General features: G+C 54.7%; 101 protein-coding genes, 4 tRNA genes and 4 pseudogenes. 46 read left to right on the top strand and 63 right to left on the bottom strand.

Translation table 11 applies throughout. The annotated features are described in order from the left end of the window. Nucleotides 1-46: 46 nt before the first annotated feature. Both VI25_RS06815 and uvrA read right to left on the bottom strand, forming a co-directional pair. On the bottom strand, nt 47-454 hold the full coding sequence (locus VI25_RS06815; protein ID WP_045687183.1) for a hypothetical protein: 408 nt from the start codon (nt 452-454) through the stop codon (nt 47-49). A gap of 112 nt (nt 455-566) precedes the next feature. Then, the gene (gene uvrA, locus VI25_RS06810; RefSeq protein WP_045687195.1) at nt 567-3,437 is read right to left on the bottom strand and encodes an excinuclease ABC subunit UvrA; all 2,871 of its coding nucleotides are present in this window, start codon (nt 3,435-3,437) and stop codon (nt 567-569) included. A gap of 532 nt (nt 3,438-3,969) precedes the next feature. Here uvrA and VI25_RS06805 point away from each other — a divergent pair. From VI25_RS06805 to VI25_RS06795, 3 genes are all read left to right on the top strand, one after another. Then, the gene (locus VI25_RS06805; RefSeq protein WP_052694939.1) at nt 3,970-4,722 is read left to right on the top strand and encodes a hypothetical protein; all 753 of its coding nucleotides are present in this window, start codon (nt 3,970-3,972) and stop codon (nt 4,720-4,722) included. Between the two features lie 179 nt (nt 4,723-4,901). Then, nucleotides 4,902-5,363 carry a hypothetical protein gene (locus VI25_RS06800; RefSeq protein WP_045687197.1) on the top strand — a complete coding sequence of 154 codons (462 nt, stop codon included), beginning with the start codon at nt 4,902-4,904 and terminating at the stop codon, nt 5,361-5,363. 148 nt (nt 5,364-5,511) lie between these two features. Continuing rightward, nucleotides 5,512-5,763, top strand: coding sequence for a hypothetical protein (locus tag VI25_RS06795; protein WP_045687198.1), 252 nt, complete (start codon nt 5,512-5,514; stop codon nt 5,761-5,763). 154 nt (nt 5,764-5,917) lie between these two features. On the opposite strand, the pseudogene asnS reads toward VI25_RS06795, so the two are convergent. Beyond that, nucleotides 5,918-7,323, bottom strand: a pseudogene (gene asnS, locus VI25_RS06790) (asparagine--tRNA ligase). A gap of 266 nt (nt 7,324-7,589) precedes the next feature. On the opposite strand from asnS, the gene rpoN reads away from it, so the two are divergent. The 4 genes from rpoN (at nt 7,590) to VI25_RS06770 (ending at nt 13,632) form a co-directional block, all read left to right on the top strand. Then, on the top strand, nt 7,590-9,170 hold the full coding sequence (rpoN, locus tag VI25_RS06785; protein WP_045687185.1) for an RNA polymerase factor sigma-54: 1,581 nt from the start codon (nt 7,590-7,592) through the stop codon (nt 9,168-9,170). A gap of 117 nt (nt 9,171-9,287) precedes the next feature. Continuing rightward, nucleotides 9,288-9,509 carry a hypothetical protein gene (locus VI25_RS06780; RefSeq protein WP_152981528.1) on the top strand — a complete coding sequence of 74 codons (222 nt, stop codon included), beginning with the start codon at nt 9,288-9,290 and terminating at the stop codon, nt 9,507-9,509. Next, entirely contained in the window at nt 9,488-9,820 is a 333-nt protein-coding gene (locus tag VI25_RS06775; protein ID WP_055562374.1) for a hypothetical protein, read from the top strand. The genes VI25_RS06780 and VI25_RS06775 overlap by 22 nt, the downstream gene beginning before the upstream one ends. Before the next feature lie 203 nt (nt 9,821-10,023). Next, nucleotides 10,024-13,632: a PAS domain S-box protein gene (locus tag VI25_RS06770; RefSeq protein WP_052694942.1), complete on the top strand. Its 3,609-nt coding sequence runs from the start codon at nt 10,024-10,026 to the stop codon at nt 13,630-13,632. On the opposite strand, the gene VI25_RS06765 is transcribed toward VI25_RS06770, so the two are convergent. Both VI25_RS06765 and VI25_RS06760 read right to left on the bottom strand, forming a co-directional pair. Continuing rightward, nucleotides 13,629-14,360, bottom strand: coding sequence for a LytR/AlgR family response regulator transcription factor (locus VI25_RS06765; RefSeq protein ID WP_045687187.1), 732 nt, complete (start codon nt 14,358-14,360; stop codon nt 13,629-13,631). The two genes, VI25_RS06770 and VI25_RS06765, sit on opposite strands and share 4 nt — an antisense overlap. A gap of 375 nt (nt 14,361-14,735) precedes the next feature. Further along, nucleotides 14,736-16,115 carry an FAD-dependent oxidoreductase gene (locus VI25_RS06760; RefSeq protein ID WP_045687188.1) on the bottom strand — a complete coding sequence of 460 codons (1,380 nt, stop codon included), beginning with the start codon at nt 16,113-16,115 and terminating at the stop codon, nt 14,736-14,738. Nucleotides 16,116-16,851: 736 nt separating this feature from the next. Here VI25_RS06760 and VI25_RS06755 point away from each other — a divergent pair. Further along, entirely contained in the window at nt 16,852-19,404 is a 2,553-nt protein-coding gene (locus tag VI25_RS06755) for a TonB-dependent receptor (protein WP_055562373.1), read from the top strand. A 168-nt stretch (nt 19,405-19,572) separates the two neighbouring features. Here VI25_RS06755 and VI25_RS06750 read toward each other — a convergent pair whose 3' ends face one another. From VI25_RS06750 to VI25_RS06730, 7 genes are all read right to left on the bottom strand, one after another. Next, nucleotides 19,573-20,172 carry an alpha-ketoglutarate-dependent dioxygenase AlkB family protein gene (locus VI25_RS06750; RefSeq protein ID WP_045688609.1) on the bottom strand — a complete coding sequence of 200 codons (600 nt, stop codon included), beginning with the start codon at nt 20,170-20,172 and terminating at the stop codon, nt 19,573-19,575. 92 nt (nt 20,173-20,264) lie between these two features. Further along, a complete protein-coding gene (locus VI25_RS06745; RefSeq protein ID WP_045688610.1) occupies nt 20,265-20,945 on the bottom strand; it encodes a hypothetical protein in 681 nt (226 codons plus the stop codon). A 110-nt stretch (nt 20,946-21,055) separates the two neighbouring features. Then, nucleotides 21,056-21,949: a kynureninase gene (gene kynU, locus VI25_RS06740; protein WP_316934270.1), complete on the bottom strand. Its 894-nt coding sequence runs from the start codon at nt 21,947-21,949 to the stop codon at nt 21,056-21,058. Beyond that, complete coding sequence (locus VI25_RS28340) at nt 21,949-22,332, bottom strand: hypothetical protein (RefSeq protein ID WP_316934269.1); 384 nt, start codon at nt 22,330-22,332, stop codon at nt 21,949-21,951. Before VI25_RS28340 ends, kynU begins: the two co-directional genes overlap by 1 nt. A 35-nt stretch (nt 22,333-22,367) precedes the next feature. After that, entirely contained in the window at nt 22,368-22,580 is a 213-nt protein-coding gene (locus VI25_RS27655) for an amidohydrolase (protein WP_262489925.1), read from the bottom strand. After that, nucleotides 22,562-23,416: an amidohydrolase family protein gene (locus VI25_RS06735; protein ID WP_262489924.1), complete on the bottom strand. Its 855-nt coding sequence runs from the start codon at nt 23,414-23,416 to the stop codon at nt 22,562-22,564. The genes VI25_RS27655 and VI25_RS06735 overlap by 19 nt, the downstream gene beginning before the upstream one ends. 34 nt (nt 23,417-23,450) lie before the next feature. Further along, nucleotides 23,451-23,990, bottom strand: a complete 540-nt coding sequence (locus VI25_RS06730) for a 3-hydroxyanthranilate 3,4-dioxygenase (RefSeq protein ID WP_045688611.1) — start codon at nt 23,988-23,990, stop codon at nt 23,451-23,453. Between the two features lie 143 nt (nt 23,991-24,133). Here VI25_RS06730 and VI25_RS06725 point away from each other — a divergent pair, with 143 nt between their 5' ends. The 3 genes from VI25_RS06725 to VI25_RS06715 all read left to right on the top strand — a co-directional run bounded on the left by VI25_RS06725 (nt 24,134) and on the right by VI25_RS06715 (nt 26,987). Beyond that, entirely contained in the window at nt 24,134-24,919 is a 786-nt protein-coding gene (locus tag VI25_RS06725) for an SDR family oxidoreductase (protein WP_045688612.1), read from the top strand. 293 nt (nt 24,920-25,212) lie between these two features. Further along, entirely contained in the window at nt 25,213-25,725 is a 513-nt protein-coding gene (locus tag VI25_RS06720; protein WP_152981527.1) for a hypothetical protein, read from the top strand. A gap of 32 nt (nt 25,726-25,757) precedes the next feature. Further along, nucleotides 25,758-26,987 (top strand): hypothetical protein, encoded by a 1,230-nt coding sequence (locus VI25_RS06715; protein WP_055562371.1) that lies wholly within the window; start codon nt 25,758-25,760, stop codon nt 26,985-26,987. 29 nt (nt 26,988-27,016) lie between these two features. Here the strand turns inward: VI25_RS06715 and VI25_RS06710 are convergent, their stop codons facing one another. The 5 genes from VI25_RS06710 to VI25_RS06690 all read right to left on the bottom strand — a co-directional run bounded on the left by VI25_RS06710 (nt 27,017) and on the right by VI25_RS06690 (nt 31,652). Next, entirely contained in the window at nt 27,017-27,568 is a 552-nt protein-coding gene (locus VI25_RS06710; protein WP_055562370.1) for a hypothetical protein, read from the bottom strand. A gap of 79 nt (nt 27,569-27,647) precedes the next feature. Next, nucleotides 27,648-29,093: a hypothetical protein gene (locus VI25_RS06705; protein WP_055562369.1), complete on the bottom strand. Its 1,446-nt coding sequence runs from the start codon at nt 29,091-29,093 to the stop codon at nt 27,648-27,650. Between the two features lie 124 nt (nt 29,094-29,217). Next, on the bottom strand, nt 29,218-29,754 hold the full coding sequence (locus tag VI25_RS06700) for a hypothetical protein (RefSeq protein ID WP_045688617.1): 537 nt from the start codon (nt 29,752-29,754) through the stop codon (nt 29,218-29,220). A 114-nt stretch (nt 29,755-29,868) separates the two neighbouring features. Then, complete coding sequence (locus VI25_RS06695; RefSeq protein ID WP_045688618.1) at nt 29,869-30,579, bottom strand: hypothetical protein; 711 nt, start codon at nt 30,577-30,579, stop codon at nt 29,869-29,871. Next, a complete protein-coding gene (locus tag VI25_RS06690; protein ID WP_152981526.1) occupies nt 30,516-31,652 on the bottom strand; it encodes a hypothetical protein in 1,137 nt (378 codons plus the stop codon). Before VI25_RS06690 ends, VI25_RS06695 begins: the two co-directional genes overlap by 64 nt. A 310-nt stretch (nt 31,653-31,962) precedes the next feature. Here VI25_RS06690 and VI25_RS06685 point away from each other — a divergent pair, with 310 nt between their 5' ends. Genes VI25_RS06685 through VI25_RS06675 form a run of 3 tightly spaced genes read left to right on the top strand, consistent with a single transcriptional unit; the run spans nt 31,963 to nt 35,166 of the window. Then, nucleotides 31,963-32,706 carry a class I SAM-dependent methyltransferase gene (locus tag VI25_RS06685; protein WP_045688620.1) on the top strand — a complete coding sequence of 248 codons (744 nt, stop codon included), beginning with the start codon at nt 31,963-31,965 and terminating at the stop codon, nt 32,704-32,706. Between the two features lie 33 nt (nt 32,707-32,739). Beyond that, a complete protein-coding gene (locus VI25_RS06680; RefSeq protein ID WP_055562368.1) occupies nt 32,740-33,702 on the top strand; it encodes a glycosyltransferase family 2 protein in 963 nt (320 codons plus the stop codon). A gap of 21 nt (nt 33,703-33,723) precedes the next feature. Continuing rightward, on the top strand, nt 33,724-35,166 hold the full coding sequence (locus VI25_RS06675; protein ID WP_045688621.1) for an aldehyde dehydrogenase: 1,443 nt from the start codon (nt 33,724-33,726) through the stop codon (nt 35,164-35,166). Nucleotides 35,167-35,197: 31 nt separating this feature from the next. Here VI25_RS06675 and VI25_RS06670 read toward each other — a convergent pair whose 3' ends face one another. The 4 genes from VI25_RS06670 to VI25_RS06655 all read right to left on the bottom strand — a co-directional run bounded on the left by VI25_RS06670 (nt 35,198) and on the right by VI25_RS06655 (nt 40,038). Next, nucleotides 35,198-35,728 (bottom strand): hypothetical protein, encoded by a 531-nt coding sequence (locus VI25_RS06670; RefSeq protein ID WP_152981525.1) that lies wholly within the window; start codon nt 35,726-35,728, stop codon nt 35,198-35,200. Beyond that, the gene (locus tag VI25_RS06665; protein ID WP_045688623.1) at nt 35,638-37,005 is read right to left on the bottom strand and encodes a hypothetical protein; all 1,368 of its coding nucleotides are present in this window, start codon (nt 37,003-37,005) and stop codon (nt 35,638-35,640) included. The genes VI25_RS06670 and VI25_RS06665 overlap by 91 nt, the downstream gene beginning before the upstream one ends. Nucleotides 37,006-37,096: 91 nt before the next feature. After that, nucleotides 37,097-38,332, bottom strand: a complete 1,236-nt coding sequence (locus VI25_RS06660) for a PIG-L family deacetylase (protein WP_082455426.1) — start codon at nt 38,330-38,332, stop codon at nt 37,097-37,099. Nucleotides 38,333-38,595: 263 nt separating this feature from the next. Then, nucleotides 38,596-40,038, bottom strand: a complete 1,443-nt coding sequence (locus VI25_RS06655; protein ID WP_052695212.1) for an energy transducer TonB — start codon at nt 40,036-40,038, stop codon at nt 38,596-38,598. A gap of 228 nt (nt 40,039-40,266) precedes the next feature. On the opposite strand from VI25_RS06655, the gene VI25_RS06650 reads away from it, so the two are divergent. Then, a complete protein-coding gene (locus VI25_RS06650) occupies nt 40,267-41,187 on the top strand; it encodes a pirin family protein (RefSeq protein ID WP_045688625.1) in 921 nt (306 codons plus the stop codon). Nucleotides 41,188-41,339: 152 nt separating this feature from the next. Next, a complete protein-coding gene (locus VI25_RS06645) occupies nt 41,340-41,612 on the top strand; it encodes a hypothetical protein (RefSeq protein ID WP_045688626.1) in 273 nt (90 codons plus the stop codon). 54 nt (nt 41,613-41,666) lie between these two features. Here the strand turns inward: VI25_RS06645 and VI25_RS28335 are convergent, their stop codons facing one another. Then, nucleotides 41,667-42,794 carry a S9 family peptidase gene (locus VI25_RS28335; RefSeq protein WP_316934268.1) on the bottom strand — a complete coding sequence of 376 codons (1,128 nt, stop codon included), beginning with the start codon at nt 42,792-42,794 and terminating at the stop codon, nt 41,667-41,669. Then, a complete protein-coding gene (locus VI25_RS28330; protein ID WP_316934267.1) occupies nt 42,791-43,891 on the bottom strand; it encodes a DPP IV N-terminal domain-containing protein in 1,101 nt (366 codons plus the stop codon). The genes VI25_RS28335 and VI25_RS28330 overlap by 4 nt, the downstream gene beginning before the upstream one ends. Nucleotides 43,892-44,061: 170 nt before the next feature. Here VI25_RS28330 and VI25_RS06635 point away from each other — a divergent pair, with 170 nt between their 5' ends. Beyond that, entirely contained in the window at nt 44,062-44,991 is a 930-nt protein-coding gene (locus VI25_RS06635; protein WP_045688628.1) for a hypothetical protein, read from the top strand. A 74-nt stretch (nt 44,992-45,065) separates the two neighbouring features. Here VI25_RS06635 and VI25_RS06630 read toward each other — a convergent pair whose 3' ends face one another. Both VI25_RS06630 and VI25_RS25595 read right to left on the bottom strand, forming a co-directional pair. Further along, the gene (locus tag VI25_RS06630) at nt 45,066-46,409 is read right to left on the bottom strand and encodes a hypothetical protein (protein WP_055562366.1); all 1,344 of its coding nucleotides are present in this window, start codon (nt 46,407-46,409) and stop codon (nt 45,066-45,068) included. Nucleotides 46,410-46,657: 248 nt separating this feature from the next. After that, complete coding sequence (locus VI25_RS25595) at nt 46,658-47,941, bottom strand: hypothetical protein (protein WP_152981523.1); 1,284 nt, start codon at nt 47,939-47,941, stop codon at nt 46,658-46,660. Between the two features lie 189 nt (nt 47,942-48,130). On the opposite strand from VI25_RS25595, the gene proS reads away from it, so the two are divergent. Next, the gene (proS, locus tag VI25_RS06620; RefSeq protein ID WP_045688631.1) at nt 48,131-49,606 is read left to right on the top strand and encodes a proline--tRNA ligase; all 1,476 of its coding nucleotides are present in this window, start codon (nt 48,131-48,133) and stop codon (nt 49,604-49,606) included. 78 nt (nt 49,607-49,684) lie between these two features. Here proS and VI25_RS06615 read toward each other — a convergent pair whose 3' ends face one another. Together VI25_RS06615 and VI25_RS06610 are read right to left on the bottom strand one after the other, a co-directional pair. Beyond that, nucleotides 49,685-49,924, bottom strand: a complete 240-nt coding sequence (locus VI25_RS06615) for a hypothetical protein (RefSeq protein WP_045688632.1) — start codon at nt 49,922-49,924, stop codon at nt 49,685-49,687. 40 nt (nt 49,925-49,964) lie between these two features. Then, on the bottom strand, nt 49,965-50,489 hold the full coding sequence (locus VI25_RS06610) for a GreA/GreB family elongation factor (RefSeq protein ID WP_045688633.1): 525 nt from the start codon (nt 50,487-50,489) through the stop codon (nt 49,965-49,967). Nucleotides 50,490-50,660: 171 nt separating this feature from the next. Here VI25_RS06610 and VI25_RS06605 point away from each other — a divergent pair, with 171 nt between their 5' ends. Next, entirely contained in the window at nt 50,661-51,128 is a 468-nt protein-coding gene (locus tag VI25_RS06605; RefSeq protein WP_045688634.1) for an NfeD family protein, read from the top strand. Between the two features lie 107 nt (nt 51,129-51,235). Further along, nucleotides 51,236-52,237, top strand: coding sequence for a flotillin-like protein FloA (gene floA, locus VI25_RS06600; protein WP_045688635.1), 1,002 nt, complete (start codon nt 51,236-51,238; stop codon nt 52,235-52,237). Nucleotides 52,238-52,360: 123 nt separating this feature from the next. Here floA and VI25_RS06595 read toward each other — a convergent pair whose 3' ends face one another. Both VI25_RS06595 and VI25_RS06590 read right to left on the bottom strand, forming a co-directional pair. Beyond that, nucleotides 52,361-54,403 carry an OmpA family protein gene (locus tag VI25_RS06595; protein WP_045688636.1) on the bottom strand — a complete coding sequence of 681 codons (2,043 nt, stop codon included), beginning with the start codon at nt 54,401-54,403 and terminating at the stop codon, nt 52,361-52,363. A 412-nt stretch (nt 54,404-54,815) separates the two neighbouring features. Continuing rightward, nucleotides 54,816-55,631: a hypothetical protein gene (locus VI25_RS06590; protein ID WP_082455425.1), complete on the bottom strand. Its 816-nt coding sequence runs from the start codon at nt 55,629-55,631 to the stop codon at nt 54,816-54,818. A gap of 383 nt (nt 55,632-56,014) precedes the next feature. Here VI25_RS06590 and VI25_RS06585 point away from each other — a divergent pair, with 383 nt between their 5' ends. Together VI25_RS06585 and chrA are read left to right on the top strand one after the other, a co-directional pair. Further along, nucleotides 56,015-56,992, top strand: coding sequence for an isopenicillin N synthase family dioxygenase (locus tag VI25_RS06585; protein WP_045688637.1), 978 nt, complete (start codon nt 56,015-56,017; stop codon nt 56,990-56,992). 175 nt (nt 56,993-57,167) lie between these two features. After that, nucleotides 57,168-58,403 (top strand): chromate efflux transporter, encoded by a 1,236-nt coding sequence (gene chrA / locus VI25_RS06580; protein ID WP_082455428.1) that lies wholly within the window; start codon nt 57,168-57,170, stop codon nt 58,401-58,403. A gap of 80 nt (nt 58,404-58,483) precedes the next feature. Here the strand turns inward: chrA and rfbA are convergent, their stop codons facing one another. From rfbA to VI25_RS06540, 8 genes are all read right to left on the bottom strand, one after another. Further along, nucleotides 58,484-59,362 carry a glucose-1-phosphate thymidylyltransferase RfbA gene (gene rfbA / locus VI25_RS06575; protein ID WP_045688638.1) on the bottom strand — a complete coding sequence of 293 codons (879 nt, stop codon included), beginning with the start codon at nt 59,360-59,362 and terminating at the stop codon, nt 58,484-58,486. A 139-nt stretch (nt 59,363-59,501) separates the two neighbouring features. Beyond that, entirely contained in the window at nt 59,502-60,509 is a 1,008-nt protein-coding gene (locus VI25_RS06570) for an SDR family oxidoreductase (protein ID WP_045688639.1), read from the bottom strand. Nucleotides 60,510-60,603: 94 nt separating this feature from the next. Beyond that, complete coding sequence (gene rfbB / locus VI25_RS06565) at nt 60,604-61,659, bottom strand: dTDP-glucose 4,6-dehydratase (RefSeq protein ID WP_055562365.1); 1,056 nt, start codon at nt 61,657-61,659, stop codon at nt 60,604-60,606. A 60-nt stretch (nt 61,660-61,719) separates the two neighbouring features. Continuing rightward, on the bottom strand, nt 61,720-62,745 hold the full coding sequence (gene galE / locus VI25_RS06560) for a UDP-glucose 4-epimerase GalE (RefSeq protein ID WP_045688640.1): 1,026 nt from the start codon (nt 62,743-62,745) through the stop codon (nt 61,720-61,722). Between the two features lie 102 nt (nt 62,746-62,847). Beyond that, on the bottom strand, nt 62,848-64,143 hold the full coding sequence (locus tag VI25_RS06555; RefSeq protein WP_045688641.1) for a nucleotide sugar dehydrogenase: 1,296 nt from the start codon (nt 64,141-64,143) through the stop codon (nt 62,848-62,850). 70 nt (nt 64,144-64,213) lie between these two features. Next, nucleotides 64,214-64,813 carry an acyltransferase gene (locus VI25_RS06550; RefSeq protein ID WP_045688642.1) on the bottom strand — a complete coding sequence of 200 codons (600 nt, stop codon included), beginning with the start codon at nt 64,811-64,813 and terminating at the stop codon, nt 64,214-64,216. Nucleotides 64,814-64,977: 164 nt separating this feature from the next. Next, entirely contained in the window at nt 64,978-65,259 is a 282-nt protein-coding gene (locus VI25_RS23965) for a hypothetical protein (protein ID WP_152981522.1), read from the bottom strand. Next, nucleotides 65,235-65,834 (bottom strand): N5-glutamine methyltransferase family protein, encoded by a 600-nt coding sequence (locus VI25_RS06540; protein ID WP_055562363.1) that lies wholly within the window; start codon nt 65,832-65,834, stop codon nt 65,235-65,237. The genes VI25_RS23965 and VI25_RS06540 overlap by 25 nt, the downstream gene beginning before the upstream one ends. A gap of 160 nt (nt 65,835-65,994) precedes the next feature. Here VI25_RS06540 and ribD point away from each other — a divergent pair, with 160 nt between their 5' ends. From ribD to VI25_RS06525, 3 genes are all read left to right on the top strand, one after another. Beyond that, nucleotides 65,995-67,071, top strand: a complete 1,077-nt coding sequence (gene ribD / locus VI25_RS06535) for a bifunctional diaminohydroxyphosphoribosylaminopyrimidine deaminase/5-amino-6-(5-phosphoribosylamino)uracil reductase RibD (RefSeq protein WP_045688644.1) — start codon at nt 65,995-65,997, stop codon at nt 67,069-67,071. Nucleotides 67,072-67,131: 60 nt separating this feature from the next. After that, a complete protein-coding gene (locus tag VI25_RS06530; protein WP_045688645.1) occupies nt 67,132-67,614 on the top strand; it encodes a GAF domain-containing protein in 483 nt (160 codons plus the stop codon). A 71-nt stretch (nt 67,615-67,685) separates the two neighbouring features. After that, entirely contained in the window at nt 67,686-68,600 is a 915-nt protein-coding gene (locus VI25_RS06525; RefSeq protein ID WP_045688646.1) for a carboxypeptidase-like regulatory domain-containing protein, read from the top strand. Nucleotides 68,601-68,672: 72 nt separating this feature from the next. Here the strand turns inward: VI25_RS06525 and VI25_RS06520 are convergent, their stop codons facing one another. From VI25_RS06520 to VI25_RS06505, 4 genes are all read right to left on the bottom strand, one after another. After that, a complete protein-coding gene (locus tag VI25_RS06520) occupies nt 68,673-69,353 on the bottom strand; it encodes a phosphatidylserine decarboxylase family protein (protein ID WP_045688647.1) in 681 nt (226 codons plus the stop codon). Between the two features lie 222 nt (nt 69,354-69,575). Next, nucleotides 69,576-70,865: a Glu/Leu/Phe/Val family dehydrogenase gene (locus tag VI25_RS06515; RefSeq protein WP_045688652.1), complete on the bottom strand. Its 1,290-nt coding sequence runs from the start codon at nt 70,863-70,865 to the stop codon at nt 69,576-69,578. A gap of 244 nt (nt 70,866-71,109) precedes the next feature. Then, a complete protein-coding gene (locus VI25_RS06510; protein ID WP_055562362.1) occupies nt 71,110-72,057 on the bottom strand; it encodes a phosphatidate cytidylyltransferase in 948 nt (315 codons plus the stop codon). An 80-nt stretch (nt 72,058-72,137) separates the two neighbouring features. Beyond that, nucleotides 72,138-73,181 carry a CPBP family intramembrane glutamic endopeptidase gene (locus tag VI25_RS06505; protein WP_055562361.1) on the bottom strand — a complete coding sequence of 348 codons (1,044 nt, stop codon included), beginning with the start codon at nt 73,179-73,181 and terminating at the stop codon, nt 72,138-72,140. Between the two features lie 137 nt (nt 73,182-73,318). Here VI25_RS06505 and dusB point away from each other — a divergent pair, with 137 nt between their 5' ends. Together dusB and VI25_RS06495 are read left to right on the top strand one after the other, a co-directional pair. Then, entirely contained in the window at nt 73,319-74,308 is a 990-nt protein-coding gene (gene dusB / locus VI25_RS06500) for a tRNA dihydrouridine synthase DusB (protein ID WP_045688649.1), read from the top strand. Nucleotides 74,309-74,437: 129 nt separating this feature from the next. Next, nucleotides 74,438-75,397, top strand: a complete 960-nt coding sequence (locus tag VI25_RS06495) for a DMT family transporter (RefSeq protein WP_055562360.1) — start codon at nt 74,438-74,440, stop codon at nt 75,395-75,397. Between the two features lie 80 nt (nt 75,398-75,477). Here VI25_RS06495 and VI25_RS06490 read toward each other — a convergent pair whose 3' ends face one another. Beyond that, nucleotides 75,478-80,268, bottom strand: a complete 4,791-nt coding sequence (locus VI25_RS06490; RefSeq protein ID WP_045687028.1) for a DUF3320 domain-containing protein — start codon at nt 80,266-80,268, stop codon at nt 75,478-75,480. A gap of 108 nt (nt 80,269-80,376) precedes the next feature. Beyond that, the gene (locus VI25_RS06485) at nt 80,377-82,140 is read right to left on the bottom strand and encodes an amino acid permease (protein ID WP_045687027.1); all 1,764 of its coding nucleotides are present in this window, start codon (nt 82,138-82,140) and stop codon (nt 80,377-80,379) included. An 89-nt stretch (nt 82,141-82,229) separates the two neighbouring features. On the opposite strand from VI25_RS06485, the gene VI25_RS25045 reads away from it, so the two are divergent. From VI25_RS25045 to VI25_RS06470, 4 genes are all read left to right on the top strand, one after another. Then, nucleotides 82,230-82,379 carry a hypothetical protein gene (locus VI25_RS25045; RefSeq protein WP_161806884.1) on the top strand — a complete coding sequence of 50 codons (150 nt, stop codon included), beginning with the start codon at nt 82,230-82,232 and terminating at the stop codon, nt 82,377-82,379. A 171-nt stretch (nt 82,380-82,550) separates the two neighbouring features. Then, a complete protein-coding gene (locus VI25_RS06480) occupies nt 82,551-82,943 on the top strand; it encodes a carboxypeptidase-like regulatory domain-containing protein (protein WP_161806883.1) in 393 nt (130 codons plus the stop codon). Between the two features lie 99 nt (nt 82,944-83,042). Further along, the gene (locus tag VI25_RS06475) at nt 83,043-83,822 is read left to right on the top strand and encodes a carboxypeptidase-like regulatory domain-containing protein (RefSeq protein WP_082455424.1); all 780 of its coding nucleotides are present in this window, start codon (nt 83,043-83,045) and stop codon (nt 83,820-83,822) included. 44 nt (nt 83,823-83,866) lie between these two features. Beyond that, on the top strand, nt 83,867-85,006 hold the full coding sequence (locus VI25_RS06470; RefSeq protein ID WP_045687024.1) for a lipocalin family protein: 1,140 nt from the start codon (nt 83,867-83,869) through the stop codon (nt 85,004-85,006). Here the strand turns inward: VI25_RS06470 and VI25_RS06465 are convergent. Further along, the gene (locus VI25_RS06465) at nt 84,978-86,159 is read right to left on the bottom strand and encodes an ATP-binding protein (RefSeq protein WP_055562377.1); all 1,182 of its coding nucleotides are present in this window, start codon (nt 86,157-86,159) and stop codon (nt 84,978-84,980) included. The genes VI25_RS06470 and VI25_RS06465 overlap by 29 nt on opposite strands. A 325-nt stretch (nt 86,160-86,484) precedes the next feature. Between VI25_RS06465 and hemA the strand changes: the two genes are divergently transcribed. Further along, nucleotides 86,485-87,756 (top strand): glutamyl-tRNA reductase, encoded by a 1,272-nt coding sequence (gene hemA / locus VI25_RS06460; RefSeq protein ID WP_045687023.1) that lies wholly within the window; start codon nt 86,485-86,487, stop codon nt 87,754-87,756. A gap of 133 nt (nt 87,757-87,889) precedes the next feature. On the opposite strand, the gene VI25_RS06455 is transcribed toward hemA, so the two are convergent. Continuing rightward, entirely contained in the window at nt 87,890-88,198 is a 309-nt protein-coding gene (locus VI25_RS06455) for an ArsR/SmtB family transcription factor (RefSeq protein WP_045687022.1), read from the bottom strand. A gap of 236 nt (nt 88,199-88,434) precedes the next feature. Here VI25_RS06455 and VI25_RS06450 point away from each other — a divergent pair. From VI25_RS06450 to VI25_RS06440, 3 genes and pseudogenes are all read left to right on the top strand, one after another. Next, a pseudogene (locus VI25_RS06450) lies at nt 88,435-89,663 on the top strand (Glu/Leu/Phe/Val dehydrogenase dimerization domain-containing protein). A gap of 104 nt (nt 89,664-89,767) precedes the next feature. Beyond that, the gene (locus VI25_RS06445; protein WP_045687021.1) at nt 89,768-89,980 is read left to right on the top strand and encodes a hypothetical protein; all 213 of its coding nucleotides are present in this window, start codon (nt 89,768-89,770) and stop codon (nt 89,978-89,980) included. A gap of 8 nt (nt 89,981-89,988) precedes the next feature. Then, nucleotides 89,989-90,912 carry a mechanosensitive ion channel family protein gene (locus VI25_RS06440; RefSeq protein WP_052694901.1) on the top strand — a complete coding sequence of 308 codons (924 nt, stop codon included), beginning with the start codon at nt 89,989-89,991 and terminating at the stop codon, nt 90,910-90,912. A gap of 111 nt (nt 90,913-91,023) precedes the next feature. Here the strand turns inward: VI25_RS06440 and VI25_RS06435 are convergent, their stop codons facing one another. Further along, a complete protein-coding gene (locus VI25_RS06435; RefSeq protein ID WP_045687020.1) occupies nt 91,024-91,905 on the bottom strand; it encodes a TerB family tellurite resistance protein in 882 nt (293 codons plus the stop codon). A 295-nt stretch (nt 91,906-92,200) separates the two neighbouring features. On the opposite strand from VI25_RS06435, the gene VI25_RS06430 reads away from it, so the two are divergent. Both VI25_RS06430 and VI25_RS06425 read left to right on the top strand, forming a co-directional pair. Then, nucleotides 92,201-92,275: transfer RNA gene (locus VI25_RS06430), tRNA-Val, on the top strand. A 24-nt stretch (nt 92,276-92,299) separates the two neighbouring features. Beyond that, nucleotides 92,300-92,377, top strand: a tRNA-Val gene (locus VI25_RS06425). Between the two features lie 257 nt (nt 92,378-92,634). Here VI25_RS06425 and VI25_RS06420 read toward each other — a convergent pair. Next, nucleotides 92,635-93,855, bottom strand: a complete 1,221-nt coding sequence (locus VI25_RS06420) for a hypothetical protein (protein ID WP_045687019.1) — start codon at nt 93,853-93,855, stop codon at nt 92,635-92,637. 215 nt (nt 93,856-94,070) lie between these two features. On the opposite strand from VI25_RS06420, the gene VI25_RS06415 reads away from it, so the two are divergent. The 5 genes from VI25_RS06415 to VI25_RS06395 all read left to right on the top strand — a co-directional run bounded on the left by VI25_RS06415 (nt 94,071) and on the right by VI25_RS06395 (nt 98,542). Continuing rightward, nucleotides 94,071-94,640 (top strand): hypothetical protein, encoded by a 570-nt coding sequence (locus tag VI25_RS06415; protein WP_152981520.1) that lies wholly within the window; start codon nt 94,071-94,073, stop codon nt 94,638-94,640. 29 nt (nt 94,641-94,669) lie between these two features. Then, nucleotides 94,670-95,677, top strand: a complete 1,008-nt coding sequence (locus tag VI25_RS06410; protein WP_152981519.1) for a hypothetical protein — start codon at nt 94,670-94,672, stop codon at nt 95,675-95,677. Between the two features lie 8 nt (nt 95,678-95,685). Then, nucleotides 95,686-95,967 (top strand): hypothetical protein, encoded by a 282-nt coding sequence (locus VI25_RS06405; protein ID WP_045687017.1) that lies wholly within the window; start codon nt 95,686-95,688, stop codon nt 95,965-95,967. Between the two features lie 50 nt (nt 95,968-96,017). Beyond that, nucleotides 96,018-97,301, top strand: coding sequence for a glycosyltransferase family 39 protein (locus tag VI25_RS06400; RefSeq protein ID WP_152981518.1), 1,284 nt, complete (start codon nt 96,018-96,020; stop codon nt 97,299-97,301). Between the two features lie 119 nt (nt 97,302-97,420). After that, nucleotides 97,421-98,542, top strand: a complete 1,122-nt coding sequence (locus tag VI25_RS06395; protein WP_052694900.1) for a GNAT family N-acetyltransferase — start codon at nt 97,421-97,423, stop codon at nt 98,540-98,542. On the opposite strand, the gene coaE is transcribed toward VI25_RS06395, so the two are convergent. The 9 genes and pseudogenes from coaE to VI25_RS06355 all read right to left on the bottom strand — a co-directional run bounded on the left by coaE (nt 98,532) and on the right by VI25_RS06355 (nt 105,385). Next, nucleotides 98,532-99,152: a dephospho-CoA kinase gene (gene coaE, locus VI25_RS06390; RefSeq protein ID WP_045687015.1), complete on the bottom strand. Its 621-nt coding sequence runs from the start codon at nt 99,150-99,152 to the stop codon at nt 98,532-98,534. The two genes, VI25_RS06395 and coaE, sit on opposite strands and share 11 nt — an antisense overlap. Before the next feature lie 77 nt (nt 99,153-99,229). After that, nucleotides 99,230-100,201: a hypothetical protein gene (locus VI25_RS06385; RefSeq protein WP_052694899.1), complete on the bottom strand. Its 972-nt coding sequence runs from the start codon at nt 100,199-100,201 to the stop codon at nt 99,230-99,232. A 13-nt stretch (nt 100,202-100,214) separates the two neighbouring features. After that, nucleotides 100,215-100,541, bottom strand: a complete 327-nt coding sequence (gene yajC / locus VI25_RS06380; RefSeq protein WP_045687029.1) for a preprotein translocase subunit YajC — start codon at nt 100,539-100,541, stop codon at nt 100,215-100,217. Between the two features lie 123 nt (nt 100,542-100,664). After that, entirely contained in the window at nt 100,665-101,183 is a 519-nt protein-coding gene (locus VI25_RS06375) for a DUF1573 domain-containing protein (protein WP_045687014.1), read from the bottom strand. A gap of 189 nt (nt 101,184-101,372) precedes the next feature. Then, nucleotides 101,373-102,377 (bottom strand): isocitrate/isopropylmalate dehydrogenase family protein, encoded by a 1,005-nt coding sequence (locus VI25_RS06370; RefSeq protein WP_045687013.1) that lies wholly within the window; start codon nt 102,375-102,377, stop codon nt 101,373-101,375. Nucleotides 102,378-102,564: 187 nt separating this feature from the next. Continuing rightward, a complete protein-coding gene (locus VI25_RS06365; RefSeq protein WP_045687012.1) occupies nt 102,565-102,876 on the bottom strand; it encodes a YtxH domain-containing protein in 312 nt (103 codons plus the stop codon). A 134-nt stretch (nt 102,877-103,010) separates the two neighbouring features. Next, a complete protein-coding gene (gene nusB / locus VI25_RS06360) occupies nt 103,011-103,877 on the bottom strand; it encodes a transcription antitermination factor NusB (RefSeq protein WP_236704931.1) in 867 nt (288 codons plus the stop codon). Next, entirely contained in the window at nt 103,802-104,194 is a 393-nt protein-coding gene (locus tag VI25_RS26585) for a hypothetical protein (protein ID WP_236704930.1), read from the bottom strand. Before VI25_RS26585 ends, nusB begins: the two co-directional genes overlap by 76 nt. Before the next feature lie 100 nt (nt 104,195-104,294). After that, nucleotides 104,295-105,385 (bottom strand): annotated as a pseudogene (locus VI25_RS06355) (Glu/Leu/Phe/Val dehydrogenase dimerization domain-containing protein). A 376-nt stretch (nt 105,386-105,761) separates the two neighbouring features. On the opposite strand from VI25_RS06355, the gene VI25_RS06350 reads away from it, so the two are divergent. Then, nucleotides 105,762-107,549 (top strand): ABC transporter ATP-binding protein, encoded by a 1,788-nt coding sequence (locus tag VI25_RS06350; protein ID WP_045687010.1) that lies wholly within the window; start codon nt 105,762-105,764, stop codon nt 107,547-107,549. A gap of 99 nt (nt 107,550-107,648) precedes the next feature. On the opposite strand, the gene VI25_RS27650 is transcribed toward VI25_RS06350, so the two are convergent. After that, complete coding sequence (locus VI25_RS27650) at nt 107,649-108,188, bottom strand: T9SS type A sorting domain-containing protein (protein WP_045688758.1); 540 nt, start codon at nt 108,186-108,188, stop codon at nt 107,649-107,651. A gap of 296 nt (nt 108,189-108,484) precedes the next feature. Between VI25_RS27650 and VI25_RS06340 the strand changes: the two genes are divergently transcribed. Both VI25_RS06340 and VI25_RS06335 read left to right on the top strand, forming a co-directional pair. Beyond that, nucleotides 108,485-108,558, top strand: a tRNA-Pro gene (locus tag VI25_RS06340). A gap of 105 nt (nt 108,559-108,663) precedes the next feature. Further along, nucleotides 108,664-108,737 (top strand) — tRNA-Pro (locus VI25_RS06335). 514 nt (nt 108,738-109,251) lie between these two features. Here VI25_RS06335 and VI25_RS06330 read toward each other — a convergent pair. The 6 genes and pseudogenes from VI25_RS06330 to VI25_RS06310 all read right to left on the bottom strand — a co-directional run bounded on the left by VI25_RS06330 (nt 109,252) and on the right by VI25_RS06310 (nt 114,403). Next, nucleotides 109,252-109,776 carry a hypothetical protein gene (locus tag VI25_RS06330; RefSeq protein ID WP_045688757.1) on the bottom strand — a complete coding sequence of 175 codons (525 nt, stop codon included), beginning with the start codon at nt 109,774-109,776 and terminating at the stop codon, nt 109,252-109,254. A 44-nt stretch (nt 109,777-109,820) separates the two neighbouring features. Beyond that, nucleotides 109,821-111,592: pseudogene (locus tag VI25_RS06325) on the bottom strand (ABC transporter ATP-binding protein). A 111-nt stretch (nt 111,593-111,703) separates the two neighbouring features. Then, entirely contained in the window at nt 111,704-112,270 is a 567-nt protein-coding gene (locus VI25_RS06320) for a tRNA pseudouridine synthase A (protein ID WP_236704929.1), read from the bottom strand. A 2-nt stretch (nt 112,271-112,272) separates the two neighbouring features. Then, entirely contained in the window at nt 112,273-112,494 is a 222-nt protein-coding gene (locus VI25_RS26575; RefSeq protein ID WP_236704928.1) for a hypothetical protein, read from the bottom strand. A gap of 93 nt (nt 112,495-112,587) precedes the next feature. Continuing rightward, a complete protein-coding gene (locus VI25_RS06315) occupies nt 112,588-113,127 on the bottom strand; it encodes a GNAT family N-acetyltransferase (RefSeq protein WP_045688756.1) in 540 nt (179 codons plus the stop codon). A gap of 76 nt (nt 113,128-113,203) precedes the next feature. Next, nucleotides 113,204-114,403: a thiolase family protein gene (locus VI25_RS06310; protein ID WP_045688755.1), complete on the bottom strand. Its 1,200-nt coding sequence runs from the start codon at nt 114,401-114,403 to the stop codon at nt 113,204-113,206. A gap of 94 nt (nt 114,404-114,497) precedes the next feature. Between VI25_RS06310 and VI25_RS06305 the strand changes: the two genes are divergently transcribed. Beyond that, nucleotides 114,498-114,974, top strand: coding sequence for a DUF4293 domain-containing protein (locus tag VI25_RS06305; RefSeq protein ID WP_045688759.1), 477 nt, complete (start codon nt 114,498-114,500; stop codon nt 114,972-114,974). Nucleotides 114,975-115,343 lie beyond the last annotated feature (369 nt).

Raw genomic sequence — 115,343 nt, 5'->3', positions numbered from 1 at the left:
AGGGGCTTTTCTTTTGTTGGTACTAGCAGCCGGTAGAGCGCGTGGCTCAAGGCATGGGCACTGCCGTCCAGTAGAGCTGGTTGGTGTCGCAGCCTAGCGTGGGGCTGTTCATGCAGAAGGTGCCGCTAGCACTGCTCTTGTCGATGCTGCCCGCTACTTCGAAGTGCCAAGCGGTGGCTCCCTCACTTGCTGGCTCGGGAGAAACGCCATGCAGTTTGCCTTCCCGAACTTCAAACGTGTTTTGAGGCCCGATTATCTGTCGTTTCAGGTCTCCACTACACCACCACACCCCGTCAAACGTGAAGTTAGAAACTCGTTGTCCATCGGGTGACAGTAAAAAACTGACTTTAGCGCCCTCTACGCCGTTTTGAATAGTACCCATCCAGCGGGTGGGCTTAGGCGGCGCGGTGGCAATAGCAGCGGCCAGCAGCAGCGGAAACGCAAGAACCTTCATAACAATAGGGTGTAGGACGAAGCTCTTAAAGTAAAAAATGCTCCGGTAGTAGTCAACCTGCGAGGGAAAACTGCTACCGGAGCATGGTGCCAGCTACTGCTCAGCTTAGCGCTTACATAGTTTCTATGTACTTACTGGTCTTCAACTCTTCGGCTAAGAAGCGGCTTGTGTGGCCCTTCCCCACTTTGGCTACCTGCTCAGGAGTGCCTTGCGCCACAATGGTACCGCCACCGGCCCCTCCTTCCGGACCGATATCAATGATGTGGTCCGCTACCTTAATCAAGTCCAAGTTGTGCTCAATGATAAGAACCGTATTCCCTTTGTCTACTAGCTTTTGCAGCACAGTAGACAGGTGGTTAATATCCTCGAAGTGCAGACCAGTCGTTGGCTCATCCAAGATGTAGAACGTCTTGCCGGTGTCCTTCTTGCTGAGTTCGGTGGCCAGCTTTACCCGTTGGGCCTCGCCGCCCGATAGCGTAGTAGCTTGCTGACCTAAGGTGAGGTAGCCCAACCCTACTTCGTTCAGGGTTTGAATCTTGCGCAGAATACGGGGCTGAAACTCAAAAAACTCCACCGCCTTTTCCACCGTCATGTCCAGCACATCGGTAATAGACTTTCCTTTGAAGCGCACTTCTAGGGTTTCGCGGTTGTAGCGGCGGCCTTTGCACGTTTCGCAGGGCACGTGCACATCAGGCAGGAAGTTCATCTCAATGGTTCGCATACCGGCGCCCTCACACGTTTCGCAGCGCCCACCTTTCACGTTGAAAGAGAAACGCCCTGGTCCGTAACCCCGAATTTTAGCTTCCGGCAAGGAAGAAAACAGTTGGCGTATTTCAGTGAACACTCCCGTGTAAGTAGCCGGGTTGGAACGCGGCGTACGGCCAATTGGCGACTGGTCTACCTCAATTACCTTATCAATGAGCTCAAGTCCTTCAATACCGCCGTGGGCCAGGGGCTCGCGCTTGGCGTTGAAGAAATGTTGATTCAGGATAGGGTACAGCGTATCGTGGATGAGCGACGATTTGCCGGAGCCCGAAACGCCCGTTACGGCGATAAGCTTACCCAGTGGGAACTTAGCCGTAACATTTTTGAGGTTGTGTCCTTTGGCATTCTTCAGCACCAGCTGGCCCCCATCGCCCTTGCGTTTCTGACGCCGCAACTCAATGTGCTTCTGCCCGCTGAGGTACTGTGAGGTCAGACTACCCGAGCTGAAGATTTCCGTGGGCGTACCCTCCGCCACAATATGCCCGCCGTGAATGCCAGCGCCCGGACCAATGTCCAGCACGTGGTCGGCATGCATAATCATGTCCTTATCGTGCTCCACTACTATCACCGAGTTGCCCAAGTCGCGTAAGTGTTGAAGAGCCTTGATCAGGCGTTCGTTGTCGCGCTGGTGCAAGCCAATGCTCGGCTCGTCCATGATGTAAAGCACACCTACGAGTTGGGTACCAATTTGAGTAGCCAAACGAATACGCTGCGACTCGCCGCCTGACAAGGTGCGCACCGACCGGTGCAGGTTTAGGTAGTCGAGGCCTACTTCTAGCAGGAACCCAATCCGCTTCCGAATTTCCTTTAGTAGCTCCCGCGCAATTAGGTTCTGCCGCTCCGAGAGGCGATTCTCAACTCCGTCGAACCAGCCCGCCAACTCGTTCAGGTCCATCACCGACAGCTCACCGATGTGCTTATCTGCAAGCTTAAAGTGCAACGACTCTTTTTTGAGCCGATAGCCGTGGCACTCGGGGCACTCCTGGGCCTGGGTGTACTGCTGAATCCACTCCCGAATATTTTCCGAATCAGATTCCATTTGCCGACGCAGGAACGGAATGATTCCCTCGAACGGCTCGGTGTAGTTTGCCTTTTTGGGGTCGGCATCTTCCTCAGCAATACCGTGGAGTAGCCGCTGCACCAAGTCCTCAGGTAGCTTTTCAATGGGCGTGCTCAGGCTAGCCTTGTTCTTTTTAACGATCAGGCTGAGCTGCTGGAAAATCCAGATGTCGCGGTACTCACCAAGCGGTGCAATGCCACCACGGCTGATGCTCAGCTTCTTATCGGGCATTACCGAGTCTTCGGTAATTTCCTGCACCTCCCCTAAGCCGTTGCAGGTAGGGCAGGCTCCGTAGGGAGAGTTGAAGCTGAATGTGTTAGGCGCCGGGTCATCGTAGGCAATGCCGGTGGTAGGGTCCATCAGGAAGCGGGAGAAGAACTGGGTGTTGTCCTTCTTCTTGTCGGCGTCCAGGACGAGCATAGTGCCCTTGCCCTGCGTTAGGGCATTCTGCACCGAACCCGACAGCCGGAAACGGTCCTCTTCCTTCACCAGCAACCGGTCGATAACAATTTCGATGTCGTGGATTTTGTAGCGGTCCACCTGCATCTTGGGCGTAATGTCGAGCAATTCGCCATCAACGCGCACCTTAGTAAAGCCTAGTTTAGCAATTTGCTGAAACAGCTCGCGGTAGTGCCCCTTCCGGCCCTTCACTACGGGCGCCAGCACTACCATCTTCTTGTTGTCGTAGTGCTTGAGGATGTAATTGATGATCTGGTCGTCGCTCTGCCGAATCATCTTCTCTCCCGTGGCGTAGCTAAAGGCCTCGGCCGTGCGGGCATAGAGCAAGCGTAAGAAGTCGTAAATCTCGGTGATGGTGCCCACCGTGGAGCGAGGGTTGCGCGAAGTGGTTTTCTGCTCAATGCTAATTACCGGCGACAACCCCTCAATTTTGTCCACATCGGGCCGCTCTAAGCCGCCCATAAATGAGCGGGCGTAGGCTGAAAACGTTTCCATGTAGCGGCGCTGGCCTTCTGCATAAATCGTATCGAATGCCAACGAGGACTTTCCAGAGCCAGAAATACCTGTAAACACTACCAAGCGCCCGCGCGGAATCTTGATTGACACATTCTTCAGGTTGTGCTCCCGGGCGCCGTACACTTCAATGTAGGGTGCTTCCAGGTCGGCGGCGGGCCCTACCAACTGCCCAGGAACAAGCATGCGGTTTTCTACCACGGCTTCATTCACTTGCTCAGAGCGCGGCACAGCTTGTACGGCCGCCGTAGCATGATGATTGGTACCATCGGCCACTGCCGCAGCGGTGGCTACGGGAGTTTTTGCGGTGGCTGCCTTTTTCTTGGGCGCCTGATTACTGGCAGCCGCCGTTGATTTGGACTTGGCCACACGCGAAGACGCAGGCGCCGGTGTGGCCGCGGCGGTGGTAGGAATAGGAGGAGCGGCAGTTGTTTTTTTAGCCATGCAGCAGCGGAGCGAATAAGTCTGCAAAGGTACGCAAAACAAGCCCCGGCGGCTACTCCGAATAGCTTATTTGCCAAGGAGATTGGCGGACTACTCGGGGCAAGAATAAGGGCTTGAAAGCACGCAGATGAGCCATAACACGGTTTGGCCCTGAAAGGTCCCGCTGGGTTTGAAAGAACTTTTAAACCTGGTGTCAGAATGTAGTCTAACAGGATGAATTATGGTGCGGCTTTTGCGTTTAGTAAAGAGTACGCTCCCTTGACCTTCTCTCCTTATGAAAAACTTGTTGAAATCGGGCTTGGTCTTAGCACTGGGGTTGCTGCTGCATAGCGGCACTGCTCAGGCGCAAGTCCGGGTGAACGTAAATATTCCGGTGTGGGGTCCTCCCGTCCCTACCAATGTGCAGTACTATTACATCCCGGAAATTGATGGGTATTACGACCTGTACACGCAGTCGTACCTCTTTTTTGACCCGGCGTATGGCGCTTGGATTAGCTCGCCGGTGCTACCCCGCGCCTACGCTTCGTACGACCCTCGGTTCTTTCACCCCGTCGTGATTCAGTACGTGGGTCGGCAGCCCTGGGGCTACCTCCCCGACCACCGCGCTTACTGCAATAAGTGGGGTGTGCAGCCAGGCCGCTACTACGGCCCCAACTGGCCGGGCCGTGGCTACAGTTACAGCGTAGGCCCCCGAGGCGCTTACCGGAATGATGGTTACTACGGTGGCCGTCCGTACAACCAAGGCGGTTATGCCCGTGGGGACTACCGCGACGACCGGGGCGGCTATTATGGCAACCGCAACGACAACCGGGGCGGTTACGACCGTGACGACCGCGGGGGCTATGACCGCAATGACCGTAATGGTAATGACCGGGGCGGTTACGATAACCGCAGCAGCCAAAACGCCCCGGGCAACTATAATGCACCAAATAACCAAGCTTCTCAGGGTGGACAGCGCGTACCTGGCAACTACAACAACGGTGCTAGCCAAAGCAGCGGCGGTAGAGGCCGCGGCCGACTAAACTAATTTCTAGTAACTACCTGCCAAGAAGGCTCCTCCGCTAGAGGAGCCTTTTTTGTGCTGCACAACTGAATGTGCTCCTTCACGGCTATTGAATCATTCTCAGAAGGTAAGACATATACCAGATGAATTTGGCCCCGTTCTTGTCTGGAGCTATGTATTCTCCCATCACACGCATTGCTTCCATGAAACTTCTTCCAAAGCTTGCTCTTTCTGGTTTGCTAGCCGGCTCCCTTTCCCTGCTTTCCTCTTCGGCGCAGGCTCAGGTCACCATCAATATCAACCCACCTTCTTGGGGACCTTCTACTCCCACAGGCACCGAGTACTACTACATTCCTGAAGCTAAGAGCTACTACGATCTGCGCGCTCAGCGCTATATCGTGTTGCAGAACGGCCAGTGGGTGCGGGTAGCTAACCTCAGCGGCTACGACCAGCGCAACTTCCACCCAGTGGTACTGGATTATCGTGGCTCGCAGCCCTGGTCTCAGTACAGCCGCCACCGCCAACTCTACCCGGCTAGCCTACCACCGGGCCAGGTTAAGCGCCTGGAAAGCGGTAAGGGCCTACCTCCCGGCCAAGCCAAGAAGGTGTACGGCGGCCACCCCGGTAACGGGAATGGGAAGGGCAACGGCAAAGGGAAGCACTAACCTAGTTGCGCCTATTCACAAGCACTTCGGGCCTCTCCTACCTAGCGTAGGGGAGGCTTTGCTTTGTATGTGACGCCTTTAGTTACCCGTAAGGACCCTTATAGCTGTTTTCTCGTAGATGAGTGTACTAACCCTACCCACTCTGTTTATGGCTACGTCCTCTTACACCCCCATCAACTGTTCTTTCTACGACGAGCTCGAAGCCCGCGCCACCACCGGCCAGCCTTGCACCCTCACCTACCGCACCGAGCCCGACACCCCGCCTAGCACCTACCACGGCACCATTCAAGACCTGTTCATCAAGGACAAAGTAGAGTACCTGCGCCTCGCCGACGGCTTCGAGCTGCGCCTAGATGCTCTGGTAGCCGTGGACGACAAAGAAATGCGGAATTACTGCTAGGTCACTTTCACCTCTACAGCTACGCCCTTAAGACCGGAGCGAAAAGCACTATCCGCTTTTTAGAGTGACGTACTAGCTTACTCTACACCTTACAACAGAAAGCGGCAGCCCCATCCGAGGCTGCCGCTTTCTGTTCTTTGCAATGAGCTGAGGCTTAAAACTCCGCACTCTTTGGGAAGCGGGGGAAGGGGATTACGTCGCGGATGTTGCCCATGCCAGTGACGAACAGGATGAGGCGCTCGAAGCCCAGGCCGAAGCCGGCGTGGGGCGCGGTGCCGTACTTGCGCAACTCCAGGTACCACCACAGGTCATGCTCGGGCACGTTCATTTCGGCCATGCGGGTAGTAAGCTTCTCCAGGCTTTCTTCCCGCTCCGAGCCGCCGATGATTTCGCCGATACCGGGGAAGAGCACGTCCATGGCCCGCACGGTTTTGCCGTCGTCGTTGAGCTTCATGTAAAAGGCCTTAATATCCTTGGGGTAGTTGGTCAGGATAACCGGCTTCTTGAAGTGCTTCTCCACCAAGTAGCGCTCATGCTCGCTCTGCAGGTCGGTGCCCCAGTCCACGGGGAATTCAAACTTCTGCTTGGCCGTTTTCAGGATTTCAACAGCCTCGGTATAGTTCAGGCGCTGGAATTCATTATCCACCACAAACTGCAGGCGCGTGAGCAGTTCCTTGTCGTACTGTTCGTTGAGGAACTTGAGGTCGTCTTGGCAGTTGTCGAGGGCATAGCGCACCAAGTAGCGGAGGAAATCCTCGGCCAGGTCCATGTTGTCCTGCAGGTCGTTGAAGGCCACTTCGGCTCAATCATCCAGAACTCAGCTAGGTGACGGGCCGTGTTGGAGTTTTCGGCCCGGAACGTGGGGCCGAAGGTATACACCTTGCCTAGTGCCATGGCCGTTACTTCGCCTTCCAGCTGCCCCGATACGGTTAGGTTGGTTTGCTTGCCGAAGAAGTCCTGCTTGTAGTCTACGGCCGATTTGTCTTCCGTCAGGGGCGGGTTTTGGTCGGGCAGCGTGCTTACGCGGAACATCTGGCCGGCACCTTCGGCATCGGAGCCCGTGATGATAGGCGTGTGCACGTAGTAGAAGCCGTGGTTATTGAAGTACTGGTGTACGGCAAACGCCATGGCGTGCCGGATGCGCAACACTGCTCCAAACGTGTTGGTGCGAGGGCGCAAGTGGGCGATTTCGCGCAGAAACTCGAGTGAGTGTCCTTTCTTCTGCAACGGATACGTTTCGGGGTCAGCCTTGCCGTAGACGGTAATTTCCGACGCTTGGATTTCTACGGTTTGTCCTTTGCCTTGCGAAGCCACCAGTTGGCCGCGCACCATCACGGCCGCGCCGTTGTCGACGCCGTCGGCCTTGAGTTTTTCCTCCGGAAACTGCTCGGCATTGGCTACCACCTGAATGGAATTAAAGCCAGAGCCATCGTTGACGGCAATGAACTGCACATATTTGTTGCCGCGGCGGGTGCGCACCCAGCCTTTCACCAGCACTTCACGGTCCAGCTCGGTGCTGTGCAACAGCTCCTGCACGCTGGTTTTTCGGAGGTCGGACATTGGTACTTTCGTTCTCAGGTTAATAGCACTAGAATACAGCAAAGGTAGAAGAAGAAAGGGGAAGCATTCACTTAGAACCCAGGGCGCGGGTTCATTCTCGTTCTTGCGAGGTGCAATGAGGCAGCGGCTCTGCCAAGCTTGTGGTGGTGAAACGGCAGCTTTGCGCCGCTTTATCCCAACATTTTCCCGTAAAGTCAAGTACAGAAAGGCCTATCTTTGACCTCATCCCCGTTTCGACCCCGGCGGGGCGTACGCGTTTTTAGAGTATGCAACGACTGGACATGAAGCAGCTTCTTTCGCAGAAGCTGAGCCCCCAACAAATACAATTTATTAAGCTGCTGCAGATACCAACAGCAGAGTTGGAAGCGCGCATTAAAGAAGAGCTGGAAGTAAACCCGGCCCTGGAGGAAGGCGATGATAATGAGGAGTACGAGGAAGAGGAGCGCGCCGACGACAGCGACGACGAGGAATACGACGACCCAGACTCGGAGTTCGACAACGACGATAACACACTAGACGAAGATTTCGATAACGACCAAGGCGAGGAGCAACCCGAAGTAGAGCTTCCTATCAAGGACGATGAACCGACCGACACGAAAGAGTCGGGCGATGATGATTTGGACCTGAGCGACTACCTCAACGACGACGAAATAGCCGGGTATAAAATGCAGGGCGACGGCCCTGGTGAAGACGAGGACGACCGGGAGATGCCGCTGGCTGATACCAGCGGCTCCTTGATAGACTCCTTACTGGATCAGCTGGGCTTCGCTAATCTCGATGAGCAACAAGAAGCTATTGGCCGCCAGCTCATCGGCTCCATCGACAACGACGGCTACATCCGCCGCGACTTGGCGGCCATTGCCAACGACCTGGCTTTCTCGCAAAACATTGAGGCGTCGGTAGCGGATGTTGAGAGCGTGCTGCACGTCATCCAAACCTTCGACCCGGCGGGTATTGGTGCGCGCGATTTGCAGGAGTGCTTGCTGCTGCAACTTGAGCGCCGCCCCCAAGACGAGATTACGGAAGCCGCCGAGCGGATTCTGCACGAGACCTACGACGAGTTTACCAAGAAACACTATCAGCGCATTCAGCAGCGCCTCGACCTAGAAGACGAGGAAATAAAAGAAGCTATTGCTCTGATTCTGAAGCTAAACCCCAAGCCCGGCGGCACTGGCCCGGTAGGCATGGGCAAGGTGCAGTACATCATTCCTGACTTTATCCTGACCCACGACAACGGCCAGTTCAATCTGACCCTCAACTCGCGCAACGCCCCGGATTTGCGCGTGTCGCCGGCCTACACGGAGATGTTCCAGGCCTACGATAAGGCGTCGAAGAAGGACAAGAAGATGAAGGAAGCCGTAACCTTCGTGAAGCAGAAGCTGGACTCGGCCCGATGGTTTATTGACGCCATTCGGCAGCGGCAAAATACCTTGCTGCGCACGATGGACGCCATTGTGCGCTACCAGCGTGATTTCTTCCAAGATGGCGACGAAAGTAAGCTGCGTCCTATGATTTTGAAGGACATTGCCACCGAAATAGGCATGGACATCAGTACCGTGAGCCGGGTAGCTAACTCCAAGTCTGTGCAAACGGAGTTCGGCATTTACCCACTCAAATACTTCTTCTCCGAAGGCATTGCCACCGACTCGGGCGAGGATGCCAGTAGCCGGGAAGTGAAGCATATTCTCAAGGAAATCATCGAGGGCGAGCAGAAAAACAAGCCGCTTTCAGACGATAAGCTGGAGAAAATGCTCAACGCCCGCGGCTACAACATTGCCCGCCGTACGGTAGCCAAGTACCGGGAGCAGTTGAACATCCCAGTAGCTCGGCTACGCAAGGAACTGTAGACCCATGTGCTACCAGCACAAGCAAAAAGGATGGCATGGCCATCCTTTTTGCTTATATACCCCTCGCTAGCAAAGCTGAAACGGCACGTCACTACGTATCTTCGCTATCGTTCTGTTTTGTTTCGTTTTCTCGTGCCGCGTTTTCTGGCGACGGTGCTTTCCGCGGTATTTCATCCGCTGCTGGTGCCTTCTTACTTGTTCTACATCGTTTGCTACCAGCTACCTGGCGTGGTGCTGCGCCCGTTGCTACCCGACCGGTGGCTGGTGCTTGGCGTAGTGTTGCTGTTCACGTTTGTGCTCCCCACGCTGGCTCCGGCATGCTGCTGTATGCGGGCCTGATAGACTCCCTGGAAATGCCTGAGCGCCGGCAGCGGGCGTGGCCCTTGCTATTGGCCACGGCCAGCTTTGGGGCTGCAGCCTTCTTGCTGCGCCGGCCAAGCTTCTTTGATGCCTTGCTGGGGCACATGATGCTGGGCATGATGATAGCCGTGCTTCTCACTTTCGTGATTACGTTGCGCTGGAAAATTTCGGCGCACGGGGTAGGGATGGGCGGGGCGCTAGGCCTATTTGGGTTGCTCTACCTCAGTGCGGACCTTATGCGGGTGTTTTATGGTGGCTGGTCGCTACCTGCATTCTGGCTGGGGCAGTAGGCAGCGCCCGGCTGGCCCTCAATGCCCATACGGAGGCGCAAGTATGGGCGGGGCTGGCACTGGGGGTAGGGCTAGTGCTAGGCTTGGGCACGGGCTTGGCACTGAGGTAGCGGCAATAACTACCCTATTTTGTGGGAGCTTCCTACGAACAGATGTATCTTACCAAGCCTATTTACTTTTTCCGGTAGCTCCTACCTCGCAGTATGCAAAACGTAGTCCCTTCACTGGATGCCGCTGCCCTGGCCGAACAGTTAGCACAGGAACGACTTGCGCGCCAAACCGCTGAGCAACACGTACGGGAACTCAAAAAACTGTTAGCAGCCAGTCAGAAAGTAGTCCGTCGCACAACTAGCAGCATTGCTGGCCTTACGCAGAAGCTGCGCGTAGCAGTATTAGTAGTACACCAGAATGGCACGGTAGCGCTGGTGAATGAGGAGTTCTGCGACTTATTTGAGGTAGCCGAAACAGCCGCTAAACAAGTAGGCAAACCAGTAGCACCCGTGTTAGAGCAGCTTGCCAACAGCACCGTTGCGCCTGCTGCTACTGCGGCCCGCCTGCAGGAGTTGCGCCACAACAACCAGCGCGTGCTAGGAGAACAATTGGCGCTGGCCGATGGCACGCTCTTGGATTTTGACTTCATCCCGATGAGTGGGGCCGATGAGCTCGTTCAAACCGGCTTCCTTCTCTCCTTCCACGACGTCACCCAGTCTCGCCGCACCGAGCAGTACTTGCATACCTTGTCGCGCATTCCGGGGCAGAACCCCAATCCGGTGATGCGCCTCCATGCCGATGGGCATTTGCTTTACGCCAATCCTTCGGCCGAGGCGATGCGCCGTGAGTACACCACGCCGTGGGCCGATACGGAGTTTGCCAGCCAGCTGCGTCACATATGCCAGCAGGCGCTAGCATCAGGCGAGCCAGCTCAGCAGGAAATTAGCTTTCTGGGCCGCTGCCATCAACTAGCTCTCACACCCTTTCCCGAAGACCAATACGTAAACCTCTACTTCACTGACGTTTCTAATCTGAAGGAAGCAGAAAAGCAGTTGGTGGACCAGCGGGAGTTTTACGAGACAATCCTAAACCAAATTCCGGCCGACATTGCAGTGCTGGACACTGAACACCGCTACCGGTTTGTGAACCCCGCTGCCATCCGCGACCCGGAGCTGCGCCGCTGGATTATTGGTCGCGACGATTTTGAGTACGTGCAGTATCGGCAGCGGCCCCAGGAATTGGCAGCGCAGCGCCGCCGGCTGTTTCTGCAAGCGGTGCAGCAGCGCACCGTAGTAGCGTGGGAGGAGAACATTATAACGCCAGAAGGACCCCGCCTAGCCTTGCGCCACATGCAACCGGTGTTCGGGCCCGATGATACCCTGCGCATGGTCATTGGCTATGGTATCGACATCACGGCCCGGCACGCAGCTGAGGAAGGCCTCCGGCAAAGCGAAAGCCGCCTGCAAGAACAACAAGAGTTCGTTCGTCAGGTAGTAGACTCTATCCCGAGCTTCATTTGGGTGACGAACGGGCAGGGTCGGGTTATCTTCAGCAACCGCGCTTTCGACGAAGTGGTAGCCCGTAGCGCCCACCGCGACGCCGACCAAACCCAACTCAGCAGCGCTGAGCTAGCTGAAATTCAACTATTTCAGGAGTCTGACGCGTTTGTAGTGCGTACCGGACAGGAATGGGTACGGCAAACATCCTACACCTTGCGCGACCAAACCCAGCTGTGGCTACAGACCACGAAACGCCCCCTTCGCCGAGCCGATGGTAGTTTAAATGTGCTCGGCGTCAGCATCGACATCACCGAGATGAAGGAGGCCCGCCAAACGCTGGAGCGCACTGCCAAGCAGTACCGCGACCTGATGCACTATTCCCAGGCCCTCATCTGCACGCACGACCTCGGGGGCAAGCTACTATCCGTAAACCCGGCGGCGGCCCAGTTGGTAGGCGCTACTTCTGAGCAGCTAGTAGGACGCTCCCTGTACGAGATACTCACTCCCGATGTGCATCGCCAACTGGCTGCCTACTTGGAGCAGGCCGGGCAGCAGCAGGAACTCACGGGGCTGATGACGCTGCGCGACCCGAGCGGGCGGGCCCACCACCTCATTTACAACAACTACCGCGTAGAGGAACCGGGCGAGACGCCCTACGTTATTGCCTACGGACAAGAGATTACCGAGCGTATTCAGGCCGAGCAGGAACTGCGCCGCGCGAAAGATGCCGCCGAAAACACGGCCAAAGCCAAAGAGAATTTCTTGGCCAACATGAGTCATGAGATTCGTACGCCCATTAATGGTGTACTCGGCATGGCGGGGCTGCTGGCCAAAACGTCGCTTGACCCGCTTCAGCAAAACCACTTGCGGATTCTGCGCAACTCTGGCCGGCACCTACTCAATGTCATCAACGATGTACTGGATGTAGCTAAAATAGAATCGGGCAAGCTGGACTTACAGCAAGTGCCCTTCGACATTGGCCATTCTGTGCAGGAGGCTATGCAAACCTTGGCATTCCGGGCCGAGGAAAAAGGTATTGGGTTCCGCATCCGCCACCTCGATTTGCCCAGCCCTGTCGTTATCGGTGACCCAGGCCGCATTAATCAGATTCTGCTCAACCTGCTTTCCAACGCTATCAAGTTTACGGAAGAAGGTCATGTAGAATTTGTAGCGCGCCCCCTACGCAATACCCCCGCAGAGCTCGAACTGGAATTTCAGGTGCACGATACTGGTATTGGCATTGCGCCGGAAAAGCTCGACACCATTTTCGAGAGCTTTTCCCAGGCCTACGCCGATATTTCCCGGCGCTTTGGGGGTACGGGGCTGGGCCTTACCATCAGCCGCCGGCTCGTGGAGCAGCTTGGTGGCCGCATGTGGGTAGAGAGTACGCTTGGTGAAGGCAGTACCTTTTACTTTTCTCTCACCCTGCCCAAGGCCGATCAGACGCTGCCAGTGGCTACCCCGCAACCTTCGCTAAACTACGAGCGGCTGCGTGGCATGCGCATTCTGCTGGTAGAAGATCATCCGGTCAATCAGCAGTTGGTGCAGTTAATACTGGAAGGATGGGGCGTAGAAACCCACGTGGCTTCCGATGGCTTAGAAGCCCTAACGCAGCTAGATGCCCGCCTCTACGATGTAGTGCTGATGGATATTCAGATGCCAGGCATGAGCGGGCTAGAGGTTTCACGGCGTTTGCGCCAGCACCCCGACCCGCTCCGTGCCTGCTCGCCCATTATTGCGCTTACCGCTAACGTGATGCGCACCGACGACGAAACTTACCGCGCCGCGGGCCTCGACTACCTGTCGAAACCGTTTGAAGAAGATGACTTATTTCGAAAAATTGAGGCCAACCTGCGTCCTGAGCCGGTAGCCCGGTTAGAGGAAGAACCGGCAGTAGCCGTAGCCCCTACCCCGTTCGTCAGTGCTGCTGCACCAGCAGAGGCCCCCTTAGCGGCACCGCTCTACAACCTTACCCGCTTGCACGAAACAGCCCGTGGCAGCACCATTTTCATGGAGAAAATCCTGACGTCGTTCAGGGCCCACACGCCACCGGCCTTGTTACGCCTGCAGGAAACCAGCGCCGCGGCTGACTGGCCCGCCGTGGGTGAGATAGTACACAAGCTCCGGCCTTCGCTACAGCTACTGGGCATTGACGCGGCGCACGATGTAGCCCTCTTAGAGCCGCTTTCCCGCCCCGAAGGTAAGCCAGCACCTAATCCGCAGGTATTGTTACCCGCGGTAGAGCGGCTAACCACCTTACTTACGGCCGTGCTCGAGGCCTTACCCCTATCACTGCACGACGGCAGTAAGGTTGGAAATTAGATGCGGTTCAGCTTACGGAAAAATGCTTCCTGGTAGGATTTGCCAATAGGCACGTGGTGCCCGCCGGGCACTACTGCCGCGCCATCCTCAATGGCTTCAATACGACGCATGTTCAGGATGTACGAACGGTGCACCCGCACAAAGTGGTCGAACGGCAAGCGTGCGTCCAGCGCCTTCATGGTAGTATAAACGATGTATTTCTGCTTGTCGGTGACGATAACCACGTAGTCCGACAGGGCTTCGATATAAATAACTTCATCGAAGTTGATGCGTACCATCTTGTTGTTCACCTTCACAAACAAGTCGTTGTCGGGCGGAGCGGTGGGAGGCGCCGGAGCAGGAACGACGGCTGGTGCAGCCACGCGCGCTTGCAAAGCCCGTTGCACGGCCCGGCTGAAGCGGGCATAGTCAAACGGCTTTACTAGGTAATCCGTCACCCGTAAGTCAAAGGCATCAACGGCAAAGTCTTCGTGGGCCGTGGTGAGAATGACGATGGGCGGGTCGGGGAGTACACGCAGCAGGTCAAGTCCATTGAGTTGGGGCATCTGCACATCCAGAAACAGTACATCCACCTTGTTGCCAGCCCGGAAGTAGTTCAGACCCTGCAGGGCATCGTCCATGGAAGTTACTAACGCTAATGAATCTGTCAACGAGATATAGTGCTCCAGCGTAAGCCGATTGATTTCTTCGTCGTCGATAATGGCACAGGTAAGTACAGGAGCAGTCATAAGCAGAAGCTAAAGGCGGGAAAGCACAGCGAGAGTAGGCAAAAATTTGGCCATACAATGGCCCCGTTCGCTAGGCAAAAACAGTTGTTCAGCTAGAAACGAAGTGTTTATGGACTGCGAAGATACATTCTGGCAGATCATCTCTCCTACTGATTTCTTGCAGCTTGTCTGCCTTTTATCCTAGTCGAGCTCGTCTGTACCAGCGCGTATTTCCCATTCTTAGAACTCATATCTGCTTACAAGGAACGTGGAGCATATTCTCTGGCTAACTCAAAGTGACGGGGTAGTCAGGTAAGACATGATGGAGCTTCCCGCCAAATTTATATCCTCGTTATAGGCTGAATCACACGATCTTGCTACCAAGCATTCAACCAACTACCGGCTAGCCATTTCGGCGGCTACTTGCTGCTGCACCTCGGGCCGGTCGTAGTCAGCTTCTGTTTGGATGAGAGGCATTAGGCGCTGCATGATTTGCTCTTGCCGTTGCCCATTGGCTAATGCCTCGGCATAGGGACGATGCGAAAAAGTAACCTGGGAGTATAATGGCAGCCACTGGTCGGGGTACTGCGCGGAAATCTTGCTTTCAATCTTCTTTTGGAGCAGGAACCGGGGGTCGGCTACTCGGTCGCGCATCTCCTCAAAGTTGTATACTGCCAAGTCGGCCATGGCATCGGTATTGGGTTTGCGGCGCTGCTGAAACTCCCGGAACACGGCACCCCAATCAGGTCCGAACTCTTGCAACAAGCTATCCAAGATGGTGCAGTCCTCGAACCCGGCATTCATACCCTGCCCATAGAAGGGAACGATGGCATGCGAGGCGTCGCCGAGTAGCACAACTTCGTCGGCCATTGACCACGGGTAGCAACGAATTGTAACAAGGGAGCTGGTTGGGTTTTCAAAAAACTCCTGTTCCAAGTTTGGCATTAGCGGTAGCGCGTCAGCGAATACTTCCTGAAAGAAAGCTCGCACCTGCTCTGGCGTTTGCAAACTCGAGAAGGAGGCGGGACCTTCGTAAGGGAAGAACAAGGTGCAGTTGAAAGACCCGTCAAGGTTAGGCAACGCAATCATCATGTATTGCCCGCGCGGCCAGATGTGGAGTGCGTGCTTTTCTAGCTGCCATTCGCCAGCTGGCCCTGCCTCAATCGTTAGCTCTTTGTAGCCATAGTCGAGGTAGTGCTGCGAGAAGTTGAAGCGTTCTGTTTTCTGCATGGCCCCGCGCACTGCCGAGAAGGCGCCATCAGTACCGAACAGGTGCTCATACGTCCGGGTTTGAGTAGCCCCAGTTTCAGTGTGTAGCAGCTCCAAGGTGCGGGTGCGCAGATCTACCCGGCGACACTGCTGGTTGAAATGCAGCCGCACGCGGGGCTCTTGCTCCACCAAATCAAGCAGGGTCCGGTTCAGCCCAGCCCGCGATACGGAGTAGATGGCCTGGTTGTGCTGGCCATAGGGCTGGGCGGTGAGTTGACCCCGCGCATCATGCATAATGCGTTGGTGCATAGGAATAGCCACTTGCCGAACGGCATCAGCAATGCCCACGCCTTCTAGTGCTCTCCACCCGCGGTCTGAGAGGGCCAAGTTGATGGAGCGCGCTTCCACCAACCCACTCCGGCGCAGGTCCTCTCGGCGCTCAAATACATCTACGGTGTGGCCGTGCCGAGCCAGGTACAGGGCCAGCAACGACCCAACTAGGCCGCCTCCCATAACCGTAAGAGCTTCGTTTACAACTGCCGAGGTTGGCGTGACGCTATCAGACATATACACTGGGTGGAGTAAGTAAGGGTCAGCAGGTAGCACCTTTTTGAGCCCGAGCGAAAGTAACCGATTCTTCTGTCTTCGATTGATCGAGGAAATAAGAAAGTTGAACCCAGTAGAAGCCGTAGTTAGTCGTAAAATAAAAAATGACGGTTTGGAACCTTATTTCTTTGGACTATTCATCGAAACGCTTCGCAAGACTCATGTATTATGTCACCCTCCTATCGTCATACCTCAGTGAGTTATCGCAACTATGTTCGCAATCGGTTACGTGCTGCTACTGGGTCGGGCAAAGTGTTCTTAACCCCGGATATATTCAATCTTCTTGTCTCTCGCTCGCAACAAGCACTCGCAGAGGCGGCTAATACCGTAGCTCCTCTTGCCGAGCGCCCAGCCATTGTAAGCTTCCGCTTGGGTGATTTTCTGCTAGGAGATGTTGAATGCCCTCTCTTATACGGTGACCCTACCATTCGGTACTAAGACTACACGGGGCTAAAAGTCTTCCTCAAATCCTTCAGCGCGCCTCACCTTGGGCGCTTTTTTTATGCACAAAGTACAATAATAAACCAGGCGTATATAGCGCCCTTCAATACAGTCAAGACTCCACATAGCACCGGTAGGCAACCTAGCTGCTTCCTGTTCTCTCTTCCCTAATTGAAATCATATTTTTTGCAATTTTCCCAGTATGAGAAAATTATACTACTTACCTCTTCTCACTTTTCTGTTACAATTTTCTTGCTTGCTGGCCTGGGCACAGGAGAGCAGCCAAGTGAGCGGCACTGTGCAAACGGAAGGCGGGAAGCCTCTACCAGGAGCTACTATCTTCGTTCGAGGCACGTTTATCGGCACCAGCTCAGACCGTGAAGGACAGTTTGCGCTCAAGACTAGCTTTGAGAATGGCCCTGTGACGCTGTCTGTTTCCTTTGTAGGCTACCAGAGCCGCGAGGTTACGCTTTCGGGTCCTGATAATGCAGTGCTGGTACAGCTTAAGCTCAACCCTACTCTCACCAACGAGGTAATTGCCTCGGCTTCGCGCGTAGAAGAAGGCATTTTGCAGGCTCCTGTAACGGTGGAGAAAGTAACTTCCCAGCAAGTGTTGCGCATGCCACCGCCCGACGTGCAAGTAGGCCTGAACCAACTGAAAGGCATTGACGTGAACAGCGCAAGTATGCTACTGAACTCCCTCAGCACACGCGGGTTCAACTCAGCTAAGTCGGAGCGCCTGATTCAGCTTACAGATTACTTTGATACCCAATCACCGTCGCTGAACGTGAATTCGGGTAACCTGTTAGGGCTGCCCGATCTGGATATTGAGAGCATCGAGATTATCCACGGTCCTGCTTCGGCATTGTATGGGGCCAATGCTTTCAATGGGGTGCTACTACTCAATAGCAAAGACCCGTTTGTAAGCGAAGGCCTTAGTGTGCGGGTACGAGGTGGGGAAAGAAGCTTTTTCGATGGGCAATTGCGTTACGCCAAAAAACTGGGCGACAAGTTCGCTTTCAAGGTCACGGGCGCCTACCTCACCGCCAACGATTGGCTGGCAAGCAACTACCAAGCAACCAGCACCCAGGTGCAACGCAACAACAACCCTAGCAGCTCCACCCTGGGCTACGACGCCGTAAACCGGTATGGTGATGTGGGAGGCTATACCTTTCCCGCTACGTACCCTTTTCCTGAAGTGCGTGGCAAAACTGTGTTTATGCCGGGTTTCACGGAGCAGACGCTGGTAGGAAACGACGACAAGGCCAAGTCATTAAAAGTCCAACCCTCGCTTTCCTACCTGCTGACCAACAGCGTAAAAATAACCGTAGGCGCTAGCGTAAGCCGCGGAACTGCCAGCTACCAAAGCTCTAGCCGCTACCGTTTCAAAAACTTTGGCACCAACCAATACCACGGCGAAATCAAAGGCGACCGGTGGTTTCTACGGGGCCAGTCGGTGCAGGACTTTGGCAATGATAGCTACGACTTAACTTTTCTTGGCGCCTTCATTCAAAACTCTCCTATTCCGGGAGCAGTTGATGCGCAGGGCAACCCTATTGTTCAAACCTACGCTCAGCGTTATTTCAACGAGTACGTTAGAACCTACACGGGCAACCGCTTAGCTGGCCGAACCGATGCCCAGGCCCAGGAAGCGGCAGTAGCGGGGGCAATGCCCTTGCAACTTGACCCTACTTCTCCCACGTTTGCCAACCTGCGCAGCCAAATTATTAAGGATGCGACTCCGGGCCGCGGGGCCCGCCTCAACCCCAGCTCCCTGCTCAACGAGGGCAACGCCCAGTACAACTTTAAGTTAGGCGAAACTGCCGACCTCATTGTGGGAGCCGCTTACCGCAAGTTTCGCCTTGGCTCCAATGGCAACCTCTATTCCGACGATAATTCCCGCATTCAAAACCATGAGGTAGGAGGTTACGCGCAATTCACCAAGAAACTTGTCGATGAGCGGCTGAAGCTGGCGCTGGCGGGTCGCGTTGACGGCTTCAAGAACTTTGATGCGGCCTTTTCGCCCCGGGCATCTGTTGTGTACTCCGCTGGCGACAAGCGCCAGCACAACTTTCGCGCTAGCTATGGTCGTGCCTTCCGCTCTCCTACTCAGCTCGATCAATACATTCGCTTAGACCTCGGCCAAGCACTTCTATTGGGTAACGTAGGTAGCGGATTCCAGGGATACTCTACTACAACGGGCCAAGCAATTGACGTTGCGGCACTCCAGTTGGAACGCTTGAGCACGTACGAAATTGGCTACAAAGCAGCACTAGGCACCAACGTGGCAGTAGATGTAAACTACTACCGCAGCCGCTACAACGACTTCATCGGTGCTCAGCGCTTTATTGGCAGTGCAGACGGCTCGCGGCCGGCAACACTCGCAGCGGGTCGCGTGCTGCAAGTATGGACAAATGCCGACCAGGAAGTTCGCACCCAGGGTGCTGCCGTGGGCGTTACCTATGCGGTGCTTCCTATTCTAAATGTGGCGGCCAATTACTCCCTGAACGTACTGGACCGCAGCGATGTGCAAGACGCAGAGTTTCAAACCTACTTCAACACACCCAAACACAAGTACAACGTTGGCTTCAATGGGGTAGCGCTAGGACACTTGAGCTACGCCCTGAACTACCGGTGGGCCCAAGGCCACGAGTATGGCCTGCCTTTCGCCGTAGGGAAGCTTGCTGACTATAGCACTGTAGACGCTACATCGGATATACCCTCACCAAGTTCGGCAGCACCGTGCAGGCCGGCGCCTCTAATTTATTTAACGCCAACAACATACAAGTGTACGGAGGCCCTCAGGTAGGCCGGTTAGTCTACATGGGGTTGCAGATTGACATGAAGTAGCTTAGCGAGAAGCATTAGCCTAACAAGCCCCCGACTACCAGCGCGACTACTCAATGGTCGGCGGTTTTCGGGGGCTTTGTATTGTAAGCAGCCACTGGCTAGTTGTTACCCTAGCCAACCGCTAATCTTACTTCACGGTGACCCGGCGGAAGGTAAGGTTGAGACGCGGTTGCTGAGGGCGCGCCGTTTTAGGCAGCGCATGCAGCCAGTGTTGCTGGGTAAGGCCACGCATAAGCAGCAAGCTGCCGGAAGTAAGCGCTACGCTCAACGGCGGGTGAGGAGTACGCACGGGGTCACGAGGCTTGAAGCGAAACAAACGGGTAGCTCCTAAGCTGAGGGAGGCAATAACCGGTTCAGGGCCTAATTCCGGCTCATTATCGGCATGCCAGCCCATGCTGTCTTGGCCCGTCCGGTATAGGTTTAGCAGCACGCTATTAAACCGAGTTCCACTGGCGGCCTCTACCCGGTTGCGTAGCTGCTCAAGAGCTGGTGTCCAGTGGTTTGGCTCCAGCGCAAGGCCTGAGTAACGGTACCGCGCCTGTGCGTCGCCGTGCCAAGCCGTAAGGCGGGGTTGCAGCACTTCTTTCCCGAACAGCTTAATGGGCTCCTGCTTCCAAGGAATAGTGGCGGTTAGCTCCGCTAAAAAGTCACCAGCTTCCTCCGGGGACAGGAAAGCAGTATCGAGTAGCAGATCCGCATCGGGTAGGGAGAGGGCAGTAAGAGGCATAGTAGTCGGTAGGTATACAACAGCAAACCGCCCACTAGCGCGGGAAGTGCGGCCTAGTGGACGGTTTTCTTGGTACCTATTGAGTAGTGAGCCTACACCGGTACAGCGGGCATCATCTGCCGCAGCCAGAAATAAAATCCTAGAATCACCAGTCCGCAGATGAGCAACGGCCCAAGCCACTCGCGGCTGCGATAGGGCTGCCCGCCAATATAGCGGGGCCAGAAGTACAGGTTGTACACCAGAATGGCTGGCAGGTTAAATAAGGAACCTATCCAGCTCTCTAATTGAGTATTCTGCTGCCGTAGCCAGTATACTAAGAACACGCCACCAATCAAGTACACCACTATAAACAGTAGTACAAGCAGGGCTGGCCCTGTCCGGCGGAGGGTGCGCAGGTTTAAAGCTAGCATTATACCACCTGCTACCATGCTGAATAGAACGGAGAAGATGGTGATGGTGCCCGGCGAGTATAGGGCGGGACCCGTAGGCGCCTCGGCGGCTACCGGTTCTTCCCCCCGCAATTGGCGCCGGGCTAGTTCTTGCTCGGCCTGCTCCTGACGGGCTTGTGCTTCCCGGCGGTCTGTTTCTTGCTGACTGGTACGTAGAGTGGCACGCAGCTCTGTGTGGGCGGCGGCTGGTTCCAGACCGCGCGCTTCCAGTTCGTCGAGGGCAGCTAGCACAGCCTCCTCACGATACTCCGTGTAGTTCTGCACGTACAGCAGGAGTTCGGCTTGCGTCTTGCGGCTCATTTTTGCCGCGTAGTCTTCGGCCATTGGAAAGGATCAAAGTGTAAAAACCGGCGTACGTACTCCTACGAACCCCGTGCGAAACCGACGAAAAACCCCCAAATTTTACCCGTTTTTCGGCGACTTAGTGGCGCGTGCTATTGGCTGGCCCACTGGGCCAATACCTCCCCTACCCGGTATACATCCTCGAAGGTATTGTACAGAGGAACCGGCGCTAGCCTGATAACATTTGGTTCGCGCCAATCGCCAATAACCCCCACCGCCATTAAGTGCTCAAACAAGTCGCGGCCATTCTGGTGCACCAATAACGACAGCTGGCATCCGCGCTGAGCAGGGTCGCGGGGCGTGATAATTTCCAGGCGCGACGCGGGTAGGTCAAGCCGGGTAATCAGGAATTCCAGGTAGCCGGTTAGCAGTTCGCTTTTGCGGCGCAACGGCTCCATCCCACCAGCTGCTTCGTGCATGGCTAAGCCCGCTTCGTGCACGGCGAGGGTAAGCACGGCCCCGTTGGAGAGCTGCCAGCCCTCGGCTCCGCGAGAAGGCTGAAAGCCCTTGCGCATTTGAAAGCGCGCGGCCGCATCATGGCCCCACCACCCTGCCAAGCGCAACAGGTCGGGGCGGTCGGCGTACCGCTCGTGCACAAAGGCCCCTGCCACGCCACCCGGGCCCGAGTTTAGGTACTTATAGGTGCACCAGCAGGCAAAGTCCACGTCCCAGTCGTGCAAGTGCAGGGGGATGTTGCCGGCAGCATGGGCTAGATCGAAGCCAACCATTGCGCCTACAGCATGTCCCGCCTGGGTGATGGCAGCCATGTCGTATACCTGTCCAGTATAGTAGTTGATGCCGCCCATGATGATGGTGCAAAGCGACTCACCGAGCTCATTAATCTTGGCTATGATGTCCTCGGTGCGCAGCGTATGCTCGCCGGCTCGGGGCACTAGCTCTACTATAGCGTCGTCAGGATCAAGGCCGTGCAGCTTCACTTGGGTTTCCAGGGCGTACTGATCCGAGGGAAAAGCGCCGCCTTCCATCAGCACTTTGTAGCGGGTGGGCGTGGCTGGTAGAAGGAAATAAGTAACAGGTGCAAGTTGGTAGTGAGGTTGTTCATCACTACTACCTCGATCGGCTTGGCGCCTACTATGCGGGCTGTGGGCTCTGTGAGGCGCTCATGGAAATGCATCCAGGGCGTATTGCCGGTGAAGTGGCCTTCCACGGCGCGCTCCTGCCAGTTTAGAAACTGCTGCTCGGCGGCAGCCCGGGCGGTGCGGGGTTGCAGGCCCAGGGAGTTGCCGCAGAAATACAGGCTCTCCTGCCCATCGGGGCCGGGCGGAATGTGAAACTGCTGGCGAAACGCGTGCAGCGGATCCTGCGCATCAAGTTGACGGGCGAAATCGAGGGTGGGTTCGAATGTCATCAGTAGCAAAGATAGCCACGAGCCTCACCCCTACACTATGCAGTAGCCGCCATGATTTTGGCGAGGTGCTCCTGCCGTAAGCCAAGCCAGTCCAGGGCATTTTGCCCCAGCATACGGGCCTTCACGTCTTCAGAGTATGGCATGGAGCGAATCAACTGCCCAGGTTCCAGCTCACCCAACGGAAAGGGGTAGTCGGTACCCAGCGTGATTTTGTCAGAGCCTAGGGTTTCTACCAAGTAGTCCAGCATGCGCGGGTCGTGCACCAACGAATCAACCAAAAACGGCCCAAGTACTGGCGTGGGTTCACGGGGTTATCGACGGCACACAAATCAGGGCGTACCTGGAAGCCGTGGGCGATGCGCCCAATAGTGCTGGCGAATGTGCCGCCCCCGTGGGCCACAGCTACGCGCAGGCGAGGCAAGCGTTCTAGCACGCCCCCAAAGATGAGAGAGCACAGCGCCAACGTGCTTTCGGCGGGCATACCCACCAGCCACGGCAGCCAGTACTTAGGCATTTTCTGCTGGGCCATCATATCCCACGGATGGATAAAGACACAAGCGCCTAGCTGCTCGGCTGCTTGAAACACTTCAAACAGCTCCGGGGCATCCAGATTCCAGTCGTTGACGTGGGAGCCGATCTGGACTCCTGCTAAGCCTAGGTCTTTTACACACCGCTCTAGTTCGCGCACCGCCAGGTCGGGGGCTTGCATAGGCAGCGTACCCAGGCCCACAAAGCGGCTGGGGTAGCGCTGCACTACCTCGGCCAGGTGGTCGTTGAGCAAGCAGCTTAAATCGAGCGTATCTAGAGGCTTAGCCCAGTAGCTAAACATGACGGGCACTGTGCTGAGCACCTGCACCTGAGCGCCAAACTGGTCGTACTCTCGCAGGCGCACCTGTGGGTCCCAGCAGTTGTCCTGAATCTCGCGGAAAAACTTGTCATCCTGCATCATCCGGGCGCAACAGGGCCGGTGATGCTCCAAACGGATAAAGCCCCCGTACCCGTACCGTTCCCGCAAGTCGGGCCAGGTTTTGGGCAGGATGTGCGTGTGGATATCGATGGTAAGAGGATGAGCAGAACAGGCCATACCACGGGGTGGAGTAAGCAGGCGGCGCTTTAGATTATTCAGCCGGAGCCGCTACCGGAGCTGGGGGCTGCAGCACCGTGCCGCATACCTGGCAAGTGCGCTTGTGCTCATCCTGCCAGAAGCGGTTCATGATGGGAGGCAACTGCTGCACGATGTCGGTGATTTCCGCAAACTCTTCATAGAGCTTGTGGCCGCAGTTTTCGCAGTACCACTGAAACCCGTCTAGCTCGCCGGGAGTGCGGTAGCGCTCCAGCACCAGCCCAACGGTACCGGCTGGCCGGCGGGGGGAGTGGGGCACGCCGGGAGGTAGCAGAAACATGCTACCCGCCTTTATTTCGATATCTACTGGCTTTCCGTCTTCAATAATCTTCACTACGATGTCGCCCTCCAACTGCAAAAACAACTCCTCCCCTTCGTCGACGTGGTAGTCTTTGCGGGCGTTGGGGCCGCCCACCACCATCACTATGAAGTCTTTGTTGTCTTTGAATACTTGCTGATTGCCTACGGGCGGCTTGAGCAGGTGCCGGTGTTCTTCAATCCACTGTTGAAAATGAAAGGGGCGGGCAACGGGCATAACCTAGGGTAGTGAAGAGGTGAAAACAGTGCGGGCAGGCAAGTAACAATATTCCTGCGTATCGTGCGTACGTAACTTGCCGGCGCCATTGTTCCACTCATGCCGACTAGGTGCGCCTCCCCCTTTTCACCTACCCTACTTCTATGGACTTACTTTCTCAACGCGCCCTCGTGGGTGGTAGCACGCAAGGTATTGGCTACGCCGTGGCCCAAGAGCTAGCCCAGCGCGGTGCGGCTGTTACGCTCATTGCGCGCAATGAAACCGCATTGCGGGAAGTGGCCGCCGCCCTACCTACCCCTGCCGGCCAAACCCATGACTACATTGTGGCTGACTTTTGCCAGCCGGATCAGGTAGCCGAAAACGTGCACGCCTACCTCACCCAACATCCCAAAGGCTTTGATATATTGGTTAACAACACCGGTGGGCCCGCGGGTGGGCCCATTTTAGATGCGCCAGTAGATGCTTTCCGAGCAGCTTTTGAGCAGCACCTCGTTTGCAACCACCTGCTAGCTCAGGCATTAGTACCCGCCATGCGCCAGCGGGGCCGCGGCCGCATTATCAATGTTATTAGTACTTCGGTAAAGCAGCCCCTCCCCGGCCTAGGGGTGTCAAACACCATTCGGGCAGCCGTAGGCAACTGGGCCAAAACGCTAGCAACCGAGCTTGGCCCCGATGGCATTACCGTCAACAATGTGCTACCTGGTGCTACCGTCACGCAACGGCACACCTCGCTCATTGAGAAGAAAGTAGAGCAGACTGGGCAAACCACCGCCCAAATAGAAGCCGCCATGCTCCAGCAGATTCCGGCGCGGCGCTTTGGGCACGCCGCTGAGGTAGCCGCCGCCGTGGGGTTCCTGGCCTCCGACGCAGCCGCCTATATTACTGGCATCAACATACCCGTAGATGGAGGCCGTACCAGCAACTTGTAGAGGCGAATAAAGGCAGTATTAGTAGGTAGTAGGCCCTTTATGCAACCAAGCTTGCTGCCTGCTGCCATCAGAGCACCCTCCTTTATTGTGGTCTGAATGGCTTCTCCCAAAATTGATGCGATCCGCTAGGGGCTCTATATTGCGTCGTCAAGTACGGACGTCCCCGGGTGTGCTCGCCTTCCGGCTGTTATTCTTCTGTCATCAGGGCTCTTATCAGAGGCCCTTTTATGCGGTTCATGCTACTTTCTAAACAGTACGCCACTCGTGGCCCGATACGCTTAGCGCTGATCAGCATGCTGGTTCTGCTCGTGTTTGCCTGGCACTTTTACATGGAGCGTGCGGCCTACTACGACTTGTCGTACCACCTATTTACGTATCTAAAAGACAAGTCGCTATTTGTCCAAAACAGGCGCTTCGTAGCCATTGTCACGCAGTGGCCCACTTTACTGGCCATTCGAGCTGGGTGGCCGCTAGATTCGGTACTGCGGCTGTATTCGGTGGTCTTTGTCCTTTACTATTTAGCTGTATTTCTGCTGTGTGCTTACTGGCTGCGAAATGAGCAGGTAGCACTAGTGATAGTGTTTTTGTTTGTCTTGATGGCCTCGCGAGCCTTCTACTGGGCCCAATCGGAGATGCCACAAGGCCTTGTAGCACTGCTGCTATTTTACGCCGGTGTATCGAGGCAAGCGCCGTTACAACGACGATTCAGCACGCTGGCGTTAGCAGCATTGGTCCCGGTTTTCATCTTTGGACACCCACTTATTATCCTTCCCTTTCTATTTATCTGGCATATGATTGGCTGCTGAATCGACGGTTCCAAGACTGGGCCTACTATGGCATGCTGGTTTTAGCACTAGCCATGTACAAACTGCGGGCTATGCTAATTCCGCCAGGCTCGTACGAGGACATGTACATGACCTTTTTTCCTAACCTAATCAAGTTCTTCCCTAATTACCTAGTACTAAGCAGCTTCGATACATTCTGGGCGCTATGCCGGAAAGAGTTTTTGGCCTTACCGCTTCTTCTAGCTGCTCTTTCCTTCTTTTATGTTAGGCAGCGTGACGCGTTTGCCTGGCTGCGCCTTGCGCTAATGTGGGTATCAGTAGCGGGGTACGTTTTTATTATCAACGTTTCTAAGCCTGACTACACGGAGGCTACCTACCTCGATAACCTATTCTTTCCGCTCACCTTGTTCGTGGCTATTCCTTTTGCATTGGAATTGTTGCCAGCTATAGAGCGCAACTGGAGCAGTCGGGGCCCTGTATTTATTATCGGCTTGCTAACTGTCGTGCTAGGGGCTCGTTTATGGCTACTATGGCACCGCCACATTTCCTACACCGCTTACCAGCAGTGGCTTACTCACTTGCTCACGTACACTCGGCAGTTTCCCGAACGTAAGTTCATCATGTACCCCGACAATGTAGATCCTCACAATCTGCGTTCGGGCTGGCCCTGGTGGGCCGCCGCAAGTGAAACGATGATGGTGAGTGCCCGCCATAGCCCCGACTCGGCCCAAACCGTACGGGTAGGCTGGAACATTGATGAGTTAGCTCAAACGGGCTCCCGCCCAGGTGTACTATTTGGCCCGTTTGAGACGGTAGAAAGTGCCGCAATGCCTGCCAACTACCTCAAGTTTCCACAAACCGCGTATCGTGTGCTTAACACGCTGCCCCCTATGGATACGGCGGCATTGCGCCCGTATATAAGGGCTCACCAAGGAGTGCAGCTCACGTTGGCGGCACCATTACCCGTTTTGCATGCCAACAACTGGAACAAGGTAGAGGTACAGGTAAGCGTACCTGACCACGCCCGACCTCTGCATTCGGGCACCCGGTTGCCGCACCCTACTTTGCTACGCACCGCTTTCTATAAGTCACACGACTGGCCTACGGATGTTGGGCCAATGGAAGCTGCTCTGGAGGTGGATGTATGGCAGCCTTGGAAACAGACACTGCCCCTGCGCACGCCCACACAGCCCGGACGATACACGTTTGAAATCAGCCTTATTAGTAAGAACTATGTGGATTGGCCCGTGCGGCTACGCGTGCCAGTAGAGGTAGTTAAATAACTCTTACTTGGCGAAAAGCCTCGGCTCCACTACTTAGAAGCCAAGGAAATCTGCACGTCGTCTAGGTACACGGGCTGCTTGCTATCGGCACGCCACAGGTATACTAGCAAGCGGCTATTTGCTTTGGCAGCGGCGGGCATGGTAACGGTTTGCTCAACGTATTGCCACTTGTTGTACACTTTTACTGTGCTCAACAAGTCTAATCCTTCCCATAGTAGGTTAGGCTGATTGGGTTTATCACTCCGTACTTCCGTTACAAGCTTAGCAGCGGCCTGCTCATTCGGAAGAAACACCCAAGCTCCAATGGTTAGCTTAGCAGGCCAGTCGGGCGCGAGACGGCTGAGCTTGTTATTATACCCTAGGCTAAAGTCATGGTCAGGAGCAACCATGGTGCTATACGTTCCTGAGTGAGCTTGGTCGCGGCTGAGCAGGGCCAAGCCGGGCGCATCAGGTAGCCACCCATCCAAATTCTCGAAACTGCTAGACGCCAGCACACCAGGAGCCGAGGGAGTGCTGGGTTGTTGAGAGCAGCTTCCTAAAAACAAGGTACAAAGAAGGGCAGCAGAGGCGTATTTCACCATGAGAGAGATGTAGGAAAAAGGCTAGCAGGGCCAGACACATCTGCGTAGCAACGCCCAGGAGCGGCGCTTCACAGGCATGTTACTGATAGTAAAACTTTTTGCTTTTGGTCACGCCCCAATAATACAGCATCTCAGCCTGCAACTCCGACTGATGATAATCTGGCACTGGTGACCACGTCAGGACATTACAATAAGGCGAAATGCGCACTACTGGCTCTGAAGATTGAGCTATTTGATCCATAGACCACCGCTCGCAATCATTATTGACTGGCAGCTTCGTAGCCACATCCATGTAAGTGAACGTAGCAGCAAATAAGACGATGAGAGCAATATAGGCGTGCCGGCGCTGGCCTGACAACCGCAGCACCAAGAAATAGCTCGACAAGCCATAGGCGTAGAACAATGCCAATAAGACGGGTAGAATAGAATCGCCCCGCACTAGATACGCGCGGTAGTCGCGGTAGCCGCCAAAGGGTAGAAGCAGGATGAATGCGCAGGCAAATAACCCTACCCACCGTATGCTGTTCAATACCCGCTGGCGCTCCAAGGAAGGAGCAGTGAAACGATATACTAGCTGGACATTGACCAACACCAGCACAATGAGTACAGGCAATCCCCAGTGAAGCGTAAGTTCCAAATAGACACCAGTGGGCAACAGTTGATAAAGCTCACCTAGAGTGTGTGTATGGGTATTTTCTGCATTGTTACGCCCTATGTACAAGGAGTACAGGCCTAAAACGCCCATAGTGGCAAGAAGCACAACTACCTGCCCCGAGAGCCAGTTACCAGGAATGGCCCGGAGGGATGGCCATTGTAGGCCGTTCTGCCACTGTTGGGCCAGCCAGTACAGGCTGATTCCAAGCAGCAAGATGGCAATAGCCGCAACAGTAATTGGGCCATTGAAGGAAATAACAACGATTAACGCTACCAGTAGCGCTAGTTGCCACGGCCGCAGGTGTAAGGGCTGCTGCCGCTGCACGGCCTGAAAAATAGGCCACCATACAACCAGTAGCAAAGCCATTGGAAAGGCATAAAAGAACGTATAAGTAATAGCATAGTTTGTGATACCCATCTGCTCATAGAAACCACTCGTTTGAAATAAGGGTACCAGAAGGGCTACAGCTACCCAAAAGCTCCACCCCGCACGCGGGCCGCCTGCGCCCAGCCGGATGTAGCACGCTAGCAGCACGGTTAGTAGTGCCTGAGTGGCCGTGTTGAACAACGCAGTGGCCGTGTATAAACTAGCAATGGGGGGAATAAAGTATTGCAGCAGGTGAGGCACCCGCTTCAAGTACAGACCCATAGTGGCATGCGCAAAAAACCGGTTAGTTCCGCCGTACACCTCATTTCTAGTCAGTACAGCCCATCCAAACGGATCATGTAGCACCTTGCTAAACCACTGCGCGGGCAGGATCGTCGGGACGATATCACCATCTAGTGGCAACTGATAGTTTTGCCAATAGGTGTATATCAGATCTAGCACTACAAACGCTATCAACAAGCCCGATAAGTAGCGTTTATTCATACAGCTTGCGTGAATTTAAGCCTCCGGCCAAAGCAGAGTTGGAGGCTATGGTAGCGTGAGCCAGCCTACAATAGACTAGCTCGCCACCAAGAATGGTCGTCTAATAGCAGACTATAGCTACGGGTTAGTCTTTGATACTCAATTTCACATCGTCTACCAAGACGCGGTCCGTCGCATCGGCACGCCACAGGGACATACGGATATGTTGTAGGGACGTGATATTATCAGGCAACACAATGTCTTTACTAACCTGTGTCCACTTATTGTATTCCTTTACCTGCTCTCCCAACCGAATACCGTCGCCGAAAACCTGCTGGTTTGTAGCTGGGTCCATTACCTGAACGCCTAGCATTCCGGTTGCCTTATTGCTGGGCAAATACGCCCAAGCTTCTAAGTGAACCGTCTTAATTTTCGCGGGAGTAGCTAGGCCAAGCGCCATATCAAACGTAGTGCTGAACTCATGGTCCTTGTCTACTTTGATGGCATACTGTCCCGAATGCGCGTGCCCCTTATCTAACGTGGCAGGGTCATTGTTCCAACCAGCAAGCGACTCGAAGTCATTGGCAGTAATCGTTTTGCTGTCGGAAGCAACGGCTGATGTATCATCCGATGAGCAGGCGCCTAGGAAGGCCAAACCGAGCAAAACAGCAATTTTTTTCATGTAGAGGAGTGATAGATACAGTTTGTAAGTCTAGCAAAGGTAGGTAGTCTGCCTATGAACTACATGCACTTTCTACCACCTAGCCAAGGCTCATATAAAGCCAATGCACCCACCTTACTCCACCGAGAATTCCAGAATTTCACCTCGGATAGGAAAGGCCGGATACGGAATGTTCTCCTGAAAGTAAGGATGGTAGTCGTTGGTAGGTAGCCAATGCTGAGCCAGAATAACATGCATAAGGGTATTGGGCACCACCGTATACTGGTCTGACATATAAGCAATAACGCGTAAGTGATTTTCGTCAGGGCCTATGCGCCAGATGATTTCGGTAGGGCGCCATTCTATTTCATACCATGTGTCGTGGGGTGAGAACAGCTCCGTTGAACTGAGTACCACGCGGGTCGAAAGAGCAGTACTGGCCCCATCACGATGAAGCCGATAGGTCTTGCCTTCGTATACAATCGGCTCGTCGTTGCCATTAACGCCACAAGGTGGCGTTGCGGCGGCGCCATTTACGAGATGAGGAATATCCTGGCGCATGTAGTCGAAGTTGTTGCAGCCGATGACGATAGAATCACAGCTTTCGTCTTGAAAAGCGCCTCCTTCACGCAGCCACCGCCGGCGGTGACGGGCCCGGCCTTCATACCCATCGTTGCGATAGTTGCGGTAACGTACGCACTGAGCCTTAAATATTTCTATGTCGATTTCGGAAAAGAAGGCACGTTCGTCATCGGTACAAAAACCGCCACGGTAGTCCCGATTCAGCGAATTCCAAGGTTCACCAGCCGCTGAGAACAGCCAGAATGCAGGCTTATTCCATTCCAAACGCCAGCTGAATTAACTATTTGAGGAAACCGAATGCGGGCCCGAAACCGTCCGTACGTAAACCCGAAGAGCGTCCGCACAGAAGCATCATACTTATGCGGATCTGCCGGGTCAGCAGCCGGATTAATAAGCTGAATACGACCTGAGTCGGCTACTGATGCCGTTGGGCCATCGTCACCCACAGTTACCACTGGCAAAGTAGTAGGATCAAACTGGTGCTTCAGCCGATTGTAAGCAGCCGGTGTAAAGGAGTTATTGTTGACATCAGCTACCACTGGCACGTTTGGCATTTTGGCTCCACCAAAACTGCTGTACCGAAAACTAGCTTCCATCTGTTCCGCCGTGGCTGGCATACGCCAGTCTCGGGCCGGTAGAGGAGCCCCTAACTTTGGCGGGCGCATGTATATCTGCAGTTGCTCATCGGCCACTTGCACAACCGTATGAGCAAAGGAGCGGCCTAAGAAGTACGTAAACGGGTTGAGATAATGGCCATCCGACCGTCGGCGATGACAGTCGCGAGCATAGAAATCAATCTCGGAGGTATCAGTAGTGACGACCAGCATAAATCGGTAACGGCCCATACGGGGGGGCCTTTTCCACCGACCATAGAGGTTTTCATCATCCGGCCCATCGGGTAGTGGCCTAGAGCCTGCTGGCGCATCCATGAACAGGCTCTCATTTCTAGGGTTTCCTCGCAGACGCACACCCGCCTGAAGCGTAGTACCTCCCGCCCTACGAGGTACTGCTATCTTCCGAAACCCTGGCTGCTTACCTTCATCGTAGCCCCACGTGCCGTAGAAATTTTCATCATCCCGAGGATGGCCAGGCTCAAATGCGTAGCTCTCATTTTGATAGAAGAGCGCATAAAACAAGGTATCTCGCTCAGAAGTGTTTGCAATAGTAAGGCGACAGTTGAATAAAGCTGGGCTTTCACTACTACCCTCTGGATGAGGAAATACACGGCCCGGCCGACGTATGGTCATCTCTGCGTTATAGCGCCGAATAAGCTGGCCGGCTGGTGCATCTGTTTCGCCCGCGTAATTAGCTAAGGCGGTAAATGAGGTAATGCGCAAAGGGGCAGTGAAAGAGCCAACTTGTGCCATTCCCAGTACTGGCCACAAGGTGCTTACCAAGAACCAACACATCCGCCCCATTCGCAAAGTCACGATGGCAGGCCACATGCCTCTTACCCATTTGTATAGCTCAAGCAAAAAATCTCGGCAATTAGTCATCACACAGCACAGTAAGTAACGAAGATAGAGAGGCAAACCAATCCTGGCCTCTTCAGGGGCGCAACTAGGATGCAGTGGTTATCTATCGTGTAAAACGGACATAAACCTATCTTTGCACAACTATCTTGATGACTCTTTACCCCTGAGCCCTGTGCATTCCGATTACGAAGCAACTTACCATCAGATTGAAGAGGGGCACTGGTGGTTTCAGGCCCGGCGCGGTATGGTGTTCCAGCTAATTCAGGAACTGCAGCTACCCAAATCAGCTTCCATTCTGGAAATTGGCTGTTCCGGAGGACCCCTATTGTTGGCCTTGCGGCAAGCAGGTTATACCAATCTTACGGGCATTGACATTAGTACCCAGGGGGTTCAGCTTGCCAAGCAGCGCGGTTTTGAGCACGTTGCTGTTATGGATGGTGCTAAATTAGAATTTGCAGACGCCAGCTTCGACTTGGTTATTGCCTCAGATGTGCTAGAGCACATTGAAAATGAGAATCAAGCCTTACAAGAGTGGAAGCGCGTACTACGCCCCGGCGGTCAGCTGATCGTCTTCGTGCCGGCTTTCCAGTTTCTATGGAGTTCTCACGACGATGTGAATCAGCATTTTCGGCGGTATTCCAGCCAACAGCTATCCACCGCTATTGCTCACAACGGGCTACAGCAACAGCGTTTGTCGTACTGGAACTCTCTCTTATTCGCACCGGTAGCCCTGGTACGGCTGCTACGTAAACTTTTGCCGGGAACGGAGCCTTCTCCATCAGGAGACTTGCAGCTACTCCCCGCCTTTCTGAACACCTCTCTGCTTTCGCTATTGCGCACAGAAAACCGAATACTGCGCCATTTAAACCTACCGGTAGGCGTGAGTGTATTTGCCCTAGCCCGTAAGCCTGCTTAGTCATTTCTGCTCTTCCCTGCTTTCTGTCACTCCGTGGATCTTTCCGTCGTTATTCCCATCTACAACGAAGAAGCCAATATTCTCTCGCTCTACGAGCGGCTACGTGGGGTTCTTGATGGAATGTTATTGCCAGGAGGCTACGAATTCATTTTCGTAAACGATGGCTCACGCGATAAGTCGCTGGTACTAATTCAGCACTTAATAGTGCGCGATACGCGGGTCCGGTACGTAGATTTTAGCCGCAATTTCGGGCACCAAATTGCTGTTACGGCCGGCCTAGACCGTGCCACAGGCGAGGCAGTCGTCATTATTGATGCTGACTTGCAGGACCCACCGGAGCTGATTCCGCAGCTGTACCAGCGCCTACACGAAGGCTACGAGGTAGTGTACGCAAAGCGCCGCTCCCGCCAAGGCGAAAGTGCCGCTAAGAAGTTCACAGCCAAACTGTTCTACCGCATTCTGGCTAGCATTACCCACATTTCTATTCCAGTTGACACGGGAGACTTTCGCATCATTTCTGAGAAGGTTGTGCGCGCCTTACGGCAGATGCCCGAGCAAAATAAGTTTATCCGAGGTCAGATTTCTTGGATTGGATACCGCCAAACCTACGTGGAATATGACCGGGCAGAACGGGCTGGCGGCGCCACGGGCTATACATACCGTAAGATGCTTCGGTTGGCCCTGGACGGTATTACGGCTTTCTCCGACGTGCCCTTGAAAGCAGCTACCATTAGCGGGTTTGTGGTATCTGGCCTTGCCTTCCTGGTAATGATTTATACCCTGTATGCCCGTTTTGCGACGGACAACTACGAGGCTGGGTGGGCGTCGTTGATGATTAGCATCTTGTTCCTAGGTGGGGTGCAACTCATTGCTGTGGGTATCATTGGTGAATATCTAGCGCGGCTATCTGCCAATGTGCGGCAGCGGCCGTTGTATATTGTGTCAGACTCTAACCTGCCGGAGCCGACCAGCGAACCATCTGCTACTGGACGCTAGGCTTCGTCCTATGTAGTCCCTATGATTCAGCTTCAGAATTATATCAACGGCCGGCTGGTGCCTCCCAGTGCTGGTTGTTACCTACCTACTCTTGAGCCGGCTACGGGTCAGCCCCACGCCTACTTGCCCGACTCTGACGCCGCGGATGTAGCGCTAGCGGTGCAGGCGGCAGAAGAAGCGCTACCGGCTTGGCGCACTCGCCCGGCTGAAGAAAGGGGCCGGCTTTTGGTTCGTATTGCGGAATTGATTGAGCGCGACCAGGATCGACTAGCTGCGGCAGAAAGCCAGGATAACGGCAAGCCCGTGCACTTGGCCCGCACCGTCGATATCCCACGAGCGGCCAGCAACTTTGCTTTTTTTGGTACGGCGGCACAGCATTTTTCATCTGAAACCCACTTCCAGGAGGGCATTGCGCTAAACTACACGGTGCGCCACCCGCTAGGCGTGGTAGCGTGCATTACCCCTTGGAACCTGCCGCTCTACCTATTCACATGGAAGATTGCTCCGGCTCTCGCCGCTGGGTGCTGCGTTGTGGCCAAACCATCGGAAGTTACACCGTACACTGCATTTCTCCTGAGCGAGTTGTGTCAGGAAGCTGGCTTGCCGCCGGGGGTGCTCAACATTGTGCATGGTACGGGCGCCAAGGTGGGCCAAGCCCTGGTGGAGCATCCAGCAGTGAAGGCCATCAGCTTCACGGGGGGCACCAAGACCGGGGAACACATAGCACGCACGGCGGCACCCTTATTCAAGAAGCTTTCCTTGGAGCTAGGGGGTAAGAATCCCAATCTAGTCTTTGCCGACTGCAACTTGGAAGAAGCCGTGAGCACCAGCCTACGGAGTTCCTTTACCAATCAGGGGCAAATTTGCTTGTGTGGCTCCCGCATCTTCATCGAACGGCCCATTTATGAGGCATTCAAGCAGGCCTTTCTGCAGGGAGTAGCCGCTTTAACCGTCGGCGACCCGCAAGACCCGGCTAGCCAACAAGGAGCCTTGGTCAACGAAGCTCACTTGCAAAAGGTGCTTGGGTACGTGGCACTGGCTCATGAAGAGGGCGGCCGCTTGCTGGCTGGAGGACAACGGGTGTACTTACCGGGCCGCTGCGCTAGCGGATACTTCATGCAACCTACTGTATTTGAGAGCTTACCACCCAACTGCCGCGTAAACCGGGAGGAAATCTTTGGTCCTGTTGTCACACTCACTCCCTTCGACTCCGAAGCGGAGGTTATTCAGTGGGCCAATGGCACGGAGTATGGATTAGCCGCCACTATCTGGACCACGGACTTGAAGCGCGCTCACCGGGTAGCACACGCTCTGCACAGCGGCATTGTGTGGGTGAATGCGTGGCTGCATCGCGACTTACGCACACCCTTTGGGGGTATGAAGAGTTCTGGGGTGGGTCGCGAAGGCGGACTTGAGGCGTTGCGTTTCTTTACCGAGCCGCAGAATGTTACCATCAAACTATAGGCAACCTGCTACCAAATAACAGGTTACCGTTTTAGCGTACGTCCCACCGGTACAAGTGTAGCTTCCCTGACTGGGCCAGCAGGGTTAGGTGCTGGTTGGTTGGAAAGCTAGCGCCTGCCTCCACCAATTGACGAGCGTACGGGTTGGTTTGCCGGGCGGCCAACGAGTCGGTGCCGTCATGGTAGCTCTGGTCGTAGAGCACGAGTACGGGTTTGCCATTGGCTACTAGCTGCCGACGTAATTCCGGTGCCGGACCAGCAGAGTCAAACACACTACGCAGCAGCTTAGCATGCACAGGTGGCGTACGCGAAAGTTTCGTAGCCATTAAAGGCAGGTTGGTGCGCAGGGCTAGCTGGTAGCTATGCAGGGAGTGGCGGTTATCATCATCCAGCGTTAGGTCCATGTCTTCACTGCCCACATGATAGAATGGCACGGGTAGAATAGCCTGGTAGTCGTGGGGCCGAAGCGACGCTAGCAGCGGCGCCAATTCCGGTTGCGCTTGCACATTGGTGAGCGGGTTGGGCAAGATGCTATGCCGGTAGTGCTTAATGGTGTCGCGCATGTCGATGAGGCAAGTAACACCAGAGCCACCACTACTACCCAACGAGCAGTCCACCGGCCAATGCGCAGCCAATAATCAAGCCCCGCTACCACCAGTAGGTTCACCATCCAGAAGAAAGGCCAGCAGAAGCGAGCTACCGTACGAAAATGAGCAGCGGCTCCCGTAATCTTGTGCAGGTAGAAAAAGACACTCAGGTAATTATGCCACGTAAACTGTCCGTCCTCTACTTCGTACACCGTGCCCACCGAAGCAAAAAAGCCTGCCAACGACGCTACCCCAAGCAGGAGAAGTAGGCGCTGTTGCGGGAGTTGCCCCCAGCTCCGCCACCATTGCCGTACCAGGGCCCGCCGAAACACCCACCCAATAAGCGCAACCACGAGCCCGAACAGGGCAAAGGCACCTAAGTACGCCTGCGACTCTTCTGAAACCGGTTTGGTTGGCTCAAAGATGAAGTGTGTAGTTTCGTATGCGTAGGGCTGAATAAGCGCTAGCGCCTGTAGCTTCCACGCGGGTGTATTGAAACCCGTGGGGGTTGTTAGTCGCAGAGAGTAGTAGGCGTCTACCAAGCGCACGAACCCAACGCTTAGGAGCATGGGCGCTAAGGTCAGCACGGTGCTCATCAGCAACAGTGGCTGCTGCCGCCAGCGGCCGTTGGGAAGCAGCCACAGGGCAAAGAAAGCAGCCGTGAGCAGCGCTAACTGCGGCAGATAATACAGATGCACAAAGGAAATAAGCGTGAAGGCCGTTGTCAGACCAGCTACCAGCCTTCCGATGGGTTGTCCTGCCTCCGCGCGGTCGTACAGGCGCATTAGCCCCCAAATGGCAAGCAAGATCACCCAGCTATACGACAGGTTGAAATGCCCCATCAGCAAACGCCCTAGCTGGGGGTTAAGCCAAGGTAGTACAACTGAAAACACCACTATCAGCCCCCAGTAGTGCAGTATGCGGTGCAGAATGGCTACCAGCAGCCCCGTACTAAGCAACATACCTGCTAATAGCAGCACATGGTAGATGTCAATTCCCCAAGGCGATACATCCGAGACGTAGCGCGACCATAGCCGGACGAGCCACGCGAGCAGGGGCGTGTTATCGGTGTAGAAAATGTAGTCGCCGAAGGGGTAGTTCATCATTCCAAACCACCGCATACCGTAGGCCGCGGGCTGTTGCACGTAGGCTTGAAAGGTGAAGTAGTTTTTCATTCCGTCGAAGCCGGAAACCAGCAGGTGCTGGCCTGGCTCGGTAAGCAGGAGCCAAAGGCCCGAAAAACCAGCAAACACTGAAGCAGCAAAGCCGCGCCCAAGAGAGCGGCCTGGGAAGGACGGCGGCGAAGTACCGTCAACAGGAAATGCATCGTCAAAAACTGAAAAATCAGCGAATAATTTCGAGGCGGCAGATGCGGTGCTGGCTACCTACGCGCAGTTCTGCCACGTACAAACCTGTAGCAGGAAAGCTATGAACATCAAGCCATTGCTCGTGCTTACCGGCTGACTGTTGGCTTCCGCGCAATAGGCTCACAACCTCCCGGCCCTGACTATCCAGTACGCGCAACCAGACGGCAGCGGCGGTGGGCAAGCGGTACGTCAGCAGGCTAGACTCGTTGAACGGATTGGGGTAGCTCGGCTCCAATACTATGCCCGTGGCTACCTCGACTGGCTCATCTGGGTTCGTACCCGAAGCAGAGGTGCTGGGGGCGGCGGGGGTACCGCTGTTGAGGCTATTTCCCGGGCAGTGCCGAATAAACGAGTACTGACGGCCAATAAAGCGCAGATGCGCTTCGTCCCAGGAGCTTGGCTGGCCCTGCTCAGCCATCTTTTGGCTGTAGGCCTGGTACACAGCCCGCTGGTTTTCGGTTTGAGTTGCCGTCAGATTAAGGGGCCGTCGGCTACTGTCGTACCCCACATACAACTGGTATCGGCACTCCGTCTGGGCTGTGGCGGCCAGGGCCAGTTCCCCTGCCATTCGGTGGTCAGAATGGTCGCCGGGGTTGTAGCGCTCATTTGGCTGGGGAGTATGTACTTCGAGCTTGGCGCTTCCTACTTCGCGCTGCAACAGTGCCCGCACAGTCGCGACTAGGTCATTCCATGAAGTGTAGGCCGGTCCATGATCTAAGGGGCCAACAGGACGCCCTGCCTTAAAAAGCAACTTCATGCTTTGGAACCCGCCCCGGCTTTGTCCTTTGCCATCAAGGTTGCCATCGGGTAAGTGCAAAAAGTAGGCAACGGTACTCCGGTAGCGCACCACTGTCACCGAATGGGCATTGACGCTTTCTTGCACTGGCATAGGTACTGTGCTGGCAGCCGTAGTAAGGTTAGCCGCTTTTTGTACAGCAGCTTGGCAAGCGGTTTCCCGGCTTTGCCAGTACGCATCATCTACTTTATTGGCCTGTCCACCCGTGAGGCAAATGAAAACCACTTTCGCGTTGCGCCGCTGCACATCATCGCACGCATCAGAGCCCATAAAGAGCTGCCAGTCATCGGGGTGGGCTGTGATATAGACCGATACCGATCGGGAGTTAGGGGCCGATACGGGGGTTTGAGCCCACCCGCGGGCGGCTCCAAGCACAGTAAGTGTAAGGAGAAAAAGGCGGAGTAGGAGTTGAACCATACAGTAGTGCACAGGTGGTTGTGGAGCAGGGAGCCGGCAACAGTCAATCAGCGAAATTTACATACCCCGTCTTAGCTTATTTAAATTCATGTTGTTGGTTTTTGGCCAAGGGTGGCTGTTTCTCGATGAGCGTAATATTTACTCTCTGATTGCCTCATTTCACTGTGTAAAACAAAAAATCCCCGTTGCACCGAGTACTGTGCAACGGGGATTCCAGAAAAGGTTATACAGCGCGCGAAACGCTCTAAAAACTACTCTACCAACTAGTTGAACCGGGCCAGTGTGGCTTCCAAATCGCCCAGGGTAGTTTCGGCAAATTGCAACGAATCGGGTGGGCTGCTGGTGCGCACGTCCTGGCGTGCGACGAATGGCGTTCCGTTTTCATAGCGCATGCCCAGAAGGACCACTTTCGTGAAAGAAGGCACCGACATAAACTGATAGCCTCCAGCTTGGGGCTGGCCCGCTAGTACTACCCGCCGGCCAGGCACCACAACGCGCAACGTGGTATGCTCGGTGGCGCTGGCGAAGGGCACGTAGTAAGGTGAAGCAGGGCCGCGCCACTCTTTCCCAACCGCTACCCAGCCCAACTGCCCTACCCATAGCCCACCAGTCACGTCGGTGAAGCCGGGCAGCGTGGCTTCGGGGTCGCTGGCTGTGGTAGCAAGCATTTCATCGGCGGCAGTAGCCCGCCCTTCTTGGAAGGAAAAGCGGATGGGCAGCGTCATGCGCACTTTTACGGCTTGTCCACCCTGGCGGCCGGGCTTCCAGCGGCCAGAGGTTTGGCGTAACACGCGCAGCACTTCATGGTCGCACCCGTCGCCAAGGCTCCGCACAATGCGCGGGCTAGTGATTCGCCCGCTTTCATCTACCACAAACGAAGCCAATACCAATCCTTGCGTTTGGCGCTCCTGCGCCTGGCGTGGGTAGCGAATGAGGCGGTTGAGGTCGGCGGGGCCATTGCCATAGCCGGGCATTTGCTCGGCTGTGGTGTACACATTTTGCTCCGGCTCCTCTTTGCTAGGAGCCTCGGCCCAGCGAACTGGCTCTGTAGCGGGGGCAGCCTGCCCATAGTAAAGCTGCTGCACGCGCCGGGCTTCCTCCGCCATTTCTACCTGCATTTCGCGCCCAGCAGCTAGGGCCAGCTGTTGCCCTCCGGCGGTAGCGCGCACCAATACGGCCCCTGCCAGCTCTAGCGCAACGCCGGTTTCGGTTTCGGTGAGGAGGTTAGACAGCAATAGGTCCGCTAGGGAATAGCATTCCTTTAGCTCTATCCACACGGTTCCGGTAGCGGGGCGTTGCTGCCGGTCAACAAGGGCACCTGCCGGAATACGCACGATGGTACCATCCTGCCCACGCAATTCGGCGGGCCGGGCCGGGTCAATCTGAAAATATTCGCTGGCCTTCAGGGTCAGGTCCTGTAGACGGGCTTCCATGGGAGGGGCATCAGCATTGAAGGCCTCAGGTTTGTGGACGCCGCGCTGATACACTATTAAAGGAGCATTGCGGCTAGTAGGCCGCTCTACGCGGTGCCAATCGCGCCGCACGGGGGTTGCCACGGGCTGCGCCAGGGAATCCAGGTTGAGCGTATCGGCTAGGGCCGGGCTAGTAGCTGGCTCCGTACGGGCTGGCTTCTCTTGCTGGCAGGCAGTACTAAGAATCCCTAGCAGTCCTATCTGCAGGAAACGAGTTGGGGTAAACGTTGGCATACGCGTGCTCTACGCTAAAAAAGTCCGTTTTACTGCCCCAAGGATACGCTTTTCCAGTAAATAGTTGAGTTAAACCTATTTTAGTATAGCTATGCCGCTACTCATTGCCTATACTTCTATTTTAGAAGCTCATTGCTGTGGTCTTATGGGCTTCTACTCGCTCGCCAAGCCAGAACGCAGCTGTTTAACCCGGCAGGCACCCGTTCCTCTTGTTTCTACGCTGTTCTTATGCTAGACCTTGTAATTGATGCCCGGCCGGCAGCCCTAAGCCCAGGCTTTGCGGTTCGCCGAATTCTACCTTACCGACTGCGGCGCATGCTAGGCCCTTTTATTTTTATGGACCATGCTGGCCCCGTACATATGGCCCCCGAGCAACTCTCGGCGTTAGATGTGCTGCCACACCCGCACATTGGCTTGTCCACGGTGAGCTACCTATTTGGCGGGCAGGTTACCCACCGCGACAGCCTAGGCGTACAGCAAATTATTCGGCCCGGAGAGGTAAACTGGATGACGGCAGGCAGCGGCATTGCTCATTCTGAGCGGTTTGAGGACCCTGCAACGCTAGCTGGTGGCGCCTTAGAAATGCTTCAGACGTGGGTGGCCCTACCCGAAGCTGATGAGGAATGTGCTCCGTCCTTCACCAACTATCAGACCCACAAGCTACCTGTTTTCACCGAGCCAGGCGTGTGGATGCGCTTGATTGCTGGCAATGCCTTTGGGCTACATAATGAGGTACGCACCCACTCGCCCTTGTTCTATTTGCATGTAGTACTGCAACCGGGTGCCCGCTTCGGCTTGCCCCAGGGCTACCCCGAGCGGGGTGCCTACGTGGCTAAGGGGCTGGTAGAAGTAAGCGGCCATACCTACGGACCAGGACAGCTACTCGTATTCACCCCAGGCATCGACCCGGTACTTGTGGCCCGTGAGGCTAGCACCCTTATGCTCCTTGGGGGCGAACCCCTCGGCGAGCGGTTTATCTGGTGGAACTTTGTATCCTCAAAACGAGAGCGGATCGAGCAAGCAAAGGCCGATTGGCAAGCCGGCCGGATTATTCTACCGCCTAATGATAACAAGGAGTTTGTGCCCCTCCCACAGGATAAAACTAGGCCAGCAGGTAGCGGCTCGCCCCCACCCCAAGCCCTGTCGTGAACTGATGGGCAGGATTAGGCTGGTAATTACCAGAACGAGTTCTGCTGCCCAAACGGCTGCAACCGGCTAACGAATTAATACTAACTTAATTGGATTTTAAGCTAATATTATTAGCTTTGAAGCATTGTTCTCATTGCCATCCTTTCCTCCTGATGACTATGAAAAGCGGGCTTCCCTACATGGTGTGTTGTCAGCTTACGCTGGCAGAAGTGCAGTGCGGACAAATAGTCGGCACCCGGCAGGTAAAGCGGCTGGTTTCTAGCCAAACTGCTGAGCTACACGAGATACTAACGGACCTCTACGAGCAATTTCGCAGCCCTTACTTGCTCGGGCTACAAATTACTTCTATCCGCTTTCATCGGAGCAGCACCACGGAAACCCACGACTACGTAGTTGTGGAGAACCAGCCATCCTACTACCACTAGCTACCAGCCTTACCGCCGGGTAAGTAGCTGTGCTGGTAGCTAGTGGCAGCAGAATCATAGGTTTTTCAACACGTAGTCCGTCATCTGGCGGTACAGGTGCAGGCGCGTGTTGCCACCCGAAATGCCGTGGTTGCGGTTGGGGTAGTACAGGGTCTGGAAATCCTTGTTGGCTTTCACCATTGCTTCCACAAAGGCTACTGAGTTTTGGAAGTGTACGTTGTCGTCGCCTGTGCCGTGCACTAGTAGCAGTTTGCCTTTCAGCTTGTCAGCGTGTTGCACGGGAGAGTTATCGTCGTAGCCCTGGGGATTTTCCTGGGGCGTTTTCAGAAACCGCTCTGTGTACACCGTATCGTAATAGCGCCAGTTCGTAACTGGCGCCACCGAAATACCCATCTTGAAGATATCGGCATTCTTCGTCATAGCCAGCGCGGTCATATAGCCTCCGAAGCTCCAGCCCCAGATGCCAATGCGCGATTTGTCAACGTAGGGCAGGGTAGCTAGGTAGGCGGCGCTTTCTCCCTGGTCAATAGTTTCTAGCTTACCAAGGTTAGCGTAGGTGCTTTTCTTGAATGCAGCCCCGCGCGCGCCCGTACCCCGGTTATCTACCGACACCACAATGTAGCCGTGCTGGGCCAACAGTTGATGCCAGAGGTAATTGGTAAAGGCAATGCCACCGCCCTGATCATCCTTTACTGTTTGGGAGCCAGGGCCGCCGTACACGTACATGAGCACGGGGTACTTTTTACTTGGATCAAAATTGGCGGGCTTCAGCACCGACGCGTTGAGGGCTACCCCGCTAGCGGTTTTGAAATTGATGAACTCCAGCTTGCTGAAAGTAAAGTTTGTCAGCTTCTGGCGCAGTGCGGCATTGTCTTCCAGCACTTTCACCAGCTTGCCATCTTGGCCGCTACGTAAGCTTACTACCTGTGGCTCGCCAGCCTGCGAGTGATAGTTGAGGAAGTAGCGCGTATCGGAGCTCATGTTCACGGCGTTGGTACCGGGGCCGGCTTCACTGAGCCGTACTTTGCCCTTACCTTTTACATCAACCCGGTAGAGATGGCGCTGCAGGGGCGATGCCTCTGTGCTGGTGAAATATACGAGGCCCTTCTTCTCGTCGAAGCCGTCGATGTTAGTGATTTCCCAGTTACCCTTTGTAAGCTGGCGCACCAACTTGCCGTTCATAGCATACAGGTACAGATGGCGGTAGCGTCTTTCTCACTAGTGAACAGAAATTCCTTCCCACCTTCGAGGTAGCGTAGGTCGTCGGTCACGTCCACGTAGGCCGGGTCCGTATCGGTTAGAACTACCCTGGTTTTGCCGGTGGTCGCATCGGCGTGCAAGATTTCCAGCTTATTCTGCAAGCGGTTCAGGCGCTGAATGCTAAGCAAGTTGGGCGTCTGGGTCCAGAGGATGCGCGGAATGTATTGGTTGGTCTCGGCGCCCACGTCCATTCTCGTGGTTTTGGCGGTGCCCACCTCATAGGTAGAGATGCCCACCACCGAGTTTTTTTCTCCGGCTTTGGGGTACTTATAGCGGTAGTCCTGCGGGTAAAGGGGGCCCCATTCCTGCATGTTATACTCGGGCACCTGGCTTTCGTCGAAGGTGTAGTACGCTAGCTGCCGCGAATCGGGTGACCATTGAAAGCCCTGCGCAAACGAGAATTCCTCCTCGTATACCCAGTCAGTGCCGCCATTGATGATGCGGTTCGTAGCGCCATCCGTTGTCACGGCGGTTTCGCGCATGGTACCCAGGTCGGTTACAAATACGTTGTTGTCGCGCACGAAAGCAATGTGCTTACCATCGGGAGAAAACGTGGCGTAGAGCTGCTTGCCAGCCGTTTTACTGAGGGGCGTCAGCTGCTTGGTACCCCGGTCATACACAAAGAAATACGACTTACTAGAGCGCCGGTAGATAGGCTCCGTATCAGTGCTGAACAACACCTTGGTTTCGTCGGCATTGAAGCGGTAGCCGTCTACGGGTAAGAGCTGGTTCTGGCCCAGCAGTTTCAAGTCGGTGGCAGCCACGAGCGTTTGCACTGCTTGGCCGGTGGTCACATCGTGCTGTACCAAGTCGCCCTTATCAAGGGCAGAGTAGTAGCGGCCATCTTTCATCCAGTTGAACCCAGGTACGGAGCGGATCTGAAAGGTGCCTTTTTGCCAGATGTCTTCGAGCGTAATGGTGGATTTCTGCTGAGCAAAAGCGGCTGGCAAGGTAGCCGGCAGTACTACTGGGCTTGCCACCGACAGCAGCAAGGCAAGCCCAAAGGAGCGGAGCGTCATGGAAAGAAGAAAAAGGAGGTATAAGTAAAAGTAGCAAACACCGCCGGGTGGTTGCACCCACCAGCGCCTGCCAAAGCGCGGCTTTTACTTAGCACGTATGAAAGCCGGGCCGCCTGCCGTTATGCTTTGCAATAGGCAACTTCCCTTCTTCTTCCGACCTTTACTGCAGTATGCGCCTTCGTTCTATTCTTCTGCTTCTGTTGCCCTTGGCAGCCTGCGAGCCTTCCCTTGAGTCGGGCCCGCGTGTGGACCTAATTAGCAGTTCTCGCTTCACTACCGTTGACCAGCGGCTCACCGTCCCTGCCGACACAGTAACAACTAAGGTGTACGCTGCACAGGAAGACGATAGCGCTCCGCTGACCAACTTACGCATCGAGCTTAACTATTCGCCTCAGCCCACACCCTTCATCTACGATGCGCTGTATGACCCTGAAAAGCCGGGTGTAACTACGCTCGTATACCTCGACTCCACCTTTACCCGTTCTGATTTCGCCTTCACAAGCGTGCATTCTGCTCGCACAACGGCAGGCCTGGAAACGTGGAGCTACACATTTACGGATGCCAACAAGAAGCAAGGGGCTCGGAGCATCAAGGCTCGTCTTACTAGAGTTGATTCGCTTAGCCTTTATCATAGCTACTCAGTAGTACTGCAAGCTCCTGCCACTGTGGACAACAGCCGGCGCAGCTTCTTGGCGCTCCGGGAAGGCCTAGCCATGCCCAAGTTTATGGTGCGCACCAACGCCGAGAATCAAGCCTTGGTAGACTTAATCTACTACCCTGGTAGCGCTAGTTCTGGTCCGGTGCTGGCTACCCCCGCCGACCCCGGCCTGACGCTTTCCTCGCGGTGGGTTCCTCGTAGAGCTACTCAGTTGCGACTTACTTCTCTCAATAATGCTGCGTTTCAGGCGCTTACTACCCCAACCCTGATAACTGCTGCCTTCGCTGGGGCATCTCCTACGGTGACCAGGACCCCGCCCGTGGAGCTCAACACAGTAGTGGCCTTTCAAACTCCTGAAAATAAGACCGGTTTGTTTCGGGTTGCAGCCATCAACACCACAGGAATTCCATCTATATCATTACAGGTTATTGTGACCAAGTAAGGATACCAAACGGACTACACACAAACGGCTCCCACTACTGGAAGCCGTTTGTGTGTAGTCCGTTTGGGTAGCTGTTAGAAGTTGACCCCGACTGTAACAGAGGTAGTAAAGCGGTTGGTTTTAACGCCTATTACTGGTTGTAGACCACTTGCTAAAGTATAGGCAGAGGTGTAGCTATCATCGGTGTTGTATACACCAGCCAGATCTATGTACACGTTGCGCTGGTACAGCCCCAGGCCCCCAGTAAAGTAGTTCTGCGCCCGGTTGAAGGTAGACGTTTTGAAGGGGTCACCGTTGTGAGCGAAGCCAGCCCGCACCCGGAACACATCAAAACGGCCTTCTACCCCGCCGCGGAAGTTTACCGCCGAACCGTAGGTGTTGCTAACGGCTTCATTTTCTACGTCAAACACTCCGGCACCACTGTCGGAACCGTCGCCGTTGAGACGAGCCTGGGAGTAGTTCACGTATTCCACGTCGCCCGTCACGAACCCGTACTTGCCTAGTATGACGGCTGCCCCACCCGTAGCGCGGAAGGGTGTCGTGAGGTTGTAAGAATATTCTCCCGGAGCAGTGCTTTCTGCTCTCGATGTACCCGTGTTCGGAAAAGGTTCTTCGCTAAAGTTGGTACGCAATGAGGCTCCGTACGAGTCCGTTAGCTTGGAGAAGGTAGGCGTCTGCACGGAAGCACCTAGCCGTACCATGTCCGTGGGCCGGTAGATAAGCCCAAGGCGGAAGTTGACGCCGGTACCCTGCGTTTCCAACGTGTTGCGACGCAACAAGCTCGTAAATGGCGTTGAGGGGTCATTTTCCGTTTCGGTAAAGTCTCGCGTTTCGTTGTAGCGCGTGCTCACGATACCCAGGGCACCACCGATATATAGTTTGTCGCGGAAGCTGGCCCCATAGCCAAAGTCAAATTGCGTTTGCGCACCACTAGTTTGCACCGTTTCTTCCTGCACAATCTCCCCATTTCGTGGGGTAAGTACTAGGGCATCATTGGGTGGGGTTCCCACAAACTCCGATAAGTACGTGCCATAGGCTAGCCCGTCTAAGGAAGTATAGCCCGTCTGGAACTCGTTATCGATGTCGTCGTAGCTAACTCGGGGCTCCCGGAACCGCTGGAATAAGGAACGGTTGTCGGTGGTGGTGTTGCGGTACCGATACCGCTGGTTGAAGTCGTTCAGGCGAGTAATTCCAAAGGCAAACGTACCGGAACGCCACTCGGAAGTGTTGTCATCGTCGGGTAACCGGTTGGTGAAGGCTATGCCGAAGTTGCCAATATTTAAGCTCGAACGAGTGTCGGAGAGATTGGCAGCGCCGGTTTGCGTTTTGGACGTTGTTTGGCTGTAGCCAGGAGTAAAGCTAATGTCCGATTTTACATAAAGACCCAGGCCCGCTGGGTTAGTGACGAGGCTACCCAAGTTGGCCCCTAAAGCGAGGTAGCGCCACCAAAGCCCTGAGTTCGGGCAGGCCCTCCAAACTGGAGGCGAGAGTAGCGAAGCGCATCTACTTCACTTTGGGCAAAGGCGTGGCTGGCTAACCCTAGCAGCGCCAGGCTCAGCCACATTTCAGATTTTTCATTGCAGGAAGGAAGGTGAGAAAGTGCACATGGCCGGCCAGGTAGCCGGCCATGTATAACGCGGATAGATAACAGCTCGGAAGTAACTAACTATTGCACACGGCCCCGGCCGCGCGCTCCGCCGCCCCCGCCGCTGCTACCACCGAAGTTGCCACCGCTCGAAGGCGAGGAATAACTCCGTGAGGGTTGTTCGTAGCTACGCGCAGGCTGCTCATACGTGCGGGTCGGTTGTTCATACGTACGCACAGGTTGGTCGGCTACGGCCCGGCGACGCGTGGGCTGGTAGGTACCCGACTGCTGACCAGACTGGCCTGCACTGCCCATACTGCCCCGGCCCCGGCGAGGCTGGCTATAATCGGCAGGAGCCGTAGTGGGCTGCGAACCAGTAGCTGCACCCGCCTGATCTAGCACCTGCCAACGACGGCCGCCAGGAGTAGAGTTCGGATTGGGCTGGCTTGGGTTATCAACAGCTATACCAGACGAAGTAACTCCAGAAGTAGTAGTTGGGTCCAGCGTGCGGTTGCGTCCGCGGCCCCGAGCCGGCTGGGGTGCTGGGGTAGCCACGGCCCCATCCGTAGACAAGCCTGTGCCATTTACACCGCCGGGCTGCACAATACCGCCCTGCTCAACGCGGCCCCGGCCGCGGCCGCCGGTAGCATTGCTGGTGATATTAGTGGCGTTGGTAGCACCGTCACGACGCGGCCCATACACCACGCGGCTGCGTACGCTACCCCCATTGTAATACCCTGGTCCAAAGCCGTTATAGTACCCGCCTCCACCATAGCCAAAGCCACCGTAGCCGCCATAGTAGTCATAAGGGTTGTAGCCGTAGCCATACCCACCATACCCCCACGGACGGTACCAAGGCCGTCCAATGTTGATACTTATCATTGAACCGCCCCAGTACGGGCTGTAGAAGGGGTCGTAGAAAGATCTGTAGCCATAGCCGTAGCCTCCACCATAGCCCCAGGGCGAATATGCTCCCGGATACATAGCATAGGCTGGGCCACCGTACCAGAATGGGTCGGTGTAAGCAAAGTCGTAGTATCCTAAACCCAAACCTTGGTAAGGAGAATGAAAGCGACGTAGGCGCGAGGCGTACCCGTAGTCATCATCGTAATACTCCGTGCTGGCTGCGCTGTTAGCAGTGCTGCCCTCTACATAGTCGGGGTTGGTAACGTCGCCGGGAGTAGTTGTTTCGCCAGTATAGGGGATAGTAGAAGCCGTTGGTACGGAGGCCGGCATGATGGTCCGGTCTTTAGAGGAATAGTAGATACCGTCGCTTTCGGTAGTCGTCAGGGCCGACGTACCAGCACAGCCCCCCAACGCGAGCAGGGCTAAAGCGGGCAATACAGCGTGGATGGATTTTCTCATGGCTTGCATATGCGGAAGGAATGGGCAGGAAGAGGAAGAACGTGCGGGAACCCAGCAGTGAAGAGCTCAATAGTAGCTGACTCCTCCGGATTTAATAACGTAATTTGGTGCCGAAACGGTGCCCTTTTTTGTAAGACAAATCTTATACCAAGTAGAAAACCGTTCTGCCTACTCAAAGATACCCCGAAAATGAGCAAAAGTTTGCCCAAGCGCAGCGAAGATTATTCCCTGTGGTACAACGAATTGGTAAAGCGCGCGGGGCTAGCCGAAAACTCGGCCGTGCGCGGGTGTATGGTCATCAAACCCTATGGGTATGCCATCTGGGAAAAGATGCAACGTACGCTGGATGACATGTTTAAGCGTACGGGTCACCAGAACGCGTACTTCCCGCTTTTTGTACCTAAAAGCTTGTTTGAAGCGGAGGAGCAAAATGCGGAAGGCTTTGCTAAAGAATGCGCTGTAGTAACGCACTACCGCCTCCAAACTGATCCTGATAAGCCAGGAAAACTCCGCGTGGACCCCAATGCCAAGCTGGAGGAAGAGCTAATTGTGCGCCCCACCTCGGAGGCCATCATCTGGAGCACCTACAAAAACTGGATTCAGAGCTACCGCGACCTGCCCCTGCTCATCAACCAGTGGGCAAACGTGGTGCGCTGGGAAATGCGCACGCGTCTGTTTTTGCGCACCGCCGAGTTTCTCTGGCAGGAAGGCCACACGGCCCACGCCACGGCCGAGGAAGCCGTAGCCGAAACCCGCCAGATGCTGGAAGTATACGCGCAGTTTGCCGAGGAATGGATAGGGCTACCCGTCGTGAAGGGAGTAAAATCGGCCAACGAGCGGTTTGCCGGCGCACTTGACACCTACTGCATTGAAGGGCTAATGCAGGATGGCAAGGCCTTGCAGGCGGGCACCTCCCACTTCCTGGGTCAGAACTTCGCCAAAGCATTCGACGTGCAGTTCGCCAACAAAGAAGGGGGCCTAGAGTACGTATGGGGCACCAGCTGGGGTGTAAGCACCCGCCTAATGGGCGCCCTCATTATGGCTCACTCCGACGATGAAGGTCTCGTGCTCCCCCCCAAGCTGGCGCCTATCCAGGTAGTTATCGTACCTATTTACAAGACCGGCCAGCTCGACGAGTTGATGGAGCGCATTCGGCCCATGCAGATGGGCTTGATCCAGCGGGGTATTTCCGTGAAGATTGATGACCGGGACACCGAGCGTCCTGGGTTCAAGTTTGCCGAGTGGGAGCTGAAAGGAGTGCCCGTGCGTATTGCAGTAGGCATGCGCGACTTGGATGGTGGCACCGTGGAAGTAGCCCGACGCGACACCAAGGAAAAAATGACGCTTCCGCTGGCCGACATCGTCAATAGCGTGGATCAGCTGCTGACCGATATCCAGCAGAATATTTACCAACGGGCCCTGCGCTTCCGCGAAACCCACACTACCCGCGTAGATTCCTACGAGGAGTTTAAGCAAGTACTCGATAGCAACCCTGGCTTCGTAGTAGCTCACTGGGATGGCACTCCCGAAACCGAAGAGCGCATCAAGGAAGAAACCAAAGCTACTATTCGGTGCATCGCCCTCAACGAGCCCGATGAAGATGGTGTGTGCATGGTAACCGGCAAGCCCAGCAAGCGCCGCGTATACTTTGCCCGCGCATACTAGTTGCTATTTTTTTTGGGTGCGGGCACCCTTATTCTTACACAAGGCCCTTCTACCAGGTAGAAGGGCCTTGTGCTTTTACTATCCATTCGCAATAGCGGCCGTCAACTCTTCGTCGGAAAGGGCATCATTCCAATCGGATGCCAGCTCTAGGCGCACGGTTTGATCGCCGCCTGTGGGTGTGCACACCACCGTCACGCCGCCATCAGCAGCGGCACTACGCTTGGTAGCGGCGGTAGCCGCGGCGCTATCTACGCCCGCGTATGCCTGCACGCAGGTCCAGGTGGTGTGATGCTTATCCGTTACTTCTCGTTGTTTCATAGGAGGTTGCTACGGGTGTAAAATACTGGCAATACCAAATTTATGATTCCTTATAGCTTATTTCCAGCACCTCTACCTCTTCTTCCTTGGCACCCACACGTATGGTCAGAACCTGACCGAGGCGGGCACCCTGCACGGCGCGGGCAATAGGCGCAATAAAAGCTACCTTGCCTTCCGCTACGGTGGCTTCATCTACCCCTACCAGGGTAAACGTCCGCTCCAGGCCAGGTTTGTCGCCGCGGCGGGTGCGCAGGCGTACCGTAGCACCGAACCGTACTTCCTGAGCTGTTTGACCACGTGGATCAACCACCTTGGCACTAGCTAGCCGGGCATTGAGGGCGCTAAGCCGACCGTTAAGCACCGTTAGCAGGCGAGTACGGTCCGCTTCGTTTTCCCGACTGGCTTCTACCTGGGTCCGCTCAGCCTCTAGGCCAACGAGTTCTTGCCGAAGTTGCTCAAGCCCGTGGGGAGTTACGTAGTTGGGCGTACCCGCGGGCAAGGCTGCCCGCGGCGGAATAATTGGGGCTTCAAGGGAATCATCTTCTTTGGCGAATGCTCGGCTCATATCGTTTTAACGACAGAGCAAAGCTGCCAGTTGCTAGTGCCACCCGGAGCAGGGGCCACAAAGTGGTTGTTTTTGCGGCTATGGCCGCTAATCCTCCCAAGTAGCTTGCTGGCAATATTCGGCTGGTCAGAGGGGTTCTGCGTATCTTTTCTCAACCAACTGTTTTCCACCATGGACTGGCTTACTATTGCGCTGCTACTTGTGTTCGGCCTGCTGTTTTTAGCCGCCGAGGTTATCTTCATTCCCGGTACTACTATTGTTGGGCTGATCGGTTTGGCCTTACTGATAGCAGGTATTTGGTTTGGTTACCGCGACTTAGGCTCCGCCACAGGCCACCTCATGCTAGCTGGCTCGGCGGTAGCAGTGGGAGTTCTGGTGTACGTGGGCTTACGACCCAAAAACCTCAATAAGGTAGCCCTCACTAGCGTCAACAATGGCCGAGTGCGCGATGCCCGTCAGCCCGACGTAGAGCTGGGCGCTACTGGCCGGGCCTTATCGGCGCTTCGCCCGGCCGGCACCGTACTCTTTGCTACCGACCGGCGCGAGGTAACTACCCGGGGTGAGTTTATAGCTGCTGGTGCCCAGGTGCGGGTGCTAGGTATTGAGCATAACCGGATTGTGGTGGAGCGTGTGGTATAACCTGCTGCTCTAGTGAACTGCCTTGGCTGGGTGTAGCCCCTAGCTTGTGCTACTGCTCCCTTTTCTCTGTCCTTCTACTTGCACACGCGTGTGCGTTATCTTTCCTTATGAACTTTCCCCTACTCCCGCTTATCGTTGGTGGCATTGTGCTGCTGGTATTGCTGTATTTTTTTCCTGTAAGCCTCTGGATTACGGCGCTATTTTCGGGAGTGCGCGTGAGCTTGTTTCAGCTTGCCTTTATGCGGGTTCGCAAGGTGCCACCGTCCCTCATTGTCAACTCCCTGATTACATCAACCAAGGCCGGATTGGAGCTAACTGCTAACGACCTAGAAACGCATTATTTGGCGGGCGGCAACGTGCCTAGCGTTATCAAGGCGCTGATTTCGGCCGACAAGGCCAACATTCCCCTCTCCTTCAAGCAGGCTACGGCCATTGACTTGGCCGGTCGGGACGTATTCGAAGCTGTCACGACCTCCGTCAACCCCAAAGTGATTAACACGCCCAATGTTGCGGCAGTAGCTCAGGATGGCATCCAGCTGATTGCCAAGGCCCGCGTAACGGTGCGAGCCAACATTGCGCAGCTAGTGGGCGGCGCCGGCGAAGAAACCATTCTTGCCCGGGTAGGCGAAGGCATTGTCACCAGCATTGGTTCTTCCCGCTCTCATAAGGAGGTGCTAGAAAACCCCGATAAGATTTCGAAACTGGTGCTAAGCAAAGGTCTGGATGCGGGTACAGCCTTCGAAATCTTGTCCATTGACATTGCTGACGTGGATATCGGCGAAAACATTGGGGCGAAGCTGCAGACTGACCAAGCCTCTGCCGATTTGCGCGTAGCCGAAGCCCGGGCGGAAGAACGGCGAGCTATGGCAGTAGCTATGGAGCAAGAAAACCGGGCCAAGACCCAGGAAGCAAAGTCGCGCGTGGTTGATGCCGAAGCAGAAATTCCAAAAGCTATTGCCGAGGCTTTTCGATCCGGCAACTTGGGCATCATGGATTACTACAAGATGCGTAACATCCAATCAGACACCGACATGCGCGACTCCATAGCAAATCCGGGAGGCCAGAACAGCAGCACAAAGCCCGGCCGCGACGAAACCCGCCTGAGCTAACTTGCTGCTACGTCGCTACCCTGTTATCTACTGACAAAGACATATAAAAAGGCCCGGCTCTAGTACAGAGCCGGGCCTTTTTTCAGGCATTCTACTTACGTTCAACAGGCCTGAGGCAGCAGCTTACTTCTTCGTGATTCGGAATTCTACGCGGCGGTTAAGCTTACGCGTTTCTTCCTGGTCGTTGGGAGCAATGGGCTTCTTGTCGCCAAAGCCTTCCGTCGTAATCCGATTGCCACTGACACCTTTGCTAACCAGGTATTTTTTCACCTCGTTTACTCGGTCTTGGCTCAGCTTTAGGTTCAGTGCGGCGTCACCTTGGTTATCAGTATGCCCTTCAATCTTGATTTCTACCGCTGGGTAGGCCTTCAGGGTTCGTACTAGGCGCTGCAACTCGGGGTAAGACGTTTCGCGCAGGTAGTATTTGCTTTGCGCAAAGAAGATGTTGTTCAGCTTAATCGTCTGACCTACGGCGAAGGGCACCAAGTACAAGTCTTGGTTTACTTCGGAATATTTTTGACGGTCCGTTACGTCAAGGTTGTCCGACTCAGCCAGGTAGTCCTTGGCGTCGGCCCGGTAACCATAATGTGCGCCGGATGGCAGCACAATAGTATAGCTGCCATCTACGGGGCTCGATTCAGCTACTCCTATTTCCTCACCTGTCAGCAGGTTTTCGTAGCGAATGGTGGAGGCAATTGGCTTTTTAGTGGCTGCATCTAGCACGCGGCCGCGCACCAGCGTTACCACTTCCGGCCGGAAGGCAGGCTTTAGGTTGATGCGGAAGATGTCCTTAGACCCATCAATGCCTTTGCGGGCCGACACTAGGTAGGCATCCTCCCCTGCGGCCGACACTACATAATAGGCATCGAAGTCAGGTGAGTTAACGGTGGAGCCCAAATTCCGGGGTTTGGTCCAGTTGGTCCAGCTGTCGTCGAGGCGCTTGCTGTAGAAAATGTCGCTTTTACCATAGCCGCCCCATCCTTCCGAAGCGAAGTACAACGTCTTACCATCGGCAGCCAGGAAGGGGGCAAACTCCGGCTTTTTGGTGTTGATAGTAGAACCTAGGTTGCGAGGCTTGGTCCACGTCTGGCCATCCTCCTTGCGGAAACTCACGAAAATATCCTGCTGGCCCTGCCCGTCTTTGCGGTCTACGGCCATCAGCAGCACTTTCCCCGATGTACCGAGGTAGTAATCAACGTTTTCCTGATCATCGTTGTAGAAATCATCAATTTCTACTTTCTCGGGCTGGCTCCAACCAGTCTTCGTGCGCCGCGACAGGCTCAACCCTTTCGGATCAAGAGTACCATCGGGTTTGTACACGTTGATTAGCAAGGCCGTATTCCCGTCCGACGATACGGAGGCCAATCCATTCGGGCCGGGAGTGTTAATGGGGCCACCAATATTCTTGGCGGGGTTCCAGGTTTTTTTCTGCGCGTTCTGTATGGTGGAGTACCACACGTCTTGGCCGTCTTTGCCGCCGCCTATGTTCTGCGGGCTTTCCTGGCGAGCAAAAAACAGCGTCCGACCATCTGGTGAAATAACCGGGTGGGTATCAACGTACTTAGAATTGACGTTAGCTCCCAGGTTTACCATGGATGAGTCGAAGCTTACGGCATCCTTGGGGGCCTGAAACTCCTTTTTCACCATCGTTTCGCCCACGTCAGCAATACCAATAGCGTCAATTTGGTTGACGCCATTCACTGCCTTAGTGTTCATCGTCACGATTACCCCAATGGTACGGTAGGTACCCGGCGCAAAAGTAGCTTGTAGTGCTCGAAACGTTTCGGGAAGAGGTCCGGGGCTGGTGTTTTCGTACACCTGGTGTTTCTGCCCGCGAGTATCTACTAACTCAATTTTGGTGACCGAGCCGGGGTTGAAATTCTCCACCACGGTCACCTGTTTGGCTATCAACGATTTACCAAATCGAATCTCGATAAACTCGTTGGTACCTTCTTTTTTAGGAATCCACGCTTCGTTGCTTGCCTGTCCTAGCGGCAGTGCGTTGGGCTCACCTAGCACTTTCTCCGGCGAAAAGGCTTCCTTCCCTTCGGCTTTTTGGGAAGAAACAGCTACTACTTTACCCGCCCACACTGCATGTTGGGCTTGTGCTACCACGCTTATTCCCACTGACAATCCCGCCGACAACAGTATTTTTCGGATGCTCATATGGTCAAGGGCAAATTCAAATGCTTTCGGTAGTCTACTTCTCCGGCGACGTACTGGTATAGAATCTCTTAAGACGTCCTACCTCCCCGGTAAGTTGCAACCTGATGCGAAAGACGGGCCAAAAGTACGCACACTTCCTGGGCAAGCAGAAAATATTGACCCGAACTGTACTTTTTCCTGGCTTATTAGGGCCTACAGCTCAGTTACAGCCTGCCGAGCCGCTACAAAGCAGTAGTACTTTGTATAAATCCGAGCCTTACTTTTAGTAATCAGCACGTTACTTTTCTCACACCAGCTTGCTATTTTCCTAACGGAAAAATAACATCGATATTTTATTGACCGTGTACTGTACGCAAGCTGACGTGACAGACTTTGCATAAATCCAGAATCTGTACTACGTCTATTTATTGGACTATGGTTCCAGATTGAATGTGCGGGTTTCTGCGTTGTACGGCCCTATAATCTGATTTCCCCGCTCGTCTATCAGCTCCAGCTTGATTGTATTCTCGCCCGGGGCCAAGCCTTCGATGCGGTACGGCACCCAGTCGTTGAGCAGAAACTCGGTTCCGTTGAGGGTAGCACGCACCTTATTCCCCTTTTCCGATAAGGAGGTATTGACGAGGTAAAAGTCTAGCACTACATTTTCAGCATCTTTCCCACTGTATACCCCTAGTGGGTGGCTGTGAAACAGATGCGGTGCACTTGCATCAAACGTTCCACGAGCTCCCTCGCTCATCCCAACAGAGTGCAAGACATAAGCGCCTTGGTGCTTCAGGCTGACGTGGGCATCGTCCTCCAAGAAAGTCAATACTACGTGTGGCCCCGCTGCTAGCGGCAGGGCAAAGACAGGGGTACTATGGTTGTAAACAAGCTGATTGTCGATGATGGTACGCACATGCTGACCATCCGAAACTTCGGCCTTGCGGGCCACCGAGCTGGTCCCACTTTTCGGCAGCGCAAAGTTGGTTACCTCATATGCAAAGGGTACTGCACCACCCGGAGGGGCAGACGCACCCGATGCTCGATTTTTCAAAGTTAGCAGCGCGGCAGGCTGTCCCGGCAAGTCAGTAATGGGCGTAAGACGAATACCATTCTGATCCAGAGAAGTAGCTTCCGCATTGGTCTCCGCCGTAGCCAGCGGGTTATTTTCTGCCTGCCAACGGCTTACGTCGCAAGCTACTAAACTTAGAAAAGCAAGGGCGTACAGCGAGTATAGAATTCTATTCATATGCAGCGTGAGAAAATCGAACCCTCCGGGAGACTACTGCCCAGATTGGTGTGCAAGCACTATCGCCTAGTCAGGATATACGCAGCGCGTAGCGCGAAAAGCTATTACGCAATGGCACACTAGGTAGCCAACGCTAGAGGGGTACTTTACTCTAAAGTAGACACCCGTAGTAGTAGTCGTAGTAGTAGCGCCATAACAAGTAGCTAATCTTACTTTTACTATACTCATTATTCGAATGCTAGTCGGTTGTCTACGCGCTGGACAGGGGGAATTTGCACCGTATTTTGAACGATGATGCCCAGGCGGCTTGCCAGGAAAGGTGGCGCTTTTTGAGTACCTTTGCTCCACGTAAGGTTCGCCCAAAAGTCTATTGTTTCTCCCCTATGGAAGAAAAACTGCTAGAGGAAATTCCCTCTCTCGACCTGGCCGATTTCCGTTCCGGCGACCCGGAGCGCAAAGCCCGCTTTGTACAACAATTGGGTGAAGCCTATCAAAACATCGGCTTCATTGCTCTCAAAAATCACGGTCTGAACGCAGAGCAAACTGATAAGCTCTACGCTGACGTGAAATCTTTTTTTGCACTGCCTGACGACGTAAAGCAGCAGTACGAAAAGCCTGAGTTAGCTGGCCAACGTGGCTATGTGAGCAAGGGCAAGGAACACGCCAAGGGCCGTAACACTGGCGACTTAAAGGAGTTCTACCATGTAGGCCAGGAAGTGGACGACGCTTCCGACCCTATTGGTGCCGAGTACCCCGCCAACATTTGGCCTTCGGAAGTAGGCAGCTTTGCTGATACCTCCCTTACTACCTACCGCACCCTCGAAGCGGCCGGTAAAGACGTGCTACGTGCTATTGCTTTGTACTTGGAATTGCCGGAGAACTACTTCGACGACAAAGTTCGCAACGGCAACAGCATCCTGCGCCCCATCCACTACTACCCCATCGAGAACCCCGACAGTGTACCTGCTGACGCCGTACGGGCTGCTGAGCACGGCGACATCAATCTGATTACGCTGCTGATGGGGGCCTCGGCTGATGGCCTGCAGGTGAAGCGTCGCGACGGGAAGTGGATTCCCATCACGGCGCTGCCGGACCAAATTGTGGTGAACGTGGGCGATATGCTCCAGCGTCTCACCAATGGCGTATTGAAGAGCACCATTCACCGCGTAGTGAACCCACCCCGCGAGCGGATGAACTCTTCCCGCTACAGCATCCCGTTCTTTATGCACCCTCGCTCCGAAATGAGCCTGGCGGCTTTGGAGAACTGCGTTACCGATGAAAACCCGAAAAAGGAAGCCGACATTACTGCCGGTGAATTCCTGAATGAGCGCCTAATTGAGCTGGGACTAAAGAAAAAATAGTCCCCTGGCCGTAGGTGCCCGCGCCTGACTCATCGGAACCTTACGTACTTCCACGCGCACCTGCCCGTTCCCTCGTTTTCACGCCGGCCCCGACTGCCCAGTAGCAGCCGGGGCCGGTTGTTTTTTCGGGTGGTTTCTGCTTATTTGTTTGATACCCTGCTTGTCGCGCTTGTCTTTGCCCCTCCCAAATACCCCACCTTCTACTCAGCTGCCACCCGTTCGTCCGCCGGAACGGGTTCGGCGCGGGCGTAACCTTATCTTTCTTAAGGACGCTGCTACCCTGGGCCTCACGGCCTTTGGTGGTCCCCAGGCGCACATGGCCATGATGCTGCGCCTCCTCGTTGACAAGCGCCGCTACTTATCAGCGGCCGAGTTACTGGAGCTGACTGCTCTGTGTCAGATTTTGCCGGGCCCCACTTCTACCCAAACCATTACGGCAATTGGCTTTCGGCTGGGCGGCCCCAACCTGGCCTACCTTACCCTATTGGTATGGATGCTACCTGCCGTGACCTTCATGACGGTGGCAGGTCTCACGATCAGCTACTTAGACAAAGACCTAGTTGCACGGCTAGTGCAGTATGTGCAGCCTGTGGCAGTAGGGTTTGTGGCCTATTCTGCTTACAAGATTGCGGAGAAGGTTATTCACACTAAGACTTCCGTAGCGCTCATGGTTGTGGCAGCCATGCTGGTGTACCGCTTTCAGCTACCGTGGCTTATGCCTATACTGCTGCTGGCTGGGGGCTTAGTTACCACCTTCCGCTACCGCAAAATTCCTCAGGAAGATAAAATCCCATTGCGGATTGAGTGGGCCAACTTTGCCTTGTGGCTAGGAATATTCGTGGGAGCAGCGCTGCTTGGCTCATACACGAAACTATTGCCGGTACGGCTATTCGAAAACTTCTACCGCAACGGTAGCCTTGTATTCGGAGGCGGCCAAGTATTGGCGCCGCTGTTCTACACAGAGTTTGTAGAGTTTAAGAACTACCTCAGCGCCGAAGAGTTTTTGTCGGGCTATGGTCTTACTCAAGCGCTACCCGGCCCTAATTTTTCATTTGCGGCCTACATTGGAGCCCTAGCCATGCGCCGCGACGGTAGCGGCTTCGATGGGCAGATTTTGGGAGCCTTAGTAGGTGCAGCAGGCATTTTTATGCCAGGCACCTTGCTTATCTTCTTCCTGATTCGGTTCTGGGACCAACTTAAGCGCTACCGGGTAGTAAAGGCTTCGCTAGAAGGAATTAACGCTGTGTCGGCGGGGCTGGTGTGCGCAGCTACTTTTCTGCTGTATCATCCTTTGCCCGATACGCCCGTGAACCTTGTGCTCATTGCCGTTACCTTTCTCGTGCTACTCTGGGAGAAGATTCCATCGTATCTAATTGTGGGGGCAGCCTTGCTAGCCGGCATCTTGTTTTAGGAGTTACCCAAAAAGGAAAGGCCCCCTATGCTGACAAGTAGCAGCACGGAGGACCTTTCTTAAACTGAACCAGTATTTCGTTAGCTTTTTACTACTAACTGTTCTGGTAGGTGAAGCAGATAGTCGCCGTAGCCGCTCTTGCGCAGGGGCTCCGCAATCTTGCGCAGCTGGTCAGCATCAATGAATCCTTGACGGTAGGCTATTTCTTCAATGGAACCAACTTTCAGGCCCTGACGCTGCTCAATCACTCGTACAAACTCGCCAGCTTGCATCAAGCTCTCGAACGTACCCGTGTCAAGCCATGCTGTACCGCGGCCTAAGATGCCTACTTTGAGCTTACCACGCCGCAGATATTCCTGGTTTACGTCGGTGATTTCGTACTCGCCGCGAGGGCTAGGCTTCAGGTTACGAGCAATTTCTACCACATCATTATCGTAGAAATACAGACCAGGCACAGCGTAGTTGCTTTTTGGATGTTTGGGCTTCTCTTCAATGCTGAGGGCCGTGTTGTTCGCATCGAACTCTACCACACCGTAACGCTCTGGGTCGTGCACGTGATAGGCGTACACCACCCCACCATCAGGGCTATTATTGGCTTTCAGCAATTCTTCCATGCCTTCGCCGTGGAAGATATTATCGCCGAGCACTAACGCTACTTTGTCGTCGCCAATGAAGTCAGCACCAAGCACGAATGCTTGCGCTAGACCATTGGGAACCTCCTGCACTACATATTGGAAATTGCAGCCCAAGTTCTTTCCGTCGCCAAGTAGCTTCCGGAATTGATCTTGGTCATGCGGCGTCGTGATGATGAGGATGTCCTTAATTCCGGCCATCATCAAAATCGACAAGGGATAATAAATCATCGGCTTGTCGTACACGGGCATGAGCTGCTTAGACACAGCTAACGTCAGAGGGTGCAGTCGGGTGCCGGAGCCGCCGGCGAGGATGATACCTTTCATATAGGAGCTTAATCTTGGTTCTTAGAAAGCTGTCAACCTGGGCACTACAAAAACTCGTGTTATTACGCTAAGCTACTGCCACCATATGCTTGGTAGCAGCTATCCTTTCTCCGTGCATAATGGAGCAGGCAAAGCAGAATTAATTGCGCTCCGCAATGAAAGCCTGGTTTTCCTTAAACCAAGCCAGCGTTTTTTGCAGCCCTTCCCGAATGCGGATCTGCGGGTTATAGCCAAGCAGGTTGTTTGCCTTGCTGATATCGGCCAAGGAGTCGCGGATGTCACCGGGGCGGTCAGGGCCGTACTCAGGGGTAATAGACGAACCAGCTTCTTCTTTCAGGATGTTGAACAAATCGTTGAGTGACGTGCGGTCGGCCACGGCAATGTTGTACACCTGATTCACGGCCTCGGGGCTCTGCACTAGGGCGGCTTTGATGTTGGCCTGCACGCAGTTCTCTACGAAGGTAAAGTCGCGGGTTTGTCCACCGTCACCATTCATGCGTGGAGGCTTGCCTTCTAATACCGCATCAATAAACAACGGAATAACGGCGGCATAAGCACCATTTGGATCTTGGCGAGGCCCAAAGATGTTGAAGTAACGCAGCCCGATGATTTCCATTCCGTACGTCTTGCCAAATACGTCAGCATACAGTTCATTGGCGTATTTGGTAACGGCGTAGGGCGAGAGAGGCTTGCCAATACGGTCTTCTACTTTTGGCAGCGCCTTGTGGTCGCCATAGGTAGAAGAAGAAGCGGCGTATACAAAGCGCTTTACGCCCGCCTCCTTGGCCCCCACCAACATATTTACAAAGCCACCTACGTTTACGTCGTTGCTTGTAATGGGGTCATTGATGGAGCGGGGTACAGAGCCTAGCGCAGCCTGATGCAGTACAACATCAATACCTTGGCAGGCATCAATGCACGTTTGCCGGTCCCGGATATCACCTTCAATAACGCGCAGAGCCGGGTTGCTCTCGAACAGAGCTACATTCTTGCGGAAGCCATTCGAATAGTTATCCAACACCCGAACTTCCTTGGCGCCGTACTTCAGCAGATATTCAACCAGGTTAGAGCCAATGAAACCGGCTCCACCCGTAACTAGGAATGCCAAGTTATCGAGTGGCTGGTCGTGAAAAGGGGTTTCGTACACGGTAGTGTTGAGCTGAGAATTTGATGATTTTTACCCATGGTGCTTCTGCTCCTGCGCAGTGATGCTGCCCAGGAGTAGAAGCCCTAGTAGCATATTAACGGGTAGCGTATTGCTGCTGATAGTAGCTTTGGTAGGCTCCGCTGGTCACGTGCTCTAGCCACTCTTGATTTTCTAAGTACCAGTCTACAGTCTGAGAAAGGCCTTCTTCAAAAGTTACGCTGGGCTTCCAGCCCAACTCCTGCATAATTTTGCTTGAGTCGATGGCGTAGCGCAGATCGTGGCCAGCGCGGTCGGTTACGAAGGTGATGAGTTGACGGGAGGTACCTTTTTCCTTACCCGTTTTCTCATCCAGCGTATCGCAAAGCAAGTGGATGAGGTCTAGGTTTTTCCACTCATTCACCCCGCCAATGTTGTACGTTTCGCCCAAGGTGCCCTTGTGGAAAACGGCATCGATAGCGGTGGCATGGTCTTTCACGAACAGCCAGTCGCGTACGTTCTCGCCCTTGCCGTACACTGGTACCGGTTGGTTGGTACGAATTCGGTGAATAGCCAGCGGAATTAGCTTCTCAGGAAAGTGGTTCGGGCCGTAGTTGTTAGAGCAGTTACTCAGCTTTACTGGCAGACCATACGTGTGGTGCCAAGCCCGTACGAAGTGGTCAGAAGAAGCCTTGGATGCCGAGTAGGGCGACCGAGGGTCGTAGGAGGTGCTCTCCGTAAACATTTCCGGGCCGAAGTCCAGAGAACCGTACACTTCATCGGTAGAAACGTGGTAGAAGGTTTTGCCTTCATAGCCCAGCGGCTTCCATAGGTTTTTGGCCGCATTCAGCAGGTGCACCGTACCCAGCACGTTCGTCTTAACGAAGGCTAGCGGATCGGTGATAGAGCGGTCTACGTGCGACTCAGCAGCTAGGTGAATCACCGCATCTGGTTCTTCAGTGGCAAAAAGATGGTCGACGAAGGCTTGGTCGGTAATATCTCCTTTCACCAACCGGTAGTTGGGCGCCGATTCAATGTCGCGTAGGTTTTCAAGGTTGCCAGCGTAGGTGAGGGCATCCAGGTTCAGAATCTGATACTCTGGATACTTCGTTACAAACAGGCGCACCACGTGCGACCCAATGAAGCCGGCCCCGCCGGTGATGATTATTTTCATGACGTTTTTACAGTACAGATGTAAAGATGTGCTGAGCGTTGTTACCTACTGAACAACGAGTTAGCGCATCAATGCTTGTTGCCATTTCCAGGCGCTGGCCAGTGAGTCTTCCAAAGACGTGCTCGTGCTGAAACCCAACTCCTGCACGGACTTCGTTACATCGGCATAGATAGCAGGAACATCACCCGGACGCGGTGGCCCAATTTTGTAGTTTAGTCTCTCTCCTGTGGCACGCTCAAAGGCCTGCACTACTTCCAAAACCGAGTTGCCGCGGCCGGTACCAACGTTGAAGGTATCCACCTTCTCGCCTTTGGCATCTAAGAGGCGCTCTACAGCCACTACGTGCGCTTTGGCCAAATCCACCACGTGCACATAGTCCCGGATATTGGTGCCATCGGGGGTATCGTACGTGTCGCCGTGAATTGTGAGTTGCTCCCGGATACCAGCCGCTGTTTGAGTCACGTACGGAATCAGGTTCTGGGGCACACCCAAAGGCAGTTCCCCGATAAGGGCAGATTCGTGCGCCCCAATAGGATTGAAGTATCGCAACAGAATTGTGCGCAAGCTGGCCTCGGGTGCCGCTGCTACATCCCGCAGGATATCTTCACACATCTGCTTGGTAGCACCGTAGGGAGAGTTAGCCTTTTTGGTGGGCGTAAGTTCCGTAACGGGTAACGCATCGGGCACGCCATATACGGTACACGATGATGAAAACACCAGTGCTTCCACGCCAAACTCACGCATTACCTGTAGGAGCGTCAGCAACGAACCAACGTTATTCTGGTAGTATTCGAGGGGTTTTCCCATCGACTCCCCTACTGCTTTATAGGCCGCGAAGTGGATAACGCCGCGCAATTTGCCCTCTTCGGCGAATACCGCGCGAAGCGCTTCGGCGTCGTTGCAATCAATGCGGTGGGCAGGCACCTTCACGCCCAGAATCTGTTCGATTCCTACTAGTGCCGATTCCTGCGAATTGCTGAAGTTATCAACGATGATTGGTTGATATCCAGCATTGTAAAGCTCCACAACTGCATGGGAGCCAATATAGCCCGCACCACCCGTTACCAGTATTTTTGTCCGATCCATAGATGCTAAATGTGAAGTGGTGAGCTGATGGCTTGCGAAAGTAGAAGTGAGAAGAGGTCATTAGCACAACAATTTATCAGACCAGCAACTCACCACTTTACCTTACAGGCTCCAGTAAACGAGGTCCTCTATCTTGTTGCGGAACAAGCCTTTAATGTCAACTACTACCGCTGGCTGGTTAGTGATGGACTTAAAGTACGCCTCATCCAACTCTAGGTAGGGCTGGTGGCTAACGGCTACAATAATAGCATCGTAATCGGTACGCACTTCGTTTTCCGGTGTGAGGCGGAATCCGTACTCATGGTGCAGTTCCTCCGAGTCAGCGTGCGGATCGATGATATCCACATTAACAGAGAAGTTTTTCAGCTCCTGGATTACGTCTGCCACTTTCGAGTTGCGGATATCTTCCACGTTCTCTTTGAACGTAGCACCCATCACCAATACGCGGCTTTTAGCGACGTCTTTCCCCTGCTTAATCATGGTCTGCACCGTCTTGCGCGCGATGTAGGCACCCATGTTGTCGTTGGTGGTCCGTCCCGACAGAATTACTTTCGCATCATACCCGAGTTCTTTGGCCTTGTAGGTCAAATAGTAAGGATCTACCCCGATGCAATGCCCCCCTACCAAGCCGGGCGAGAATTTCAGGAAATTCCACTTGGTACCAGCTGCTTCCAGTACTTCGTAGGTATTGATGTTCATGCGGTCAAAAATCATCGACAGCTCGTTCATCAACGCAATATTCACGTCGCGCTGGGTGTTTTCGATGATCTTAGCAGCCTCTGCCACTTTGATGCTGCTAGCACGGTGCACGCCCGCTTTTACTACCAGCTCGTAGGTTTTGGCAATTTCTTCCAGCGATTCGCCGTCGCAGCCTGCTACTACCTTCACAATGCTAGAAAGCGTATGCTCTTTGTCGCCGGGGTTGATGCGCTCAGGTGAGTAACCCACTTTGAAGTCTTCGGGGAACTTCAAGCCCGACAGCTCTTCCATTACGGGAATGCAGTCCTCCTCCGTGCAGCCGGGATAGACGGTGCTTTCAAACACAACGTAGTCGCCTTTTTTCAGCACTTTGCCTACCGAGCGGGAAGCGCCAAGGAGGGGCTTCAAATCAGGCTGGGCGTGCTCATCAATAGGCGTTGGCACAGCTACTACGTAGAAGGTAGCCTCACGCAGTACATCCAGAGAATCTGTGAACTCAATGTCTGCACCTTCGAAAGCACTGGCCTCCAACTCGCCGCTTGGGTCAATGTTGTTACGCATCATCTCCACGCGCTTGGCATTGATATCAAAGCCAATAACCTTGATTTTGCGGGCAAACTCGAGGGCAATGGGCAGGCCTACATAGCCGAGGCCGATAACGGCCAGCTTGGCCTGTTTTTGGAGAAGTTGTTCGTACACGACGTAGGGTCTTATGAACTTAAAATCTTAGATATTGACTACTGAAAATCTGAAAAGCAACTGCTTTACGCTAGCTGTAGGAACTCATGCGCGAGACTTTCCCCTCTAGCAAGCGGTAATTTTCTTTGCTTTCGGGACAGGTAGCATTGCCTTCGGCATCGAAAGTTAGTCGGTGCCCATACGCGCTAACCCACCCACGAGGCCGAGCGGGATTACCATACACAAGGGCATAAGGAGCTACATTTTTCGTTACTACTGAGCCCGCGCCAACAAAAGCATGTTCACCTAACTGCACACCACATACAATGGTGCTATTAGCCCCAATGCTAACGCCTTTCTCCAAACGAGTAGGCAAGTAGTGCGCAGGTCCGCGTCGCGGCACGGCAGCGCGAGGCGTACGAACGTTAGTAAACACGACCGAAGGTCCCAGAAACACATCATCGGCGCACTCTACGCCGGTATATAAGCTCACGTTGTTTTGCACCTTTACATTACGACCTAGTCGTACGCCATCGGCTACAAACACATTTTGCCCTAAGGAGCAGTCCTCTCCCAGCTCAGCGCCGGCACTTACATGCGTGAAATGCCAAATACGACATCCATTACCAATACGGCAACCTTCGTCGAGGACGGCGGTAGGATGCGCAGTATACGCCGGAGGCTTATTCATACCGGAATGGTGGATGAGCAGATTTTCAGCCTGCAAAGGTAGGAGATTTGCCAGTTCGGGGCGTAGAAGTTTGGTCGTTTACACGATAGTCGTGCGGCCAAGCAAGTAATATGCCTAAAAGGGGGCCGTAGCATCTACTTTTTACACGCTACTCACTGGTTGCTCTATACTGGCCAGGTGGCCCGCGCTATACGCATCTTGCCAAACAGATCAGCATGCGCGGTGGCCTGCTGATACCCTAAGGCAGTAAGCAGGCGTACTGTTTCAGCGGCGTACTGCTCATTAATCTCAAAATAGATGTTGCCCCCAGGCCGTATTAGCGTGGTGCCTAGTTCAGCAATGCGGCGGTAGAATAGCAGCGGATCATTATCGGGTACAAAGAGGGCCGCGGCGGGCTCGTAGTCTAGCACGTTGGCACGCATTAGGGGGCGCTCCTGCTCCAGCACGTAGGAGGATTACTTACAAGGACATCCAAAGGAGCGGGAATGCGGGGCGCAGCATGCAGAATATCAAGCTGTTGAAATTCGATGCTTACGCTGCAGCGTGCAGCATTGCGACGGGCTACTATCAATGCTTCAGCCGAAATATCGACGGCCGTGAGGCAGCTCCCGGGCAACCCTTGGGCAAGTGCAAGTGGAATACATCCACTACCTGTACCAATATCTAACACCTGAATGCCTGCTTTGCCGCGCTGTTCCTGCAATATCAACGCAACCAGTTCCTCGGTTTCGGGGCGTGGGATAAGTGTGGCGCGAGTTACTTCTAGCTCTAGGCCGGCAAAATGGGCTACCCCCAGCACGTACTGCAATGGCTCATGACGTAGGAGGCGCTCTTGTATAGCTGGGAAAGCGGTCAGCTTATCTATTGGTACCACCTCGTTAGCCTGCATCCGCCGCTGCAAGGGTGAGAGGCTCAATACATGTTCTACTACCTGCCCGGCCATTGCATCTGCCTCCGATGCAGGATAGATAGCTTGCAGGGAGGCTGACAAATCAGTGGTAAGCTGGCGAAGAGTAGACATACCGACAAAAGTACGGCACCTGCACCGGATGGTACTATTACGCCTACTTAGCTAGTAGTAGACTTCACGAAAGTCATCAGTAGGCGTGCCGTAATAGTACGAGCCAGCGCTGGCAAAGTAGAAACTACTCTATCTTCACCGCCCCACCAATTTCCGCCCTATGTCTCTCACCGACCTCGACCACCTGATGATGCGACGCGCCCTTGACCTTGCCCGTTTGGGCGCTGGCCACGCTCGTCCGAACCCCATGGTAGGCTGCGTTATCACCCACGAAGGCCGGATTATCGGAGAGGGCTGGCACCAACAGTACGGCGGACCACACGCAGAGGTGCATGCAGTAGCGGCCGTTACGCAGCCTCATTTACTCCCGCAGAGCCGGGTATACGTTACACTGGAACCGTGCTCCCACTTTGGCAAAACTCCACCCTGCGCCGATTTGCTTATTGCCAAGGGAGTAGCAGAAGTAGTCGTCTGCAATCTTGATCCTAACCCATTGGTGGCAGGCCGAGGCCTCCAGAAACTTCGGGACGCTGGTATTCGGGTGGAGACCGGAGTGCTAGAGCAGGAAGGACGCTGGCTTAACCGCCGATTCTTCACTACGCAGGAGCGGCAACGGCCGCATGTGGTGCTTAAATGGGCGGAAACGGCTGATGGGTACCTAGCTGGTCCTTTTTTTCAGTCTGTAGCTATTAGCGGAGAGTTGGCGCGCGTGGCAGTGCACCAGTGGCGTACAGAGGAGCAAGCTATTCTAGTAGGTACCCGAACTGCCTTGCACGACAACCCCCACCTGAACGCGCGCGCCTGGCCTGGCCCCGATCCTATTCGTCTCGTCATCGACAAAAATCTGTGCTTACCTCTCTCCCATCACCTGTTTGATGGCCGTCAGCCCACAGTTGTTTTCACATATCGGGAGCGGCAAGCCAAGGAAAACTTAGACTATGTTCGCCTTTCTGAAGCGGCTGACTTATTCCCCCAGATTCTGCAGCACTTGCACCAGCGGCAGGTGCAGTCGGTTCTGGTAGAGGGGGGCACCACGGTGCTTTCCTCCCTGCTGAAAGACGGCCTGTGGGATGAGGCTCGCGTGATTCGGAGCCAGCAGCGGTTGGGCAATGGCATAGCAGCACCCCGAATGGGTATGATAGGATTACAGGAGCACTTCCACTTGGGGGATGACGAGGTATTTATCTTTCGGAACGAAAACTTACATAGCGTCACACCAGTTTCGTCTGTTTCATAGCAACCTAGGAGCAGCTTGGTGGCCTCATCCTGACCGCCTGCTCCTTACTACTTTTTACTCATGGCCGAAGAACTTCACCTCGATACCACCGTTAGCAAAGCAGAGCAATACCGTCAGTTGCTTCCCCAAATAGAAGCACTTACCTCTGGCGAACCTGATTTGACAGCCAATTTAGCTAACACGGCCGCAGCGCTACGCCAGGCGTTCAACTTCTTTTGGGTGGGTTTCTACCTAGTGAAAAACGAAGAACTAGTCCTTGGGCCCTTTCAAGGGCCTATTGCCTGCACGCGCATCCGGCGCGGCAAAGGAGTCTGCGGCGCAAGCTGGGAGCAAGCTGCTACCATCCTCGTGCCCGACGTAGAACAGTTCCCGGGGCACATTGCTTGTAGCTCTGATTCCAAGTCAGAAATTGTGGTGCCCGTACTAAAAGATGGCCAGGTAGTAGCCGTGCTGGATGTGGACAGCGACCAACTGAACGACTTCGACTCCGATGATCAGCAAGCCTTGGAGCGGCTCATGCCGCTAGTAGCATCGTGGTTCTAAACGTATAGCTTGCCCGCTACACGCAGGCTTATAGCTAGTTGTTAATCTTACTCCTGTCTCGGCCATTGGGTATGCGCTTTCTCACCCTAGGGTTCTTCGTAATCAGCCTGGGAAGCTCATGCACTAGTTGGGCACAGACGACTACCCTGCAGGGGGTAGTCGTGGCCGCTGGAACCAAAGAAGCTGTTCCTTTTGCGGTGGTAGAGCTGCGTAGCAAAAAGATAGGCACTCAGGCCAGCGCAACGGGCGGCTTCACTCTCCCCTTACCACAGGCGCTAACCGCTTCTGACACTATTCACGTATCGGCTTTGGGGTATGTGGCGCAGCAGTTCGCGGGCGTCACCTCCCCCTGCAAATTAGTGTTGTTGCCCCGGGCGGTTACGCTCGAGGAAGTGGTGATTCGTGCACCGGTAAGTGGCAAGCAAGTATTCGGGCCTACCGCTCGCAAAAGCCACGCCTCTTGGGGCTCTACAGGTCGAGCTGCTGAGCGAGGCGGGTTTGAGGTAGCTCGTTTCTTTCATCCCGCTGCTGAAGGCACTATTCAGCGGGTGGCTTACTTCATTAGTGCCCATCAGGAGTGTAAAGGCCAATCTGGAGCTCCCTTTCGAGTACGGGTATACGCAGCCGACGGCCCTGATGGGATGCCTGGCACCGACCTTCTTACGACTACCATGCTTACGGCGGCGAAACGCCCGGGCTGGCACACAGTAGCCCTGAACTCTGGTATCCAGTTTCCAGCCCAAGGCTTTTACGTAGCCATGGAATGGGTGTATACGGCCCCTCAGTTCTCCTGCAGCCGCACCATAGTATCGTCGGGCCAGCAAGCAATCCATATCAGCTACGGCCAACTGCTAGGGTGTATAGAAGAGGAAAAGCAAAACTGCTGGTACTACTCTCCTGGCTACGGGTGGAGGCAGCACCGCTGGCCTGCAAGCCACAGCAACGGATTTATAAACCCATTAATCCAAGCACAAGTAGAGCTATAAGATAAAGCAGCGGCCTTCCCTGATGAGGAAGGCCGCTGCTTTAGTAGGGCTTGATTGGGATATGCCTAGGAATTAGAACAACCCAGGTGTGGTGGCTTTTAGCTGAGCCACGATGGTCTGACCGCCTTTTACTTTCTCGCCAATCTGTACTTTCACTTCGGTATCTACTGGCACGAAGATGTCTACGCGGGAGCCGAACTTGATGAAGCCAAACTCCTCGCCTTGGCTTACTTCGTCGCCCTCATTCACGTACCACACAATGCGGCGGGCCATAGCCCCCGCAATCTGCCGGAACAACACAAAAGGACCAGCCTCCGATTCTACTACTACCGTAGTGCGCTCGTTCTTGGTGCTACTCTTGGGGTGCCACGCAACCAGGTAGTTGCCAGGGTGGTACTTGAAATAGCGCACAATACCCGAGATAGGGTTGCGAGTAATGTGCACGTTAATCGGCGACATGAAGATGCTGATTTGCTTGCGCACGTCATCAAAGTATTCCGGCTCATGCACGTCCTCAATAACCACCACTTTGCCGTCGGCTGGTGCTATTACCAAGTCCTCATGCGTAAACAGGCGCCGGGCTGGGCTGCGGAAAAATTGCAGCAGTGCCAAGAATACAATGACCGAAACGCCCGCAAAGACTTTGTTAAAGTCATTGTGCTCAGCGTTGATCCGGAACAGGAGCAAGTTGACAGCCAACAGGGCCAACAAGGTAAAGAACAGAATACGTCGTCCTTCTTTGTGAATCTTCATAAATCGCAGATTGACGCGGCATGTAGGAACTCAACAGGCGCCGGCGTCGGTCAATCGAACAGTAAAACTGGTACGTAAAGTTGCCAGGGGCAAAGGAAAGGAGTTGTTGTCAGCAGATAAAAGCAACCCGGGCCGTACGGTCCGGGTTACTGGGCAAACAAATATAGCAGACAGTATACGTTAGATTCTGCGAATTTGTGCTACTCGCAGAATGATAACGGTTTAGAAGCCACCGCGGAACTTATACGTCTGGGCTACCTTGTCAATGGCTACCACGTAGGCCGCAATGCGCATGGGGATGTTATACTTCTGGCTGGTCTGGTACACTTTCTCGAAAGCGTCGGACATGATACGGTCGGCGCGCTCCGTTACCATTTCCTCCGTCCACTTAAAGCCCTGGCGGTTTTGCACCCACTCGAAGTAAGATACCGTTACGCCACCTGAGTTGGCCAGAATATCGGGCACCACCATAATTCCCTTCTCATTAATGATAGGGTCGGCGGAAGCGGAAGTAGGGCCGTTGGCACCTTCTACAATCAGCTTGGCCTTGATATCGTGGGCGTTGTGTTCGGTAATAACGTCTTCTACTGCGGCAGGTACCAGTACGTCAACGTCAGCTGTTAGCAGTTCGTCGGCGTGCTCCATCAGGGCAGCACCCGTGAAGCCATCAAGGCGGCCTTTATGGGCATTTTTGTACGCTACGGCCTCGTCGATATTGATGCCGTTCTCATTCCAATACGCACCGCTTACGTCAGATACGCACTTGATTTTAACGCCCTGCTCACTCAGGAGCTTAGCTGCCCAAGAGCCTACGTTGCCGAAGCCTTGCACCGCCGCCGACGCCTGGCGGGGGTCCATACCCAGCTTTTTCATGGCTGCCAGCGCCGATACCATTACGCCACGACCCGTAGCCTCCGTGCGGCCCAACGAACCACCCATTACCAGCGGCTTGCCGGTAACTACGGCGGGCGAGGTAGCCCCTACGCGCTTCGAGAACTCGTCCATCAGCCACGCCATCTCGCGCGGACCCGTACCCATGTCAGGAGCCGGAATGTCGCGGTCGGGGCCAAATACGTCTTTCATGGCCATGGTGTAGCCGCGGGTCAGACGTTCAATTTCGCCGGCGCTCATGGTGGTAGGGTCGCAAATAATGCCGCCTTTGGCACCACCGTAGGGCAAGTCAACCACGGCGCACTTCCACGTCATCCAGGCGGCCAGGGCTTTCACCTCGTCCAAGTGCACATTCTTATCGTAGCGGATACCGCCTTTGGAGGGGCCCAGGATGGTGTTGTGCACTACCCGGTAGCCTTCAAACACGTGCACCTTGCCATCGTCCATGGTCACAGGAATATGCACAATAACCTGCTTATCAGGCGCTTTCAGTACATTGTAAGTTTCGTCGTCGAGACCCAAGATTTCAGTTGCCACGTTGAAACGTGACATCATAGATTCCAGGGGATTTTCGGCATCGACGCGGGGAGCCGGTTCTTTGTACACCGTGGTGGCAGCCATACGGGTGAAGGAATTGGGGTGGGTGAATAATATAACGGCGTCCAGTAGCGGTGGGAGCAATGGTCGCGCGCGGAAAAATTTGGGTGGGCAAAGGTAGCAGGTTTACGTGGAGTTGGGGGCTTGCGGTTCACTTAGCATATTACCGCATCCTACTACTCCAGCCGTAGCACACGGCCACCGTGCTGTTGAACGTAAAAAGCCAGCGCGTGGGGGCACTGGCTTTTTATATTTTTGTTATACCCGACTATCCCCAGATTAGCTGGAGCAGGGCCAGCACTGGTAAGATAAAAAGGAAGGCATCGAATCTATCGAGCAGCCCGCCGTGCCCAGGCATGATGCGGCCGGAGTCTTTCACGCCTATACTACGCTTGAGCATGGATTCAGCTAAGTCGCCGAGCGGGCCGAAGATGGCTACTACCCCCGCCACTACCAAGCGGAATGCCAGTGAAAGCTCGGGCAGCAAGTAGCCCAGTGCCCAACCCATTGCCAGTGTGAGCAAGAACCCGCCGATGGCTCCCTCCCAGGTTTTACCGGGCGAAATTTTGGGAGCTAGCTTGTGCTTACCGAAAGTTTTGCCGGCCGCGTATGCTCCAATATCTGAAGACCATACCAGTAGCAGCAGGGCAAAAACCCGACGGTAGTCGTAGCCTTGGTTACCGAAAGCTACTACATTGAACAGGCTCATTGGCAAACTCACGTAGAGCAGTCCCAGTAGTGCTACCCCAACGTTGGCAAAAGGGGCTAGCTGTTGATTCTCACGCGGCCACGCGGCCATTTCCCGCAGAATGAGAATGATAGGCAGCAGCAGGATAACACCCAGCAACGCTTGCCCAGCAACGCGTAAATCACCTACCAGAACAAGGGTATGAAAACCAGAAGTATCCGTATCAACTCCTAGCGCCTGGCTTAAGGCGTACACACCCACAAAAATCAGCAAGCTGATGCTGCCGCCCAGGATAGCCCCGGGTTTATAGCCTACCTCGCGCATCATGCGGTAGAACTCCCACAGCATGCGCATCTGCACCACGGCAAAAAATAGGGCGAACGTCCAGGCGCTATACCACACACTGCCTAGGAGCAGGGCAGCCCCAATCAGGCCAAAAATTATGCGCTGAGCTAAGTTTGACATGGGCGGCTTGCCCGTGGGAGGTTCGGCGGGTGGGGAGGGGATGGGGGCGGGAGAAGTAGACACGGGAAATGGGAGAAATAAATACCAAGCAACACTAGCAAGCACCGAAAGCAGGCGGCGCTCCTACATGACGGGGCGTAAAACTACAATTTGGTGGCGTCCACGCCGTGATGATTGAGGGTGCGCCCGCCCGAAGCAGCGTGAGCAGTGGCTGTCGCTACGCCCCCGCTACTTAGCGTGTGCATTTCGGTAGGCTCCTCGGCAATAGGATACGCTAGCATGCGGCGGCGCAACGACCAAAGCAGGCTCGCACAGAGTACCAACGATGCTACTACCCAATACCACGCCATGCTTTCCGTCGAGTCGGGGTCGAAATCGGTGCTGGTCCACTGGCGTTGTTGGTTGTAGAGCAGCACTAGCTGGAAGGCGTTTTGAGTGAAGTGCGCGGCCATGGGCACCAGAATGTTACCGCTCCACAAGTAGAGGTAGCCAAACACGAGGCCCAGAATAAAGCGCGGGAAAAACCCAAGTACTTGGAAGTGAATAGCGCTGAACAGCAATGCCGTTAGCCAAATAGCGGCTTCTGGCGAGCCAGACAAGCGGGTAAGTTGCCGTTGCACTACGCCTCGGAATATGAGTTCTTCGCCAATGGCTGCACCCGCCGCAATAACTACCAGCGCTATAATAAAGCGGCCCGTGGTAGTGAAGCGCGTGAGGAATCGAGTGAGTTCCTGTAAGCGGGCTTCGGTGGCACGCGCTTCGGTTTCCCATTCCGTCAGAAAGCTTGGCAGGTGCAAGTTGGTGTTCCACTCCATAATGGCCGTCATGAGGGGAAGGGAAGCCAGCACCAGCACCATGGCCCCCAGCAGCCAGCCTACTGGAATGCGTCGGCGCGGGAAAAAGTAGCTTGATAAAGATGCCCCCTGAAGTGTGGGCAGCAGCAAGCCTCCTCCCACAAAGCCTAAGTAAGCCGTAGCTCCTTGCACCAGCATTATAATGGCCCAGCCGTAGGGTGAAGTAGCGGGCTGGGTCATGATGCGCTGCACCTCCAGCATATTAATCCCATACGCGAACTGACAGACGGCGAACGTCAGCAACAGGCCCACGCACCAGCCAGCAAACACCAGCCCCACGAGCAGAAGCAAGGTAAGAAGTGGATGCAACCGGCTAGAAACGAAACCTTTCATAGGAAGTTGGTGCTTAGAGCGTGATACGTGGTGCTCAGGTGCTGTTTTTACGGGCTCAAGGCCCAGGTGCTAAGCACCAAGCACTACCGACTAAGCACTAAGTCGTAAATTTGCGCAAAATACTAGAATAGCCTGCCGTGGTACACATTCGTAACATTTCCCTGCCTGATTTCCCCTTGCTACTCGCGCCCATGGAGGACGTATCGGACCCGCCGTTCCGGGCGGTCTGCAAGCAAGGCGGGGCCGACTTAATGTATACCGAGTTTATTTCTTCGGAAGGCCTCATTCGGGCGGCCGCCAAAAGCCGACAGAAGCTTGATGTATTCGACTACGAGCGCCCCATTGGTATTCAGCTTTTCGGCTCCGATGTGGAAACCATGGGCGAGTGCGCCCGCATCAGCACCGAAGCTGGTCCCGACCTAATCGACATCAACTACGGCTGCCCCGTAAAGCAGGTAGCCTGCCGGGGAGCCGGCGCAGCACTGCTGCGCGATATTCCTAAGATGGTGCAAATGACCGCCGCCGTGGTGAAAGCTACCCACCTGCCCGTGACGGTAAAGACCCGCCTGGGCTGGGATGACACCACCAAGAACGTGGAGGAAGTAGCCGAGCGCCTTCAAGACATTGGCATTGAGGCCCTCACCGTTCATGGCCGTACTCGCGTGCAGATGTACAAGGGCGAGGCCGATTGGCGCCTAATTGCGGCTATTAAGAATAACCCGCGCATTAAGATTCCCATCTTCGGCAATGGCGACATCGACTCGCCTCAGAAGGCAGTGGAGTATAAAAACCGCTACGGGGTAGATGGTGTGATGATTGGCCGCGCGGCGATTGGCTACCCCTGGATTTTCCGGGAAGTAAAGCATTACGCGGCCACTGGCGAGCTGCTAGCCCCGCCCACGGTAGAGGAGCGGGTGCAAGCCTGCCGCTTTCATTTTGAGAAGAGCTTGGAGTGGAAAGGCCCACGTGCGGGCATTTTCGAGATGCGCCGCCACTATGCCCAGTACTTCCGCGGCTTAGAAGGTGCCCGCCAGTGGCGCACTCGCCTCGTGGACAGCAACGACCCGGCGGAAATTCACGCCATTATGGACGAAATAATTGCCGCCGAGCCAGTATTGGTAGCCTAGTTCTCCGGCTAGCCGTCCTGCACGGGTAGTCGAAGGATGTTGTTGCGTTACCCGCTCAACAGCATCCTTCGACTACCCGTGCAGGACGTACCTTTTTAGTATTCTCCGTCGCACCACCCGCTCACCTTTATGTCCACTGCCCCCGCCCCGGCTGTTACTACTGCCCCTCGTCAGCCAGCCGTAGCGCCACCCCCACCCCACCGCACTCCCACCTCGGCCTGGGTGCTGCTGATTGTATTGGCTACCATCTGGGGCACGTCGTTCATCTTGATGAAGAAAGGGTTAGTGGTGTTTTCGGCGCTAGAGTTGGGAGCAACGCGGGTAAGCGTGGCGGCGCTGCTGCTGCTACCGTTTGCCCTGAAGCACATCGGCAAGGTAGAGCGCAGCCGTTTCAAGTGGCTGGTACTGAGCGGTGTCGTGGGCACGCTGGTCCCGGCCTTCCTGTTCGCCTACGCCGAAACCCGCCTGGCATCGGGCCTGGCGGGGGTGCTGAACGCACTGACGGCCGTATTTACCTTGGTGGTAGGAGCCGCCCTGTTTGGTCAGAAGCTCACGGGCTTGCGGGTACTGGGCATTGGCCTAGGGCTGGTGGGTACGGTAGTGCTCATGCTGCTGGGCGGTAGCGGCGGCGATGCTACCCCCTCGGGGGAAAGCAATGCTTGGTACGGCCTCTACATAGTGCTGGCAACGATGGGCTATGGCGTGAGTGTAAACGTCATTAAGCACCACCTGCACGGCATTCCGTCGGTAGCCGTTACGGGCCTGTTGCTGCTTTTTATTGGCGGACCGGCGTTGGCTTACCTGCTGCTCGGCACTCAGTTTCTACACAAGCTAGCCACGGTACCTGGGGCCTGGACGGCCTTCGGCTATATTGCCCTCTTAGCTACCATGAGCACGGCCGTAGCAATGGTGCTTTTCAATAAGCTTATCCAAAGCTCCACGGCGCTATTTGCCTCTTCTAACACATACCTAGTGCCCATTATGGCCCTTGGCTGGGGCTTACTAGATGGCGAGCAGTTCAACCTTTGGCACTTGCTGGGCATGGCAATTATCCTCGTGAGCGTGGCCATTATCCACCGGGCGAAGTAAGCCCCAGCCTTCTGCTACCGCCTGAGTTAAGGCGCCGCATAAGATGCAAGATGTGCATCATAGAGGCTGGCAGCAGATGGTTATGTGCTGCTAAGGGGTAGCCTCAACACACCATGCGCTTCCTCTACCTTCCCTGCGGCTAGCAACTCCCGTAACACCGGCTCCAACTGCTGGCGCATTTCCTCGCTTAGGCGGTTGAACCCAAGCAGGCGTACCGCAGCCAGCAGGGCGGCATCAGTAGGCAGCGCAAAGCTATGAGCCACTACAGTACGGAGAGCAAGTGTAAGCTCTTCGGGTGCTACAAAGGCCAGCTTGCGCGAAATGGTGGGCAGGCCAGTTCGACTACGGAGAGGAGGCCGTCGCATGGTATTTTCCCAGAGAAAGTCGCCTTGGCGACGCAAGTGGCGCAGGTTCTGGGCGAGTAGGGCCGCATCCCGCACCGCTTTTCGTATGCGCGCCCCTACCTGGCTTGCGCCACTGGCATTAGCCAAGCGGCGCGTAGCTTCTTCTATATGTATTGGGCTTTCAATGCGCACAACCGAGGACAGCCAATTGGCCAACTGGCCCAAGCTGTGTTGATGCAGTTCCCGATGACCGACAGCAGCAGGTAGTTGCGCTACGTGGTAGGATTCGGTTAAGGCAGCGGGGGTAATAGGCGCAGCCTCCCGTGCAATACCGTTCGGCATCACTGCCGGGGGCGCCTCTTCTCGCTCAGCCGACGTAGCTTGGGTTGCATGGCGGCGCGCTTGGTCAATGGCCTGCACTACCCGATCCATCTCGCGCTGGGGGTCACGTAGCCAGCCGGTGCTCCAAATGCGGTGTAGGCGCCACCCCATAGCTTCCAGTACTTGCTGGCGCAGCCGGTCCCGGTCGCGGGCGGAGCGGGCGCGGTGGTACATGGTTCCATCGCACTCAATGCCTAGCACGTAGCGTTCCGGCTGGTCGGGGTCCACGATGGCTAAGTCGAGGTAGAAACCCTGACTGCCTACCCGTGAGTGCACGTGGTAGCCGCGGGCCGTGAGGGCGCGGTACACAGCCGCTTCAAAGGGCGAATCGGTAGCGGGCCCCGCTTCTTCGTGCAGATTAAGACGGCCGTGCTGAGCAAAACCAAGGAAGAACTTGAGGGCTGCTACTCCTTTGGCGCTCGTGCGGCTTAGGTCGAGGTCGTCGGCCGTGAGGTTTGTGAAAACTTCGCAGCGCTGTTTGGCCCGGGTGATGAGCACATTCAGACGCCGCTCACCTCCTTCCCCATTCAGGGGTCCGAAGCTCATAGCCAGGGAGCCCTCTTGGGTGCGGCCATAGCCCACACTGATGAAAATTACGTCGCGTTCATCTCCTTGCACGTTTTCGAGGTTCTTGACGAAGAACGGTTCGTACGGGTGGCGGCGGAAGAACTCCTCCGTTTCGGGATGCTGGCGCCGCAATTTTTCTAGCGCATCCTGAATGGCTTGGCGCTGGGCCATGCTGAAGGCCACTACTCCTAGCGTGGAGTGAGGCGTGGTGCGGGCGTGCTGGAGCACGGCCTCGGCCACTGCCTGGGCCTCCAGGGGATTCGTGCGCGTAGTGCCGCGCTCGTAATACGCAGCAGACAAATGATGATATACTAACCCAAGCTGCTCCTGGCTACCAGGGCTGGGGAAGATAACCAGCTTGTTGTCGTAAAACAGATGGTTAGAAGCCGCAATCAGGCTTTGGTGTAGGCTGCGGTAGTGCCAGCGCAACATGCGTTCGGGCATCTGGCGGGCTTTGCACAGCTCCAGAATGCTTTGCACATCGGCCGTTACATTTTCTTCATCGGCATCTTCTCCGCTGTTCGTCAAAGAGTTGAAGAAAGACGTGGGCGGCAATTGCTTGGAGTCGCCGACTACCACGAGTTGCTTGCCGCGGGCAATAGCACCCAGCGCGTCTACAGGCTTCACTTGGCTGGCTTCGTCGAACACCACCAGGTCAAACTCCAGGGCACCCGGCGGCAGAAAGCTGGCTACTGATAGCGGCGACATCATGAAGATGGGCTTAATGGCCTGCACTGCCCGCCCGGCCTGCTGCATAAGCTTCCGTAATGGTAGGTGACGCGCCTTCTTGGCGAATTCGTTGCGCAGCAGCAGCATTTGCCCACCAGCCTGCGGATGAGGAAGCTGCTCGTAATGCTGGCGCATGGCCCGTACCCGGTGATGGTAGAGCGCGTCGTGGTCGGCTTGGCGGAAGCGTGAGGCCGTTTCTTCGTGGCTGGCTCGCTCAAACTGACGCAACGGGGGTTGCGCGTAGGCCAGCTTGTGCAGCTGCTCCAGCCAAGTCTGGCGTATGACCGCTACCAAATAGTGGGCAGCAGGCTCCCAGCGCTCGGCCAGGGCAGTCAGCTCCGGCATACCTTCTGCCTGAACACTAGCTGCCACGTTGTTCCATTCCACTAGGTTGCGCAACGCGGGTAGGTCAGCCGCCCAGGCTTGCAGAGTTGCTTGCTGACGGTTGAAGAGCTGAAACTGCAAGCGGCCATCCGGTCCGAAGCGTCGTGCTTCGTTTAGGTGTAGGCTATCGGCTACTGCCTGCACCTGATTGCGTTGATTGGCTAGGGCAGTTTCCAGCGCAGCCAACAATTCGGCTACCTCGCGGGGGTGAGCATCTTGCTGTAGGTAGCCAAATAATGCGGTGGGCAACTCATCCCGGGCTATTCGTTGCTGCGTCAGGGTTAAGTATTCCTGTACTTTGAGCAGTACGGGCCAGTTGGAGCGCGTACCCTGCCAGCCCGGCCCGAATAAGTGCTGCCCCAAGCCGCTAGCTTTCGCCAAGGTGTTGGCGTGGCGAGTTGCTTCATGAATAGCATCAATGACCTCTACTACAGCTGCTGCTGCATCGGGCAGTGGGCCGCGCCAGAAGCTTTGCAAGTGCTTACGGGCACGGCGGTAGTCGCCGCTGAGCAGGCGCCACCATTTATCGCCCGTGGAGAGCAGGATGGCCCGCTCCGCAAGTAACTGCTGCTCCCAAGCTTCGGGCAGCAGTGTGTCTTCATGCTGCTTACGTAGCGCGTTGTAGGCTAGCCCCGCTCCTATAATTTCTCGAAGTGCAGTAGCTTGCTGGTACCAGGCCACATCCGCTACGGCCACTCCCGCTGGCATGGCGGGTGCAAGCTGGGCGTGGCGGGCGGCAGGTAGGAGCTGTTCGGCAGCAGTACGCTCCTCTGGGGTGGGCAAGCCAAGGTGCTGCGCCAATGCTCGGGCAGTTTCCTCCAGACGGGTAACGGCCACCTGCGCGGCACTGAGCTGCTGTGCCAACGTGGCCTGGTCGGCTGGTAGCAGCACGGTCAGTTCACTTCCCCAAAACAGCAGTTGTTGCGGTACTCCCATTTTTTGAAGCACAGCCTGTAGGCGGGCACCTAGGGCCTCGGCACGGGCGGCATCGGCATCAGTCCAGGTAGACAGAGTAAGAAAAGCAATCCGGGGTAGCTCCAGAGTGCCCACTTGCTCGCGCAGGTGCAGTAGCTCTCCGGCTACTTGCTGAGCAGTGCGCTGACTATGGCCCAGCGGAGCGTTTACGGCCAGAGCGTAGTTGTTCAGGAGGGCGCGGTAGTGGGGCAACTGGGCTACTTGGTCGGCTACCAGCGTAGCCGCAGCGGGCCGGCCCAGGCTGAGCGTGGCTTGCAACTCATCGTGCACTACCTTTTTATTGGCCTTGTGGCTGTGCAGCTCCAAGCAAGCCGCTCCAAGGCCTAGGCTATCGAGGCGACGCTTTACTACTTCCAGGGCCGCCATTTTTTCGGCCACGAATAGTACTTTCTTACCGGCGCCAATGGCTTCCGCTAGCAGGTTAGTAATAGTCTGCGACTTGCCGGTGCCGGGCGGGCCTTGCACCACTACGTTGCGGCCTTCTTGCACAGCCAGCAGAGCCAGTAGTTGCGAGCTGTCGGCGTCCAGTACTTGGTGCAGGCCGTGGGCGGCGCTTTCGTGGTCGAGGAAGGCCGTATCATCTAGGCTGAGTGGGGCATCCTGGAAGCCTGTATCCACCCCGAGTAGGGCCTGAATGGACGGATGCTGAAGCAACGATGCCTCCGCAGGCCAGGTGGTGGGGTCTAAGTCGCGGTAGAGCATGAACGTGCCGAAGGAGAAAAAGCCCAGCGCAATCTGGGAGGGCGCTACTTGCCAGCGCGGCATTTCCCGTACGGCTTTCCCCACGGCGGCAAGGTAGGCCGCCACCCCAGCTTCTTCGTCCCACTCCGGCAAGCTCAGTCTAAAGCTGGCCTGTAGCTTGGCTTCCAGAGAAAGGTTGCCTTCTACCTCTGCCCCCGTATACCGCAGCTTAAACCGCTCGGCTGCGGTGCCCCGTTCCACTAGCACGGGCACAAGCACAAGCGGGGCCTGGCGTGCCTCCCCGCTATTGGCGGCCTCGTACCAAGTCAGCATGCCCAAGGCCAGATACAGACTATTTACACCCCGTTCTTCCAGGCTGGTGCGGGCAGCATAGTAGGTATTGAGCAGACGCCTTTCCAGCCGGGCCGGGGGCTCGGCTGTTTGCAGCTTGTTGTCGGTGGTTGCGGGTAGGCGTCGGGCCGTCGTTGGTAGCTCAGCAGGTGTCTCTATTGTCTTGTAGTCGGCAGATGCAGAATCAGGCTGCTCAACTTTCTCGCCACTACATGCATGCACATCTACCCTTTCCTCTCTGCCTATTTGGGGCGCTGGTGCCGCTTGGAAATACATGGCTTTGCCTTGGCGTACCAGCACCTCATATACCGCCGCGGCCTCTTCCTCTACCACGGCCACCCCATGCGCCGCTGAGTGGCGAAAGTTGAGCATGGGGTTGCGCATACCCAGGTCAAGCAGTTCCCGACGCGAAGCTTCCAGGCGCGCTGCTAGCGAAGACGTGGTAGAATCAGCAGACATACAGGGCGGGGCCGCAGCTAGGCAGGGCTGTTGGGTAAGGAGTAAATAACACAAACCCGCCGGCCGCCGGGGCCAACGGGTTTGTGAAAGTACTGGGCGCAGGGTCAGCTAGCGGCTCGTTGTTACTTTTTTCAGCCCCAGTTTGCTGTGCTTAAAGCCGTAGTTGAAGTACAAGGCCAGCCCGATAACCAGCCAGCCGAAGAACAACAGCCAGTTGTTGATGCCCAGTTGAGTCATCAGGTACAGGTTGGTAAGTAGGCCCAACACCGGCAGCAACGAGAGGCGCTTGCGGAACGAGAGCCAAGCCAAAACCAGGCAGAACACAAAGAACACCAGCATAGGTATATAGTGGCGGCCTTCTTCGTACCCGCTACTCAGGGCCGTCTGAAATTCCTGAATACCTGCCTGGTTATATAGCAGCAAGAGCGCGGCCCCGAGCGCCAAAACCAGGGGCACCAGAAACTGCCCATTGATGTAAGGCACCTTAAAACGCGCATCGCTCTGGCCGTGAGGGTCAATGATGAGAATGCCGCCGCACACCAGCGCAAAGGCAAACAAAGTACCAATGCTGGTCAGGTCGATGACGAGGTCCATATTCAGCAGCATGGCCGGCACTCCCACAAAGAAACCCGTGACGATAGTGCTAAATGAGGGCGTGTGGAACTTGGGGTGCACGTTGGAGAAAACGGGAGGCAGCAACCCGTCGCGGCTCATGGTCATCCAGATGCGGGGCTGGCCAATCTGGAATACTAGCAATACCGACGCCATAGCCAGCACCGCCGACACGGCTACTACACCGCCCAGCCACTTTACGCCTACTTTATTGAAAACGTACGCGAGTGGGTCGCCCACGGCAAGCTCTTTATAGTTTACCATGCCGGTGAGTATCAAGGTGATAATCACGTAGAGAATAGTGCAGATGATAAGGGCATAAATCATAGCCCGGGGCAGGTCGCGCTGGGGGTTTTTGCATTCTTCGGCCGTGGTCGAAATAGCATCGAAACCGATGTAGGCGAAGAACACCGCCGATACCCCTTTGAGTACGCCACCAATGCCGTTTGGCGCAAAGGGGCTCCAGTTGGCGGGCTCCACATAGAAGGCACCTACTAGAATTACCACCGCTACTACTACCAGCTTCAGGGCTACCAGCAGGTTGGAAGCGTTTTTCGATTCCTTAATACCTACGTACACCAAAGCCGTAATTGCCAGGGTAATCAGGCCGGCCGGCAAGTCAATTACCAGTCGTAAGCCGCCGGGCAGCACCGGCGCCGTATTCCACGCATTATACCCTTCTAGCTGAGCCGCCGATGCTTCGGCCAGCGGCTTACCAGCCTGCATCAGTTCCAGCACTTCATTGTAGTGCTTGTGCGCGCTCTGCATGCCCATGCTAAGCCATACAGGGACGTGTACGCCTACGCCCTCCAGCAACCCAGTAAAGTAATCGGACCAGGAAATGGCCACCACAATGTTGCCCACGGCATACTCCATAATCAGTGCCCAGCCAATAATCCAGGCGGCCAGTTCCCCGAAGGAAGCATAGGCGTAGGTGTAGGCAGAGCCGCTCACGGGAATGGTAGCCGCAAACTGAGCGTAGCACAACGCCGAGAAGGCGCAGGCAACGGCTGTGAATACGAACAGCATGGATACGGCCGGCCCACCGTCGTGGGAGGCATTGCCGATGGTGCTGAAAATGCCAGCCCCAATAACCGCTGCAATACCCAGTGCCGTGAGGTCGCGCACAGTAAGATGGCGCTCCAGTCCGCCACCGTGGCTATGGCCGTCGGCATCGGCGGGCGGGTTGTGCAAGATGTCATCGAGGCTTTTGCGGCGAAATAGGCCGCTAGAGCGCGAGGGGGGAAGCGGAGTAGACAAAGTCGGTTGAGAGAAGGTAAGAGGGGCAAAAGATACAGAATAATGCTGGGCGGCTGCACCATGTAGTGCTACCGCCTTATCTTTCAGCCATGTCTGTTTGTATCACCATTCCCACACCCTGCCTTGCTACTTGGCAGGATATGCCCCCTGCTCCGGGCGGGCGTCACTGCGGTGCCTACAATAAAGTGGTGGTTGATTTCACGCAGTTATCGGAGGCAGAAGCCGTGGCCTACTTGTAGCAACACCCTGGGGCTTGCGGCAGATTTCGCTCGGAGCACGTTAATTCGCTGCCCAACTGGGCTCCATGGTTGGCGGCAGTGGTGGCGGCCTTATCATCGTGCGAGGTAGAGCCAACCATTTCCCTTCCAGTCACTAGCACCGTAGCACCAGTTGTAGGCAACTTCTTTGTGGTGAAGGACACTGTAGTAGATAAGGAATCTGGCATGCCGGTGGTACATGCCCTGGTTATTAGTGAGCAAGATACCACGCGGCACACCCGCACGGCCCCAGATGGCACTTTTCAGCTTCCGTTACCTGTGGCCCTGCGTGGCACTGCACTAGTAGCCGCAACCTCCCCTACCAAAGTAAACGAGGACTTTACCTTCTATACCCCTCGCTACTTCATGGCCACCGATTCTGAGTCGGCAGTTGTGCGGCTGCGCAACAGAGCCGCCGTACTCGGCAGCCCAAGATTAGAGCCCGGGGAATGCTTCTCACCTGCCATCAGATCACTCTTTACGCCTGACGTTCCGCCGCCACCGCCACCTAGGCTCACTACCCGTACGTCTACTGCGGCCGAGTAGTATATCCTCTGCGGGCCTATTGTCAGCAAATACTTATCACCAGATTATGGAATCTGGCTTGGTGCGGCATCAGATCAGCAAACCTAACGTGCTGTTCTAATGCTGCGCCGCCCTAGCCTCTCTATACCACAGCCTTGCCAGGAGAACTGGCAGGCTATGACGCCCACCGCCCAAGGCCGCCACTGCGCGGCTTGCACGAAAGTGGTAATCGACTTCACCTCCATGTCGGATGCAGAGATAGTGGCTTACTTGGGCCGGTCGGCGGGGGCTAGTTGCGGGCGGTTTCATAGCTCGCAGCTAAACCGTGCGCTGACAGCCCCGTTGCCGGAGCCCTGCGCCGCAGGACGTAAGCGCTGGTTGGCTTTGGTAGCGTTCCTAGGCATAGGTACCCTAGCTACCCCGGTAGTGCAGGCGCAGTTGCCCCAGCCCGTGCTAACGGAGCACCTCTACCCTGTTACGATGGGTTTGGTTGCTACCCAGCCTACCACTGGGCCTGGCGTACCACCAGCGCCAGTAGTGCGGGGCGTGGTGCTAGACGCGGTAGGTCGTGTTCCATTACCGGGAGTGATAGTAACAATAGCGGAGACTACCGTGGGCGTTAGCACCAATGATGATGGCACGTTTGAGTTGGTGTTGCCCGCCACGTTTCGCCAGAGCAAATCCGTACTACTCTACATCAACTCTGTGGGCTACGAAAGCCAGTACCTGCAAGTAAATCCGCAAGACACAGCCACCCAGAGGATTGTATTAGCTAGCGGCTCCCGTATGCTGGGAGAGGTAGTCTTGATTGACGGGCACTACGCGACACCCTGGTACTCACCCCGCGGGTTGTGGAACCGAATTACGCGGCCTTTCCGGCAAAAGCAGAAGCTAAACTAGTAAGCTGGCAAACCTTTCGCCCCTGAAAAGTATTATTCTGGGGTATGAAGCACAGCATCCTTGCCTTTCTAATTCTATTACTTACAACCGCTGGTTGTGCCCTGAAGCCCACCAACAAGTACGATGTCGTGAGTGACCGGGCCCAGCTACCGCAGGAAGAAGCAGTTCATAAACAGAACTCCTTGGAATGGTGGTATTTCACCGGCCATTTGCGCGATAAGGAGACCGGCGAAACGTTCGGTGTAGAGTACGTCTTTTTTCACTTCAACCTCACGGGTAAGAAGGATTGGCAGATGGTAAACTTTGCCCTGACAGACCCTAAGGCCCAACGGTTCCGCTATGATTATAAGGTAGAGCAACTGCCCGACTTGCTCCCGGCCACCTTGCCCCTGAACCTGACCACCCAGAAGCGGGCCGAGCAATGGACCCTGACGGGCCAGGAGGGGCGCTACCACTTGCAAGCCCGGATGGCCCTGCACGCCGGAGAAGCCATCAACCTCACTACCACACCCGCCAAGCCCGTACTCCTGCACAGCGGCACGGGCTACGAGCAGTACGGCCCTACCGCCAGAGCGGGCTACTATAGCTACCCGCGCTTGGCGGCCAATGGCACCTTGGAAATCGGCGGTAAAACTCGTCAGGTGGAAGGTGAGCTGTGGTACGACCGGCAGTGGAACTGCAATAGCGTGACCACCAAAGACCTGGGTTGGGACTGGTTTAGCATTCAGCTAGACGAGCCGCGTGAGGAGCTTATGGCCTACCAACTCTACAACAAAGCTACCGGCCAGAGCATTGGCGGCGGCTCGCATTACAGCAACCAGGCCCAGAATAAGCACCTCAATCAGGATGATTTTCAGCTAGAAACGCTGGCCTACTGGACCAGCCCGCATTCTAAGCTTCAGTACCCAAGCAAGTGGCGTCTGCGGGTTCCTAGCCAGGGCTACGACCTTACTATCACGCCACTCGTAGCAGACCAAGAACTGACGCTCAAGCTGTTTGCGGGCATCAAAATGCACTATTGGGAAGGGATGTGCCGGGTTGAGGGCACTCACAACGGCCAACCGGTGAAGGGCAATAGCTATGTGGAAATTACCAACCGTCGTGAAGCCAAGAAAGCTCGCCAAGCCGCCGAGGTTGTAAAGGCCAAAGAGCAGCCTACCCCTTCAGAATCACCCGGAAGGTAGTGCCCCGCCCTACCTCGCTCCATTTCACGAAGAGCTTGCCCCGGTGGTAGTTCTCAATGATGCGCTTGGCCAAGGCCAAGCCCAGCCCCCAGCCACGCTTCTTGGTAGTGTAGCCGGGTAGGAAGACGCGCTCAATTTTACTTTTTGGGATGCCCTTGCCGGTATCGGTGATGTCGATGGCAATTTGGCTTTTATTGCGGATGGGGCGGCGCAGGTGCAGGGTAATGCTGCCCCGGCCATCCATGGCGTCCACGGCATTTTTGCAGATGTTTTCAATTACCCAATCGAACAGCGGAATGTTGACTTGGGCGGGCGTATCGGTGGGCAGGTCCGTTTTCACCTCAAACGTTACCTTCCGCGACACCCGGCTCTGCAAGTAGCTGATGGCGTTTTGGGTTACGCGCAGGATGTTCTCATCCTTAAGAACGGGCACCGAGCCGATGTTAGAGAAGCGCTCCGTAATAATTTCCAGCCGCCGGATGTCCTTGCCCAGTTCCTCCACAATGGGCTCGTCTCGAAACCGTTCCGATTCCCGCAGGTAGGCTTGCCACCCTACCAAGCTGCTCAGCGGAGTGCCTAATTGGTGGGCTGTTTCCTTAGCAAGCCCTACCCATACCCGGTTTTGCTCGGCCCGGCGTGAGTAGCTAAAGGTGAAGTAGGCAATAATAGCCAAGCACCCAATTACGGCCAGCTGCACCAGAGGATAGTAGCGCAGCTGCGTAAGCAAGGCCGATTCTTTGTAGTAAATGAAGTTGCGCAGGCCCGCCCCTATTTCCACCACAATAGGCGGATGCTGCTGCTTCATAACGGCTATTTCGCGGCGCAAAAACGCAATGGCCGCCTGCTCCGAGAGCCCCTTGGGTATGCTCACGTTCTTGGCGTCGATGATGTTGGCGTCCGCGTCGGTGAAAATAACCGGAATGGTCGTGTTGGCCTTGATGATTTCATCCATCAGGAAGGAGTTGTCCGACTCCTCCTCCGTGTTGATAATGTAGCGCTGGGTTTTGGCGTACAGGTCAATTTGCTGCTGCTCCCGCTCGGAGAGGCGCTGCACCAGGATATTGGTATAAATAACCGTAGCCGCGGCAATTAGCAGGGCCCCGGCCACAATGACGAGCTTAATACGGGACTTCTGGTCGTATATCGGAAGCACGGACAAACAAAAAAACGGATAAAAACAAAGGGCACGTGCGGCGGCTGGTGAGGTCGGCTACCTGCTAGTCTGCCTTTCCGAGTAGTGAAAGGGAACCGGGCCGTATCAACGAAGGTATGGGGCCTGATGTTGGCTAGCGGGCTTCTCACCACGCGCTTTCTTATCTAATTACCAACTTTTTTCAGTATCAGCAGAGATAAAAAGGCCACCGGAGCGCTAGAAGCATTGTTTTCACTTTACGTGAACCCCTAAGCGCCTTCACCTGTTTTTACTCTATCGATTTGTGGCGTATTTTTGCCCCCTGATTTTCGCACTAGCTCCAGCTATGCTCCATCCATTCAAGGCCGTTAGTCTCTCCTTTAAAAAAGCTCCCTTAGCAATTCGGGAGTTGATTTCATTAGATGAGGCCGCTTGTCGCCGTTTCCTGCATACACTCCACCACGAGCTGGCCCTCACCGACCTGCTTGTGCTCAGCACTTGCAACCGTACTGAAATCTACTACTCCGCAGAGCGCGACCAGAGCCCAGCTATTATTGCTGCTCTCGGCCAGCTCAAAGGCTTAGCTGACGTAAGCGAGTACTACCCCTACTTTGATATTCTCGACCAACACCTCGACGCCGTCCGCCACCTCTTTGAGGTAGCCATGGGCCTCGATGCCCAGGTGGTAGGCGACCTGCAAATTAGCAACCAGGTGAAGCAGGCCTACCAGTGGTCGGCCGATGAAGATGCGGCGGGTCCTTTCTTGCACCGCCTCTTGCACACCGTGTTCTTCACCAACAAGCGGGTGCAGCAGGAAACGTCCTTCCGCGACGGGGCAGCCTCGACGTCTTACGCCGCGCTAGAGCTAGTTGAAGAACTCACTGCCGACACCAACAACCCTCGGGTACTGGTAGTAGGCCTTGGAGAGATTGGGGCCGATGTTTGCCGGCACTTTGGCGACAGCAAGCTGTTCACCGATGTCACCATCTGCAACCGTACCCGCAGCAAGGCCGATTTGCTAGCAGCAGAGTGCGGGCTCAAGGTCATCGACTTTGAAAACTTGGTGCCCGCGCTGAAAGAAGCCGACGTCATCATCAGCAGCATTGCTCACCACGAGCCGTTCTTCACGCCCAACATGGTAGAGCGCCTCGACGTGCTGAGCTACAAGTTTTTCATCGACTTATCGGTACCGCGTAGCATTGCCGCTGAGGTGGAGAACGTACCCGGCGTACTGGTTTATAACATCGACGCCATTCAGAGCAAAGCCTCGGCTGCCTTGGAGCGCCGATTGGCTGCCGTGCCTCACGTTCGGGCCATTATTGAGGAAAGCCTCATGGGGCTGCAAGACTGGACCAAGGAGATGATGGTGTCGCCGACCATCCAGAAGCTTAAGAATGTGCTGGAGCAACTCCGCCTCGAAGAAATGGACCGCTTCCAGAAGAAGATGAGCCCCGAGGAAGCCCGCCGCGTCGACGAAATCACGAAGTCGTTGATGCAGAAGGTTCTAAAGCAGCCGGTCATTCAACTAAAAGCCGCCTGCAAGCGGGGTGAAGCTGATCAACTCATCGACGTGCTTACCGACCTCTTTGACCTAGAGCGCCAACCCAACGCTGTATAGTACACTGCTACTCTCGGTTCTATGAACCGCCATTACATACCACGGCCCGCCTGATGCAGATCAGGCGGGCCGTGCTAGTTAGTATACTAGCTGGTAACGCACCGCATACCCTACAGGGCGAGGGGGCTACTTTCTATAGAGTGTCGCAGCAATCCTCCAGCGAGTCGATTACGTCGAGCAATTTGGGAATAGAAAGAGAGTAGTAGATTTTGGTTCCGACTTTAAACGACGACAAAATGCCGCGGTCTTTCAGGGTAATCAGGTGCTGCGAGGCAATGGCCTGTGGCAAATCCAGGGAGCGGTAGATTTCCGTTACGGTCATCTTTTCCTCCTTGCCCAGCAAGTCAACAATAGCCAGTCGTTTTGGGTGCGCCAGTACCTTAAGCATGGCGGCAGCCTTATCTACCTTTTTGGATTCTACGCGTGCAAGCAATGGTTTCATATGGAGGGCTACAACGGTGGTTGCAAAAGAGTGGTTATGCAGGAATATGCGTAATACGATATTCCGCAGTTGGTAAGTTCCTTTCAACGTACCAGGTCTCAAAAAAATTTACAAAAACCAAAAAATTGTACCCGATTCCCTTCGCTTGTTGCAATGCTATATCTACACCGCCGGGCTTGCCCGGCGGGGTGCTTACCTTTGGGGCGTAGTATTCCACCCACCCCACTTTTTACTTGATGAAAGACCTACTAGCTACCTTTGAGACTAAGCGCCCCGAAATTGTATTTGAATGGAAAGATGCGGAAACCGAGGCAGAGGCTGGGTAGTGATTAACTCCCTGCGGGGCGGAGCGGCCGGCGGGGGTACTCGCATGCGTAAAGGCCTTGACAAGCGCGAAGTAGAGAGCTTGGCTAAAACCATGGAAGTGAAGTTCACCGTTTCGGGCCCGGCTATTGGAGGCGCCAAATCGGGCATCAACTTCGACCCGCAGGACCCGCGCAAGCGTGGCGTGTTAGAACGGTGGTACCGAGCTGTCATTCCGCTGCTGAAGAACTATTACGGTACCGGCGGCGACCTGAACGTGGACGAGATTCACGACGTAATTCCGATTACGGAGGAGTACGGCCTGTGGCACCCGCAGGAAGGCATCGTAAACGGCCACTACCGTGCCACCGAGCCCCAGAAGATTCAGAAGTTGGGCCAGCTACGCCAAGGAGTAGTGAAGGTGCTCGAAGACGCTACCTTCTCGCCGAGCCTCGGCCGCAAGTACACCATTGCAGACCTTATCACGGGATATGGGGTAGCCGAGGCAGTACGTCACTACTACGAGTTGTGGGGCACTCGCTCCGTATTAGGTAAGCGCGCCATTATTCAGGGTTGGGGCAACGTAGGAGCGGCCGCCGCTTACTACCTTGCCAGCCAGGGCGCCCGCATCACGGGTATCATCGACCGGGCCGGCGGCCTCATTCGGGAAGAGGGCTTCTCGCTGGAGGAAATCCGGACGCTGTTTCTACAGCGCGAGGGCAACGCCCTGACTGCCGCTGACGTGCTACCGTTTGAAGAAGTAAACCAACGCATTTGGAGTAGCGGCGCCGAAATTTTCATTCCCGCGGCAGCCTCGCGCCTAGTATCGCGCCAGCAGGTAGAGCAGCTGGTAGCCGGTGGGCTAGAAGTTATAAGCTGCGGAGCCAACGTTCCCTTCCAAGACCCGGAAATCTTTTTCGGTCCTACCGGCGAGTTTGCCGACGACCACGTAAGCGTCATTCCCGACTTCATTGCCAACTGCGGCATGGCCCGCGTGTTTGCCTACTTAATGGAAGCCGACGCCGAAATTACTGACCAGGCTATTTTTCAAGACACTTCTCGGGTTATTCAAGCAGCCCTGGCCCGTACTCGCCAGCAAAGCGACTCCCTCACGGGTATTGCGCAGAAGTCGTTTGAGATGGCGCTGCGGCAGCTTGTATAATCGCAGGTATAGTATTTGAGGCCGTACCCTGGGATGACGCCCGGCAGCCAGACTGCCAGGGCGTCATCCCACCTTTTATCCTGTAAGCCTAAGCGTACTTTTTCATGTCCCTTCAGGAAATTCTGCACTACCGTTTTCTTGGTAATAATGTAGGCGCCTACCTAACGTGCCTCGTTCTGCTGCTGTTTGGTTACCTATTCAAGACCCTGCTCTCTAGGCTGCTTTCCAAGCTGGTATTTCGCTTCATTCGCAAGCGGGCCGAAGGCGTTAGTGAAGAGCAGTTTCAGGCCCTCCTGATTCAGCCGTATCCATTGTAGTCTTTTTCGTGACCATCTACCTAGCATTCCAAGTGCTAGACTACCCGGTGCGCAGTTCTGAAATCACGAAGCACGAGCCGTGGCCACAAGTAGCCTTGTTCCGGCTGTACCAAGTAGCCATCATTACGGGAGTAGCCTGGATTGCCTTGCGGGTGGTAGATTTTATGGTGCTGGTGTTTCGGCGCCGCGCCGAAACGCACACATCCCGCCTAAACGACCAGTTGATTCCCTTTGCTAAGGATTTATTGAAAGTACTGGTAATGACCATGGCTTTCCTAGTACTGCTCAGCAAGGTGTTTGGGGTGAATGTGACGGCCCTGATTGGGGGCTTGGGCATTGGCGGTTTGGCCGTGGCCTTTGCTGCTAAGGAAAGCTTGGAGAACCTGATTGCCTCCTTTACCATCTTCCTCGACCGGCCCTTTGCCGTGGGCGACTTGGTAGAAGTAGGAGCTGTAACGGGTACCGTAGAGAAGGTAGGGTTTCGTAGCACTCGGTTACGCACCGCTGAGAAAAGCTACGTAACCGTACCCAATAAGTCTATGATTGACAAGCCGTTGGACAACCTTTCCCTGCGTACTGCTCGGCGCGTAAACTTTACCCTGGCCCTCAGTCATGCTACTTCCAGCCAGCAGCTGCACCAAATTGTAGAAAAGGGTAAGCACGCCATTGAGGATAATCCATTGGTTACAAAGGAAGTACAGATTCAATTTTCTGCTCTTACCCCTGCTGCCAAGGAAATTACTGTGCAGTACTTCGTAGAAACGACCAACTATGATGAATACTTAGCTGTGAAAGAGGAGCTAAACTACCGGCTGGTAGAAGTAGTGGAAGCGGCTGGCGGAGGTTTTGCCAGTACTGGTACTACCGTAGTTCAACTAGCAGGCGGTGGCCGCTTTGATGGCCTTAACCCTACCAATACGCCAGTGGTATAGCTAAGTAGCCTATCTAAGGCACTTGACTACGGCATTGTCATGGGGTCATAAAAAAAGAGGCTTGCCACATTAGGCAAGCCTCTTCTATATACATTACCCTGTGGTAACCGCTTAGCGGCCACCAAATAGGCCGCCTAGCAGGCTACCCATGCCGCCGCCCATCAAGCCGCCGCCGCCAGCGCTACGAGGCTGTGAGTTAGGCTGACCACCAAGGCCACCTAGAATCGACATGAGGGAGCCTAGGCCGCCCCCACCTACGTGCGACCCTTGCTGCGGGTAGTTGCCGTAGCCAGCCTGCTGGCCGCCACCCATCATACCGCTAAGCAAACCGCCGCCGAGTAGGCCACCAAGTAAGCTACCCATACCGCCTTGGGCTGCGCCACCCAATAGGCCACCCATCGAGCCACCCATTAGGCCGCCGCCCATACCACCTTGGCTGCTACGGCCACCCATCACCTTGGATATTACCATGGGTGCTACTACACCCAACAAGCCGGCCATGAGGGCGCTCTTGGGGATGCCCGCACTCTCAAGCTTATTGGTAACGCCGCTGAAGAAGCCTTGCTTCGCTGGGTCGCTAGCATCGTGGGGTACCTGAGCAGCTTGATCTACTACTTGCTCCAAGGTTTGCTTTTGCTCTTGACTAATACCGAGGTAGCTAGAAATTTTATTTACCATTTCCTCCTCCGTATTGGAGTAGGCGCCATCGGCGCGCGCAAAGCTGATGAGGTCCGTAACCAGCGAATAGCGCAGTTCGCTATTGCGAAGAGCGTCGAGGTTCTGCCGAATGCTTTCATTGTTAGCGTCTTTGGCAGCAGCTAGCACTTGCTGGGTAGCACCGCCCGAGAGGCCTGCCTGGTGAGACAACTGCTGTAGAAATTCTATTTCAGCAGCAGAAGCTTCCCGATCGGCAGAGGCTAGGCTGGCAATAACGCTGAGGTAAGCTGCTTTTTCCTGATCAGAGTAATTTTGCAGAAGTTGGTTATCGTCCATGATAGTAAAGCGAGGGATGGAGGGAAGAGAAAGAATCGATGCATCTTAACGCGAAGCCATTAATTAGGTTGAGATTTACTCCTATCAACCCCAGCCTCACCCCAAAACGCCGCTGCAGTCAGCCAAGCACACGATAAATACTGTAATTTTTTTATTGGTCAAAAATTTCTGACTATGAACCAGTTGACGCTTTACAGGCATCCTTTTTCAAAAAAAACCAATTAAACTTTAGGTTAAGAGTTGCGCAAGAAAAAACGACCTGCCATATTTGCCATCCCAAACGGGACACGCCCATGGGAGATTAGCTCAGCTGGTTCAGAGCATCTGCCTTACAAGCAGAGGGTCACTGGTTCGAACCCAGTATCTCCCACTTTTTAGAGTACGCATACCCCTCGGGAGATTAGCTCAGCTGGTTCAGAGCATCTGCCTTACAAGCAGAGGGTCACTGGTTCGAACCCAGTATCTCCCACCAGATTAAGGACAGTCGGCAACGGCTGTCCTTTTTCGTTTTTGCGGCAGATCATGCGCATCACATTTCCTTGGTGTTTCATCCATCTCGTCACCGGATAACTACAAGCTGTGGATTGCTCCCGCTGATCAAGTACGATTGTTACACCTGCCCATCTCGGCGGCTTGGCATTCCTTCGTGACAGGCTACCGCCGAACATCACAGCCGTACGCCGATACTGTAGAAGGATTTGTGGGGTGGGCTGAAGAGGTGCAAGAATTCTATAGCGCCCCACTGCGGACACGCCCCTGCCAAAAACGTTGGGCGGTGATAAGGGGAAATAGCAGTAGAGCAGGCTCCGCAAAGAACCGCCACCGGAAGCCTACGAAGAAGATTAAGCTCAGTAGCCACGCAGCTATTAAAGGCGTCAGCAGTAGCGCATCGCGCCGCTCAAAGCGCAGACCTTGGTATTGCCCCAAGGTGAGTACCAGCGCAACAAAGAAAGCAAGGTGCACGAGGGCTGTAAATGGGTGCCACGGCGTGCGCGGGGCATCCGCAATGAAATTCTCGGGTGAGAAGAACAATGCCGTTTTACGCAACCATAGCTGTGCCTCTTGCGCAGGGTGCGTTGCTATCCACTGTCGGGCCACACGGGCGCGGGCTTGGCTTTCTTGGTACTGGTCTAACGCATCTAGTTGGGGCACGTGGGTCCGTAAATACTGGTCGAACGGTTTGGTACGGTCGTCCCAGTCGAACATAAAGCGGCCCTGGGTCACGGAGTTGTGCCCTTGCAGCAGTTCAAAACCAGCTTGGTTGCTAAGCGTCCACGCCCCAAATAGCTGGTGATTCTTCAAAAAAATGGGTAGGTGCGCTATTCCTACTGCCAGCGCGATGCCCAAGCTCAGGCCCACTGCTAGTCGGGTAGCACGAGACCCACAGGATAGCATCAATAGCCCAAACACACCGAATACAAGCCCATATACAGCCAGTAAATACCCGCGCAATAGGCAGGATAATACGACGGCACCTACTAGCAACCAAGCATCAGGCCAGGACAGTGGACGCCCCCCATACAGGCGCAGGAGCTTGTATATGACCATAATGAGCAGAGGAAGCGCCAAGTTCTCGAACCACCAAAAGCCTCCAATGTAGTAAACCACCGATGGGTACACGGCCCATAACCCAGCCCCAACCCACGACAAACCGTGGCTCACGCCAAAGTGCCACAGCGTACGTTGCACATACAGGCCGCCCAAGAGGTAGCAACCCGCCGCGGCCGCATAGACAAGCAGCGTGAGGTAGTGCTTTGGCAAGCCCAGCCGTGCCCAGCCAATGTATACAAACACCGGAAAGCTGGCATGAAATGCATCGGGGCGCACTATGTGCCGTTCTGGGTCGGTGCTGACGTAGCCACGACCCGCCAAGTAATTGTCGGCGATGCGTCCGTTACGCCGCTCATCATAATTCCACTCCAGGCCAGGGTTGAGGTGTAGATTAAGCACCAGCCGTATGCATAACAGTAGCGCTGCTATAGGCCAAACAAATCGAGGAATGGTACGCAGCACGCGGAGACGAGTAGAGTTGGAAATGAATTGCCGAATTTAGCCGTGTTTTACGGTTCGTACACTTGAGCACCGTCCGGCAAATGGCTCTTACCTAAAAGAGCCACACATCTGCACAGATTTTCGCCCCCACTCGCAGGGGCCTATTACTTACTATGCCTGTTACTCCTACTTTATCTCATCGTTGGCCAGTAGGTGCGTTTTTCGGGTTGCTAGCCCTACTAGGCGTAGCATTATATCAGGACTATGGAGTAGGCTGGGATGAGCAAGTAGATCGTCTCAATGGTATTATCAACGCCAAATATGTAGCCATGAAGCTGGCGCCGGAAATAGCTCGTCGTCAGCCTAGCTTTGCCGAGATTCCCGACTTGCATGGGAGCCAAGACACCGACCACGGGGTATTATATCAGTTACCATTGGTACTCTTGGAGAAAGTAGCCCGGGTGGAAGACACCCGCGACGTGTACTTTCTTCGGCATTTGACTATTTGGCTGACTTGCGTAGCCGGCACGTGGGTGGTGTATCGGTTGGGAGCTTGGCGTTTTGGCAGCTGGCAGTGGGGGCTCGTAGTAGCGGGATTGCTAGTTCTCTCACCTCGCTTATTTGCAGAGTCGTTTTACAATTACAAGGACCCCGTATTTATGGGGTTTTTCGCGCTGGCTATTTACACCATGCTGGGTTGCTACGCCAGCCTACTTGGCAACGCGCTACTCTACACGCATTAGCCTGCGCCGCTGCTATCGACAACCGAACGATGGGAGTTCTTTTAGTGCCGATGACGATAAGCTTTGCGGGACTAGAACTAATGTTCAGGCGTAATGAATGGCAACGATTCATTGGTTCGTTTGCGCTCTACTTACCGCTGACGGCTGTGGGCGTGGTGCTAGCTTGGCCTTATTTGTGGGAAAACCCGGTAGAGAACTTTGTAGAAGCCTTCCAAAGTTTCAGCCGCTACCGTTCCGATATGCTAACCCACTATTTGGGGCAAGATGTTTCTGTGCAGGCGTTGCCCTGGCACTACGCACCCATTTGGATTTTCGTCACTACGCCCCTACTGTATTCGGGGTTGTTTGCTGTGGGAATAGGAGTAGTTGTGCGAGCAGCGTTGCGGCCATTGCACTGGTTAGCGTCACCCATGGGGCGAGCAGACCTGCTACTGCTGGCCTGGTTTATCGGTCCAGTGCTGGCTGTAATCGTATTCCACTCAGTACTCTATGACGGGTGGCGACACCTGTATTTCATCTACCCAGCTTTTCTTTTGCTAGCCGTGCGTGGTTTGCAGGCATTGTGGCAAGCGTGGCATCATCTTCACAGTGCGCCTCTCAAGAAGATAACAGGCTGGGTAGGTACTGTGGTGTTGGGAGTATGTTTAGCACATACCGTGGTACGCATGGCACTAGATCATCCGTACCAAAACGTGTACTTCAGCATTCCCCCTGTTGCCACTACAGGAATGCTGTTTGAACGCGATTATTGGGCGCTTTCGGGTCGTGGAGGACTGGAGTGGATTCTAGCCCACGATACCGCCTCTACCGTGCCAATAGGCACTGATGCGCGCACTCGGTTAGCGCTCCATAATGCGCTACTACTACTCTCACCTCCTCAGCGAGCTAGGGTGCGTATGGTGCCACCCAACCGAGCCCTCTACTTCCTTGGCACTTACCGCTGGCACCCAGAGGCGTATCCAAATTCTTACGGTCCGGCGGTGTTTGAACAGCGCGTAAACGGGCTGCCTATCTTGTCAATTTTTCGGCTTCGCTAAAGCTATTTATGCCATTACCCGATTTGCTGCGTGCTGAATCTACGACGTACCGGCGCCAGATAGTTGGTGCTTTCTTCGGACTCTTAGCCCTGCTAGGCGTACTTCTGCACCGAGACTATGGTGTTTCCTGGGATGAGCCTACAGACCACCTCAATGGTTTGGTCAATGTGAAATACATCGTTGGACTTGTGGCACCTGAAAAGGTGGCGCAGGAACCTACCACTCAATTAATCCCGCCGTTGCAGGCTACCGCGACAACGACCACGGAGTTATTTTCGAAATTCCCGTAGCAGTGCTTAGCTACGTGTTCACGCGGCATAACCCGCAAGCTTATTACTACATGCGGCACTTGTGCATCTTTGGCACATTTCTGCTGGGAGTTTGGGGAGTATACTATATCGGGCGGGTCCGCTTCCGTGACTGGCGCTTGGGGCTACTGGCCGCATTGCTGTTAGTGCTTTCGCCGCGCCTATTTGCTGAAGCCTTCTTCAATGGAAAAGACATCATGTTTCTGGGCGTTTTTACCTTGGCCATGGCTACGCTGGTACGACTCACGGAACGACCTACCTGGCAACGGGCAGTGCTACATGGCCTAGCCATTGGATTAGCCATTGATGCCCGGATTTTAGGAAGCATTCTTGTTCCCTTTACTGTCGTACTTGTGCTGCTAGATGATGCGCCTCAGCGTAGGCACCAGCTACGCTTACTAGGTTGCTGCCTTGTCGCCGCCATGGTAATGACCGTAGTTGGCTGGCCCTACTTATGGGAGAATCCGCTGGGGCATTTCGTGGCTGCTTTCCGTAACCTCAGCCACTATCCGTGGTCCTTCACGAATTTCTACCTGGGCCATTTCCATAAAGTAGCTGATATACCGTGGCACTATGGCCCTGTTTGGATACTCGTAACGACACCTCTGCCGTATGTAGTAGCAGCCCTGGGTGGCCTAGTAACAGTAGCTATACACTTTATACGCCGTGGTTGGCTAGCGATCCAAGAGCGTGGGGTCCAGCTTGATTCACTACTAGTTGGGTGGCTATTAGGTCCGCTGCTGCTGGTGATTGCCTTGCACTCGGCACTATACGATTCGTGGCGTCACCTTTATTTTGTGTACCCAGCTTTGGTGCTGCTTGCCGTTCGCGGTGCAGTGGGTCTGGCGGCTATAGCGCGGCAGTCCAGCAGCGGGCGGCGAGTAACGATTATTCTCGCCTTGCTGGCCGGACTTGAGACAGTTCACACGGCGGTGCGCATGGTGCGCCTGCATCCCTATCAAAACCTTTACTTTAGCTGTATTAGCGCGCCAACTGCTGAGCGCTTATTCGAGCGCGACTATTGGGGGCTTACATTTCGGCACGGAATCGAATGGATGCTTCAGCACCAACCGACGGGGCCTATTCGGGTGTACGTGCGTTGGCCGTGGTACAACCCGCTGTACAACAATACGCTTATCCTTCGGCCCGAGCAACGACAACGAATCCGGTATGTTCCTCTTGCTGAGGCAGATTATTTTATAACTGCCTACCGCTGGCACCCACAGACATATGCTGACAGTATGGGCACCGAAATCCACACTTTACATACAGAAGGCATAAAAGTTCTGTCGATTTTCCGCCAGCCGAGCCGCTAAGCTGTTATCAGGCTCTGAAACGCTTTTCTTTGCCGGAGCAAGTTCGCTTTGCCCCGATTTTTCTTTCGTATGCCTTTAGTTGAAGTCACCACCCTGAGCACCGTCGTCAGTTTCTCGACTTGCCGGCGCGTATCTACCGCAACCACCCAAATTGGATTTCGCCGCTTGATCATGAAATAGAGTCTGTCTTCGACCCCAAGCGTAATCACAACTTTGCCCACGGCGAGGCTATCCGCTGGGTGCTGACTAACCCGGCCGGTGAGGTTGTCGGGCGCGTAGCGGCCTTCATCAACCACGAAACTCCGCAAACCGACCCTACTTTACCCGTGGGTGGCGTGGGTTTTTTTGAGTGCATCGACAATCAGGCGGCCGCCAACCAGCTCTTTGATGCAGCCCAACAGTGGCTCAGCCAGCGCGGACTAGCCGCCATGGATGGCCCCATTAACTTTGGCGAGCGAGACCGGTTTTGGGGCTTGCTGGTAGCAGGCTTCACTGAGCCCAACTACGGCATGTTCTACCATCCACCGTACTACCAGCAGCTATTTGAAACCTATGGTTTTCAGGTGTTCTTCAAGCAGTATACTTGCTACCGCGAGGTAGCCGTGCATTTGCACCCTACCTTCAGTCGGGCCTTCGACACCTACGCTCAGCAGTATCCTACCTTCCGGTTTCAGCACGGCAGCAAGTGCGATGCCGAGAAGCTGGCACGAGATTTCCACCACGTTTATAACCTAGCCTGGGCTAACCACAGCGGCGTCAACCCTATGCCCTTGGAGAAAGCGCGGGAACTTGTGCGGGAAATGAAGCCAGTGCTGGATGAGCGGCTGCTGTGGTTTGCCTACCACAACGACGAGCCTATTGCCTTCTTCGTGAGCTTACCTGAGCTCAACCAGATTTTCAAGCATGTGGGCCGCAACTTCAACCTTTGGGGCAAGCTACGCTTCCTCTGGGAGAAGCGTAAGTACATGCAGCGCCCCGATAAAAAGCTCTTTGGTGTCATCTTCGGGGTAGTGCCGGAGTGGCAGGGCAAGGGCATTGAGTCGGCGTTGATGGTACACGCTCGGGCCGAGTTCATGCGGGCCGGCTACACCGACATTGAGATGAACTGGATAGGCGACTTCAATCCGCGGATGCTGGCACTTACCCGCTCTATCGGCGCCCGCATCTACAAAACGCACGTTACGTACCGCTTCCTTTTCGACCGTACCCGACCATTCGAGCGAAGCCCCATCATCCGTTAGATACACTCTGCTGCGCGAGGGCGTCAAACTCGGCGTGCAGCTTCAGCGCCTGAGGAATGAGCAAGTGCTCATTATCGTTATACACCATGTAGTCAGCTCGTTGGATCTTTTCCTCCTCGCTCATCTGCTTACCAATGATGTTTTGAATATCATCGGTAGTACGGTGTGGGTCGCGGCGTTGGATGCGGGTTTGGCGAAGTGCCAAGGGGGCAAACACGGTAATAATCCGGTCGAGCTGCCGATAGGCTCCCGACTCGTACAAGAGTGCCGCTTCCTTCAGGATATAGCGGTGGCCTTCCGCCTGGCGTTCGATGGTCCACTGTTCAAAGTCGGCGCCTACCCGGGGGTGCACTAGCGCATTCAGGCGCGCTACTTGTTGAGGGTCGGAGAAGGCAACCTTAGCGAGATAGGTACGGTTGAGCTGACCTAGAGTGTCAAACGTATCAGGTCCGAAGGCAGCCCGCAACTCATCCCGTAGCACTATATCGTTGATCATCACCCATTTCGCCCGGATGTCAGAATCGTAAACGGGTGTACCTAGCACTTGGAACAGCTTACATACCACGCTTTTTCCCGTCCCAATACCTCCAGTGATTCCTATTTTCAGCATAACGCAATTGTGCAGGGCGAAAGTCGTGAAGGTGCTGTAGCCGGTTGGGGCTAAAAATGAGAGTAATGCTGCCCGCTCTACAGCTTTCCTGTTTCCACAGTTACTCGCACACCGCGCGTAATAACACGGCCACCACGAGCTGCATCAGGGCGGTCGGCCAGGAAGGGCCGTAGAGTAGAATCGGAGTTGATGAACTGACCATAGTGCAACTGCACATGGATGTCGGCCGGATTAAGGTGGGCAGTATCTTCAGGAAAGCACTGCAGCCGCACGCGCACCCTAGCCGGCGACAAGCGGTAGGTTCGGCCCACAGGAGCATCCATCAACTCAGGCAACACTTCCATTAGAACCGTTACGAGGGGGCGTTGCTGTAACCGCACACGTACATCCTGCACGTTGGGGTCTACAAGCTCGGGCCCACCAATAGGCACCCGAATATCACCCGTAGTACTACCCGCCGGTGCCTGGGGCAGGTGCACTAGGTAAGGATTGGGCAGCGCATTGATCTTACTAGCGGGTCCTCGAAATACAATTGTAGCGGGCGTGAAGCTGGCTGCATACGGCAGCGCCGAGCCATCGGCCGCAGGGCTGAGCGCCAGTGGCAGACGCCGACTCACCAGCTTGTCGAATTCAACCCACAGTGTGTCGGTGAGCAGGTAGTTGAACTGCAGCCCTTCCATGGCCTGCTGCAAAGCAGGGCGTAGGCTGCGCGCCGTTACGTAGCGCGTAGCGGGCAGCGCATGCAGCGTCAATTCCGCAGGTCGCACATCTAGGCCCAGGTTGCGGCGCAGCAACTTCCAGCCTCGGCCCGTTACGTTCACGGCTACTTCAGTAGGTAAGGGCTGCACTGCTATGTACTGGCTAGCATTGTAGCGCCAGACCAGCGGATAGGTGATGCGCGTGGTATACGTCTTGTTGAGGGAGTTGAGTAGCCAGAAAGTGCTAGCCGCCAGAAAACACGCCAATACCGCCCGCCAGTAGTTGCGCTCCTGCCCGAAGAACGGAACAGAAAACCAGCGCAGCCAACGGATAGGACGGGTGGTAGGCATGATAGGCGAGTACTTAGGCCAACGAAGTAGTAGCCGGTGAGGATTTACCCGTTACTTCCCGAGCAATGGCTGAGCGCTCGAAGCGTAGGCGCACACCTTTGTCTACCTCTACTGTTACTGTTTCTTCCGTTAGGTCAACCACTTTGCCGTGCAAGCCTCCTATGGTTACCACCGAAGAACCTTTCACCAAACCCGCCCGAAACTTCTTTGCATCAGAGGCGCGCTTTTGTTGGGGCCGGATCATGAAGAAGTACACGATAACAGCAATACCAACCGGAAACAGCAGGGACGTGAGGCCTTCACTTGAAGTAGTGGCCTGCAACAGAAGAGAGAGAAGCATAGAGTAAAGTAGAAAGAAGCTAGCAGAAATGCCTGCCAACAAGAAAGAAAACGCCTGTGCCGCCGAGCTGGTTGCGTACTGAACGCTCCAACTCAGCCGCACAGGCGCTACACTAGGTAGTACTTACCGGGTGGGCCCGTTCTGGCCGTCTGACAGCACGTTGGCCTTAATCACCACTTTGGTGATGTTAGGCTGGGTATTCGCTCGGATTGCTACTTCTTTGTTCTGAATACCGGTTTTGCCGTGGGAGTCAAACTGCACATCAATGCTGCCTTTGTCGCCGGGAGCAATGGGCTCTTTGGTCCAGTTGGGGGTAGTGCAGCCGCAAGAGGCCGTAGCATTTTCGATCAGCAAGGGCGACTTACCCGTGTTTGTAAACTCGAACGTGTGCTTTACAACCGAGCCGGGCTGAATATCACCAAAGTCGTGGTCGGCCACGGCAAAGGTCATTACAGGAGCATTCGGGTTTGGGGCCTCCGTTTCGTTGGTCACGTTAGGGTTATCTACCACAGGATTAGCTGCCGCTTCCGTTGCGGCGGCGTTCATCCCTTCGGTACCTACTTCGGCGGGCTTATCGTTAGAGCAGCTGCCCAGCCACAAGCCACTGGAAAGCAGAAAAGCAGAAAACAGAGTGCGTTTCATAGAGCAAGAAAAGAAGCTAAAACACCTCGTTTTAGCAGCTTACGTGAAAGACATTTTATGTTGTGAAAGTACGGCATTATTTGGTCTGATGCCACGCCGCAAAACCAGCATTCCGGCCCAAAGCAGGGTACCGATGCAGCTAGAACAGCTACCGAGGCTTCCCTGTTCGAGTCGGAATGATAGTGCTGTTTACTTACCCAGATTATCGATGATAGCCTGTGCAAACTCGGTGGTCGTGGCCTTACCGCCCAAGTCACCGGTGCACTTCTCTTTATCGTTCAACGTGAGTTCGAGCGCCTTCTCAATACGGTCGGCGTGCTCATGCTCCCCAATGTGGTGCAGCATCATGAGGGCCGAGCGAAGGAGCGCAGTAGGGTTAGCCTTGCCTTGACCGGCAATATCCGGAGCCGAGCCGTGCACAGCCTCGAAGATGGCCATGTTGTCGCCCACATTAGCACCCGATACTACGCCCAGGCCGCCTACCAAACCAGCGCACAGGTCCGAGAGAATGTCACCAAACAAGTTGGTGGTTACTACCACGTCGAACTGCTCAGGCTTGTTTACCAACTGCATGCACATGTTATCGATGATTTTGTCTTCGAAGATGATGTGAGGAAACTCGTTGGCAGCTTCCTTGCATGCGTTGATCATCAAGGTGCCCGCAATTTTGAGGATGTTGGCCTTGTGCGCCAACGTTACCTTTTTGCGGCCATGCTTGGCAGCATAGGCAAAAGCCGCGCGGCAAATCTTGCGCGAGCCTTCTACCGTGATGCGCGCAATGGAGTCCGACACGCCCAGGCGCTCGTCGAACAGCTCCAGGCCGGAATATAGGCCTTCCGTATTTTCCCGGAACAGCACTAAATCAATGCCCTCGTAGCGGCTCTGAATACCCGCCGTCGTTTTTGCGGGACGGATGTTCTGGTAGAGGTCGTACTTCTGGCGCAATGTGATGTTGATGCTGCGGAAGCCTTTGCCTACTGGCGTAGTGATGGGGCCTTTCAGAGCCACGCGGTTTTTCTCCAGCGAGTCAAGCAGCGTCTGAGGAATCAGCTCCCCCGACTGGTCGAACGTGGTTTGGCCAGCATTCTGCTCCTCCCACTGTACCGGCACCTGCGCCGCCGCGAAAATATCCGTTACTGCTTTCGTGATTTCCGGACCGATACCGTCGCCGGGGATAAGAGTGATGCTGTGCATTGTGTTGATGAACTTGGAGTTGAGGTGCTACATAGCAAGTGAGGCCCGTACAAGCGGAGTGCGGTACTCACCAAGGGGAATCGGCTGCAAAGGTACCGCCTTGTGGCATGTACTGAAAATGAAATGTGCCGCTGCGCTCATGATTCCTCATTAGCACGGCGGCACATTCACGGCGTAGCGCATTTCGTTAGATGATTTTGCGCGAGTTAATCTGGTTAATCAGCTGGTCAACATCGCCTAGAAGCTGCTCGGCCTTGCTTTTCGCGTCTTGAATTACGCGTTGGCCTTCGCTCTTCGCGGAACTAGGGCCTTGGTCGGCCCGGCTTGTCACGAGGTTTTCAGTGAGGTCGGCTAGCGTCTCGCGGTACTTCTCGAGTTTATAGCTGAGCCAGCTGCGCGTTTCGCGGCCCTTTTCGGGTGCATAGAGAAGCCCGACAACGGCGCCGGTAAGGGCGCCGCCGGCGAAGCACAGAATGCCGGTGGTGGTTTTGCTACCCATTTTCTTTGGAAGTGAGTACAGTGGGTGAGGTATGAGAAAGGAAGTACGGGTAAATACGTAGAAATAGGCCGCAGGATATATTCTAAGGAGAACAGCCCGGCTTACCCTTCTAGTAGGTTGCTACCAACCTGGTGTTACTGGTTGTCTAGCAGGCCCCGGCCCGACTTGCGGATGGCGCCGCTAGCCGTCAGGTCCTGCGCCAATTTATCCAGAATCCCGTTCACAAACTGCTTGCTCTTGGGCGTGCTATAAATTTTGCTGATTTCGATGTATTCGTTGATGGTCACTTTCACCGGAATAGCCCGGAACAAGTGCATCTCACACAGCGCCATCTTCAGCAGAATTTTGTCGGTGAGAGCAACGCGCTCTACATCCCAGTTTTGCACCGATTCGGCAATGAGCTTTTCATATTTCTCATCGTCCTGCAAGGTTTGCTGGTAAAGGCTTTCGGCAAACTCCCGGTCCTCCTTCCAGTTGGCCGATAACGACATAAGCTCCAGGTTTTCATCGGCTGCTTCGTCTAGCATTTTGATAGTTTTCACTACCAGGTTCTTCACGATTGACCGATTCTCTTCCCAGTTCAGGTCGTCTTCTTCAATGTAAGCCGGCAAGCTCTCCCCTTTAAACACGTAGGTTTTGAAGAGGTGCTTCAGGATTTCCTGGTCCTCGGTATAGTTGCCGGCGGGGGCTGCCAGGTAGCTCAGCAGCTCTGGGTCCTGCTTCATTTCCTGGCGCCAAGCGTTGCGCAAGGCTGTCGTCTCGTCCTCACCACTCCACTGCATGCGGCGGCGAATGGTAAGGTCTTGCAGCTGCACATTGCTGATCAGCTTCTGAATCACCTGGTTCTCGCTAAGGCGCGTTGCATCCAACAGGGGCTCTTTAGAAGCAGTATAGCGGCGGGCTTCACGCTCTTTTTCCTCGTCAATCACATCCAGCAAAGCCTGCGGAATATTGAGCAAGTGAATGTACTGATCGTGAATGCTCTCGGCAGCCTGTACCATCTGCCTGCGTAGAACGTACCATCCTTGGCTACGGCCTTCTGGTAGAACTTGATGGCATCCTGCACAGCGTCGTTCACGTCGGCATCTTCGGTTTTCTCCGGGTCCTCACCAGTTTTGTGCCACTCCTTAAACACAACCTCAGCCAGCTTCCGCTGCCCTTGTAGGTGCTTGCGGTCCTGAGGCTCAGGAGAATTTAGGTCGGGCGCAAAGGCGTCCGCAATCCGGTCAGTAGCCAGTAAATAATCGGAGCCTACCGCCTGATGATAGGCGTAGAGGGCCTGCATGACCTTAATGCGAAGCGTGCGACGGTTGAGCATTCTTGGGGGTGATGAAGCAATGAAGTGAGCAGGTGATAAGGTAAATCAGGGGCAAAGAATTCCGTTTTGCCCTGTCCTTACTCACCCCATCACCAAAATATTAAAACGTTGACTTAACCTTACCGATGGCAGCAATGCGCTCCTCGGCTTGGCGAATGGCTGCGGCCTGCGGATGCGAGCCTTCCTGCTCGGCACGAGCCAGCACTTGGGTAGTGAAATCGTAAATACGCTCGGTTTGGGTCATCACCGACTGGCGGTTGCCACCGTGTACTTCCGAAGCTACGTTGATGAGACCACCCGCATTAATCAGGAAGTCGGGGGCGTAAATGATGCCACGTTCTACCAAAGCCGGACCGTGAATGTTCTCATCGGCTAGCTGGTTGTTGGCGCAGCAGCTACTACCTGGCACTTCAGCCGGCTCAGCGTGTCGTCGTTCAGGGTAGCTCCTAGCGCGCAGGGCGAGTAGATGTCAACCTCTTGGTCGTAGATTTCATCTAGGCCTACTGCCGTAGCACCAAAACGCGCGGCTGCTTCCAAAGCCCGGTCTTCATAATAGTCGGTGAGCACCAATTTGGCACCTTCCTTCTGCAAATACTCCAGCAGGTAGGTACCCACGTGACCTACCCCCTGCACCGCCACGCGCTTACCCGCCAAAGAGTCGGAGCCGAATGCCTTATGCGCGGCGGCTTTCATACCCATATAAGTGCCATAGGCTGTCACCGGCGAAGGGTCGCCAGAGCCGCCCATACTCTCGGGCAGACCCGATACATGCTTGGTTTCCTGCCGAATGTATTCCATGTCCTTTGTGGTCATGTTTACATCCTCCGCCGTAATGTATTTGCCGTTGAGGTTACGCACAAAACGCCCGAATTTACGGAGTAGTGCCTCCGTCTTCATGGTTTTGGCGTCGCCGATGATAACGGCTTTGCCCCCGCCTAAGTTAAGACCCGAAATGGCCGCCTTATAGGTCATACCACGCGAGAGGCGGAGCACATCGTTCAAGGCCTCCGCATCGGAAGCATAGTGCCACATGCGCGTACCACCCAACGCGGGACCCAGTACGGTGTTATGAATGCCAATAATGGCGCGCAGACCGGTTTCGTGGTCGTGGCAAAATACTACCTGCTCGTGTTGGTGCTCGGCAATCTGACCAAAAACCGAAGTATCGGTCAGCTCTTTCGTTTCAACCATCGGAAAAAGGAAAAAGAAGGTGGGTGGGGGTGGGTTGTTGTACCTTTGTCCACCGGCTGTACGGCTGGTGGCATACGCAAATCCTTAAACGAAGTGAGCTGGCCAGATGGTCATTTTCGTTCGTTTAACGAAACGCGAAGGCCTGGCAATTGGCCACCCCTCGCAATGCGGGTGCAAAAGTAGCCGGTTTTTCCGACTTCAACCACCCCAGTGGCATCTTTTCCCGTTGCTCTTTGTCCGTTTAGAGGTTTGGGAGTTAGCAGGTTAGAATGAGTGCTAGTGCGTATAGGTATCATCCTAGCGGATAGCTCCGAAACCCTAGCTACCCCTTTTAACTTTCTAAGCTCCAACGGCCTAAACTTTTCATCTTCCCGCTGTGCGCGCCCTTTCCGCTACGAATAAATACCTTCTCCGCTACAAATGGCACTTCCTAGGTGGGGTGCTGTTCGTGGCCCTGAGCACTTTGCTGGCCATTTTCCCAGCCCAGATTGTGCGCTATGCCTTCGACCTAGTAAGTGAGGGCATTGACCTCTATCATCTTTACGCTGGTACCAGCGCGCAAAGCAGCGTGTATTCTTTGTTTGGGCGCAACGTGCTGCTCTATGGCATCATCATCGTAACAATGGCCTTGCTGCGGGGCATCTTTCTCTTTTTTATGCGGCAAACGCTTATTGTGATGAGTCGGCACATTGAAAACGACCAGAAAAACGAAATCTACCAGCACTACCAGGCACTACCACTCAGCTTTTACCGCCGCCACAGCACCGGCGACCTGATGTCGCGCATTTCTGAGGACGTGGGACGGGTGCGCATGTACTTTGGACCGGCCATCATGTACTTCCTACAGTTGGTGCTGCTGTTCGTGCTTATTGTGCCGCTTATGTTCATGGTGAATGTGAAGCTGACCATATACACGCTACTACCACTACCCATTCTGAGCATCAGCATCTTTTACATCAACAACCTGATTGAGAGAAAGTCCGACGAAATTCAACGCTCCTTGGCGAGCATGACCACATTCGTGCAAGAGGCATTTTCCGGGATTCGGGTGCTGAAATCCTTTGTTCGCGAAGAGAATTCCCACCACCAATTCGCCGTGGCTTCCGATAACTACCGGGAGAAAGCATTGAGCTTAAACTTTGTCAACTCCCTGTTTTTTCCCCTTATCCTGTTTCTGGTGGGCCTGAGTACCATCGTTACGGTCTGGATTGGTGGGCAGGAGGTAATTCGGGGCACCATCACAACGGGTAGCATTGCTGAGTTTCTCATCTACGTAAATTTGCTTACCTGGCCCGTTACGGCCCTGGGCTGGACGAGTTCCCTAGTGCAGCGGGCTGAGGCTAGCCAAGCTCGCATCAACGAGTTCATGCAACAACAAACCGACGTGGTGTCGCGTCAGAATGTGGAACTGGACATTCAGGGCGACATTGTTTTTGACCACGTTTCCTTCACCTACCCCGATACGGGCATCCAAGCCTTGCACGATGTATCGTTCCGCATCCGGCCGGGCCAAACCTTGGCGGTCATTGGCAACACGGGTTCGGGCAAGACTACCATTGCGGCTCTCCTCTCCCGCCTGTACGATGTAAGCAGTGGCACCATCAGAGTAGATGGGGTTGATGTGCGCGACTTGTCCCTTCGGGCTTTGCGAAGCCAAATTGGCTACGTACCCCAAGACGTGTTCCTGTTTTCAGATTCCATCCGCAACAACATCAACTTTGGCCTCGACGAGCCGGATGAAGCACGTATGCTGCAAGCGGCTAAGGACGCTAATGTGTACGAGAATATTATGCGCTTCCCCGAGGGGTTCGATACGAAAGTAGGTGAGCGGGGCATTACGCTTTCGGGAGGCCAGAAACAACGAGTCAGTATTGCCCGGGCCCTAGTCAAAGAGCCCAAAATTATGATCCTAGACGATGCCCTATCGGCAGTGGATACCAACACAGAAAACGCTATCCTGAATAGCCTTCAGCGCATCATGCACAATCGAACCAGCCTGATCATCTCCCACCGGGTATCCTCCGTGAAGCTGGCCGATCTGATCCTCGTGCTAGATGACGGCGCTATTGTGCAGCACGGCACACATGAAGATTTAATGCGCGAAGAAGGGGGCCTTTATCGTGCCCTTTATGAGCGTCAACTGCAAAGCGAAGACGCTGCCTAAGCCACGACACGGCAGAACAGCAGAAAGCCCCGCGGTACTGATGTACTGCGGGGCTTTCTGCTGTTCTGCCGTGTCGTGGCAAAATACTACCTGCTCGTATTATTGGCCTAGTACGATGCGCTTGAGGCCCCGTCGCTCTCCAGATGTGCAAAGCACCAGGTAGGCGCCAGGAGGTAGGCTGCTTACGTCTAGTACGGTGGCGTCAGTCCCAACCATCAGGTCGCGGGTGAGGACGGGACGCCCACCAGCATCATTTATTTCCACCCGGGTTGGGCCCGAGGCATTGGTACGTACCGTCAGGCGCTTCGTCACCGGGTTAGTATCCAGCCGCAGCTTCAGTGCGTCCGTGTTAGGCGCTACGGGCTCCATTTTATCCGTAACAAGACTAGGCGGTGCTGGGGCGGCGGTAGCAACGGTAGGAGCAGCTACTGGTTTGGCAGTTGAAGCCGGCTTAGTTGTAGTAGCAGTTGGCTTGGCAGTGGTACTGGGCTTTACGGCTGGTTTAGCTGCAACGGCAGCAGGCTTAATTACTGGACTAGGCTTGGTAGAAATTGACTTGGCAGGTTTTGCTTGGGCATCAGCAAAGTGACCTGTGAAGAATGCAGCTACGAACCCCAATAGAAATGTATACGTCTTCATATGCCTTCTTAGCAGTATTCTAAGGAAGTTAAACTTCACAAAGATACAGCTTTATAAGCGCTTTAAACTGCTCATGGGCCGAGACGGTACACTCCCTACCTCAAGTGTGGGTTTGGAGAGCGTATAGCCAGCCAGAGCTACGAATTATTTAATGTTTTCTTTTTTAACGACAACGGCCACTGACTGAATAGGATAGCTAAGCCAGGGTCCTAGTAACGCTATACGGTCAGGTAAATTTTCGCATAAATACTTGCGAAGCTCCCCCTTTACGCCCTACATTTGTGCCATAATTCTCTCGGGGTGTAGCGTAGCCTGGTATCGCGCCAGCATGGGGTGCTGGAGGTCGTAGGTTCGAATCCTGCCACTCCGACCGAAGAGTTTATTGCTCGAAAAGCCTCTGGGAACCCCACCCGGAGGCTTTTTTCGACAATACCCACAAGCAATTACCTGATACGTGCTCTGGTAGTACGATTTTCGGGGTGTAGCGCAGCCCGGTAGCGCGCGTCGTTCGGGACGACGAGGCCGTAGGTTCGAATCCTGCCACCCCGACGCACTTTCATTTAAAAGCCCACTAAGCTTCAGCTAGTGGGCTTTTTGCGTTTTACTTGGCTCTATAACTGCTGAAAGAAGTTTGCTTTCTCAAAGCGCTAGGAATATTAGTATATATGATCTTTTATAAACTCTACGTTTAGGGCTCATTCGGCTGTTGCCTTCATTCATTTTATCCTTATCGAACTTTGCAGTGCAGTTCTTTTGAGCATGTCGGCGGGTGTACCTACAGCGCAGATAGCAGCCGGCAATACATTCGTTTCCGGCCTGATAAACTACTCCAAATGGACTAAAACTAACGTTACCAGGTCTTAGCTATAGCCAGTGTGCCGTTAAGGATAATGTTAGTCAATATGGAGAAAAGTAACTACCAACGCACTCGATTTGGGAGTTGGGCTGTCGGAACTGAACGTAGGAGCAGCCTTCTTTTTGGGCGCAGTTAATCAGTTGAAATAAAAAGGCCACCTGCTTGATTTCAGGTGGCCTTTTGCTTGCTGCTTAGAGTAATCGTCAGTTATTTCAATACAGCTAATACTTCTGGCTCGCCCTTTTCAGGAAAACGCTCTAAATAGATGTCTTGCAGCGTGAGTTTTTGCGCCTCGGCGTAGTCTTTAATGCCAGAGTATAGTTTCTCTGGTGCTACCATATAGCTGGCGTTGATGCGGGCATGTAGTACCCGCTGGCCCGCCGCAAACGCGCGGTAGCGGTACCCGGCCGGCAGCTGCTGGGAAGTGGTATCTGCTACCACAATACCGACAAACACCTTAGCCGCTTCGTTCGTCGTTTCGGGGCTGTTGTAGAAGATATTGCCGAAGTCGCCACGCAGCTTGCCACTGTGGCGGTATTCGTATGCTTTCCGGGTTAGTTCGCCAAACCCTTCATCGTTGGCAGGACCTTCATAATAACTACCTGCTACGAAGTACGGCTGGCTGGTAGTTTCGGCCGTGACGGTAGCGGTTTTAAAGCCGCCCATTTTCCAGTACGCAAAACTAAACCCGATGCCCAGGATGAGAGCCAGCGTCAGAAGAATTCGATTCATGCAGGAGGGATGAGAAGTGAACTAGCAAAAGTAGTGCATCGCCACTACCCTTCTAGTACACCTTTGTACTGCATTTGGTAGAGGTTGGCGTAGAAGCCTGCTGCCGAAGCAACTCCTCGTGAGTACCCGATTCTTTGATTTCGCCCTTATCGAGCACAATAATGCGGTCGGCTTTTTGAATTGTGCTGAGCCGGTGTGCAATAACCAATGAGGTACGCCCTTGCATTAGCTTTTCAATAGCTTCCTGAATCAATTCCTCCGTCTCAGAGTCTACCGACGAGGTTGCTTCGTCCAGAATGATAATGCGAGGCTGATACACCATAGCCCGCACGAAACTAATCAGCTGGCGCTGTCCCACTGACAAGGTTGCTCCTCGTTCCATAACCTGGTAGTGGAGTCCGTCTGGCAACCGCTCGATAAAGCGCCGCGCCCCTACTAGCTCGGCCGCTTCCCAGATTTGCTCGTCGGTGATGTCCTGCTTACCGAGGGTGATATTATCGCGGATGGAGCCGGCGAACAGGAAGACGTCTTGCAGTACAACCCCAATATGACGGCGCAAATCCTTCAGGTCGTACTCGCGCAAGTCGTGGCCATCCACCCGGATAGTGCCGCGGTTGATTTCGTAGAACCGGCTGAGCAAGTTAATTATACTAGTCTTGCCGGCACCGGTTGCTCCTACAAACGCTACGGTTTGACCCGCCTTTACGCTGAAATCCACGTCGCGCAATACCCATTCTTCTTCGTTGTAGGCAAACCACACATGGTCGAAGTCTACGTCGCCGCGCAACGTGGTAGGGGTGTAGGTTCCGTTGTCAGCAATCAGCTCTTTACTATCTAGCAACTTAAGCAAGCGTTCCGTGCTTACTAGTCCTAGTTGCAGAGTGTTAAACCGGTCCGCAATCTGGCGAATGGGGCGGAAAAACAGGGCGTTGTACATAATAAATGCAATCAAGGCGCCTTTTGAAATGGTGCCTTCAATCTGACCTTGAGCTGCATACCACACTAGCAACCCTACCCCCACTGCCGCCAGAACCTCGGCCACGGGAAAGTAGATGCTATAGTAGAGCACAGAGCGAATATTAGCGCGGGTATGTTCCTGGTTGATGGCTTTGAACTTGCGGAACTCCCGCTCCTCGTTGTTGAAGATCTGCACGACGTTCATGCCCGTCAGGTGCTCTTGCACGAAGGAATTTAGGTTAGCTACCGCAGTACGCACCTCCTGAAATGATTTCTTAACCTTCTCCTTAAATACATACGTGCTAAACAGCAAGGGAGGAATGACAGCCAAGCTCACCAACGTCAGGCGCCAGTCGATGTAGAACATGAAGCCCATGATGAACACAAGCTGTAGGATATCACCGATCATGGCCGCTAATCCTTCGCTGAATACATCCGAGAGGGTTTCAACATCGGAAATATTGCGCGTCACCAAGACTCCAATGGGCGTGCGGTCGAAAAACTTTAGGCGCAAATCAAGAATGTGACGGTACAGATCTACCCGAATGTCGCGCACAATATATTGTCCCAGCCAGCCCCCAAAATAGGTCTGCAAATAGCTGACAATGGCATGCGCAACCAGCAGCACGAGTAACAGCCCAAACATGCGGTTCAGGCCCGACCAGTCGTTTTGCTCAATGGTAACGTCTACCATGCGCTGAATCAGGAAGGGCCGCAACGTGCCGAGCACCGCGGTGGCTACCGTCAGAAAAATCAGGAAGTAAAAGATGCGCTGGTACGGGCGCACGTAGGTCATCAACCGCCGTAGTACCTGCCAGTCGAAAATATTGCCGCTCTTGGCGGTAGAAGTTTGCTCCATTCGGATGCGAGAACTAGGGAAGAAAATCAGCTACGAGGGTAACAGGCGAAGCGGCAAAAAGTGCCGAGTTACGCGGAAGTATCCCTCTATCTTATCTTCGTACCCGTGGCGTTATTTGCTGGAAAAATACGGCAAGCCCGTAGGAAGGCTTAGGTTCTGCAGTAGCTCCGGCGGATATTCTACGCGGCATAGAAACAGTCCGTTGGCTAGGGCAGCTCCGCTAGCATGTACACGGTTGAGAGAGCGAAATATTTCACCAAACTCTTGCGGCGTCATTTTGCCCCTACCTACCGTCAGTAGGGTACCTACCACCAGTCGGACCATGCCACGCACAAAGCGGTTGGCCCGAATGCGAAAGAGCAGCCCACCCGGCACTACATGCCAGCCAGCATCAAAACAAGTACAGACGTAGTGCTTTTCGCTGCCCTTTACTTTCGAGAAACTAGTAAAATCGTGGGTACCCAATAGCATACTTGCTGCTTCGTTCATGGCAGCCACGTCAGGGGCACGATCGAGGTACAGCGAGAAATCGGGACTGAAGGGGTCTGGTACTAGTCGTACATGGTACTCATACGTGCGCGCTTTGGCATCAAATCGGGCATGAGCAGTACCTGGCACCGGATGCAGGGCCTGGGCCCGTATATCACGCGGCAAAGCGCGGTTGATGCGGTAGAGCAAGGTTAGTAGGTCAAGCCTTCGGGAACCTGAGCGTCGAAGTGAGCTACCTGATGGCTGGCATGTACACCAGAATCAGTGCGCCCACTCCCCAACGAGTATACAGGCTGACGTAACACCTGCGTGAGACAACGATCTAGCTCCTGCTGCACCGTCAGTACCCCCGGCTGTATTTGCCAGCCGTGATACGGAGTGCCGTTGTAAGCCAGATGAAGAAAATACCGCATTACGTAAAAAACAAGGAAAGAGCAATGTTACGACACCCTTCTGAGCGCTGGGCAAGTACAGTCTATGTGTCTTCCCAGGGTATCAGGCTAGATTTAAACCACTAAAGCGTACAACAGTGCATCGAGAGTACACCCATCCTTCGTGATACTGCGCCGAAGCAGCGCCTCTTGCTCGTAGCCCGCCTTTTCTAGTACTCGGGCAGAGGCCACATTGGTCGCAAATACAATTGCGTAGAGGCGGCAGATATCAAAGTTAGCCAGCACGTAAGCTGATACGGTTCGTACGGCCGCTGTTGCCAGACCTTGGCCCCAATGCTCACGGGCTAGCCAATAGCCAATTTCGGCAGAGCGCCGTCGCACATCCGTTTTGAAGTGCACGCCGATGCTGCCCGTAGCTACGCCCTGTACGTCGAATGTCAGATGCAAGTCGTGCTGGTTGTCGCTGACTGCGGCCAAGAAGTACTCGGCATCCTCTAGGGTGTAGGGATGAGGAAAAGTATCACGCAGGTTCTGCCAAATATTTCGGTCGTTAGCACACCGGACCAAGTCGGCAGCATCTGTTAGATGCCAAGGCCGCAATCGAGCATCCGTATGCGGCAGATCTAGGACGGGCTGCAACAACCGACTATTCATAGCACTGTGGTTGAGGTAGTGTATAACAGAAAGGATGAACCAGTAGTAGGTCCATCCTTTCTGTTATACTGTGCTACTAAATCTTCTCGTATATGACGGCGGCCCCTTGGCCTACCCCAACACACATGGTGACTAAACCATAACGTATGTTTTCTCGGCGCTGCATTTCGTGCAGTAGCGTTGCGGTGATACGCGAGCCACTAGTTCCTAACGGGTGCCCAATGGCAATCGAACCGCCATTTACGTTTACTTTGGCCGGATCGAGGTCCAAATCACGCATGCATGCAATACTCTGAGCAGCGAAGGCCTCATTTAACTCTATCAGGTCAATATCCTGCAAAGTGAGACCGGCCCGTTGCAATACCTTCTGCGTTGCTGGTACTGGTCCTAGACCCATATAGGCCGGGTCTACGCCCGCTACAGCCGAAGCAACAACCCGTGCCATTGGTTTCAGGTTGTAAAGCTTCAACGCTTCCTCACTTACCACAATTACTGCCGCGGCCCCATCATTGATGCCAGCAGAGTTGCCCGCTGTAACGGTACCATCTACCTGAAATGCCGGACGAATAGCTCCTAGCTTCTCTAGGCTCGATAAGCGAGGTGGTTCATCTTGGTCAAACAATGCCGTATCGCCCTTGGGTTGTGGCACAAACACGGGCACTATCTCACGACGGAACCGGCCCTTCTCGAAAGCACGCTGGTATTTATGCTGTGAGTTGAAAGCAAACTGGTCTTGCTCCTGGCGTGTGATGCTATACTTACGCGCTACATTTTCGGCAGTCTCCCCCATGGCATAGGGATGATGCATCTTAGTGAGTTTGGGATTCACGAAGCGCCAACCCAAAGTGGTGTCGTGAGCAGTAAAGTCCCGAGCAAAAGCAGTAGTAGACTTCGCCATCACGAAAGGGGCACGGGTCATGCTCTCTGCACCTCCAGCCAGGTAGATTTCTCCTTCACCAGCCTTAATAGCCCGCGAAGCATCCATAATGCTTTGCAGACCTGAGGCACACAACCGATTCACCGTTATCCCTGGTATGGTCACGGGTAAGCCAGCTAGCAAGGCTGCCATGCGTGCCACATTGCGGTTGTCTTCTCCGGCTTGGTTAGCTGCCCCAATAATAACATCTTCAATAGCCGTTTTATCCAAGGTAGGATTACGGCGTAGTAACTCGCGCAGTACGTGTGCGGCGAGGTCGTCGGGACGTACGCTGCTGAGTGCACCACCAAATTTGGCAATGGGAGTGCGGACAGCGTCCACGATATAAGCAGTAGGCATTGGCGTGTATTGCGGTTATTCCGGTCGTTGTTGGCTACTTTTGCCGGCCCGGAAATTCCGAGCAGTAGTAGTTCTCAATCGTCAAAACACAAAGATGATACAAAGAATCCAAAGCGTGTTCCTCCTTTTATTGGCCTTGGCTATGTTGAGTGTTTTGTTCCTACCTATCTGGAGCAAAACAGACCCTGCTAGTGGCCAGTTGTTAGTAATGGACGCGTACCATATCAATTATCAAAAGGCTGATCCTGGTATGTCTGCACCTATTAGCACGTGGCCTGTTGCAGCATTCGCTGCAGCTTCTGCTTTGGTAGCAATAGTTGAGATTTTTCAATACCGCAACCGCTTCACTCAGCTCAAACTGGGTATGGTTAATTTTCTTCTTATTGTCGGCACACTTGGCGCCGGGTTTTACTACTCTGGGCAGGCCGAGCAAATGTTGAACATAAAGATGCCTGGCACCTTTCAGGCAGGATATTATCTACCCACGCTGGCACTGCTCCTAAATGTGCTGGCCAACCGTTTCATTCGTCGTGATGAACAGTTGGTACGCAGTATGGATCGGTTACGATAAAACTATAACCGAGTGAATAAAAAAGGCTTCCAAATACTGGAAGCCTTTTTTATTCACTCTTAATCAGGTGAAAGCCTTGATTATCCTTAGCCCTAAGAAAACGCTGAAGCAAATAACAGCCAAGCCTCTACAATAGACTGTAAGCTAAATTTATTGGGTGCTCTATTATGAGCCCAAAGGTGCGCTTTAAAACAGTCTATGCGCTATTATCCCTCGTCTTATAACAGCATTATTAGGCATGGAGAAGTGCGCATATTCCTGCAGCAACACCTGTTAACTCTAAATATGCTTGTTAAGCAAATAGATAAAAGAGCCTCCCGGCTGGGAAGGCCCTAAACGAGACGAGCCCCCGGCGCATCCCCCTCCTCC

Origin of the sequence: Hymenobacter sp. AT01-02, from assembly GCF_000961955.2 — a bacterium.
Lineage (GTDB): Bacteria > Bacteroidota > Bacteroidia > Cytophagales > Hymenobacteraceae > Hymenobacter > Hymenobacter mucosus.
Note: the sequence above shows the minus strand (reverse complement) of the source record. Positions and strands in the feature narration are given on the sequence as shown.

What these genes read in the sequence shown, in the direction of transcription:
- VI25_RS06470 (WP_045687024.1), top strand. Translation starts at nt 83,867, where the DNA reads ATGAAGCACAGCATCCTTGCCTTTCTAATTCTATTACTTACAACCGCT.
- VI25_RS06610 (WP_045688633.1), bottom strand. Translation starts at nt 50,489, where the DNA reads ATGAGCCGAGCATTCGCCAAAGAAGATGATTCCCTTGAAGCCCCAATT.
- VI25_RS06445 (WP_045687021.1), top strand. Translation starts at nt 89,768, where the DNA reads ATGTCCCTTCAGGAAATTCTGCACTACCGTTTTCTTGGTAATAATGTA.
- VI25_RS06550 (WP_045688642.1), bottom strand. Translation starts at nt 64,813, where the DNA reads ATGAATAAGCCTCCGGCGTATACTGCGCATCCTACCGCCGTCCTCGAC.
- VI25_RS06365 (WP_045687012.1), bottom strand. Translation starts at nt 102,876, where the DNA reads ATGGGTAGCAAAACCACCACCGGCATTCTGTGCTTCGCCGGCGGCGCC.
- VI25_RS06400 (WP_152981518.1), top strand. Translation starts at nt 96,018, where the DNA reads ATGCGGCACTTGTGCATCTTTGGCACATTTCTGCTGGGAGTTTGGGGA.
- VI25_RS06720 (WP_152981527.1), top strand. Translation starts at nt 25,213, where the DNA reads ATGCTGGTTCTGCTCGTGTTTGCCTGGCACTTTTACATGGAGCGTGCG.
- VI25_RS06305 (WP_045688759.1), top strand. Translation starts at nt 114,498, where the DNA reads ATGATACAAAGAATCCAAAGCGTGTTCCTCCTTTTATTGGCCTTGGCT.
- VI25_RS06410 (WP_152981519.1), top strand. Translation starts at nt 94,670, where the DNA reads ATGGGAGTTCTTTTAGTGCCGATGACGATAAGCTTTGCGGGACTAGAA.
- kynU (WP_316934270.1), bottom strand. Translation starts at nt 21,949, where the DNA reads ATGGAAGGCGGCGCTTTTCCCTCGGATCAGTACGCCCTGGAAACCCAA.
- VI25_RS06725 (WP_045688612.1), top strand. Translation starts at nt 24,134, where the DNA reads ATGGACTTACTTTCTCAACGCGCCCTCGTGGGTGGTAGCACGCAAGGT.
- VI25_RS06495 (WP_055562360.1), top strand. Translation starts at nt 74,438, where the DNA reads ATGTCCACTGCCCCCGCCCCGGCTGTTACTACTGCCCCTCGTCAGCCA.
- VI25_RS06590 (WP_082455425.1), bottom strand. Translation starts at nt 55,631, where the DNA reads ATGAATAGAATTCTATACTCGCTGTACGCCCTTGCTTTTCTAAGTTTA.
- VI25_RS06660 (WP_082455426.1), bottom strand. Translation starts at nt 38,332, where the DNA reads ATGGTTCAACTCCTACTCCGCCTTTTTCTCCTTACACTTACTGTGCTT.
- VI25_RS28340 (WP_316934269.1), bottom strand. Translation starts at nt 22,332, where the DNA reads ATGACATTCGAACCCACCCTCGATTTCGCCCGTCAACTTGATGCGCAG.
- VI25_RS06415 (WP_152981520.1), top strand. Translation starts at nt 94,071, where the DNA reads ATGCCTGTTACTCCTACTTTATCTCATCGTTGGCCAGTAGGTGCGTTT.
- VI25_RS06750 (WP_045688609.1), bottom strand. Translation starts at nt 20,172, where the DNA reads ATGCCTCTTACTGCCCTCTCCCTACCCGATGCGGATCTGCTACTCGAT.
- rfbA (WP_045688638.1), bottom strand. Translation starts at nt 59,362, where the DNA reads ATGAAAGGTATCATCCTCGCCGGCGGCTCCGGCACCCGACTGCACCCT.
- VI25_RS06315 (WP_045688756.1), bottom strand. Translation starts at nt 113,127, where the DNA reads ATGAATAGTCGGTTGTTGCAGCCCGTCCTAGATCTGCCGCATACGGAT.
- VI25_RS06770 (WP_052694942.1), top strand. Translation starts at nt 10,024, where the DNA reads ATGCAAAACGTAGTCCCTTCACTGGATGCCGCTGCCCTGGCCGAACAG.
- VI25_RS06605 (WP_045688634.1), top strand. Translation starts at nt 50,661, where the DNA reads ATGGACTGGCTTACTATTGCGCTGCTACTTGTGTTCGGCCTGCTGTTT.
- VI25_RS06775 (WP_055562374.1), top strand. Translation starts at nt 9,488, where the DNA reads ATGCTGCTGTATGCGGGCCTGATAGACTCCCTGGAAATGCCTGAGCGC.
- uvrA (WP_045687195.1), bottom strand. Translation starts at nt 3,437, where the DNA reads ATGCTTGTTCCTGGGCAGTTGGTAGGGCCCGCCGCCGACCTGGAAGCA.
- VI25_RS27655 (WP_262489925.1), bottom strand. Translation starts at nt 22,580, where the DNA reads ATGCTGGACTACTTGGTAGAAACCCTAGGCTCTGACAAAATCACGCTG.
- VI25_RS27650 (WP_045688758.1), bottom strand. Translation starts at nt 108,188, where the DNA reads ATGAAGACGTATACATTTCTATTGGGGTTCGTAGCTGCATTCTTCACA.
- VI25_RS06735 (WP_262489924.1), bottom strand. Translation starts at nt 23,416, where the DNA reads ATGGCCTGTTCTGCTCATCCTCTTACCATCGATATCCACACGCACATC.
- galE (WP_045688640.1), bottom strand. Translation starts at nt 62,745, where the DNA reads ATGGATCGGACAAAAATACTGGTAACGGGTGGTGCGGGCTATATTGGC.
- VI25_RS06520 (WP_045688647.1), bottom strand. Translation starts at nt 69,353, where the DNA reads ATGAAGATTCACAAAGAAGGACGACGTATTCTGTTCTTTACCTTGTTG.
- VI25_RS06475 (WP_082455424.1), top strand. Translation starts at nt 83,043, where the DNA reads ATGCTGCGCCGCCCTAGCCTCTCTATACCACAGCCTTGCCAGGAGAAC.
- VI25_RS06530 (WP_045688645.1), top strand. Translation starts at nt 67,132, where the DNA reads ATGGCCGAAGAACTTCACCTCGATACCACCGTTAGCAAAGCAGAGCAA.
- ribD (WP_045688644.1), top strand. Translation starts at nt 65,995, where the DNA reads ATGTCTCTCACCGACCTCGACCACCTGATGATGCGACGCGCCCTTGAC.
- VI25_RS06650 (WP_045688625.1), top strand. Translation starts at nt 40,267, where the DNA reads ATGCTAGACCTTGTAATTGATGCCCGGCCGGCAGCCCTAAGCCCAGGC.
- VI25_RS06805 (WP_052694939.1), top strand. Translation starts at nt 3,970, where the DNA reads ATGAAAAACTTGTTGAAATCGGGCTTGGTCTTAGCACTGGGGTTGCTG.
- VI25_RS06795 (WP_045687198.1), top strand. Translation starts at nt 5,512, where the DNA reads ATGGCTACGTCCTCTTACACCCCCATCAACTGTTCTTTCTACGACGAG.
- VI25_RS06675 (WP_045688621.1), top strand. Translation starts at nt 33,724, where the DNA reads ATGATTCAGCTTCAGAATTATATCAACGGCCGGCTGGTGCCTCCCAGT.
- VI25_RS06635 (WP_045688628.1), top strand. Translation starts at nt 44,062, where the DNA reads ATGCGCCTTCGTTCTATTCTTCTGCTTCTGTTGCCCTTGGCAGCCTGC.
- VI25_RS26575 (WP_236704928.1), bottom strand. Translation starts at nt 112,494, where the DNA reads ATGCGGTATTTTCTTCATCTGGCTTACAACGGCACTCCGTATCACGGC.
- VI25_RS06370 (WP_045687013.1), bottom strand. Translation starts at nt 102,377, where the DNA reads ATGCACAGCATCACTCTTATCCCCGGCGACGGTATCGGTCCGGAAATC.
- VI25_RS06615 (WP_045688632.1), bottom strand. Translation starts at nt 49,924, where the DNA reads ATGAAACAACGAGAAGTAACGGATAAGCATCACACCACCTGGACCTGC.
- VI25_RS06595 (WP_045688636.1), bottom strand. Translation starts at nt 54,403, where the DNA reads ATGAGCATCCGAAAAATACTGTTGTCGGCGGGATTGTCAGTGGGAATA.
- VI25_RS06705 (WP_055562369.1), bottom strand. Translation starts at nt 29,093, where the DNA reads ATGAATAAACGCTACTTATCGGGCTTGTTGATAGCGTTTGTAGTGCTA.
- VI25_RS06700 (WP_045688617.1), bottom strand. Translation starts at nt 29,754, where the DNA reads ATGAAAAAAATTGCTGTTTTGCTCGGTTTGGCCTTCCTAGGCGCCTGC.
- VI25_RS06435 (WP_045687020.1), bottom strand. Translation starts at nt 91,905, where the DNA reads ATGGACGATAACCAACTTCTGCAAAATTACTCTGATCAGGAAAAAGCA.
- VI25_RS06800 (WP_045687197.1), top strand. Translation starts at nt 4,902, where the DNA reads ATGAAACTTCTTCCAAAGCTTGCTCTTTCTGGTTTGCTAGCCGGCTCC.
- VI25_RS06310 (WP_045688755.1), bottom strand. Translation starts at nt 114,403, where the DNA reads ATGCCTACTGCTTATATCGTGGACGCTGTCCGCACTCCCATTGCCAAA.
- VI25_RS06540 (WP_055562363.1), bottom strand. Translation starts at nt 65,834, where the DNA reads ATGTCTACTCTTCGCCAGCTTACCACTGATTTGTCAGCCTCCCTGCAA.
- VI25_RS06815 (WP_045687183.1), bottom strand. Translation starts at nt 454, where the DNA reads ATGAAGGTTCTTGCGTTTCCGCTGCTGCTGGCCGCTGCTATTGCCACC.
- VI25_RS06515 (WP_045688652.1), bottom strand. Translation starts at nt 70,865, where the DNA reads ATGGCTGCCACCACGGTGTACAAAGAACCGGCTCCCCGCGTCGATGCC.
- yajC (WP_045687029.1), bottom strand. Translation starts at nt 100,541, where the DNA reads ATGCTTCTCTCTCTTCTGTTGCAGGCCACTACTTCAAGTGAAGGCCTC.
- VI25_RS06525 (WP_045688646.1), top strand. Translation starts at nt 67,686, where the DNA reads ATGCGCTTTCTCACCCTAGGGTTCTTCGTAATCAGCCTGGGAAGCTCA.
- VI25_RS06385 (WP_052694899.1), bottom strand. Translation starts at nt 100,201, where the DNA reads ATGCCTACCACCCGTCCTATCCGTTGGCTGCGCTGGTTTTCTGTTCCG.
- coaE (WP_045687015.1), bottom strand. Translation starts at nt 99,152, where the DNA reads ATGCTGAAAATAGGAATCACTGGAGGTATTGGGACGGGAAAAAGCGTG.
- rpoN (WP_045687185.1), top strand. Translation starts at nt 7,590, where the DNA reads ATGCAACGACTGGACATGAAGCAGCTTCTTTCGCAGAAGCTGAGCCCC.
- VI25_RS06745 (WP_045688610.1), bottom strand. Translation starts at nt 20,945, where the DNA reads ATGGCCGAAGACTACGCGGCAAAAATGAGCCGCAAGACGCAAGCCGAA.
- VI25_RS06655 (WP_052695212.1), bottom strand. Translation starts at nt 40,038, where the DNA reads ATGCCAACGTTTACCCCAACTCGTTTCCTGCAGATAGGACTGCTAGGG.
- VI25_RS06585 (WP_045688637.1), top strand. Translation starts at nt 56,015, where the DNA reads ATGGAAGAAAAACTGCTAGAGGAAATTCCCTCTCTCGACCTGGCCGAT.
- VI25_RS28330 (WP_316934267.1), bottom strand. Translation starts at nt 43,891, where the DNA reads ATGACGCTCCGCTCCTTTGGGCTTGCCTTGCTGCTGTCGGTGGCAAGC.
- VI25_RS06375 (WP_045687014.1), bottom strand. Translation starts at nt 101,183, where the DNA reads ATGAAACGCACTCTGTTTTCTGCTTTTCTGCTTTCCAGTGGCTTGTGG.
- VI25_RS25595 (WP_152981523.1), bottom strand. Translation starts at nt 47,941, where the DNA reads ATGAGAAAATCCATCCACGCTGTATTGCCCGCTTTAGCCCTGCTCGCG.
- VI25_RS06760 (WP_045687188.1), bottom strand. Translation starts at nt 16,115, where the DNA reads ATGTCTGATAGCGTCACGCCAACCTCGGCAGTTGTAAACGAAGCTCTT.
- VI25_RS06455 (WP_045687022.1), bottom strand. Translation starts at nt 88,198, where the DNA reads ATGAAACCATTGCTTGCACGCGTAGAATCCAAAAAGGTAGATAAGGCT.
- VI25_RS06330 (WP_045688757.1), bottom strand. Translation starts at nt 109,776, where the DNA reads ATGAATCGAATTCTTCTGACGCTGGCTCTCATCCTGGGCATCGGGTTT.
- VI25_RS06765 (WP_045687187.1), bottom strand. Translation starts at nt 14,360, where the DNA reads ATGACTGCTCCTGTACTTACCTGTGCCATTATCGACGACGAAGAAATC.
- VI25_RS25045 (WP_161806884.1), top strand. Translation starts at nt 82,230, where the DNA reads ATGTCTGTTTGTATCACCATTCCCACACCCTGCCTTGCTACTTGGCAG.
- floA (WP_045688635.1), top strand. Translation starts at nt 51,236, where the DNA reads ATGAACTTTCCCCTACTCCCGCTTATCGTTGGTGGCATTGTGCTGCTG.
- VI25_RS06670 (WP_152981525.1), bottom strand. Translation starts at nt 35,728, where the DNA reads ATGCGCGACACCATTAAGCACTACCGGCATAGCATCTTGCCCAACCCG.
- VI25_RS06710 (WP_055562370.1), bottom strand. Translation starts at nt 27,568, where the DNA reads ATGGTGAAATACGCCTCTGCTGCCCTTCTTTGTACCTTGTTTTTAGGA.
- VI25_RS26585 (WP_236704930.1), bottom strand. Translation starts at nt 104,194, where the DNA reads ATGCTCAACCGTCGCACGCTTCGCATTAAGGTCATGCAGGCCCTCTAC.
- VI25_RS06490 (WP_045687028.1), bottom strand. Translation starts at nt 80,268, where the DNA reads ATGTCTGCTGATTCTACCACGTCTTCGCTAGCAGCGCGCCTGGAAGCT.
- VI25_RS06715 (WP_055562371.1), top strand. Translation starts at nt 25,758, where the DNA reads ATGCTGGTTTTAGCACTAGCCATGTACAAACTGCGGGCTATGCTAATT.
- VI25_RS06405 (WP_045687017.1), top strand. Translation starts at nt 95,686, where the DNA reads ATGCCATTACCCGATTTGCTGCGTGCTGAATCTACGACGTACCGGCGC.
- VI25_RS06645 (WP_045688626.1), top strand. Translation starts at nt 41,340, where the DNA reads ATGACTATGAAAAGCGGGCTTCCCTACATGGTGTGTTGTCAGCTTACG.
- proS (WP_045688631.1), top strand. Translation starts at nt 48,131, where the DNA reads ATGAGCAAAAGTTTGCCCAAGCGCAGCGAAGATTATTCCCTGTGGTAC.
- VI25_RS28335 (WP_316934268.1), bottom strand. Translation starts at nt 42,794, where the DNA reads ATGAACGGCAAGTTGGTGCGCCAGCTTACAAAGGGTAACTGGGAAATC.
- nusB (WP_236704931.1), bottom strand. Translation starts at nt 103,877, where the DNA reads ATGGTACAGGCTGCCGAGAGCATTCACGATCAGTACATTCACTTGCTC.
- rfbB (WP_055562365.1), bottom strand. Translation starts at nt 61,659, where the DNA reads ATGAAAATAATCATCACCGGCGGGGCCGGCTTCATTGGGTCGCACGTG.
- VI25_RS06730 (WP_045688611.1), bottom strand. Translation starts at nt 23,990, where the DNA reads ATGCCCGTTGCCCGCCCCTTTCATTTTCAACAGTGGATTGAAGAACAC.
- hemA (WP_045687023.1), top strand. Translation starts at nt 86,485, where the DNA reads ATGCTCCATCCATTCAAGGCCGTTAGTCTCTCCTTTAAAAAAGCTCCC.
- VI25_RS06505 (WP_055562361.1), bottom strand. Translation starts at nt 73,181, where the DNA reads ATGAAAGGTTTCGTTTCTAGCCGGTTGCATCCACTTCTTACCTTGCTT.